Source organism: Conchiformibius kuhniae DSM 17694, assembly GCF_000428785.1.
GTDB lineage: Bacteria > Pseudomonadota > Gammaproteobacteria > Burkholderiales > Neisseriaceae > Conchiformibius > Conchiformibius kuhniae.
Window position 1 is genome coordinate 170,540 of sequence record NZ_AUAP01000001.1, and the last position, 114,369, is coordinate 284,908.

A 114,369-nucleotide genomic window follows, 5' to 3' on the forward strand; every position below is an offset into this window, starting at 1 on the left:
AAAAAAGCCGTTGTGAAGAAAACCGTTACTGCCAAAGAAGGAAATGATTTGTTTGACAAATCCAACGGTAACGAAAGCTATCGGCACGGCTTTATCGTGAACGGTATGGATGCGGAAAACGGCAGGATTTCGTTTTCGGGCGGAACGGTTTTGACGATAGGCGAAAACGATGACGCGGTGCGCGATGCGGTGATGAAAAAACAGATGGAAGCCACCATTCGCGAGCATCTGCACAAGGAAAAACGCCTGAATCCGAAAGGCATCAAAGTGTTGTCGCTGTTTTTTATTGATAAAGTGGCGAATTACCGCAACGGTGGGAAATTTGCCCGTTGGTTTGCGGAAATCTATCAACGCGAAACGGGCGAAAGCGCGGACGGCGTGCATGACGGCTATTTTTCGCAAGACAAAGACACCAACGGCAACAGCAAGGCAGACGAGGACACCTACGATTTGATTATGCGCGACAAGGAAAAATTGTTGTCGTTTGATTCGCCTCTGCGCTTTATTTTTTCGCATTCCGCGCTGAAAGAGGGCTGGGACAATCCCAATGTGTTTCAAATCTGTACGTTTAACGAAACCCGTTCGCCGATTAAAAAACGGCAGGAAATCGGGCGCGGTTTGCGTTTGGCGGTGAACCAGCAGGGCAAACGGGTGCGCGATGAAAGCGTGAATGTGCTGACGGTGATTCCGAATGAAAGCTACGAAATGTTTGCCGCCAATCTGCAAAAAGAATACGAAGACGAGTGCGGTATCCGCTTCGGCAACAATTATTTGAAAAATCACCGGCAGCGTGTGTATCAAACATTCCGCCAAGGCTTTACGCTTGACCCTGTTTTTGTGGCAATTTGGCAGAAATTGCAGCATAAAACGCGCTACCGTGTGGATTTTGCGCGTGAGGATTTGATACGCGAAGCCGCCAAACTGTTGGACAGAATGCCCGCCGTGCAAAAAGTACAAACCGCATCGCGAACAGCAAAATTGTACCAAAGCCAAACGGACGGAATTTGGGGCGAGCAAATCCATTCTCAAAGTGAAGATATGGATATTGAACATGATATTCCCGATGTGTTGCAGCACATTCAGCAAAAAACCAATTTAACGCGGCAGACTTTGTTTGAGATTTTGATGCAGTCGGGACGGATTGGCGAGATTCCGAACAATCCGCAGCTTTTCGTTGATTTGGCGGCGGAAAAAATCCTGTTGGCATTGCACGGTTTGATGGTGGAAGGCATTGAATATGTGAAGCTGCCTGAAAGCGGTTATGAGCAAAGTTTGGCAGATTGGCGCGAACGGGAAGCCAACGGTGCGGAATTTTTTCTGAATCAGCATACTTTTGAAGTAAGCAATGCAGAAAAAACCATTGTGAACAATTACATTGATTTGAATTCGGATACGGAAAAAAACTTTGCCCGCGATTGCGAAAATCATGAAGATGTGGTGTTGTATTTCAAATTGCCCAATTGGTTCAAAATTCCCACGCCTGTCGGAAATTATAATCCCGATTGGGCGTTGGTGATGAAAAATAGCGAAAAAGTGTATTTTGTTGCCGAAACCAAAAACACGGGCAGGGGCATTCAGGACGGTGTGGACACGGACAAATTGCGCGAAGCCGAACGGCAGAAAATTGTTTGTGCCGAAAAGCATTTTGCAAAGTTGGACGGCATTGCCTACTGCGTGGTGGCGAAATTGGAGGATTTGCGCTGAATGGCGGCGGGCGAAATGTTGTCCGGTGTACTTTGTGCGCTTGCCGATTGGGTGCGGATTGCGGATAATACGGAAAATCAACACTCGGTTTGCTAAAGCCATGAAAAAATATCTGTGGGCGGTTTTCGCCCCCCTGCTGGTGTTGGCCGCATGTTCCGACAAGGGCAAAACCGCCGGTGAACCAAGCGCGTCCGCCGCACCTGCCGGCACGGCGCAAAAACGCGTTGTCCGCTTGGCGATGTCGGGCGATTACGCGCCAATCAGCACCTTGAACGAAAAAAGCCAATTGGTCGGCTTTGAGCGGGATTTGCTGACGGCAGTCGGCGCTGCGGAAGGTTTTACCGTTGAAACCAACCGTTATCTGATGCCGATGTGGGAAGCGGAGCTTTTCGGCGCAAAGAGCGATGTGTTGAGCCTGACTTTCGGCGTGCCGCCCGAAGCGCGGGAAAAAATGGCACTCAGCCGCCCGATTCTCAAAAGCCGTTTGGTGGTCGGCATGCTGGACAAAGGGCAGCAGTGGAATGTGGCGGATTTGCGCGGCAAAACCATCAGCGTAAACAAGCTCGATGGCCCGGAAGCGGTCGAATTGGCGGAAAAGCTGACCGGCTCGCCCGATAAAGTCATTGTCAGCAACACCTTTCCCTTGTCTGCCGCGCAGGTTTACGGCGGCAAGGCAGACGGCGTGCTGGCGGAAAACATGGTGTTTTCTTATTACAGCCGCTCGGGCAAACGTGCCGAAATTCCGGTAAAAACCATTGATTTGCCCAACCAGCCCGAACGCGACCTTGTGTTTGCGGTGCGCCGCGAAGATGCCGCGCTGATGGAAAAAATCAATCGCGGCTTGGACACCGTCCGCAGCAACGGCACATATGACCGCATCGCCATCAAATGGATTCGTCTGCCGGGCGGGCGTTAGGGCGCGTCATCAATTAACTCAAAAAACACCGCGCCGTCATTCCCGCGCAGACGGGAATGACGGCGTTTTTTATGTTGATGTTGCACTGATTTTCAGCAGAAAAATGGGAATGATGCGCGTCATGTATGCTGTTAAATAATTGGTTTGATTTTGAAAATTAATTTTTCCATACGAAAGCGAAAAAAATTCCCCTTTTTGCTTAATATGTTTTACAATATGACGTATTGACTTTTGAAATTTTTATAGGAGCATTCATCATCGCACAAGAACGCGAAGCACGAATCAACGGCGAAATCACCGCCAAAGAAGTGCGTTTAATCAGTGGTTCGGGCGAACAGCTCGGCGTTGTTTCCCTGAAAGAAGCCCTTGCCATGGCAGGCGAGCAAGACGTGGATTTGGTGGAGATTTCCCCCACCGCCAAACCGCCCGTCTGCAAATTGATGGACTACGGCAAATTCAAATACGAGCAGTCCAAAAAACGGGACGAAGCCCGCAAAAAGCAAAAGCAGGTGCAAATCAAGGAAATCAAATTCCGTCCCGGTACCGATGACGGCGATTACAACATCAAAATGCGCAACATTGTCCGTTTTTTGAATGACGGCGACAAGGTCAAAGTTACCTTGCGCTTTCGCGGGCGCGAGATGGCGCACCAGCAGCTCGGCGCAAAACTGCTTGAGCGCGTAAAGGAAGATTTGGCGGAAATCGGCACGGTGGAGCAGTTCCCGAAAATGGAAGGGCGCCAGATGGTGATGATGGTTGCGCCGAAGAAAAAATAAGCCTATAATTTCGCGTTTGCCCGCACAACGCCGTCTGCGGGCAGACGTTTGTTGTTGGAAAGACGGCATAAAAGCGTGGTGTTTGGGTCAAGCATTGCTGCGGCAATCCCCTGATGCCTTATCAAATTTTACGGAGTTTTCCCATGCCCAAAATGAAAACCAAGTCGGGCGCGAAAAAGCGCTTTAAAGTACTGGGTAACGGCGGTGTGAAACGCGCCCATGCGTTCAAACGCCATATCCTGACCAAAAAAACCACCAAAACCAAACGCCAATTGCGCGGCACCACGATGGTGAACGAACGTGATTTGGCTTCTGTTGCCAAAATGTTGCCCTACGCTTAAAGGAGTTTGAACCATGCCTCGCGTAAAACGCGGTGTAACCGCCCGCGCCCGTCATAAAAAAGTCATCGCGCTTGCCAAAGGCTATCGCGGCCGCCGCAAAAACGTTTACCGCATCGCCAAACAGGCGGTGATGAAAGCCGGTCAATATGCGTACCGCGACCGCCGCCAACGCAAACGCCAGTTCCGCCAGTTGTGGATTGCCCGTATCAATGCGGGTGCGCGTTTGCACGGCTTGTCGTACAGCAAGTTCATGAACGGTCTGAAACGCGCCGCCATCGAGCTGGACCGCAAAGTGTTGGCGGATTTGGCGGTGTTTGACAAAGCCGCATTCGCGCAGTTGGTGGAAAAAGCCAAAGCGGCTTTGGCTGCTTGAGTTTTTCCAGATGATGTGAAACAGGAAACTTTCAACGGGAGGTTTCCTGTTTTTTGCCGTTATGGTTGGGGGCGGAAGGTTTCAAGTTGTTGATGTGTCAGGCGTTTGCTTGTGCCGTAAGCGCGTCCGTCGCTGTAAAAGTCTTGTACGGTGTATTGTTGGCGGGCGTGGGCTTTGAGTATTTTGCGGTAGTAGCCGCCTTTGACGGGTGCATCGGCGGCTTGTCCGTGTGCGTCAAAATAAATATCGCCGGGCAGGGCGGTTTGGCAGGCGCACAGGGCAAGCAGCAGGGCGGGGGAAAAACGGGCGGGCATGATGGGTTCCTTATGGTTGGGTTGGGGAGAAAAAATCTTTCGGCAGATAGGGGAAACATTATATAATAACGATTTGGGCGGCGGGTGTTTGGGGTGTGCCGTCAATGAACCGAAAAACCTTTGCACCGTCATTTCCGTGCAGGCGGGAATGCAAAACAAATTCCCACAAACCTTGATAAAATATTGCTTGCAGGTTATCGGACGGTGGATTCCCACCTGCGCGGGAATGACGGCGTGTTTTTGTATTTCACTGATTTTCAATGGGAAAATTTAAATGACGGCACGCTCGGTGGGGCGACGGGGCGGTCGATGTTGAAAGAAGCTGATGGCGCAACCGAATATTTTTCTTGCCGATGAAGCGGCGGCAACGGCGTTTGCACGGTCGTGGTCGCCCGTGTTGTCCGCGCCGTGCGTGGTGTATTTGCAGGGCGGTTTGGGTGCGGGCAAAACCACGTTTGCGCGGGCGCTGCTGCACGGCATGGGGCATGCCGGCGCGGTCAAAAGCCCGACTTATGCGCTGGTGGAAAGCTATGTTTTGGCAGGAAAAACCGTGCATCATTTTGATTTGTACCGCTTCGCTTCGCCCGATGAGTGGGACGATGCGGGTTTGGGCGAATTGTTTGCGCCCGATTGCGTGTGTTTGATTGAGTGGCCGCAGCAGGGCGGGGCATTGGTGCCGGCGGCGGATTTGGTTTTTGAATTTTTCGTGTGCGGACAGGGGCGCAACTGCCTTGTGTCGGCACGCAGCGAACAAGGTAAACGGAGCTTGGATTTATGGCAAAATTGAGTCGGCGTGTGTTGTTGGGGGCATCGGCGGGCGGTTTGTTGGTGATGGCGTTGGGCAGCCGTGCGGCGGGCAACCGTTTTGTGGCGGTGCGCATTGCTTCCGATAGAAGCTATACCCGTGTCAGCGTGGAAGCAGACGGCAAACTGCGCTACAAATATTTTATGCTGGAAAATCCCTACCGCTTGGTTGTCGATGTGGAAGATGCGGATTTGAATCCGGTTTTGGGCAATATGGCGGGCAAGCTGCCGGCAAACGACCCCTACATCGCCAACATCCGCACCGCGCAAAAAGACGGCAACACCGTGCGCATCGTGTTTGATTTGAAACGGCGGGTGTTGCCCAAAGTGTTCGGTTTGCAGCCCGAGGGCGATGTCAAACACCGCTTGGTGGTGGATTTGTATCCTGTGGCGGTGGCGGCGAAGCCGGGCGACCCGATTCGGGCGTTTTGGGACAGCCGCAAACCGGCCGCCGATGCGCCGGCCGTCAAGCGCGACCGCCGTCCTTTGGTGATGCTCGACCCCGGACACGGCGGCAAAGACCCCGGCGCCATCGGGCGCAACACCCGGATTCGTGAAAAAGACATTGCCCTGCACATTGCCAGGGAAACCAAAAAACTCTTGGAAGCGTCAGGTTATCAGGTTTTGATGATCCGTAACAGCGACATCTTCATTCCCGTGCCGGAACGCCCCGTATTGGCGCAGAAAGCCAAAGCCGACTTATTTGTGTCGATTCATGCAGACTCGGTGGAAAGCAGTGAACCGCGTGGCGGCGGCGTGTATGTGTTGAGCCAAAAAGGGGCGAGCAGTGCGGCTGCGGCACTGCTGGCAGCAAACGAAAATGCCGCAGGCAGCATCGGCGGCGTCAATATGGGGGGCAACAAAGACGTCAATCAAGTATTGATGAACATGGTGCAAACGCAAACCATCAACGACAGCAAACGTTTGGCGCGTTTCGTACTCAACCAGATGAGCAAACACAACAAAATGAAAAACGAAGTCCAATATGCCGGTTTCGGCGTATTGCGCGCGCCCGATGTGCCGGCCATCTTAATCGAAACCGCCTTTTTGTCCAACCCGCAAGACGAAGCCCTGCTCAACAGCGAGGCGTTCCGCCGCAAAGTTGCCCATGCCATTGCCAACGGCGTAAAACAGTATTTGGGCGTGGCGGTGTTGGCAAGACGTTGATTGAGCACATTGCTTCATGCCCTGTCGGGTGCGGACACCGGCAGGGCGTATTGTTTGCCCGCATCAACAACAAGGGATATGGTTAAAATGCTTTATTTTCCATACGGCGTTGGCTCGCCTTGCCGTATTATTCATACTGTTTGCGGCTCGCCGCCTTGTATGAACAATAAATCATTTCAACCATAACGCGCTCCGCTCCCTGTTTCGTGAATCAAAACAAACAAATAAACCAACCCATCATGACTCCGATAGCCTATTGCCGCCGCAAAGCCCGCGAAAGCGGTTCGAGCTTTTTGGCGGCATTTTGTTTTTTGTCTGCCGAAAAAAAAGACGCATTAACCGTATTGTATGCCTACTGCCGCGAATTGGACGACGCGGTAGACGATTGCAGCGATGCCCAAGTTGCCAAAACCGTCTTGGCGTGGTGGCGCAGCGATGCCGCCAAAATTTTTGCCGCCGGTCAAACCCCCGAACACCCCGTCAATCAGGCCTTGCAAAGCGTATCGGCGCAATTTGCCCTGCCCGAAGACGAATTGACCGAAATCATCAACGGCATGGAAATGGATTTGCACCACGTCCGCTATGCCGAATTTGATGATTTGAAATACTATTGCTACCGCGTGGCGGGCGTGGTCGGGCGTTTGATTGCGCGGATTCTCGGCTTTCGCGACCCGCAAACACTGGCGTATGCGGAAACCTTGGGCTTGGCACTGCAACTGACCAACATCATTCGCGATGTTGGCGAAGATGCGCGTAAAGGACGGATTTATCTGCCCATGTCGGAACTGCAGCGATTCAACGTCCCCGCCCAAACGATTTTGTCGGCAACGCCCACGCCCGCGTTTGCCGAATTGATGGCGTTTCAAATCGACCGTGCCGGACAAACCTATCGCGAAGCCTTGGCTTTGTTGCCGGAATGCGACCGCAAAGCGCAAAAAGCGGGCTTGGTGATGGGCGGGATTTACCACGCGCTGTTGCAGGAAATCCGCTTGGACGGTGGAGAAAACGTGTTGAAATACAAGATTAAAATCCCCAATCCGCGCAAAATGCGTTTGGCATTGAAAATCTGGCTGTGCGGGTTTGCGCCGTGAAGCGGCGGGCAAGGGTGGCGGTGGTCGGTGCGGGTTGGGCGGGCTTGGCGGCGGCGGCAAACTTGGCGGACAACGCCGATGTGGTGCTGTTTGAAGCGGGGCGCACGGCGGGCGGACGGGCGCGGACGGTGGCATCGCGCAACGGTTTTTCCTTTTTGGACAACGGTCAGCATTTATTATTGGGCGCGTATCACGGCGTGTTTGACTTATTGCGGCGCGTGGGTGCGGAAACGGCTCACCGGCGCGAAGCGATGAATTGGCAGATGCACGGGGGCATGAAGCTGCACACCGCGCCCCTGCCCGCGCCCCTGCATTTGCTGTGGGGCGTGTTGTTTGCCCGAAATCTGCCCGCACACCGCAAATACGGGCTGTTGCGCCACATGCGGGCTTTGCGGCATTGGCACAAAAATGGCTTGCCCGACCAAACGGTTGGCGAATGGTTGCGGGCGCGGCAGGTGTGCGCGGCATCGGTGGCGCAGTTTTGGCAACCTTTGGTGTTGGCGGCGTTGAACACGCCCGTGCAAACCGCCAGCCTGCGGGTGCTGGCAAACGTGTTGGCAGATGGGGTGTGGCGCAAGCGCGGCGACAGCGATTTTTGTTTGCCGAATCGGGATTTGGGCGCGTTTTTTGTCGAACCCGTGCTGCGTTATCTGGTCGCGCACGGCGGTGAATTTGTGCCGCAATGCCGCATCGGACGGCTGCGGCGCGATGATGACGGCGCGTACCGCTTGGCAGGACGCACATTTGATGCGGCGGTGCTTGCCGTTGCGCCGCAACACCTTGCCGCGCTGTTGCCCGAAGCCCTGTTTGCGCCGCACGCAGACACCTTCGCCGCCATGCGCCACCATGCCATCACCACCGTGTACCTGCGTTACCGCGAGCGCGTGCGCCTGCCCGCCGTGATGACGGGCGTGTCGGACGGCACGGCACATTGGCTGATTGACCGTAGCCGTTTGAACGGTGCGAACGAAATCGCCGCCGTCATCAGCGTGTCGGAGCAATACGGCATCGATGCGCCCGGGCAGTGGTACGAACGGGTGTGTGCCGATGTGCGCCGTGTGTGTCCGCAGCTTGGAGAAGCCGTTGCCCATCAGGTGATTACCGAAAAACGCGCCACCGTTGCCGCCGAAGCGGGACGGGTGCTGCCCGATGTGTCGGCGTGGCGGGCGCAGGGGCTGTATGCGGCGGGCGACTGGCTGCACCCGCGTTATCCCGCCACTTTGGAAGCGGCGGTGCAAAGCGGCAGCGAAGCGGCACGGCAGTGCTTGCACGATTGGGGCGTGCGTGCGGACGCTGCGTTTTGATGGATTTTGTTGGTTTGCATTGAAAAAATTTTCATGACGGCACGCATTTTTTATTGCCATTGATGGCGGGGCTGCCAACCGAAAGGAGATTTTGATGAACAGTTTGAACGGCCGAAACATTCTGATTACCGGCGCATCGCAAGGCTTGGGCGAACAGGTGGCAAAAGCCTGTGCGGCGGCGGGCGCAACGGTGATTTTGACGGCGCGGCGTCAGAAAAAATTGGAACAGGTGTATGACGATATTGTCGCAAGCGGCGCACCCGAGCCGTTTGCGGTGTGCTTTGATTTGGCATCTGCCGAAGAAGAGGGCTTTGCCCAGTTGGCGCAAACCGTTGCCCTTGCCACCGAAGGGCGTTTGGACGGCGTGGTGCATTGTGCCGCGTATTTTGACGCGTTGTCGCCGTTGGATTGCCAAACCGTTGCCGCATGGGTGAAGCAATACCGTGTCAATGCGGTTGCGCCGATGGGTTTGACGCGGGCGTTGCTGCCGGTGCTGCGGGCATCGTCCGATGCTTCGGTGGTGTTTGTGGGGGAAAGTCATGGCGAACGCCCGCAGGCGTATTGGGGCGGTTTCGGTGCGTCCAAAGCGGCGTTGAATTATTTGTGCAAGGCGGTGGCGGACGAGTGGGAACGTTTTCCGAATTTGCGTGCCAATGTGCTGGTGCCCGGACGCATCAATTCGCCGCAGCGTGTGCGTTCCCACCCCGGCGAAGCGGCGCGGGAGCGCAGGGACATGGGCGAAATCATGCCCGATTTTGTGTATTGGCTGGGGGCGGACAGTCGCGGACGCAGTGGCGAAATCGTTTATTTGTAAATGCAACGGCGCGTGGTGAAACGCGCCGTTTTTGTCAGCAATCCTGTTTGCCGTAGGTGTCGCCGCGCAGCAGTTCGCGCAGGGCGGTTTCCAAATCCGTCAGGGTTTGCGTGGCGGCAAGCGGGGTGTCGCCGTGCGTGTCCAAGTAAAATTTGACTTTGGGTTCGGTGCCGGAAGGGCGGACAATCAGGCGGTGTCCGCCCGCCAGTGTGAAAATCAGAATGTCGCTGCGGCGTTGCGTGTCTTGCAGCAGGTCTTCGCAGCCGGTAACGGCATGGCTGCCGAGCTGCGGCGGCGGGGTTTGGCGCAGCGATTGCATCAGTGCGGCGTTGTCGCGGCTGCGGACGGAAACCTGTGCGCTGGCATACGCGCCGAAACGGGCGGTAAACTCGGCGGCGTAGTCAGACAGGGTTTTGCCCTGTTGTTTCAAATGGTTTACCAAGTCCAAAAAGGCGATGGCGGCGGAAATGCCGTCTTTGTCGCGCACCTTGTCGGGGTCGGCAAGGTAGCCCAGAGCTTCTTCAAAGCCGAACAGCAGATTGTCCACTTTGGCGATGTATTTGAATCCGGTCAGGGTTTCGGCGTAGTCCAAGCCGTATTCGGCGGCAATCCGCGCCAAGGCGGGGGTGGACACCAGCGAACAGGCGAGTGTGCCGGTGCGGTTTTCGGCGCGGGCGCGTTGGGCGGCGTGCCATGCCAGCCAGCAGCCGATGACGTTGCCGTGCAGGGTGTGCCATTGTCCCGCTTCATCGGGCAGGGCAACCGCCAAGCGGTCGGCATCGGGGTCGTTGGCGAGAATCAGCTCCGCACCGCTTTGGCATGCCAATGCTATTGCCAAATCGAGTGCGCCCGCTTCTTCGGGGTTGGGAAAACGCACGGTGGGAAACGCGCCGTCCGGTTCGCATTGTTCGGCAACCAGACGGGGCAGGGGCAGTTTGGCGGCTTGCAGCGTGTGCAGCAATACCTCCTTGCCCACGCCGTGCAGCGCGGTGTAAACGTAGTTCAGGGGCGCGGGCGGCGCGGTGGCGAGTTTGGCGGTGTCGCGCACGTATTCGGCAACGATATCATCGCCCAAAACGGTGTAATCGCGGCTGCGCGGCAGTTCGCGGATGTCGCCCTGTGCGGCGCGTTCAATCTGCGCGGCGATGTCGCGGTCGGCGGGGGCGACGATTTGTCCGCCGCCGTTGCTTTTGCCCAAATACACTTTGTAGCCGTTGTCTTCGGGCGGATTGTGGCTGGCGGTAACCATCACCGCGCCCGATGCGTCCAAACGGCGCAGCGCATACGCCAACACGGGCGTGGGCAGGGCGCGGGGCAGCAGCATGGTGTTGATGCCCGTACCTGCCATGATTTGTGCCGTGTCTTGCGCGAATACGGCGGAATTTTTGCGCCCGTCGTAGCCGATAACGATGCTCGGCACAGCGTCAAAATCACGCAGATACGCCGCTAAACCCGCCGCCGCCTGTGCCACCAGCACGCGGTTCATGCCCTGCGGGCCTGCCTGCAAACGCCCGCGCAAACCCGCCGTGCCAAATTGCAAACGCCCGTCAAACCGCGCTGCCAAGGTGTGTCGTGCTTGGGCGTCGCCGCCTTCGGCGTGTCCGATGAGTGCCGCCAGCTCGGCGCGGGTTTCGGCATCGGGGTCCTGTACCGCCCAACGGCAGGCGCGGTCGAGCAAATCGAGCAAATTTTTGTCCATATCGTATCCTGAATCCGGTTGTGCAAATCAAACGCAAAGAAGCGGCCAACCGTGTGCCGCCGCCGCAGTGTATCAGAAAAACATCATTACCGTCAGCGCGGTTCGAGTCAATATCTTTGTTTGTTTTTACCCGATTTTACTTGATTGGCACAAATCATGTGGTAAAATCCGCACAATTTAAAGAAACCCAACATTCCCGATTCAAACGCGAGGAAGAGGAACAACCATGAAAAAACCCTTGTTTATCTTAACTTTGGCTGCTGCCGTCAGCCCCGTGCTTGATGCGAAAGTGTACAGTTGCGGGCCCGGCTGCTATTCCGACAAGTCCAAAGGTTCCAAGGGCTATGCCAATCTGGGCAAACAAATCGGCACCTATACTGCCGCCAAACCCAAACCCGCACTTGACAACGTTGCCGAAAATCAGACCGCGCCCGTTGTTCCCGTCCAGCACGCGCACGGCAGCCGCAACCGCATCGCCCGCCCCGTGCCGGTAACGGTGAAACGCCAAGCCGCGCCGCGTCCCCTGCCTGCCGTGGCGGTGGCGCGTCCGAAAGCCAATCCCGCCAAATCGGGCGGCCGCCGCACCATTTTGGAGCAGGAGCTTGCCAACGAGCGCAGCGCCTTGGCTGCCGCACAAAAGGCATTGGCAGACGGGCGCGTGGTGCTGTCGGGCAAAACCGATGCCGGACACCAAAGCCGTGTGCGCCAGCTCGAAAGCGCGGTACTCGACCGCCAGCAAAACATTCAAGCCCTGCAGCGCGAATTGAGCCGTATGTAACACAGGGCGTTTCGCCCCGAAACCGCATGATGGATTTGCCGTCATGCGGTTTTGTGTTTGGTGCGCCCGCCAAAACGGGTTAGAATCGCCGTTTTTTTTGGAGCATTTGCCGTGATTACCCCCCAACAGGCTTTGGCACGTTTGATTGACAACAACGAGCTGTTTTATGACGAAATGACCGATTTGATGCGCCAAATCATGCGCGGCGAAGTGCCGCCGGAGCAGTTGGCGGCGTTGCTGACGGGTTTGCGGATTAAGGTGGAAACGGTGTCGGAAATTGCGGCGGCGGCGGCGGTGATGCGCGAGTTTTCCCTGAAAGTGCCGTTGGCGGACACGGCAGGCTGGGTGGACGTGGTCGGTACGGGCGGCGACGGCGCGAAAACCTTCAATATTTCCACCACCGCCATGTTTGTGGCGGCGGCGGCGGGCGCGAAGGTGGCGAAACACGGCGGACGTTCGGTGTCGTCTTCAAGCGGGGCGGCGGAAGTGGTCGAAGCGATGGGCGTGCCTTTAACCCTGTCGCCGCAGCAGATTGCCGAAGGCATGGCGGCGTGCGGCGTGGGCTTTATGTTTGCGCCGAACCACCATGCGGCGATGCGCCATGTCGCGCCGGTACGCAAATCATTGGGCTTCAGAACCCTGTTCAATATTTTGGGGCCGCTCACCAATCCTGCGGGCGCGAAAAACCAGCTTTTGGGCGTGTTCCACATCGATTTGTGCGGCATTTTGTCGCGGGTATTGCAGCAATTGGGAGCGCAACACGTTTTGGTGGTGCACGGCAGCGACGGCTTGGACGAAATCACCGTTACCGGCCCGACCCACATTGCCGAATTGCATCACGGCACGGTGCGCGAATACGAAATTTGCCCCGAAGATTTCGGTGTGCCGCGTTATCAAAATTTGGACGCTCTGCGGGTAGACAATGCGGCGGAATCGCTGGCGCTGATGAACCGCGTGTTGGCGGGCAAGGAAGACGGCGCGGCACGCGACATCGTGCTGCTGAACGCGGCGGCGGCACTGTATGCGGCGGGTGCGGCAAACAGCTTGGCAGACGGCATGACCCGCGCCCGTGCGGCTTTGGAAAGCGGCGCGGCGCAAGCCAAACAACAGGCATTTATCGACTGCTGCCGCCGCTTGGCGGAAACGGACGCACCTGCCTGAAATTTGGCGCGTGTCGTCATTTGACCGAAAAAACGTTGCACCGTCATGCCCGCGAAGGCGGAAGTCCAAGCCGAAGCACGGCAAACCTTGATAAAACATGGCTTGCCAAGCATCGGGCAGTGGATTCCCGCCTGTTCGGGCATGACGGTGTTTTGTGGATTAAATTGATTTCAGTGGAAAATCCGAACGATGGCACGATTTAGGGCGCGTCATCAATTGACTGAAAAATCACTACGCCGTCATTCCCGCGCAGACGGGAATCCAAAACCAATTCAAACAAACCTGAATAAAACATGGCTTGCAGGTTATCGGGCAGCGGATTCCCGCATTCGCGGGAATGACGGCATTTTTTGTATGATGCTGATTTTATTTCGCCTAGAGCGGTGTTTGAATCGCATTACGCAGGGCGCGGGCATCGTTTACGCGGCTGGCGGAGGTTGCCGAACCGAGTACTACAATCACCACAGGGTCTTTGCCCATTTGCGCCTGCAGCACCATCGAACGCCCCGCTTCGCGGATGTAGCCGGTTTTTTGCAGACTGATGTTCCACACGCCTTCGCGTACCAAGGCATTGGTGTTTTTGTAGGTTTGGGTTTTGCCCGCGCTGGTATATACCGAGCCGTAGTTGGACGTGCTCAATTGGCGGATGCGCGGGTAGTTGTTGGCACTGCGTACCATCAGGCTCAAATCGCGGGCGGTGGAGACATTGCGCGGGTCGAGGCCGGTCGGCTCGACAAATCGGGTTCGGCTCATGCCCAAGCTGCGGGCTTTGGCGTTCATCGCTGCCACAAATGCGCCCATGCCGCCCGGATAGGTGCGCCCGAGTGCGTGAATGGCGCGGTTTTCGCTGCTCATCAGCCCCAAGTGCAGCAGCTCGCCGCGTGTCAGCACCGTGCCGACAGACAGGCGGCTGCCCGTGCCTTTCAAACGGTCGATTTCGGCGGCAGTGATGGTAATCTGCTCGTTCATGTTCAAATTGGCGTCCAGCACCACCATCGCCGCCATCAGCTTGGAAATCGAAGCGATGGAGCGCACGGCGTCCATGTTTTTCTGATACAGGATTTTGCCCGTATTGGCGTGCATCACCAAGGCGGAACGGGCGTTCAACATCGGCACATAGGCATACGAAGACGGATTGTTGCTGTTGAACGTTTCTGCAAACGAACGGCGGCTTTCCACCGCAGGTTGGAAATTGTGGTTCAGTGCCGGCTGCACGTGCACCACATTTTGCGCGGCAGACGCCTGTGCTTGGCGGCGTTCGGCAAAGGCGCGAATCGGGTCGTCATCGCTTTCGGCGGCGTAGATGGTGGGGAAATTCTGGTCGAGAAACTGACCGAGCGCGTCTTCGGCGTGCGCGGGCAGGCTCAAGCCCAACATCAAAGTGGCGGTAAGGGTGGCGGAACGGGAACGCTTGTGCTGCATAACATCCTCTCTTTACAAAACTGAATAAAACTGAATCTGAAAAAACAAAAATACAAAAAACCGCTTTGTGCATCAATGCCAAGCTGTAAACATCATACCACGCGGGCAGGGCAGATGCAGCAACGGCGCGGCTTTGGCGGCATTTTCGGGCGATTTTACAATGTAAACTGTTGCAAATTAGCGCAAACTGCCGGCGATGCCCGCCAAAATCACCAAAATCATGCCCGCAACGTCCCACCCGCCCAAAGTTTCGCCGAAAAACGCCGCACCCAACAGCGCGGACAACACCACCGTCAGATACGACAGCGCCGACACGGTGAATTTGCGTCCGACATGATAAGCGCGGGTGAGTGCCAGTTGCCCGAGCGTGGCGCTGATGCCGATGCCCAGCAGCACGGGCAGGCTCTGCCAATCGGGCGCGTGCCAGCCCGCCGCCGTTGCCGCCACGGCGGAAACCACCGCCGCCGTCAGCGAAAAATAAAACACGATGCGCCACGCCGGTTCGCCCAGCAGCGACAGCTCGCGCACCTTCAAATAGGCATAACCCGCCCCCGCCCCGCTTGCCAAACACAACAGCGCGTCCCAAGTCTGCCCCGCGCTGAAAGACGGCTGCAACAGCACCACCACCCCCGCCATGCCCGCCGACAATGCCAGCCATACCCGAAGCGGCGGGCGTTCTTTCAGCAGCAGCACCGACAGCAGCGCCAGAAAAAACGGCGAAGTGTAGTTCAGGGTTACCGCCGTACCCAAAGGCAGGTGCAGCATGCCGTAGAAAAACAGCAGCAGTGCAGCCGTGCCCGCCAAGCTGCGCCACAGGTGCTGTTTGGGGTAGCGCGTGCAAAAATCGCGTTTGTGCCACAGTGCGTGTCCGCCCAAAATCACCACGCCCGCCGCCATCCGCCAAAACACCAGCTCGTACAGGTGCATGCCGAAACGGTTGCCGGCGGTTTTCACCCCCGCGCCCATCAGCGTGAGAAAAAAGGCGGCAACCACCATCCACCCCGAACCGAGTTTGTCCTGCTGCATACCGTGTGCCAATGTTGTCGCGTGTCAAAAACGGTAATTATACGCTTGGTGCGGGCAAAAAAAGTTACAATGGCAGATTAATCATGTTTTTTGCGGGTGATGATGCGCTGTTTCAGTTTGGCTGCCGAAGACGGCACGCATTTGGGTTTGTTTTTGTTGGATAATGAAGAAGTGGGCGTGGGTCAGTGCGCGGTGCGGGCGGCAGACGCGCCGCCGGCTTACGCGGCATGGTCGGCGGCGTTGGCGCAATGGCAGCGTGCCGCGCTGTATTGGCATGCGGACGGCGACACCGCGTATGTGCGGGACGGCGACGGTGCGGCGGTCGGCACATTGTGCCGCGAAAGGCTGTGCGTCGGCGGGCAGACTTTTTTTCTCAACGACATGACGGGCATGGTGTAACACGATGGAAAGCATGTTTATTCTGATTCCCATCAGCATCGTATTGGCATTGCTTATGGGGTATTTTTTTTGGTGGTCGGGCAAGAGCGGGCAGTTTGACGATTTGGAAGGCCCCGCGCACCGCGTGATTATGGACGATGATACGCCGCCGCCCGATGAGGGCGGGAAAGGGCAGTCATGAAGCCGTTTGCCTTTGCCGCCACGCGCCGTTTCGCGCCCCTGTTCGGCACGCAGTTTCTCGGCGCGTTCAACGACAATCTGTTTAAAACCGCGCTGTTTGTGCTGATTGGTTTTCACGGCTTGGGGCAGGGCGGTTGGCTGCCCGCGCAGCAGTTGTTGAACGTGGGGGCGTTGTTGTTCGTGCTGCCGTATTTTTTGTTTTCGGCATTGGCGGGGCAGTTGGCCACCCGTTACGACAAGGCGGCGCTGGCGCGGTGGACGAAGGTGTTGGAAATGGCGGTGATGGCATTGGCGGGCGTGGGCTTGGTGTCCGGCTCGGCGGTGCTGCTGCTGGCGTGTTTGTTTGTGATGGGCACGCAGTCGGCGTTTTTCGGGCCGGTCAAGTATGCGGCGATTCCCGAATATCTGCACGAGCGCGAGCTGGTAACGGGCAACGGGCTGATTGAATCGGGCACGTTTTTGGCGATTTTGTTCGGGCAGATTGCCGGCACGCTGCTGGCGGGCGGCGGGGCGTGGGCAACGGCGGCGGTGGTGTTGCTGCTGGCGGCGGCGGGGTGGGCGTGCAGCCTGATGATGCCCGCGCTGCCGCCGCAACGCCCCGATTTGCCTGTGGACAAAAACCTGTGGCGCGGCAGCCGCGTGTTGTTGCGCGATACGTTTGCCCGCCGCGATTTGACCACGGCGATTGTCGGGATTTCGTGGTTTTGGCTGGTCGGCTCGGTGTACACCACGCAGTTGCCCACGCTGGTGCGCCAGCACCTGCACGGCAACGACCATGTGTTTAATTTGTTGTTGGCGTTGTTTTCTTTGGGGATTGCCGCAGGTTCGCTGTGGTGTGCCAAATTGAGCGGGGGGCGTTTGCAGGTGAAGCTGGCGGTGGCGGGCGCGGGGGTGTTGGCGGTGTGCGGTGCGGCGTTGGCGTGGCTTGCGCCGCCGAATGCGGACGGCGTGTCGGTCGGTTTGGGCGGCTTTTTGACGCAGGCGGCGGCGTATCCGGTGATGTTGCTGGTGGTGGGCATCGGCATCGGCGGCGGTTTGTTTTCCGTGCCGCTTTACACGTGGCTGCAAACGGCGGGCGGCAGCGAGTTTTGCGCCCGTGCCGTTGCCGCAAACAACATCGTCAATGGTTTTTTCATGGTGGCGGGGGCGGTGTTCAGCGCGGCGGTGCTGTGGCTGCTGGACGATGTGCGCTGGCTCTACGGCACGGTGGCGGCGGGCAATGTGGCGGTGATGGCGTATCTGTGCGCCCGCTTGCCCGACAAGGGCGGCAACGCCCCTTGAGAACGGGCGCGTTTTCCCTTAAAATGCCTTGCTTTTCCCGTTCAGGATATTGGGGCGCGTGCGCGCGTCCGCTTCAGAAAAGCACGTTCCGCCAAATTGTTAAGTTGCGGTGCGTGCTTTTTTGGCAGAATCCGTCTGTTTTTCAGGAGTGTTTATGACCGTCCCCGCCTTGCTCGTCCTTGCTGACGGCAGTGTTTTTCACGGCGTTTCCGTAGGTTATCAGGGTACGGCTTCCGGCGAAGTCGTGTTCAATACCGCCATGACCGGCTATCAGGAAATTTTGACCGACCCGTCCTACACCAAACAAATCGTTACCCTGACCTATCCGCACATCGGCAACACCGGCACCAACGGCGAAGACACCGAAAGCGCGTCCGTGTGTGCGGCGGGCTTGGTGATTCGCGACCTGCCCCTGCTGCACAGCAATTTCCGTGCCGAAGAAAGCCTGCAGGACTACTTAATCCGCCACCAAACCGTTGCCATCGCCGACATCGACACCCGCCGCCTCACCCGCATTTTGCGCGACAAAGGCGCACAGGCGGGCGCGATTCTGACCGGCAACGGTGCCACAGTCGAAGCCGCGCACGCCCTGATTGCGGATTTCGGCAGCATGGCGGGCAAGGATTTGGCAAAAGACGCCACCTGTGCCGCGCCGCACGAATGGACGGAAGGCGAATGGGCATTGGGCAAGGGCTTCGCGCAGCCGCACACGCCCTACCACGTCGTTGCCTACGATTTTGGCGTGAAAACCAATATTTTGCGTATGTTGGCGCAACGCGGCTGCCGCTTGAGCGTGGTGCCGGCACAAACACCTGCCGCCGAAGTGCTGATGATGAATCCGGACGGCGTGTTTTTCTCCAACGGGCCGGGCGACCCCGAGCCTTGCGAATACGCCGTAGATGCGCTGCGCCAACTGCTCAACAGCAAAATCCCCATCTTCGGCATTTGCTTGGGGCATCAGCTTTTGGGCTTGGCGGCGGGCGGCACAACCAAAAAAATGCCCTTCGGCCATCACGGCGCCAACCACCCCGTGCAGGACTTGGACACGGGCAAAGTGCTGATTACCAGCCAAAACCACGGCTTCGAGGTCGATGAAAACGGCTTGCCCGACAATGTGCGCGTTACCCACCGCTCGCTGTTTGACGGCACGGTGCAGGGCATTGCCTTTACCGACCGTCCCGCTTTCAGTTTTCAAGGCCACCCCGAAGCGAGTCCGGGCCCGCACGATGTGGCGTATCTGTTTGACAAATTTATCGACCACATCCGCGCCAAACAAGCTGCCTGATTGATGCCCATGCTCACCGAACCGCGCCGCATGCGCCAATTGCTCGACTGCCTGCACCAACGCCGCGCCCCTGCGGGCGGTTTGGCGTTTGCTGCCGTGTGGGGCAAGCTGGATTTGGACTACCGCCCCGAGAGCTTGGCGCGGATTGCCGCCTTGCTGCGCCACGTCCACGCCAAGCAGGGCGCGTCTGCCTTTGCCGTATTGGAAAAACAGCTTGCGGGCGAAAATTTCCTGCTGACGTTGGCGGCGTATTTGGCGGAATATGTGGCGCGGCAAAGCGGCGCGGCGTATGCGTGGCAGGCAGACGGGCGGGCAACGTTCGGCAACTGGTATTTCAAGCCCTTGTTGTCGCTGCGTCTGCTGCTGGAAGGGCAGCAGGAACGCCTGCGCTTGGACAACGCCGTTTGGCAGGCGTTTTGCAGCCGTCCCGATGCCGAACGCGGAAAAATGGCGGCGTTTGCACTGGCGCATTACCGTGCCAACCGCACCCTGCCGCAAGGCTTGGCGTTTGCCGGCGTGCCGCAGGCATTGAAATGGGACTTCAGCCGCGCCGATTTGCGCCGCTTGGACGGACAACTGGCAAAACTGGCACGGCGCGAAGGCTTTGATGCGGGCAAACTACCCGCACGCTTTGCCCGCGATGCCGAACGCAACTTCATCTTATTGCTGGCATTTTACATCGGCGAAACCCTGTCGGACGGCGCGGCGCGGTGGCGCAACACCCCGCAGCGCGGCGATGCCTTTTGGGACGGCTTCGTGCTGGTGTTGCCCGACGGCGCGGAACTGCCGCTTTTGCGGCTGCTTGCCGATGCCCTGTGCGGCGGCACCACCCGCTTTGCCGACCCCGCCCTGCTGCCGCCCCCGCCCGACCCCAACGATGCCGCCCGCCGCGCCGTTGACGCCGTGCGCCGTGCCGATGCCCAATCGCCGCCCGTTGCCCGCCGCAGCGTGCTGAACGCCGTCAAATGGGATTACGGCTGGGAGAGCCTGCGCCGCTTGGACGCACTGCTGGACGGCATCCGCACCGAACGACCCGAATTTGACGCCTTCGTCCGCCACGATGCCAATTTGAACCTGCTGCATTTTTGCGCCTTTTATTTGGCGCGGACGGCAGCCGAATTGTCCAACAACACCCTGTATTTTCTGGACTACGCACAGGCAAAAACCCACATTCCCGACCTGCCGCACGATTGGTTCAGCCAATACGCCGCCCTAATCGGCGACAAAATCTACTTCCCGTTCGGGCGCATCGCCTCGCGGATTTGGGACCACGCTCCCGAAGAAAGCTGCACCGACTTTGTCCGCTTCCTGCAGCAAACGCGGCGCGGCACGCTCTACCGTTGTCCGCGCGGCAAAAGTGCAGCGCAGAACGGCGAAACCTTGCCCGAACTGCTGCAAAAAACCCTGCGCCAAGCCGGATTTGCCGCCGCCTACGCCCTGTCGCTGCGCCGCAAACTGCCCGACCGCGCCGTATTTGCCCCCATGCTGCTCAAACCCCACCCCGAGCGTCATTGGGATTTGCACCAACTGATGTTTGAACGCACCGAAGACGCACTCGCCTGCGGCATGAACATCTTAAACGACAACCCCGACCGCCTGCCCTGCATGGTGTTGGCGTATGAAGGCTATGCCAACCTGCCGCGCGGACATTTCGATGCCGTCATGTTGGAAATCCGCACCTACCGCCCGCACACATCGGCACTGCAAGCCGCCTTGCCCCTGCGCCCCAATGCGGACGGCACATGGTCGGCGGGCGCATTGGTGCTCAACGGCAACGGCTTGGCAGACGAAACCGCCGCACTTGCCGCCGCCGCCCCCATCTATCGCGGCATGGCGGATTTTGAACGGCACACCCCGACCGCACCACCCTTCACAGAAAGCACACAAACATGATTACCCTTTGCTTTGCCCTCATCTTCATCATCAGACTGTACACCCTGTCCGTTTCCAAACGCAACGAACAAGCCCTGCTGGCTGCCGGCGCGGCCGAACACGGCGCAAACACCTCCCAACTGCTGGCAACCGTCCACATTGCCTACTACTTTTCCGCTTTGCTGGAAAGCTACCTGCGCGGCGCATCGTTTGACGGCACATCACTGTTCGGACTGCTGCTGACGGGCAGCGCATTGGCAGTATTGTTTTACGTCATCCGCGCACTGGGCGAAATTTGGACGGTGAAAATCTACATCCACCCCCAACACCAACTGAAACAATCATGGCTGTTCCGCCGCGTGCGCCACCCCAACTACTTTCTCAACATCATTCCCGAACTGATTGGCATCGCATTTCTGTGCCACGCATGGACGACCTTGTCGTTCGGACTGCCCCTGTACGGCTTGGTACTGGCACGGCGCATCAAACAGGAAGAACACGCCATGCGCCATTTGCGCGTACAAGAAACGGCATAAAATTGTATGAACACCCACTTCCGATTTACCCCGCACATTTGAATTAGGTGTAGGTTGGGTTGAAAACCCAACATGATAAACGCCAAGTAATTTTTGAATGGGTGGTGATGATGGCATAGGCGCATCAGCATGGTTTGCGCGGGAGGGAATAAACACCATGCGTTATCGCAGAAGCCTTGCATCAGGAGCATGCTACTTTTTCACATTGGCATTGCACAACCGCCGACAAGATTTGTTGGTTCGCCACATTGCTGATTTGCGGCGTACGTTTTCCGAAGTAAAACAGAAATATGATTTTGAAATCATTGCTGCTTGCATTTTGCCCGAACATCTGCATTTGTTGATGCGTCTGCCTCCCGATGACAACCGTTACCCGATGCGCTTGCGTTTGATAAAATCGGCATTTTCCCGTGCCATACCGAAAACGGAAGCCGTTTCCCTGTCGCGACAAAGAAAAAACGAACGCGGCATTTGGCAACGCCGCTATTGGGAACACGAAATCCGCAATCAGCAAGACTTGAACGCGCATATTGATTATATTCATTTTAATCCGGTCAAACACGGTTATGTGGTACGGGTAAAGGATTGGCAATATTCATCATTTCACCGATATGTACGACAAGGTATTTTGCCGTTGGATTGGGCGGGTAGTGATGTGGACGGCAATTTTGGCGAATAATTCAAGTAGGTTGGGTTGAAAACCCAACGTTAAATTTTGATTGAACAGATATTGTTATGTTTGTTTTTCGTTTCAATACGTTCCAATATATGCCTACGCAAAAAATGGTAGGTTGGGTTGGAAACCCAACATTGGATTTTGATTAAATAAACATTGTTGGGTTTGCGCTTCGCTTCAACCCAACCTGCGCATAATTTACAAAGCAAGTAGGTTGGATTGAAAACCCAACACTTGGATTTTGATTAAACAGATATTGTTGGGTTTACGCTTCGCTTCAACCCAACCTACATCTGCTGAAATTGATTTTCTATAAGAAAGTTTGCACCATGCCCAAACGTACCGACCTGAAATCCATCTTAATCATCGGCGCGGGCCCGATTGTCATCGGGCAAGCCTGCGAATTTGACTATTCCGGCGCACAGGCCTGCAAAGCCCTGCGCGAAGAAGGCTACAAAGTCATCTTGGTCAATTCCAACCCCGCCACGATTATGACCGACCCCGACATGGCCGATGTAACCTACATCGAGCCGATTATGTGGCAAACCGTTGAAAAAATCATCGCCAAAGAACGCCCCGATGCGGTGCTGCCCACCATGGGCGGACAAACCGCCTTGAACTGTGCCCTTGATTTGGCACGAAACGGCGTGCTGGCGAAGTATAACGTTGAGTTAATTGGCGCAACGGAAGACGCGATTGACAAAGCCGAAGACCGTGGACGCTTCAAAGAAGCGATGGAAAAAATCGGTTTGCATTGCCCGAAATCCTTTGTCTGCCACACCATGAACGAAGCGCTTGCGGCGCAGGAACAAGTCGGTTTTCCGACTTTGATTCGTCCGTCTTTCACCATGGGCGGTTCGGGCGGCGGCATTGCCTACAACCGCGATGAATTTCTGGCGATTTGCGAGCGCGGTTTTGATGCTTCGCCCACCCATGAGTTATTGATTGAACAGTCTGTTTTGGGCTGGAAAGAATACGAAATGGAAGTGGTGCGCGACAAAAACGATAATTGCATCATCATCTGTTCCATTGAAAACTTTGACCCGATGGGCGTACACACGGGCGACAGCATCACCGTTGCCCCCGCGCAAACGCTTACCGACAAAGAATACCAAATCATGCGTAACGCATCGTTGGCGGTGCTGCGCGAAATCGGCGTGGACACGGGCGGTTCCAACGTACAATTTGCCGTCAATCCCGCCAACGGCGAAATGATTGTGATTGAAATGAATCCGCGCGTGTCGCGCTCGTCCGCGCTGGCGTCCAAAGCCACAGGCTTCCCGATTGCGAAAGTGGCGGCGAAACTGGCGGTGGGCTTCACGCTGGACGAATTGCGCAACGACATTACGGGCGGACGCACGCCCGCATCGTTTGAGCCGTCCATTGATTATGTCGTTACCAAAATCCCGCGTTTCGCCTTTGAAAAATTCCCGGCGGCAGACGACCGTTTGACCACGCAGATGAAATCGGTGGGCGAAGTGATGGCGATGGGACGCACCATTCAGGAATCCATGCAAAAAGCGCTGCGCGGCTTGGAAACGGGTTTGTGCGGCTTCAATCCGCGCACGGACGACAAGGCGGAAATCCGCCGCGAACTGGCCAATCCGGGCCCGGAACGGATTTTGTACGTTGCCGATGCCTTCCGCGCGGGCTTTACGATTGCGGAAATTCACGACATTTGCGCCATTGACGCGTGGTTTTTGGCACAGATTGAAGACATTGTGCGCGAAGAGCAAAACATCGTTTCAGGCAGCCTGAACGATTTGGATTACGCCGCTTTACGCCGTCTGAAACGCAAAGGTTTTGCCGACAAACGCATCGCCCAACTTTTGCGGCTGCCTGAAAAAGCCGTGCGCGAACACCGTTACGCCTTGAATCTGCACCCCGTTTACAAGCGCGTGGATTCCTGCGCCGCCGAATTTGCCAGCGACACCGCCTATCTGTATTCCACTTATGAAGAAGAATGCGAAGCGCGTCCGTCCGACCGCAAAAAAGTGATGATTCTCGGCGGCGGCCCCAACCGCATCGGACAGGGTATCGAGTTTGACTACTGCTGCGTCCACGCCGCGCTGGCACTGCGCGAATCGGGCTTTGAAACCATTATGGTGAACTGCAATCCCGAAACCGTGTCCACCGACTTTGACACCAGCGACCGCCTGTATTTTGAACCGCTTACGCTGGAAGACGTGTTGGAAATCGTCCGCACCGAACAGCCTTGGGGCGTGATTGTGCATTACGGCGGACAAACGCCGCTCAAACTCGCCAACGCGCTGGTGGAAAACGGCGTGAACATCATCGGCACGTCCGCCGACAGCATTGATGCGGCGGAAGACCGCGAGCGTTTCCAAAAAGTTTTGAACGACTTGGGTTTGCGCCAACCGCCCAACCGCACCGCGCGTAACGAAGACGAAGCCCTGACTTTGGCGGAAGAAATCGGCTATCCCTTGGTGGTGCGCCCGTCCTACGTTTTGGGCGGACGCGCCATGCAGGTGGTGCATTCTTCCGAACAATTAAAGACTTATATGCGCGAAGCCGTGCAGGTGTCCGAAGACAGCCCCGTGCTGCTGGACTTTTTCCTGAACAACGCCATTGAAGTGGACGTGGATTGCGTGGCGGACGGCAAAACCGTTGTTATCGGCGGCATTATGCAACATGTTGAACAAGCGGGCATTCACTCGGGCGATTCGGGCTGCTCGCTGCCGCCGTATTCGCTGTCCGCCGAAATTCAAGACGAAATCCGCCGCCAAACCAAGGCGATGGCGGAAGCGCTGAATGTGGTCGGTTTGATGAACGTACAGTTTGCCGTGCAGGACGGCACGGTTTACGTTTTGGAAGTCAATCCGCGCGCATCGCGCACCGTACCCTTTGTTTCCAAAGCCACTTCCGTGCCCTTGGCGAAAATCGGCGCACGGGCGATGGCGGGCATTTCCTTGGCGGAACAAGGCGTGGAAAAAGAAGTCGTTCCCGATTTTTACGCCGTCAAAGAGGCAGTGTTCCCGTTTATCAAATTCCCCGGCGTGGACACGATTTTGGGGCCGGAAATGCGTTCAACGGGCGAAGTGATGGGCGTGGCGGAAACCTTCGGCGAAGCCTATTTGAAAGCGCAATGGGGCGCGGGCGAGCGCATGCCGTCCACCGGCAAGGTGTTTATCGCCGTGCGCGATGAAGACAAGCCTTTGATTGTACAAACGGTTAAAAACTTCCTGTCGCTGGGCTACGGCGTGTGCGCCACGCGCGGCACGGCGGCGTATCTGGCGGAACAAGGCATCACCGTGCAAACCGTGAACAAGGTGCGCGAAGGCCGTCCGCACATTGTGGACGCGATTAAAAACGGCGAAATCGCCTTGGTGGTGAACACGGTGGACAACGACGTGCAAACCATCAGCGACAGCCACAGCATCCGCCGCAGCGCGCTGACCATGCGCGTGCCGCAATACACCACCGTGGCGGGCGGCGAGGCGATGAGCGAGGGCGTGAAAAGCCTGAACGAAATTCACGTTTACAGCGTTCAGGAACTGCACAAACGCTTGCAAAATCAGGCTTAAACCGGCGTTAGAACGCGTATTATCCCCGTCATTTCCGCCTGTGTGGAGATGACGGGATTTTTATTGAAATACCGTCATTTCCGCGCAGGCGGGAATCCACATCGAAGCACGACCAACCTTGATAAAACGTCGTTTGCCAAACATCGGGCGTGGATTCCCGCCCGCGCGGGAATGACGGCAGTTTTCATAATTATTTTATTTTAAACGAAATAATTTAAATAATAACACGCCCTAACCATTAACTTGTGCTTGACACAAAATATTCCGTAATGTATCGTCTGGCGATGCATTTGGATTTTCCCATGATTAAAAGCTTTAAACATAAAGGTTTACAAAAATTCTTTGAAACAGGCAGTAAAGCAGGTATTCAAGCAGCACACGCCGCGAAATGACAAATTTTATTGTCTGCACTTAATATTGCCACCACTGCCGAACACATGAATATGCCCGGCTGGCACTTACACCCGCTCACAGGCAATTTGGACGGACACTGGAGCGTTCGTGTCAATGCCAATTGGCGGCTGACCTTCCGCTTTGACGGCAGCGATGCCGAAGTTGTCGATTATCAGGATTACCACTAAAGGACAAGCACATGACGATGCACAATCCCGCCCATCCCGGCATGATTCTGCGCGACTGTTTGAACGGTGTTGGCGTGGGCGAAGCGGCGCAACACTTGGGCGTTACCCGCAACACCCTGTCGCGAATACTCAACGGCAAAGCTGCCATATCCGCAGAAATGGCAGTACGCTTGGCAATTTTGCTGCCCAATACCGATGCCGAGTTTTGGCTGCGTTTGCAAACACAATACGACCTTTGGCAAGTACGCCAACGCCCGCACGATTTTGTGCGCCCTTTAAGGCGCGTTATCGTTTGACTTGAAATGCCACTGCACCATCACGCCCTGCGCGGGCATGACGGCGTTTTTAAAAACGCGCTTGTGTGCCGTTTTGTGTATTGTGGCAAACACACGCCGCGCCAATCTGCGTTTTTGGTTGAAAGCATGTGATTGACGGCGGTACAATCGCATTGCTTGGGCGGGAAAATGCCACTGCGCCGTCATGCCCGTGCGGTTTTTCGGTGTGGTTGGGGCAATACTGCGTGAATGATGACGCAAAAAATGGCGATATATGGCATAGAAATTGCTTATTATCTGAACGTATTGGGGCTGTTTCGGGGCGCATGCCCGTCAAAACGGCAGGGCGCGATGCGCTGCCACAGGAAAGGACAAAACATTATGGTTCGCAAAAAGAAATATTTTATGCTGAAGCCTTTGGTGCTGCTGTTGGGCATGATGGGCTGGGCGGCGGCGAATACCGCGCCGGCTGCCACGCCCGCCAACAATCCGTATGCGGGGCCGTTCGCGCAAGTGCCTTTGCACATTATCCAAACCACCCATTCGAGTGGCACGGGCGTGAAACCCAATGTGGTGTTGCAGATTGATAATTCTTATTCAATGTATGCTTACCCACATTCGAAAGACGTCAATAAACCTGTTCCACGTCATGATGTGGATAAGTCGCGTTTAGCCATTACCCAACGGGCTTTGCGGTCGTTATTGGGAAATCCCAAGTATCGTGATACGGTAAATTGGCAGTTAATTACGTTGTGGGAGCAGCCAATTGAAGTATATTCACCGTCTAAGGGGCAGTTTATAACAGATAAAACACGTAAGGTGCGCACAGATTGGTGGACGAGCTACGCTCGGGAATTTTTAGACGGGAAAAAGCCATTTGGTCGTCCTCCCAGTGAAATTGAGAAGGTTGTTGATAGTTTGGAGGCAACAGGCTACACCCCTACCTCCGAGCGCTATTTGGATGCCATTTATTTGTTGCAACGGGCACTGCTGCGTAACGATACCTACCGTTGCCAAAAAAGTTTCGTTATCGTGTTTTCAGATGGTATTGCAGATGGTGCGGGTCTTTTGCGAGATAGCAGTGGTAGGGATACTAATCAGTTTATGGCTCCTACATTTAAACAATATCCGAAAAAGAGCAGGGTATTTAGCGACTCTTTTTATTTGAATTCACAGGAGACTAAAAACATTTATCGTGCATCTAATTCAGCAGGCGGGGGGGCACTTGATGAACGGTTGGTAAAATTTGCTTGGGAAATACCATTTGTCTATCGACATCCGCAGTCGCGTACACAAGAATTTAAAAGTAAATTTGTGCGCCACCATGCTGATGAAAATCCACCTAAGACAAAGCTGATTACCGAAGAGCCGGCATCGGGTAGTCCTGATTACGGCTATCGTTGGAGCACCCATAGTATTGGTGGTGGTGCTACTAACCAGCTTTCTGCCGGTTCGATGAATTTTTGGACACCACGGCGCAATGCGTTGCGTTTTTTTGCAGAAACTGTGGCGGGTGCGGATTTGCGTCCTGAAAATGCCTTATATGAACCGACTCAATCGGCAACTTCGGTGGAGAATTACCGAAATCCTGTGAGTCGTACCGACCCTTCTGGTGTCAGCTACGATGCGCCTCCGTTTGACAAGCAAACCATTGAAACTTATTCAATTACCTTTGGTACTGTTGATGGTATTTCAACGGGCTATCAGGAATATATGAGTGGTGGTACTACAGCCAAGGGATTGGTTGGGCAGGTATTTAATGCAACAGACGAAGACGCTTTGAACGAGGTGTTTAAAAAAATTTTTGATGACCTTGTCGGCAAAAGCCTGTTTGAACCGCCCGCTTCGTTCTCGGGCATTTCGCCGACCGTCTCCAGCGATGAAGCCACGCGCAAGCTGCCGAATATGGCGGCAACCACGCATTTGAGCATGAAAACGGGCAGCAGCGAAATCTATTTCTACGAAGTCGATACCGCCAACCAAAGCAGTACCACGGTGGTGAAAAACCGCTACACCAAGCCCAATTTCAGCAACCGCCGCGTGCTGATTAGCGATGGCAAAAACACGGTAACGTGGCTGGAGCGTTTTGCGGGCAATAATGCTTTCTTCGGCATTCCCGATGCCGCCAACAACCGCGATGAATGGCAGCGTTCGATGATTCCGTGGATTGCGCGCTCGAAAGCCGATGCACTGGTCAATTCCAGCACCAATGCGCTCAAATACCGCAACCGCACCGATTTGCACGATGGCGTGATTCGCAATACCCGCAATATGGGCGATGTGGTGTATTCGCCGATTCTGGCGTATGGCCCGAATGAAAACGGCCGTCAGAAATACCTGCTCACCGCCGCGAATGACGGCATGGTGTACCTGTTCCGCAGCCATAACGACCGCAACCACCCGTATGATTTGAAGCTGAATTATATTCCTGCGGGCATGGAGCGCGAAAGCGAAGACGACACCATGGGCAAGCATTTCAAAGACATTGTCCACCCCGAGTATGTGCAAAACTACAAAGAAGCGCCGCACCAGTTTATGGTAAACGGCGGCTTTGTGATTCGCACGATGGACGACACCGGTCCGCAGCAGATTTTTATGGCGGGCAATATGGGTCAGGGCGGACGCGGCATGTACGCGTTGAACGTGGGCGGCCCGAGCCGCGCCAATCCGGGGCAGCAGGTGGGCATCGATGCGCCGCAAGACCAATGGCCGCAAACCGTTCCCCTGATGGAAACCCCCAAAGGCAGCGCCAACCGCGACATGGGCTACACCATCAACGCCCCGCAAATCGGGCGCGTGGCACTTACCCGCTCGGTCAGCAAAGACCCCGACAAAAAAGCGGAAATGACCACCGATTTGTTTGATTTGCGCTATGCGGTGTTTGTGGGCAGTGGCGTGAGCAATCCGTTTGCCCGTGCGGCGGGCGGCGGCGCGGACAATACCGAAAGCGCACTGTATCTGTACAGCCCGTTCGACAACCTGAACGTGGGTGCAACCCCGCCTGCGGGTCAGACATCGGGCAGCACCGCACACCACCCCTTGAGCAAAGGTCAGTTGATTAAAAAGCTGGCGGTGGAAAAATCAGTGGGCAAGGGCGGTTTGGCACAGCCCACATTGGTGGACATCAATTTCGACGGCGCGATTGACATCGTGTATGCGGGCGACTACGGCGGCGGCGTGTACCGCTTCGATTTGCGCGGAGAACCGAACGATTGGACGGTGCACAAAATCTTCCAAACCGTAAACGGCCAGCCGATTACCAGCGCACCCGCCGTGTTCCGCAACGAAGAAAACAAATACATCGTGGTGTTCGGCACGGGCAGCGATTTGTACCAAAGCGACTTGACCGACACCAACGTGCAGTCGATGTACGGCGTGTATGAAGATTTGACCGATTTCAGCCCGACAGTCAAATACCAGAGCGATTTGGTGCAGCAAACCATGACGCAAAGCCAAGTTTCCGTAAAAGGCAAAAACTACGATGTGCGCAAGCTGAGCGACAATGGCGCGGAAGACCCGAACATCAAAGGCTGGTATTTCGACTTCCCTGCCGGCGAACGGGTGGTGGTGAAACCGAACGTGCTGCTCAAAAGCGTGCTGTTCACCACGCGCAGCTACCGCTTGGAGCGCGAACAATCGGGCAACTTGGGTACGGGCGACAAATGTTCTGCCGAAACCAGTTCCGAGCGTTCATCGGGCGAAAGCTGGGTGATGCAGGTGAAAGTGGACAACGGCGGCAACATTCCGGGCAAAGACGGCGATGAGGCTTACGCTTATGCAGACTTTTTGGGTCAGTACGAGCGCGCCCCCGACAGCGACAAATACACCCGTCCCGATGAGTTGTTTGCGGGCTTCCGCAGCGAGGGCGGAATTGTGAACATGGCGCTGCTGTTTGGCGTGAACAAAGACCCGAACGGCGTGGGCGGCATCAACAGTGCCTATACCCGTGATGGCGATGCGGGCGACAGCGGCATCGACCCGCCGCCCGCCGCAGACGGCAACCATCTCAACAATATCACCAAATTCTGCGTTGATGATGACGACAACAAACTGCTGTACAACAACACGGGCGACAGCAAAGGCTTGAGCGACAACTTTGTTTTGATTCACGCCAACAAATGTCCGTCCCAGCAGAAAGGCATCGTGCGCCGTTTGAGCTGGCGCGAGCTGTTCTGATGATGGGCTGATGGTTTGAACAATAAACGGCTGCGGTTTTTTCGCAGCCGTTTTGGTTTTGGTTTTTAGGCGGATGGGGCGGAATCATCGTCTGGTTTGCGGTACAGCACCAGCAGTTTGCCGATGTGTTGCACCAATTGGGCTTGGGTGGCGGCGCACAATTCGCGGCAAACGGCTTCGCGCTCGCTGCGTTCATCACCAAACACGCGCACTTTAATCAGTCCGTGCGCATTGAGCGCGGTGTCGGTTTCGCGAATCACGGCATCGGTCAGCCCTTTTTGCCCGACCATCACCACAGGGTGCAAGCCGTGCGCTTGCGCCCGCAATTCGATAATTTGTTGTTTGTTTAAGGTTTCGGTGTTCATATTTGTCCTTGTTGCGTGAACGGGATATGCACAATGTGGTGTTTCAATCCACAAAGCTGCACATACGGCGGGGTTTCAAACCGAAAAGGAATTTTGATAAAACACGGCATTATACAGAAATGCGCTGCGGGCGCGACAAAAATCTTGCCACAGGCTGATTTTTCGGGTATGATTATTGGTTCTTGTGCGGAGTACCCGTAGCTCAGTTGGAAGAGCGTCAGTTTCCGAAGCTGAAGGTCGCCGGTTCGAACCCAGTCGGGTGCGCCAAGCAAGACTGAACAAGATGCAATCAATTGTTTTGCCCCGATGGTCTGTGCGAGATTATCGGGGCAAATCTTTGGGCTGAAAAAACGATGCGCCGTCATTCCCGCGCAAGCGGAAATCCAAAACACATTTCAACAAACCTTGATAACACATCGTTTGCCAAACATCGGGCGATGGATTCCCGCCTGCGCGGAAATGACGGCATTTTGTATTATGCTGATTTTTAAAAGATAAATTGATAATACGCGCTAATCCAGCATTTGTGCCAGCAGACGCATGCCCCATGTCCATTGCGGTGAAGCACGGGGCGAATCGGGCGGGGCAGGGGCGAACAGCCGTGCGCCTGCCGTTTGCGCCGTTGGCTGCCATGCTTTGATGTGCCGTGCATCGGCAATCCACGCGGTGCGGCAGGAAAAGCGTGTGCTGCCGAACAGGGTGTGGTCGGGCGGGGATTCGGGCAACACGAAAATCAGTGCCGCGACCCGCCGCCGTGTCGCCCAATCTGCGCGCGCCCACCATGTTGCCAGTGTGGCAACGCCCGCGCCGTGTGCCGCCATCGCCAAACGTCCGCAGGTGTGCGCCGCACAAAATGCCGCCATGTCGGCGCGGGTGTCGTCAGGCGGGGTGCGGGCAAGGTCAAGATGCACCGCGCACGGGTAGCCCCGCGCCCACTGTGCCGCCCATGTTTGTCCGTCATCGGCATCGCCCAGCAGCAGCAGGGCGGTTTCGCGTTCATACATCGGCGTAATCCGCTACCAAAGGCGCGTGGTCGGAAAATTTTTCGTCTTTGTAAACGTGCGCCGCCTGCGCCCGTGCCGCCAAATTGGGCGTAACCATTTGATAATCAATACGCCAGCCCACGTCTTTGGCGTAGGCTTGACCGCGATTGCTCCACCAAGTGTAGCCCGCGATGTCGGGATAGAGCGTGCGCCACACGTCCGTCCAGCCCAGTTGCGTGATGACTTTGCCCATCCATTCGCGTTCTTCGGGCAGAAAGCCGGAGTTTTTCAAATTGCCTTTCCAGTTTTTCAAGTCGATATTTTGGTGGGCGATGTTCCAATCGCCGCAAATGACGATTTCGCGCCCTTCGCCGCGCATTTGCGCCAACATCGGGAAAAATGCGTCCAAAAAGCGGAATTTGGCTTCTTGGCGTGCTTCCGCGCTGCTGCCCGATGGCAGATACAGCGACACCACGCTCAAGCCCGGGAAATCGGCACGGACAAAACGCCCTTCGCGGTCAAATTCTGCCACGCCCATGCCGATTTGCACGGCATCGGGTTTGGTGCGGCTGTACACTGCCACGCCGCTATAACCGCGTTTTTCCGCGCAATGCCACACGCCGTGCATGCCGTGCGGGGCTTTCATTTCGTCCGACAAATCGGCTTCCTGAGCCTTTAATTCCTGCACGCAGACAAAATCGGCATCGGCGCGTGCCAAATAGTCGTAAAAGCCTTTTTTGTAGGCGGAACGGATGCCGTTGAGGTTGGCGGAAATCACGCGCATGATTGGTTTTCCAAACGGTTGAAACGGCGGATTGTAACACGATGGATATGCTTATGATAAAATCATAATAAAAACAATTGATTAAATACAAAAATGAGATTTAAACGCCGTTTGGTGCTAAAATCGCGGCTGTTTTGATTTTCAGAAAAGGAACAAAAATGGCAGGTCATAGCAAATGGGCGAACATCCAACACAAAAAAGCCCGCGCCGATGCCAAGCGCGGTAAAATTTTTACCAAGTTAATCAAGGAAATTACTGTTGCTGCGCGTTTGGGCGGCGGCGACCCCGCGTCCAATCCGCGTTTGCGCTTGGCGATGGACAAGGCTTGGGACGCGAATATGCCCAAAGACAATGTTCAACGCGCGATTGACAAAGGCACGGGCAATTTGGAAGGCGTGGATTATGTGGAGCTGCGCTACGAAGGTTACGGCATCGGCGGTGCGGCGTTGATGGTGGATTGCATGACCGACAACAAAACCCGCACCGTTGCCGATGTGCGCCATGCGTTTAACAAACACGGCGGCAATCTCGGCACGGACGGCTGCGTGGCGTTTAATTTCGTGCATCAGGGTTATTTGGTGTTTGCGGGCGCAGACGAAGATGCGCTGATGGAAGCGGCTTTGGAAGCGGGCGCGGAAGACGTGGTGGCGGACGAGGACGGCATGATTGAAGTCATCACCGCGCCTGCGGATTGGGCGCAGGTGAAAAACGCTTTGGAACAGGCGGGTTTCAAATCGGAAGACGGCGACGTTACCATGCGGGCGCAAAACGAAACCGTTTTGACGGGCGACGATGCGGAAAAAATGCAAAAGCTGATTGACGCGCTGGAAGATTTGGACGATGTGCAGAATGTTTATACTTCTGCCGTTTTGCAGTTTGATTGAATTTGCGCGTCAAAAAAACGCTTTTCAGGCAGTCTGAAAAGCGTTTTTGATTATGGCTACAGTTTTAATGGGCGCAAAACTCTACGGTTTCCCAACCACTGCCGCGCAAGGTAATCCGATGCACGCCGTTTTGTTTGGCAACAAATTCGCATGAACCGCTATCGCAGCCCAAAGAGCGCAGTTGGCTCGGATTGGTGACAATATAACGTGCTGAAATATTGTTTACTTGCAAAGTTTGCCCTGCTTTCAGCTTCAAGGTAAAGGTGGTATTGCCGTAAGCCTTGCCCGAATAGCTGCCGCAATAACTGCCTTTTGCAAATTTAATCGGCACGGCGGCTTGTGCCGGAACTGCCGCCGCAAACAAAACTGCCGCCATGGTTAAAGCCAAAGTTTTCATCATCAAAATCCTTTTTCAGAGTTGGAAGAAATCATAAGCATTGATACATTCTACTACATCATTGCCCGTTATGCTTGCATTTCATGAAAAAAAACGCTTTTCAGGCAGCCTGAAAAGCGTTTTCCCATCATAAGCGATTGATTATTTGCCCCACATTTGCGCGTCCACCGCCGTCAGCGCCACCATATTCACAATGCGGCGCACGGTAGATTGCGGCGTGATGATGTGCACGGGCTTGTTCATGCCCATCAAAATCGGGCCTACGGTAATGCCGTTGGTGGCATGCACGCGCATCAGATTGTAGCTGATGTTCGCCGCTTCCACATTCGGCATCACCAGCAGGTTTGCCGCACCGTGCAGCGTGGTTTCGGGGAAAGTCTGCTTGCGCAGGGTTTCGTCCAACGCCAAATCCGCCTGCATTTCGCCGTCCACTTCCAAATCCGCGTCCAATTCGCGCAGCAGTTCTAAAGCCTGTTGCATTTTGGTGCTGTCTTTGTCCACATGCGAACCGAAATTGGAGTTGGACACCAGCGCGACTTTCGGCTGCAAACCGAAGCGTTTGATTTCTTTGGCACACATCATCGTGCCTTGCGCCAATTGTTCGGCGGTGGGGTCGTGAATGACATAGGTGTCGGCAATAAAGAAATTGCCTTTGTTGGTGATGACGGCGTTCATGGCGAAGGCGTTTTTTTGCGGATTGTCGTAGCCGATGACTTCTTCCATGATTTCAAAATGGTCGTAAAAACGCCCCATCGTGCCGCAGACCATGCCGTCTGCGTGTCCCAAACGCACCATCGCCGCGCCCACCAGCGTGGTGTTGGCAATCACGCGGCGGCGCGCCATTTTGGCAGTTACGCCGCGCCGTTTGAGCAGGTCGTAATAAAGCTGCCAGCTTTCTTCGTAATACGGGTTTTCGGTCATGTCCACCAGTTCAAAGTCTTTGCCTGCCTGAATGGTCAAACCTTGCGCCTGCAAACGCGCTTCCACGATTTCCTTGCGTCCGACCAAAATCGGAAACGCCAGTTTTTGTGCGACAATTTGCTGGGCGGCGTGCAATACGCGCTCGTCTTCGCCCTCGCTCAAGACGATGCGTTTGATGTCTTTTTTCGCCTGTGAGAACACGGGGCGCATAATCAGGCTGGTTTTGTAGATTTGCTGGTTCAGCTTTTCCACATAGGCATCAAGGTCGGCAATCGGGCGGGTCGCCACGCCGGAATCCATCGCGGCTTTGGCAACGGCGGGGGCGATGCGGGCAATCAGGCGCGGGTCAAACGGTTTGGGAATCAGGTAGTCCGCGCCGAATTTCAGTTCTTCGCCGCCGTATGCGCCCGCCACCACGTCGTTGGATTCCGCCAATGCCAAATCCGCAATCGCATGTACGCACGCCAACTTCATTTCTTCGTTGATGGTGGTCGCGCCCACGTCCAAGGCGCCCCGAAAAATAAACGGGAAACACAGTACATTATTGACTTGGTTGGGGAAGTCGGAACGCCCTGTGCCGATAATCACATCGGGACGCACGGCTTTGGCTTCGGGCGGCCAGATTTCCGGTTGCGGGTTGGCGAGGGCGAACACCATCGGATGTTCCGCCATGGTTTGGAGCATTTCCGGTTTCAACACGTTGGCGCCCGACAAGCCCAAGAAAATGTCTTTGCCGTTTACCGCGTCCGCCAATACGCGCTGACCGTTGTCTTCAATTGCGTAACGCACTTTGGATTCGTCCATGCGTTCGCGGTCTTCGCGGGTGGTGTAAATCACGCCTTTGGAGTCGCACACGGTGATGTGTTCGCGCTTCATGCCCAGCGCCACCAGCAAATCCAAGCAGGCAATTGCCGCCGCGCCCGCGCCGGAACACACCAGCGTTACATCGGCAATGTCTTTTTTAATCAGGCGCAAGCCGTTCAACACGGCGGCGGCGGTGATGATGGCGGTGCCGTGCTGGTCGTCGTGGAACACGGGAATGTTGCAGCGTTCGCGCAGTTTTTTCTCGATGTAAAAACATTCGGGGGCTTTGATGTCTTCCAAGTTGATGCCGCCGAAAGTCGGCTCCAGCGAAGCGATGATGTCCACCAGTTTGTCGGGGTCGGTTTCGTTCACTTCAATGTCAAACACGTCGATGTCGGCGAATTTTTTAAACAATACGCCCTTACCTTCCATCACCGGTTTGCCGGCGAGTGCGCCGATGTTGCCCAAACCCAGCACCGCCGTGCCGTTGGAAATCACGGCAACGAGATTGCCGCGCGCGGTGTATTTGTAGGAAGCAAGCGGGTCGGCGTGAATTTCCATGCACGGCGCGGCCACGCCCGGTGAATACGCCAGCGACAAATCGTATTGGGTCGCCAAGGGCTTGGTGGGGGCGACTTGGATTTTGCCGGGTGTGGGAAATTCGTGAAAATGCAGGGCGGCTTCTTTGATATGTTCGTCCATAGGGCTGGTTCTTTCTCTGGTCTGAAAGTGAAAAACGGTTGGAATTGTACTCCCAAACCCGATGGGGCTGAAAGCACCGGCACGATATTTTGCCCATAGCCGCCGCGATATTGCTTAATCAAAGGTGGGGCGATACAATCGGCACATTGTTTTTATAAATCCGAATAAAGGAGTTTGAGATGGCAATCATCGGCATTGTCATGGGCAGCAACAGCGACTGGCCCGTGATGGAACACGCCGCCCGCGTTCTGACGGATTTCGGCGTGGACTACGAAGCGCGGGTGGTGTCGGCGCACCGCACCCCCGATTTGATGTTTGACTACGCCAAATCCGCCCGCCGGCGCGGTTTGCAGGCGATTATCGCCGGTGCGGGCGGCGCGGCGCACCTGCCCGGCATGATTGCCAGTCAAACCACCCTGCCCGTGTTGGGCGTGCCCGTGCCGAGCAAATACCTGCGCGGCGAAGATTCGCTGCTGTCCATCGTGCAAATGCCCAAAGGCGTTCCCGTAGCCACCTTTGCCATCGGCGAAGCGGGCGCGGCAAACGCGGCTTTGTTTGCCGTGTCGCTGCTGGCGAACCGCGATGCGGACTTGGCACAAAAACTCGCCGGCTTCCGTCAAAAACAAAGCGATACCGTCTTGGCAATGCAACTGCCGCCCGTTCAGGCAGCCTGAAAACCCCACTTCCCGCACAAACACCATGAAACTGTTAGACACATTCAACACCGAACCGCACATTACCTTTGAACAGCAAAACAAAGTCGGCATTCTGCTGATGAATCTGGGCACGCCCGAACGCCCCACCCCCGAATCCTTAAGCCCCTACCTGCGCCGTTTCCTGTCTGACCGCCGCGTGGTGGAACTGCCCGGCTTTTTGTGGAAACCCCTGCTGCGTTTCGCCGTCATTCCCCTGCGCGCCAAACACGTTGCCGAAAACTACGGGCGCGTGTGGCTGAACGAAGGCTCGCCGCTCAAAGTGTTTACCGAACGCCAATGCGAAGGCCTGCGCCAACGCCTGCCCGACAATATTTACATTGAATACGCCATGAGTTACAGCGAACCTTTCGCATCGCAAGCCCTTGCCAAACTCAAGGCCAACGGCGTGGGACGCGTGCTGGTGTTGCCGCTTTACCCGCAATACGCCGCCAGCAGCACCGGCGCGGCGGTGGACAAAGTGTTGAACGTACTGCTCAAACAGCGCAACCAAATGTCGCTGCGCACCGTATCGCGCTTTTACGACCACGAGGGTTACATCAAAGCCCTTGCCGCGCAAATCCGCAACTACCGTGCCGAACACGGCGCGGGCGAAATGCTGATGTTCAGTTTTCACGGCATTCCGCAAATGCAGCACGACAAAGGCGACCCCTACCCGCACGAATGCCGTAAAACCGCGCAACTGGTCGCCGCCGAACTGGGCTTGGGCGAACAGGACTACACCGTTTCTTTCCAAAGCCAGTTCGGAAAAGGCAAATGGCTGAAACCGAGTACGCAGGATTTGTTCGTCTCGCTGCCGAAAAAGGACAAAATCAAGAAATTGGACGTGGTTTGCCCCGGCTTTGTTTCCGATTGTTTGGAAACGATGGAGGAAATCGCCATCGCCGGACGCGAGGAATTTTTTGCCAACGGCGGCGAGCAGTTCCACTACATTCCCTGCCTGAACGACCACCCGCTTTGGCTGGACGCTTTGGCGGATTTGGCGAAAGACAATTTGCAAAGTTGGGTAAGTTACAGCCTTTGATTTGAAAAAGGAAAGCGTATGTCTGCATTATACGAGCGCGATTTTGCCGCGTGGGCGGCGGAACAGGCAGGATTGTTGCGGGCGGGCGTGATTGACGGGCTGGATTTTGCCAATTTGGCGGAAGAAGTGGAAAGCATGGGAAAAAGCGAACAACGCAGCTTGGAAAACCGCCTGATTGTCCTGATTTGCCACCTGCTCAAATGGCGTTACCAACCGCAACGGCGCGGCGCATCGTGGCAAGCCACCATTCGCGAACAAAGGCTGCGGCTGCGCCGTTTGCTGCGCGAATCGCCCAGCCTGAACAGATACTTGCAAGACCATGATTTTCTTGAAGACGTATGGACATACGCCGTAGCCGCCGCCATTCGCGAAACCGATTTGGACATTTTTCCCGAACACGCCGTGTGGCCGGTGGAAACCGTTTTGGAAGACGGTTTTCTGCCCGATGCCGTTGGTGGCGAAAGCAATATTGAATAAGGATTGCCAACATGAAAAAAATTGAAGCCGTCATCAAACCGTTCAAGCTGGACGATGTGCGCGAAGCCTTAACCGAAATCGGCATCACCGGCATGACCGTCAGCGAAGTCAAGGGCTTCGGGCGGCAGCGCGGGCACACTGAAATCTATCGCGGCGCGGAATACGCGGTGGATTTTCTGCCGAAAGTGAAACTGGAATTGGTGCTGCCCGATGATTTGGTGGAACGCGCGGTGGAAACGATTATGGACACCGCCCGTTCCGGCAAAATCGGCGACGGCAAAATTTTTATCCTGCCGGTGGAAGAGGTTATCCGTATCCGTACCGGCGAAACGGCGGAAGCGGCGGTTTAACGTTTTAACGTTTGGAACGTTTCAGGCTGCCTGAAATAAGGAAACGCATGACCCTAATCAGCATCACTTTGATTATTTTAGCATTAACCCTGCTGCTGGTGGGCGCGGCGGGGACGGTTTATCCCGCGTTGCCCGGCCTGCCGGTGATGTTCGGCGGTGCGTGGCTGCTCGCCTACGCGCAAAATTACCAAGTCATTGAAGCGGCAACGGTTTGGCTGTTGCTGCTGCCGCTCGCATTCGGCATGGCGATGGATTTTGTCGCCGGTTTGCTCGGCGCGAAATACACGGGCGCAGGCAAACAGGCTTTGTGGGGCGCGTTTGTCGGCGGGATTGCGGGCATCTTTTTCGGCATCGCGGGGCTGCTGCTGGGGCCGCTTATCGGCGCGGCGGTCGGCGAATTTGCCGCCAAACGCGATTTGCTGAAAGCGGGCAAGGTCGGCATCGGCACGTTTGCGGGCTTTATTGTCGGCACGGCGGCGAAAATCGGTGCGGCTTTGGTGATTTTGCTGACGGTGGCGGCGGAATATATTTTGTATTGGTTTTAAAGGAAAAACTATGAAGAGGAAAATCTTGTTATTGGTCTTAAGCTTGGGCGCAACGGCAACGCACGCTGCCGCGCCGCTTTCCTGCAAAACGCTGAAAAGCGGTTTTCACAACCATCAGCGTTGCGTGTTTGCCGGTAACAGCCTCGAACAAGCCTATCGCGCTTTGCGGAGCCGGTTGGTGCGCGAAAATCCCACCCTTGCACCGGTATTTCCCGCCAATCTGCCCGCCCAAAGCCAAACCCGCACCCGTAAAAAAGATAACGGAGACTGCGGCATCAACGAACGCACGGTCGAATTTAAACGCGGCAACGGCACGGCAAGCATGAAAATTAGCGGCGGCAACGACTGTGTGGCGGAAGACGGCTATGAACTGCGCTTGCGCCAAGAGCGCGGTAAAACCATCATTGACCACCATTCTTACGCATCTTAAACAGCAAATATCCACACCATGTTGCAAAGCACAGGGCTGCACATAAAGCACAGCCCGATGTCTTGCCCTGATTCGAACGGGCTTACAAAACCATCATGCGTTTAAGATAACCGGGCATGGCGGGCGGCTCTTTGATGGCGAGCAGCTCGTCTGCCAAAGCCAAATATGCCTGTGTGCCTTTGGCTTTTTCGTCATATGCCAAAGCGGGCATGCCGTGGCTGGGTGCTTCTGCCAAACGCACGTTGCGCGGAATGGTGGTTTCCAGCACCCTTTGCCCGAAATAGTGGCGCAGTTGGCTGCTCACTTCCAGCGACAAGCGGTTTTGGCTGGTAAACATCACAAACACCACGCCCGCGATGTCGAGCTTGGGGTTGATGGTTTGGCGGATGCGCCGAATAGTGGAGAGCAAATCGGAAATCCCTTCCAAAGCGTAGTATTCGCACACCATCGGAATCAAAACGCTGTCGGCGGCCGCCAAGCCGTTGAGCATCAGCAGCGATAAGGTGGGCGGGCAGTCAATCAATATGTGGTCGTAGTCGGCGGCAACGGCAGCAATCGCGTTTTTCAGGCACAGTTCGCCGGCGGGAAAATCCATCAGGCGCACGTCGATGCCGGTCAAATCGCGGTTGGACGCCAATACGTCATAATGCCCTGTTTCGCTGCGCAGCATCGCGCTGCGGATGTCGGTTTCGCCCAGCAGGACGTGGCGCGTGCCCGCCGTAAAGGTGTTTTTGTCCACGCCGCTGCCCATGGTGGCATTGCCCTGCGGGTCGAGGTCGATGAGCAGCACCCGTTTGCCGCGATGGGCGAACGATGCCGCCAAGTTTACGGCGGTGGTGGTTTTGCCCACGCCGCCTTTTTGGTTGCACACGGTCAGGATTTTTTGTGTCATGGTTCAGCCTTTCTGCGGGCGCATCAGCACCATGTGCCGTTCCGCGTTCAAATCCGGTACTTGCAGCCTGTCGATGCGGAACACGTCCACATCGGCGGGAACGTGTTCCAATTCTTCGTAAGGATACACGCCTTTCATCGCCGCCCAATAGCCGTTTTCGTTGAGCAGGTGCTTGGTCAGGGCGATGAAGTCGTCCAACTGGGCAAAGGCGCGGCTGGTAACCACATCGACTTTTTTGTCGTGCATCGCTTCCACGCGCCCCGTTGCCACGGTAACGTTGTTCAGCCCCAATTCAATGACCGCCTGTTGCAAAAACGTGGTTTTTTTGGTGTTTGCGTCCAGCAGGGTGATGTGCAAATCGGGACGGCAGATGGCGGTGGGAATGCCCGGCATGCCGCCGCCCGACCCTACGTCCATCAGCGTGGCGGCGTCTGCCACATAGGGCAGCAGCGTCAGGCTGTCGAGCAGGTGGTGTCCGACCATTTGCGCTTCATCGCGCAGGGCGGTAAGGTTGTAGGTGGCATTCCATTTTTTCAGCAGCGCAATGTATTCCAACAACAAAAGCTGTTGCGCCGCATCCAATTCCAGACCCATTTGTTGCAAACCGTTTTTCAGGCGGTTTTTCAAATCGGAACTCATCGTGTTTTCCTTCAAAACATCTATGGCGCAATGCTAACCCAATTTGTCAAATCAGGTAAAGCATTCGCGTGCAAAACCCGTGCGCCCAAACTTTGATACAATACCGCTTTTCTGCCAGAATTGAGAAGTCTGTTCCCATGTCGCATTTAGAAACTTGGATTGGTTTGCGCTATCTGCGTGCCAAAAAACGCAGTGGTTTCATGTCGTTTATCTCGATGATTTCCATACTCGGCATCGCTTTGGGCGTGATTGCGCTGATTTTGGTGTTGTCGGTGGTCAATGGTTTTCAAAAAGACATTCGCGGTCAGTTGCTGAACATCGCCCCGCATGCCGAAGTGTTTTTCCATCAGGCGCAGGAAGGGCAGACGTGGCACGCGCTGCAAAAGCAGTTGGACGGCAAACAGGGCATTTCCGCCACCGCGCCGTTTACCGCCAATCAGGCACTGATTGCCAATGCGGGCGAAGTGCGCGGCGTGCAGTTGCGCGGGGTGCTGCCCGACACCGAAAAAAAAGTGGTCGAATACGGCAACAACATGCCGCAAGGCTCGTTTGATGCGCTCAAATCCGATGAATTTAACATTCTGCTGGGCGAAAAACTCGCCGAAGCGGTCGGTGCGGAAACGGGCAACAAAGTTACCCTGATTACCCCCGAAGGCAACGTTACCCCCGCCGGCGTGGTGCCGCGCCTGAAGCAGTTCAATGTGGCGGGCATCATCAAAACGGGCTTTGACGAAGCGGACGCGACTTTGGCACTGATTCATCTGGACGATGCGAAAAAGCTCTACCGTTTGGAAGATGCCCATGTGGGCTTGCGTTTGCGCTTGGACGACCCGCAAAACGCCCCCGCCGTGATGGACAAGCTGCTGCCCCCCGCGCAGCGCGACAACCTGACCGTTGTCAATTGGACGGACAACAACCGCAGCTATTTCAATGCGGTGGAAATGGAAAAACGCATGCTCACCCTGCTGCTTACCTGCATCATCGTGGTGGCGGCGTTTAATTTGGTTTCTTCGCTGGTGATGGCGGTTACCGACAAGCAGTCCGACATCGCCATTTTGCGGACGCTGGGGCTGTCGCCCGGCGGGGTGATGAAGATTTTCATCGTGCAGGGCATGGTGGCGGGCTTGCTGGGTACGTTTTTCGGCGTGGTCATCGGCGTGCTGCTGGCATGGAAAATCGGTGCGGTTGTCGCCTTTGTGGAAGGTCTGTTCGGGGTCAAGCTGATTGCCGCGCAAGTGTATTTTCTCAACTATCTGCCCAGCGACATTCAGGTGTCGGACGTGGTCGGCGTGGCACTGATTTCGCTGCTGCTGTCGTTTTTGGCAACGCTCTACCCGAGCCTGAGCGCGGCGCGTACCCAACCTGCGGAGGCTTTGCGTTATGAATAAGCAAACCGTGCTTTCCTGCCGCAATGTCGGCAAAACCTATCGGGACGGCACCTTGAACGTGGACGTGCTGCACGATTTGAATCTGGACATTTATCAGGGGCAGAGCGTGAGCATCATCGGTGCATCGGGAAGCGGCAAATCCACGCTGCTGCACATTTTGGGCGGTTTGGACACGCCCACTGTCGGCACGGTGTCGCTGATGGGGCTGGATTTGTCCAAGCTCGGTCAGGCGCGTTTGGGCAAGCTGCGTAATCAGTATTTGGGCTTTGTGTATCAGTTTCATCATTTGCTGGGCGAGTTCAGTGCTTTGGAAAATGTGATGATGCCCTTGCTGATTGGGCGCATGCCCCGTGCCGAAGCCCAAGAACGGGCGGCGGCGATGTTGGAAAAGGTCGGCTTGGGGCAACGCTTGCTGCACCGTCCCACCGAGCTCTCCGGCGGCGAACGCCAGCGTGCCGCGATTGCCCGCGCCTTGGTCAAACAGCCGCAGTGCCTGTTGGCAGACGAACCCACCGGCAACCTTGACCGCAACAATGCCCGCAACATTCTCGACATGATGCTGGAGTTAAAGCAGGAATTGGGGACGGCGCTGATTGTCGTTACCCACGATGACGAATTGGCGCAGCGTTTCGAGCATACGCTGCACATGCGGGACGGGAAGTTGCAGTCTGTGAAATAATTTAAATTAAAATAAATAGTTATGCGTATGCGTATGCGTATGCGTATGCGTATGCGTATGCGTTGCGGGCGTGGCGGCGGTGCCGGTGTGCGTGCATGGCGACACGCCCCGTGCTTTTGCTTCCGGTGTCGCGGCGGTGATACAATGTAAAGGTTGGCGCACGGGTTGCCCGCGCAGCCTCATGCGCAGCCCTGATTCGGACGGGGCGGCGCCCCGCCCGAACAAAAGCGGTTCTGCCACCGTAAACGGCGGGGTTTCAAACCGAAAAGGAATTGTGATGAAACGTTTTTCCCTAATTTTTTCCGTGCTGTCCGTTGGTCTGCTGGGGGCGTGCAGCCATCGTGCTTCGCTGGTGCCCGGCAGCACCGTCCACACCCACAATAAAGACGTGATTGTGGTGGCAGATGCCGCCGAGCGCGATTTGAACAACCAAACCGCCGTGTATCCGGTTACGTTTGCCTTGCTGGAAAACATGCGCCAAAGCGGTGTGCGTCCGCGTGCCAATCCCGCTTTGGAAAACTTGAAAAAACAATACAGCTACAAAATCGGCAGTGGTGATGTGTTGTCGGTGAAGGTGTGGAACCAGCCCGATTTGAACGCGTTTTCCGGCAGCGCGGGCGGCGGCAGGCAAACCGCTCAAGGCACTTGGGTGGACGAGAGCGGTCATATTTTTTATCCTTTGGCGGGCAAAATCCATGTGCGCGGCAAAACCCTGACGCAGGTGCGCCAGTTGCTGACCGAGCGTTTGCAGCGCTATTTCAAAGAACCGCAGGTAGATGTGAACATCACCGAATTTCGTTCGCAAAGCGTGTCGGTGGGCGGGGCGGTGAAGCAAAGCGGCAAATTCCAACTGACCAACGTGCCGCTTACGCTGGTTGAAGCGGTGGCGCAGGCGGGCGGTTTGACCGAACAGGCAGATGCCGAACGCATCAAATGGACGCACAAAGGGCGCGAACGCACCGTTTCCCTGCACGATATTGTCGCGCACGGCGATTTGTCGCAAAACGGTCTGCTGGCAGACGGCGACACCGTTCACGTGCCGACCCGCGCCGATGTGCCGGTGTACGTGATGGGCGAGGTGGGCAAGCAGTCGGTGCTGACCATCGGCAGCAACGGCCTGAGCCTGACCGAAGCGTTGGCGCAATCGTCCGGCATCAACCAAAACATCGCCAATGCCACCGGCGTGTTCGTCATCCGCAACCGCCCCGACCGCCCCGATGGCAAAAGCATCCACGTTTACCAACTGAATCTGCAAGATGCCACCGCTTACGCGATGGGTACGCAGTTCAAGCTCAAACCGCAAGACGTGGTGTACGTAACCGCCGCACCGGTGGCGCGTTGGAACCGCGTGTTGTCGCAAATCATGCCTTCGGTAAACAGCTTCCTGCTGCTGAAGAACATTTTTTAAGGTTGTTGCGCCATGTTTGACAAAATTCTGGTGGTGTGTGTCGGCAACATCTGCCGTTCGCCCGTTGGCGAATATCTGCTCAAAGCCCGCTTGCCGGCGCGGGACATCGCTTCGGCGGGCGTGGGCGCATTGGTCGGACACCCCGCCGATGCCCAAGCCCTTGCCGCCGCCGCGCCCTACGGCATCGATTTGACCCCGCACCAAGCCCGCCAACTGACGGACGAAATGTGCCGCCGCTACGACCTGATTTTGGTGATGGAGCGCAAACTGATTGAAGCCGTGTGCGCCGTTTCGCCCGCCGCCCGCAGCAAAACCATGCTGTTCGGGCAATGGCTCGCGCAAGGCGACAAAGACATCGCCGACCCCTACCGCCAAAGCGACGACGTGTTCCGCATCACCTGCCAACGGCTGGCACAAGCCGCCGACCTGTGGGCGAACAAGCTGAAAAAATCCTGAATAACAACAACCTTACCAAAGCCATGTCCTCCTCCAACCACTCCGAACCCCGCCGCACCGAAGACGACGAAATCGACTTGGGTGAATTGTTCCAAACCCTGCTGTTCAACAAGCTGCCCATTATCCTGACCACCGCCATTTTCTGCATGGGCGGGGTGATTTACGCCCTGACCGCCACCCCCGTGTATCAGGCAGATGCCATGCTGGAAGTGGTCGGCAGCAAAAATCAGGTATTGGGCGAACTGTCCGACCTGCTCGCCGACAACCGCACGCCTGCCGACACCGAAATCGAACTCATCAAGTCGCGCTTGGTGCTGGGCAAAACCATCAACCAGCTCGGGCTGAACATCAACGTCCGCGCCGAGCCTTCCTTTATCGACCGTTTGCTGCCGGGCCCCAAACCGTCCAACACGGTGGAAATCGGCAGCTTTACCGTTCAGGAAGCATGGCAGAACCGCAGCTTTACCCTGATTGCACAGGGCCCGCAGGAATACACCGTCATCACCCCCGAAGGCGTGCGCCATAGCGGGCGCATCGGGCAAACCCTGTCGATGGGCAACGCCTTTTCCCTGCTGGTGAAAAAAATCGATGCCGGCTTGGGGCAGGAATTTGACCTGACCCGTTATTCCGACCTGTACGCCATCGAACAGATAAGACGCAGCCTGAACGTGGCTGCCAAAGGCAAAAACCTGCCCATCATCGGTTTGAGCATGACCGGCACCGAGCCTGCACAAATCGTCCGCACCATCAACGGCATCATCGACAACTATGTGGCGCAAAACCGCGACAAAGACATTCAAACCGCACAAAACGGCTTGAAATTCATCAACGAAGAGCTGCCGCGCCTGCACGAAGAGCTGCAAGAAGCCGAAAACCAACTGAACGAATACCGTACCCGCAACAAATCGCTGGACGTGCCAAGCGAAGCACGCGGCACGCTGGAAGGCTTGAACAAGCTGGAAATGCAAATGGTTGATTTGAGAACGGAAGAATCGGTGTTGTCGGAAGTGTATACCAAAGACCACCCCGCCTATAAAGCCTTGCGCGACAAAATACAGGTGTTGGAAGACGCCAAAAAACGCCTAAACAAGCAAATTACCGAAATGCCCGCCACCCAGCAGGAAATCGTGCGTTTGACCCGCAACGTTACCATCAAGCAGAATATTTACATTCAATTGCTGAACAAACGGCAGGAATTGGGCATTTTGCAGGCAAGTTCGCAGGGCAATGTCCGTGTGATTGACCGTGCGGCGGTGGGCGAACACCCCATCAAGCCGAAAAAGGCGATTATTGTGGCATTGGCAACGATGGTCGGTTTGTTGTTGGCGGTGATGGCGGTGCTTGCCAAAGCCATGTTCCGGCGCGGCATCGATTCGGTGGAAGCCATTGAGGTGTTGGGTGTGGACGTGGTCGCCAGCATTCCCCATTCGGAGCAGCAAGACAAATCCGATGCCGCCTTCCGCAAACTCAGACGCAGCAAAAACGACAATGCCCGTTCCAATACGCTGATTAGCCTGAAAAACCCCGTTGATGCCAGCGTTGAGGCCTTGCGGGCGCTGCGTACCAACCTGCATTTCAGCACCATCGACAATCCGAACAAAACCATTATGGTGTCGGGGGCGACGCCGCAGGTGGGCAAAACGTTTGTGGCGGCGAATTTGGCGGTGTTGCTGGCGCAAACCAATCAAAAGGTTTTGTTTGTGGATGCCGATATGCGTCAGGGCTACGCGCACAATTTGTTCGGCGTGGAAAGCGGCGGCGGTTTGTCGGACATGCTGCACGCTTCGCATACCAATTATAAGAAGTTTATCCAAAGCACGCAGACGGAAAATCTGCATTTGATGACGCGGGGCGCCGGCTCGGACGATGCGGCGGAGCTGTTGCAGAAGAAGCGTTTGCGCGAGTTTTTGCTGTGGGCGCAGAAGCAGTATGATTATGTGGTGCTGGACACGCCGCCGATTTTGGCGGTAACCGATGCGGCGATTATCGGTCAATACATGGGGACGTCCTTGCTGGTGTGCCAATTCGGCAAAACGGAAGTGAGCGATATGGAAGAGACCTTGGCGCGTTTCCGCCACAATCGGGTGGAGATTCACGGCATTGTGCTGAACGGTATCGAGCGGACGGCGAAAAATGCCTACAAGTATGATTATACGCGGGCTTATTATACCCGCCGCGACGGTGCCGACCGTCCGTCCGAATAGGAGCATGATGATGGTGAATCTGGAAACGCTGGTGTACGGCAAGCTCGGTGGTGCGGACGGCGCGGCGGCGGACGTGCTGCGTTGCAGTCGGGATTTTTCCGATGCGGAACGGGCTTTGTTGGGCGAAATTTTACAAGATTTTGATTTTGATGGCGACCAAGCTCGGGCTTTGGTACACGCGGTGCGGCAGCAGCACGGGTTTGACCCCGATGCGGCGCACATCGGTGATGACGATGAAGACGGCGCGGGGGTGTGCGCGCATTGTCTGAATCCGCCCGCGCCGCCCTTGCGCGACTATTATTTGTGGCGGCAGCAGCGCGGCGCATCGGGGCAGGGGGAGAATGCGTGATGATGAATGTGTGGAATCCTGTGATTGATTTGAAAATCGTCCGCCCCGAGTTGGCAGGACGTTTGCCCGCGTATGCCACTGCGGGTGCGGCGGGTTTGGATTTGCACGCCTGCATCGGCGCGGCACTGACGCTCGCGCCGCAGCAAACGGAGTTGGTGCCGACCGGCATCGCCGTGCATTTGGCAGACCCGCATTTGGCGGCGGTGCTGCTGCCGCGTTCGGGCTTGGGGCATAAGCACGGCATTGTGTTGGGCAATCTGGTGGGGCTGATTGATGCCGATTATCAGGGCGAAATCATGGTGTCGGTGTGGAACCGCAGCCAAACGGATTTTGTCATACAGCCGTTTGAGCGCATTGCGCAAATGATGATTGTGCCGGTGGTGCGCGCGCAGTTCCGGCAAGTGGCGGATTTTGATGCCAGCGCGCGCGGCACGGGCGGTTTTGGCAGCACCGGCAGGCTGTAGGGCGTGTTGTTATTAAAATTTTTATATTGAAAATCAGTGTTATATAAAAAATTCCGTCATTCCCGCGAATATGGGAATCCATTGCCCGATGACTTGCAGACCGTGGTTTATCGGGGTTTGTGTGAATGTGTCGTTGGATTCCCGTTGGCGCGGGAATGATGGTGCTGTGTTTTTTCAGTCAGTTGATGACACGCTGTGGCGGGCGGTTGGTGCCGTTTTGCCCGTTTGCACACTTATTTGCAACACTTGTTGCCGCCGCAGCCGCCAATCGCCGCCGTGCCGTTTCCACCCGACCGCCAAACCAGTACAATAACCGCATACCGTTTGCGCCCGCACCCGCAGGGCAGCAACCGACATGCGGCTGTTGCGGCTGAAACCGAATAAAGAATTGATGATGGACTATCCCGACAACCGTTTTGATGCCGACGTGCAGGCACTGCACGCACCGCCGCACTCCGGCGAAGCCGAACAATCGGTTTTGGGCGGGCTGATGCTCGACAACTCGGCGTGGGACAGAATTGCCGACATGGTCAGCGCCGATGATTTTTACCGCCACGAACACAGGCTGATTTTCCGCGCCATTGCCACGCTCATGAACGAGAGCCGTCCTGCCGACGTGGTAACCGTGCAGGAATATTTGCAAAACCGTCATGAATTGGACGCGGCGGGCGGATTCAACTATCTGGTTACACTGGTGCAGACCACCCCGTCTGCCGCCAACATCCGCCGCTATGCCGAAATCGTGCGCGAACGCTCGGTTGTCCGCCAGCTTGCCGAAGTTGGAACGGAAATTGCTAGAAATGCCTATCAGCCGCAGGGCAAAACCGCCGAACAACTGCTTGACGAAGCAGAAAACAAAGTATTCCAAATTGCCGAAAGCACCGCCAAGGCCAAACGCGGCTTTTTGGACATGGCAGAGCTGGTGAGCCAAAACGTCGCCAAAATCGACAGGCTGTACCAGCGCGACAATCCCGAAGAAGTAACGGGCATTGCCACCGGCTTTGTGGACTTGGACCGCATGACTTCCGGCTTGCAGCCGGGCGATTTGATTATTGTGGCGGGGCGTCCCTCGATGGGCAAAACCGCCTTTGCCATCAACATCGCCGAAAACGTGGCGCTGGACAGCCAACTGCCCGTAGCGGTGTTTTCCATGGAAATGGGCGGGGCACAACTGGTGATGCGTATGCTCAGCTCGGTGGCGCGTATCGACCAAAACAGCTTGAAAAACGGCATTTTGGCAGACGGAGACTGGGATTTGCTCAATGCGGCGGTGTTCCGCCTGTCGGACGCGCCCATATTTATCGATGAAACGCCCGGCTTGACCGCCTTGGAAGTGCGCGCCCGTTCGCGCCGGCTCGCCCGCCGTTTCAACGGCAAACTCGGTTTGATTGTGATTGACTACCTGCAATTGATGTCCGGCTCGGGACGCAACGACAACCGCGCCGCCGAGCTTGGGGAAATTTCCCGCTCCATCAAAGCATTGGCAAAAGAATTGCAAGTGCCGGTCATTGCCCTGTCGCAATTGTCGCGCACGGTGGAACAAAGAACCGACAAACGTCCGATGATGTCGGATTTGCGCGAATCGGGCGCAATCGAGCAAGATGCCGATTTGATTATGTTCATGTACCGCGACGAATATTACACAAAAGAAAACAGCCAACACAAGGGCTTGGCGGAATGCATCATCGGCAAGCACCGCAACGGCCCGACAGGGCGGGTGTTTTTAACGTTTTTGGGGCAATTTACCCGCTTTGAAAGCACGCTGTACAACCCCGAATACGCTGCGGACGGTGCGTCCGCGCCGGCAGATGTGCCCGCGTATTGAGTGGCGGCCGCCCCTTTGCCGACAAATAAAACAACACAGTGTACCGCCACAGCCGGCGGGGTTCAGACCAAATTTAAGGAACTTTGATGAAACACCCAAAATTCTCCGGTTTTACGCTCATCGAGCTGCTGGTTACGGTGGCGATTATCGGCATTATGGCGGCGATTGCCTTTCCCAGCATGGCGGCGCTGGTAAACAGCACCCGCATCAACAACCGCGCCGAACAGGTGGCAAACCTGATGCGCTTTGCCAAAACCGAAGCGGTGCGGCGCAACATGCCTGTGGTGGTGTGCGGGGTGAAAATCCGCAGCGACGGCCGTCCGCTCAATCTGTGCAGCCCCAACGAACTGGGCAGCGGCATGCTGGCGTTTGCCGATGCCAATCGGGACGGACAATACGGCGTGAATGACGGCGATATTGATTTGCGCACCATCAACATCAACGGCAACAACAAATTCAATATCGACATGAATGTGGCGGTGTTTGACTTAACGGGCAAATCCGTAAGCGGCAAAGACAGCCAAAAAGCCTTCGTGTTCATGCCGGACGGCTCGTTCGGCATCAAAACGGGCAACGGCTTGCACGACACCGAGTTTGCACAATACTATATCCAATTATCGGTTTCGGAAAACGAAAAATACAGCCGCAAAGTGGTGCTCAACCCCGGCGGCAAAGTCTCCATCTGCAATCCGCAAACCAAAGACGAATACGAAAAACCCGCCATCTGCGCCTGAACCCCCATGCCCAACTGAAAAGGAATTTCGATGAAGCCCGTATCCGCCCGCATCCGCGCCCTGCCGCGCCAACAAGGTGCCACGCTGATTGAAGTGATGGTGTCGGTGTTTTTGCTCACTTTCGGGGTGTTGGGGCTGATGGCGGCGCAAATACGCTCCGTGTCCAGCATCAGCGAAGCCGAAAGCCGCAGCACCATTGCCCAAGCTGCCGAAAATTTGGCAGAAGCCATGCAGGCCAATCCGCAAATTGTCAAATCGGGTACGCGTGCGGTACGCAACTACACCCATTATCTGAATGCGGGCAACACTGCCAAAGAGCTGGACTTGAATGCCGACCCCGGACAAATTCCCAATCCTTTGTGGGGAACGTGGGACGCGCCCGCCAAAGAAACCCAAAGCGGCATCACCAAAGAAAACCTTGCCGCTTCGCACATTGCCCTGTTTGAATACATGCTGCGGCAAACCCCCAATGCGCAAACCCTGTCGTATGTGGTTTGTACCGACAACCCCGTACCAAGCGAGCCGACCGTAAACGGTACGACCGTCAATTTCAATTGCAGCAATCGCGGTTCGACCGTGATTAAAGTGGCGTGGACGAACCGTCCTGCCGATGCCAAAAGCCAAACCGAACCCGTGTATTACAGCTATCAGTTGCAATTGGCGGAATAAGCCGCGCACCGTTCAAACCGAAAAGGAATTTTGATGAAAAACCGTATCCGCATTCCCTTCGCGGGAAAAAACAAAGGTTTTACGCTCATTGAGTTTGTCGTTGCCAGCGCGTTGGCACTGATTGTGATTTTGGCGGCGGGCAGTACTTATTTCATTACCCGCAAGCTCAATCAGGGCAGTTTGGAGCGTTTGGACATTCAGCAGAATCTGCGCAATGCGGCGGTACACATCACCCGTGATGCGCGGCTGGCGGGGACGTTCGGCTGCTACAGCTTGGGCAACAGCGCCGTGAATGTGAGCGGCTGGAACGCGCCCGATTTTGCGGCGGCAAACGGCAACCCCAAACACATCGGCATCGATACGGGGCAGGCGGACGGCTTCGGCATTCGTGCGGACGTGTACGAATATGACGGCAGAAACCTGCCCGCTTTGTTTTTCATATACGGGCAGGGCGAAACGGGTTTGCAGCGCATCAATGCACTCAACCCGAAAGCACCCAGTGCCATCAGTCAAATCACCCTTGCCGATAATTCGGCTGCGGGTGCGGAATTGGACGTGCTGCGCCAAACTTTGGGTAAGGGCGGGCCGTTTGTGTTGAGCAGTTGCCGTGATGCCGTTGCTTACAAAGGCATTACCGGCAACGGCAACAATCTGCCTTTGAACGCGGCAGCCGCACCGTTTGCCCAGTCCGACAGTGGCGAGCTGACTTTGAGCAAGCTGTATGCGGCGGCTTATATTTTTGATAAAGACAACAAGCAGTTGCTCCGCAGCGAGCTGGGGCATGACGGCACTTGGCAAAATCCGCAGTTGGTCAGTCGGGGCATCAACGAAATGCACTTCGGCTTCGGCTACACCGATAATTGTCCGGTCGGCTACACCATGCCCGCAGGAACGGCGGGCGGTGCGCCGGCAGGGGGTAGCGGAACGCCCGCCGCCACCGCCGGCGGCGTGGTCAGCCCGCCCGAAACCTTTACCTTCAGCAACCGTTTGAGCGAAACCCGTCTGCCCTCATTGGTGCAAATCCGCCTGAATTACGACGTGGATGCGCCCGCCATCGACAACTCGGGCAAACCTGTGGTGTCTGCCGCCCCCATGACTGCGGACTACATCATCAACGCCACCGTCCGTAGCGGCAACACCTGCGGCAACCGCATGCCGCTTTAATCCCACTTGGAGACACGCACATGAAAACCGCCCGACATCAACAAGGTTTTTCCCTGTTCATCGTCATGATTGTGATGCTGGTGATTGCCCTGCTGGTGGTGGTAACCAGCCAATCCAGCACCACCGAAATGCGCATCAGCGCCAACGAAGCCGACCGCAAATTCGCCCTGTCGATGGCAGAAAGCGGCTTGCGCGATGCCGAATTGAGGATTCAGGACTTTTCCACCGCTGCAGTCGGCACCGTTTCTTTCGACTACAACTGCACGGGCGGCTTGTGCCTGCCTGCCGAACCCATCAACATCGTCGATACCAAGCCCCGATTCACGGTGAACGGCACCGTGCCGAACAACCCGATTGAAGCGTGGAAACGTCCTTCCAGTGCCAACAGCCGCAAAAACCTGCTTGAAGACCCCGCCGCCCGCAACAGCGTGGCAGGACAAGCCCGCAACAGCAACGTGCGCTACATCATCGAATATCTGGGCGAGCGCAAAGACGACAAACTGATTCGCTACCACTTCCGCGTAACCGCCCGTGCCAACGGACAAAACCCCAATACCGCCGTAACCCTTCAAAGCTATGTGGAGATGACCCCGCCATGAACCCGACTGTTTTGCGCCGCCAGAGCGGTTTTTCCCTGATTGAAATGCTGGTTGTGCTGATTATCTTGGGCGTGATTGCCGCGTTTGCCCTGCCCATGTATCAGGACTACCTCGAAAAAGGTCAATTGGCAGATGCCAAAACCGCCGCAGTCAAACTGCGCCAAGAACTCGAAGCGGCGCGTTTGGCACGCCCCCGTGCCTTCCAAACCCGCGCCCAATTCCAAGCCGAATACGACAACGCCAAAAACGCCGCCATTCAGGGCAAAATCAAAAGCCAATACCGCTTCACCGAAACCATCTTGCCCGTAGGCAACAATGCCCGTCCCAACGGCTTCAGCATGGAAATCAAGCCCGTGAAAACAAGCAACAAATACGGCTTGCGCGTTACGCAGGGCGGAGACGTGCTGCGTTGTCCGCACAAAAACGGCAATTTGGCAGACGAAGCCGCTTGCGAACGGTTCTGATAAAGGCAAAATGCCGGCAAAGCCGTTCCGAATACATTCGGAGCGGTTTTTTTGCGCCTGTTGCAATGTTATAGTATAACATATTGAATGAATTAAAGAATTTTACAAGAAAAAGAAAAATTGATAAGATGGTGGTTCACAGCGTTTGTCTTCCATACACATGGCGGACAAAAAACGCAAACACACGTTTTCACACCACCTTCATTTAGGAGAACCTCATGAAAGCAATGGTTTACCACGGCGCAGGCGATATTCGTTTTGAAGAAAAACCCAAGCCGCAAATCATCGACCCCACCGATGCCGTTATCCGCATCACCAAAACCACCATTTGCGGCACCGACTTGGGCATTTGGAAAGGCAAAAACCCCGAAATTGAAACCGTTGCCCGCGAAAAAACCGGCGAATGGAACGGTCGTATTCTCGGACACGAAGGCGTGGGCGTGGTGGAAGCCGTTGGCGATGCGGTGAAAAACGTCAAAGTGGGCGACAAAGTGATTATTTCCTGCGTGAGCAAATGCTGCTCCTGCGACAACTGCAAACAGCAGCTTTACTCCCACTGCCGCAACGGCGGTTGGATTTTGGGCTACATGATTGACGGCACGCAAGCCGAGTTCGTGCGCACGCCTTATGCCGACAACAGCCTGATTAAATTGCCGGAAAACGTGGACGAAGAAGTGGCTTTGCTGCTGTCGGACGCGCTGCCGACCTCCCACGAAATCGGCGTGCAATACGGCGATGTGTCTCCGGGCGACACCGTGTTTATCGCCGGTGCTGGCCCTGTGGGCATGGGCGCGTTGCTGACTTCGCAACTGTACAGCCCCGCTACCATCATCGTGTGCGATATGGACGACAACCGCCTGAAAATGGCAAAAGCAATGGGCGCGACCCACACCATCAACCCCGCTTCGGGCGATGTGGCGAAACAGGTGTTTGACATTGTCGGTGCGGACGGCGTAGACGTGGCAATCGAAGCGGTGGGCGTGCCTGCCACTTGGGACATGTGCCAAAACATTGTGAAAGCGGGCGGTAATTTGGCGGTGGTCGGCGTGCACGGCACTTCGGTGGACTTCAAGCTGGAAAAACTGTGGATTAAAAACCTGAAAATTTCCACAGGCTTGGTGAACACCAACACCACCGAAATGCTGCTCAAAGCGATTTCGTCCAGCCCTGTGGATTACACGCAAATGCTGACACACCACTTTAAATTCAGCGAGCTGGAAAAAGCCTACGATGTGTTCAAACACGCTGCCGAAACTGGCGCAATGAAAGTGGTTTTGACTGCCGAATAATCGCTATGGTTGTTGTGATGGCATAAACAATCGCGGCACTGGTAAAGGTGCCGCGATTTTGTATTGGCTTAGATTGAAAACCACAGCACCGTTGTTCCACTTGTGTGGGAATAACGATGCTGTGGTTTTTGGTTAGGGCGTGTCATCATTTGAATTTTTATACTTAAAAGTCAGTGCAATATAAAAGCTGTCGTCATTCCCGCGCAGGCGGGAATCCACTGTGCAATGCTTGGCAAGCGATGTTTTATCAAGGCTTGTCGTGCTTTGATTTGGATTCCCGCCTACGCGGGAATGACGGTACGGCGTTTTATCGGTCAAATGATGACACGACTTAAGGATTTTGCTCGGGGGTGCCGGACAATTTGGACATCACAAAGAAGAAGCCCAAGGGCGCAATAATCGCCACCGCCCACCAAACCACGCTGCCCGTAATCAAGGCCTGACCGATAAAGCCCGCCTGAATCACATAATACAGCATCGGAATCAAGGTTTTGCGGATAATATCGCCCTCGCGGTTAATCAAGCCCACCGCCGCCGCCGCCGCCACGATATTGTGAACGGAAATCATATTGCCGGCCGCGCCGCCCACCGCTTGCAGGGCAATCACCAGCGAAGCCTGTTCAAAGCCCAAACCGATTTGCTGGGCGGTGGAGAATTGGAAGAAGGAAAACATCATATTGGAAATGGTGTTGGAACCGGCGATAAACGCGCCCAGTGAACCAATCCACGGCGCCACATTCGGCCACATGCCGCTAAACATCTCGGCCGCGCCCGCCGCCAATACTTTCGGCATGGACTGCAATGCGCCCACCGCGCTCATGTCGGCGGACTGCGAGTTGATGAACACCTGCACCATCGGAATGGACAGCATCAGCGCGGGTGCGGCGGCAATCAGGGTTTTGCCCGCGTCCATCCAGCCGCGCCGGAAGTTTTTCATGTCCATTTTGAAAATCGGAATACAGGCAATCGCCGCAATAATCAGCACCGTGCCGGGCGAATACATGCCTTCAAATTTCAAATTGATGCCCGAACCGAGCAGGTTTTGCCAAATAAAGGTGTTCCAGCCGAAAATAATCTGCGAACCTTCCTCGCCCCAGCGCAAAGCAAAATCGGGTTTGGCAACAAAGGCTTTGATGGCGGGAATGGTGCGCGTGATAATCAGCAGCGCAATCACAATCACATACGGCGAAAAGGCGCGGAACACGGAAAAAGTCGGCGCATCGGCATGGTTGTCCTGCTGGGTGATGGAACCCATCCAGTTTTTCTCCCACTGGCTGCGTTCGGGGAAATCAAAGATTTCTTTCGGCATCAGAAAGCCGCGTTTCGCCAACGGCACAACGACCAGCAGCCCGACAAACGCGCCCACGATGGACGGAAATTCCGGCCCGAAAAAGTGCGCGGTCAGAGCGTAAGGCACGGTAAACGCCACCCCTGCAAACAAGGCAAACGGCCAAACTTTCAAACCTTCGGCAAACGAGCGTTTCGCGCCGAAAAAGCGCGTCAGCAGGCCGCACAAAATCAAGGGAATCAGCGTGCCGACAATGCCGTGTACCAAGCCCACGCTCGCGCCCACTTGGTGCAGGTAGGCTTCGGTGGTTTGGAAAGACGAACCGGTCACCAAATCGTTAAACGCGGGATTGTCCAAACCGGTTTTCACGCCCACCAAAATCGGCGTGCCGACCGCGCCGTAGGACACGGGCGTGGACTGAATCACCAGCATGGACATCACCGCGCCCATCGCGGGGAAGCCCAATGCCAGCAGCAGGGGCGCACCCACCGCCGAAGGCGTGCCCCAGCCGGACGAGCCTTCAATCAGGCAGCCGAACAGCCACGCCACAATCACCACCTGCACGCGGCGGTCGGGGGAAATGTCCATAAAGCCTTGACGGATGGAGCGGATGGCGCCGCTTTCTTTCAAGGTGTTGAGCAGCAGAATCGCGCCGAATACGATGTACAGCACGGTAAGCGCGGTAAACACGCCGTTGGCGGCGGCGGCTGCCACCACGTTGGGCGCGGTTTTCCAGACGGTGAGCGCGAGCGCGGCGGTAACGGTGAGCGCAACGGCCATCGCCGCTTTCGCCGACCAGCGCAGCACCACCAGCAATAAAAACACCACCAAAATCGGTGATAGGGCGAGCAGGGTATGCATTTTGGAAAAGCTCCGTTTTGAGGTTTGGATACGGATTTTGCTGACTTTCAGCAACAGCAAAAACCGTTTACTTTACAAAACTTGATATATTCGGTCAATAGTGCGGCAGACACGCGCAACAGGCTATCGCCCAGATTGCCATTTCATAAGCTTTTATTTTGAATTTTAAAAGATTTTCTGCCGTGCGGCACGACCGTCCGCAGAGATAAAATTACTTGATGACAATCATCGGAAAAAATGAAGCCGATTGATGTTAAAATCGCCCGTTTCTCCCTTTCTTTCCAACACAAACCATGAGCCAAAACAACATCATCGGCGATGCCGCTTTCCGCCGCCAATCGCTGCTGGGCAGCAATATTGAAAACACTTATGCAGGCGCGTTATCGTTTATGCGCCGCAATTACAGCCGCGATTTGAACGGCGTGGACGTGGCGGTGTCGGGCGTACCGTTTGATTTGTCTACCACTTTCCGTTCCGGTTCGCGCTTGGGGCCGGCGGCGGTGCGTGCCGCCAGCGTGCAGCTTGCCGAGTTGAAACTGTTTCCTTGGGGCTTTGACCCGTTTGACGATTTGGCGGTGGTGGATTACGGCGACTGCTGGTTTGACGCGCACCGCCCTTGGACGGTACGCGAAAGCATCGTGCAGCACGCCCGCGACATCATTTTGAACAGCCAAGCGAAAATGCTCACGTTCGGCGGCGACCACTACATCACTTACCCGCTTTTGCAGGCACACGCGGAAAAATACGGCAAGCCGTTGAGTTTAATCCATTTTGACGCGCATTGCGACACTTGGCCGGACGATGAAGAAGACAGCCTCAATCACGGCACGATGTTTTACAAAGCGGTAAAAAACGGCTTGATTGACCCGAAAACATCGGTGCAAATCGGTATCCGCACCTGGAACGATGATTTTATGGGCATCAATATGCTGTTTGCGCCGTGGGTGCATGAAAACCGCGCCGAAACGGTGGTGCAGCGCATTTACGAGATTGTCGGCGACCGCCCCGCTTATCTGACCTTTGACATTGACGTGCTTGACCCCGCGTTTGCGCCCGGCACGGGAACGCCCGTTCCCGGCGGTTTGTCATCGCATCAGGCTTTGAGCATTTTGCGGCAGCTCGGCGACATCAATCTGGTGGGCATGGACGTGGTGGAAGTCGCACCCGCCTACGACCACGCCGAAACCACCGCGCTGGCCGCCGCGCACGTTGCCGCCGATATGTTGTGCCTGCTGCGTAACCGCAAGGTGGCGGGCAAGTTGTAAACCGTTAAAACTTCTGTACCGTCATTCCCGCGCAGGCGGGAATCCACTGCACGATGCTTGGCAAACGATGTTTTATCAAGGTTTGTTGCGCTTCGATGTGGATTCCTGCCTGCGTGGGAATGACGGTATTTTTTATTATACTGATTTTTCGGTGGAAAATTTAAATAATGGCATACGCTAGGCGGCAGATTCGATGATGCCGCCGCCCAAGCAGATGTCGCCGTCATACAGGACGGCGGATTGTCCGGGCGTTACCGCCCATTGCGCTTGCTCGAAGTGCAATTCGGCTTGGTCGTTGCCGGTGTGGTGCAGGGTGCAGGGCGCGTCTGCCATGCGGTAACGGGTTTTGCAGGTGTAGCGTCCTTCAGGCGGGGGGCTGCCGAGCGTCCACGTGAGCTTGTGCATGCGCAGGCTGCGGCTGTAGAGCAGGGGGTGGTCGTGTCCTTGTACGACAATCAGTTGGTTTTTGGCAAGGTTTTTGCCGGCGACAAACCATGCTTCGCCCGCGCCGCCGATGCCCAAGCCTTTGCGTTGTCCGAGCGTGTAAAACATCAGCCCGATGTGTTCGCCGACCGTTTTGCCTTCGGGGGTAACCATCGCGCCGTGGCGGGTGGGCAGGTATTGCTGTAGAAATTGGCGGAAGGGGCGTTCGCCGATGAAGCAGATGCCCGTGCTGTCTTTTTTGGCGGCGGTGGGCAGTTTGATGTCGGCGGCGGTGCGGCGCACGTCTGTTTTGAGCATGTCGCCGAGCGGAAACAGGGCGTATCGGAGCTGGTGCGGCTGCAGGCGGTAGAGAAAATAGCTTTGGTCTTTGCTTGTATCGATGCCTTTGAGCAGCAGGTGTTGTCCGTTGCGGACGGTTTTGCGGGCGTAGTGTCCGGTGGCGATGGCGTCTGCGCCGTGTGCGAGGGCGTAGTTGAGAAAGCTTTTGAATTTGATTTCGGCATTGCACAATACGTCGGGATTGGGGGTGCGCCCCGCTTGGTATTCTTCGAGAAAGTACCGGAAGACGCGTTCTTTGTATTCGTCTGCAAAATTGACGATGTCGATGTCGATGCCCAGCAGGTCGGCAACGGCAACGGCATCGAGTGCGTCTTGTTTGATGCTGCAATATTGGTCGTTGTCGTCGTCCTGCCAGTTTTGCATGAACACGCCGTGTACGCGCGCGCCTTGCCGGTGCAGCAGGTGGGCGGCAACGGAGGAATCGACGCCGCCGGAAAGTCCGACAATGATGTGTGGGGAAGACATGGTTATCCTATCGGGTATCGGTTAAAACAAAGGCTTCGGTTTTGTTGCGCGGACGGCGGCCCTGCCACAGGATTTTGCCGGTGGCGGCGGGTGGCGCCGGAGGGCGGTATTGGCTGAGGCGGTAGCGGCAGTCGGGGTCGGGCGAGGCGGGAAAGGGGGCGTATTGCGCCCATGCCAAGGCGGCTTCGGCGGCTTCGGCGGGAATGTGCAGACATTCGCCGGCGGCAAGCGGGGGCAGGGCGGCGTGGATTTTGGCAACGAGCGGGCGGTAGCTTTTTGCCGCGTCCAGCCAAGGCAGAAACAGGGTCATCAGCAATGCCCACACCAGTGTGATGCCCGCCGCCCAGTTGCACACGGCTTGGCGGCCGCGAATGTGGCGGCGGGTAACCGCCCACAGCCACAGGGCGGTGGCGAGCAGGGCGGCGCTAAGGGCTTCGGGGCGCAGTTGGCGCACGTAGTCGGGGCTGAAATAGGCGGCGCGTTCGGCGAGCTTGGCGGGAAAGCCGAAATTCATCGCCAAAAAGCCCAGCCACAAAAACAGTGCCGCCGCGCCGAATGCGGCGATGCCGAACCAGTTCAAATACGCCGCCACGCCGCGTTTGAGCCTGTCCAAGCCCGCCGAGCCGAACACCGCCAAAGGCACAAGCAGCACAATCAAATGCTCTTGGAAACGCTGCGGGTGCAGTAAGATGTACACGCCGAACACGGCAATCCAGCACGCGCACAGGTGTGCGCCCGCATGGGCGCGTCCGCGCAAACGGCTTGCCGCGTGCAGTGCCAACGCCCATGCGGGAAAGGCAAACCACAGCAGGTTTTGCAGATAGTAGCCACCGTGAAAACCGATGTTTGCCCGCGTCAAGCCGCCGAATGCGCCAAACAGGTGCATTTGCCAATATTGTGTGAATGCGGCGGGGTCGGTTTTTGCCAACACCGCCGGTTGCACCGCCAAGCAGGGCAGGGCGCACACCGCCGTGCCCAGTGCCGCCGCCAACAGCCTGCCCGTGCGCCAACACGGCGAACGGCACAACAACAGCATCACCAAAGGCACACACCCCGCCGCCAACCAGCCCGCCGACTGCCCCAACAACACCGTTGCCGCCGCCAGCAGCACGATTGCCGCCGCCGTGTTGCGCCGCAGCACCGCCAAGCCCCACCACGCCGTTGCCGCGCCGGCAAACACCACCGTCATGCCGCTCAAAAAATGCCCCATGCCCAGCAAACCCGCCGAAGCCGTCAGCATCAACACCGTCATGCGTCCGCAATACGCCCCCATCAGCGCCGAAGCCGCCAAACCCGCCGCCGTCAGCCCCCACACCGCAAACGACACGCTTGCCAAACGCGCCGCCGCATACGCATCGAGCCAATGCGGCGACAACAATGCCGTCCACATTTTTGCCGTCCACACATACACGGGCGCAAGCGCAAAATACGGCTCGCCGCGCACGGTCGGCAACCATGCCGTTTGCCCCATATTTTCCTGCACCGCCGCAAAAATGTGCGGCTCGGCGGGATTCCACAAATCGTGTCCAAACACGCCCGGCCACAGCCACGCGCACACCAGCAGCCACAACAGCCACACCGATTCGTGTACGGGCGCGGCGGGGCGGGACGGGGCGGGGTTGGGCAAACGGGTCAGCATGATTCGGGCAAACGGCAGAACAAAACGGCGGTCGGCATTATAGCCGAAAAAATGCCCCGTTCGTGCCGCCATCAAATATAATGGACGCGTGCCAATCTGGGCGCGATTTCCAACCGGAAAGGAATACTGATGAACAAAACCGCCGTTTTGGCAACCGTTACCGCATTGACCGTTTTGTTGTTCGCGCAGCCCGTGCGGGCGTGCAGCGCAATAGACGCTTGGGAAGCATGGTGGGCGGCGGCAGACACCAATCGGGACGGCACGCTCGACCGCCGCGAATGGCAGCGTGCCGCCAAAAATCCCGACACGGCAAACTTCGTCATCACCTTCCGTTTCGGGCGTGCCGCCTTCCGCCGCTTGGACGACAACGGCGACAAGCGTTTGCAACAAAACGAACTGCGTGCCTTGCAAGCGCAGATTGACTATGTGCGCCACCCCTGCACCGACTGGGCGGAAGAACAGCGCAACAGAATCCTGCGCGAACACGACTGATTCGTGGAAATGGCTTTCACACCGTCTTAGGGCGTGTCGTCATTTAAACTTTGATGATGAAAATCAGTGTTATACAAAAATACCGTCATTCCCGAAAATGCGGCAATCCGCATCGAAGCACAACCAACCCCGATACATCGGGCAGTGGCTTCCCGCCTACGCGGGCATGACGGCACAGGGTTTTTTATCATGCTGATTTTTCAAAAATATTGAAATGATGACACGCCGTTGCCCCGAAAATTTCTTATGCCAAACAAACACATTTTACTCGCCATCACCGGCGGCATCGCCGCCTACAAATCCTGCGAACTCGTCCGCCTGTTGAAAAAACAAGGACATACGGTAACGGTCGCCATGTCCCGCGCCGCAATGGAATTCGTGTCCGCGCAAACTTTCCAAGCCCTGAGCGGCAATCCCGTTTTGACCGAAAACGGCGGCGCGGGCAACGGCATGGCGCACATCAACGCCACCCGCAACGCCGATGCGATGCTGATTGCCCCCGCCACCGCCAACACCTTGGCAAAAATCGCGCACGGCATCGCCGACAACCTGATTACCGAACTGGCGGCGGCGCGAACCTGCCCGCTTGCCCTTGCGCCCGCCATGAACGTGCAAATGTGGCGCAACCCCGCCAACCAACGCAATATCCAACAATTACAGGCAGACGGCATCACCGTGTTCCCGCCCGCGCACGGCGAACAGGCTTGCGGCGAAACCGGCGAAGGACGGATGTTGGAAGCGGCGGCGCTGGCGGATTGGCTGCCCGATGTGTGGTCGCCCAAATTATTGGCGGGAAAGACGGTTTTGCTGACGGCGGGCGCGGGTTACGAAGCGATTGACCCCGTGCGCGGCATCACCAATATTTCTTCGGGACAAATGGGCGCAGCGTTGGCGCGGGCGTGCCGGCGGGCGGGTGCGGCGGTGCGGCTGGTGTACGGCAAAATGTCGGTGCCGCTTCCCGCCGGTTTGGCGCGGGCGCAACAGGCATTGAGTGCGCGGGAAATGCTTGATGCGGTAATGGAAAATTTGGACGGCGCGGACGTGTTTGTCGCCGTTGCCGCCGTTGCCGACTACCGCATTGCCAACGCTTCGGCGCAGAAAATCAAAAAATCCGATGCCGCGCCCGTGTTGGCATTGGCGGAAAATCCCGATATTTTGCAAACGGTTGCCGCGCTGCCGAATGCGCCGTTTTGCGTAGGCTTTGCCGCCGAAAGCGAAAACCTGCTCGTCCACGCCCGCGCCAAACGCGTTAAGAAAAACGTGCCGCTTTTGGTGGCGAACCAAGTGTCCGATGCGATGGGAAAAGCCACCAACCGCATTGTTTTGCTGGACGCTTTTACCGAAACCGCGCTGCCCGAAATGGGCAAGGACGATGCGGCGGACACCATTGTGCGGCGCATCGCCGACCTGTTGCCGCAAACCGCGTTATAATCACCTTTTTATCAAAGCAACCGCATGATTGGAGTTTGCCATGCCCCAAGCCCGCCGCCGCGCCTTTTTCGTTTCCGACCGCACCGGCATCACTTCGGAAACACTGGGCGAATCCCTGATTGAACAATTTGACGGACTCAAGCTCAAACGTTCCACCTACCCCTATGTGGACAGCACCGACAAAGCGCACGGCTTGGTGCAAATCATCAACCGTTCCGCCGAAGAAGACGAGCTGCGCCCCATCGTGTTTGCCAGCATCGCCAATCAGGAAGTTGCCGAAATCATTCAAACCGCCAATGCGCTGCACATCGGCTTTTTCGATGTGTTTTTAAACCGTTTGGAAAAAGAATTGGGCATGGAGGCGCGTCATTCGGTACGCAGCCGCGTGCACAATCTGGAGCGTTACGATGCCCGCATGGAAGCGGTGAATTTTTCGCTCAACCACGACGACGGCATGTCGGAAAAAAATCTGGAAGATGCGGACGTGATTTTGATGGGCGTGTCGCGGAGCGGCAAAACGCCGACCTGCCTGTATTTGGCTTTGCAATACGGCATCCGCGCCGCCAATTATCCGCTCACCCCCGATGATTTGGACACCACCGACCTGCCGCGCATGGTGAAAAACCACAAACACAAATTGTTCGGCTTGACCATTCAGCCCGAGCGTTTGCACGACATCCGTCAGGAGCGCCGTCCCGATTCGCGCTATGCCAATCTGAACACCTGCCGCAACGAAGTGGCGGACGCACAGGCGATGTTCCGCCGCCACAACATTCCGTTTACCAACACCACGCACAAATCGGTGGAGGAATTGGCGGTGGCGATTATGCAGGAATGCAAATTGAAACGGCGGTTTTGATGGGCGGGGCAGGGGCGTGTCATCAATTCTTTAAATAAAATAATTATAATAGTGCCGTCATGCCCGCGAATGCGGGAATCCACCGTCCGATGCTTGGCAAGCTGTGTTTTATCAAGGTTTGTCGTGCTTCGAATCGGATTCCCGTCTGCGTGGGCATGACGGTATTTTTTAATATTCTGATTTTATTTGAAAATCTGTCGGGCTATTTTTTCAATTTCGCAAACGCATCTGCCATCGCCGAATTCACCGGCTTTTTGTCGCGGGCTTCGCGGGCGGGACGGCTGCGGTTTTCAGGCTGCCTGAAAGCGCGTTTTTCCGCACCCGCCGCATCGTTCAGGCGCATGGACAGGGCAATGCGTTTGCGCGGCACGTCCACTTCCAGCACCTTCACTTTCACCACATCGCCCGCTTTTACCACTTCGCGCGGGTCGTTGATGCGGCGGTCGGCGAGCGCGGAAATATGCACCAAACCGTCCTGATGCACGCCGATGTCCACAAACGCGCCGAAATTCGCCACATTGGACACCACGCCTTCCAAAATCATGCCTGCCTGCAAATCGCCGATTTCGTTGATGCCTTCGGCAAAAGTGGCGGTTTGAAACGCGCCGCGCGGGTCGCGCCCCGGTTTTTCCAGTTCGGCGAGAATGTCGGTAACGGTGGGCAGACCGAAACGCGCATCAATAAAATCGGCGGCGCGGATTTGGCGCACGCGCTCGCGGTTGCCAATCAGTTCGGCGGCGGTGAGTCCTTGTTTTGCCAGCATTTTGGCAACAACGGGATAGGCTTCGGGGTGGACGGCGGAGGCATCGAGCGGTTCGCTGCCGCCGTTAATCCGCAAAAAGCCCGCCGCCTGTTCAAAGGTTTTCTCGCCCAAACGCGGCACGTTCAGCAGGGTTTTGCGGTCGGGAAACGCGCCGTTGGCATCGCGGTAGGCAACGATGTTTTTGGCAAGGGTTTGGTTTAATCCGGAAATCCGCGCCAAAAGCGGGGCGGAAGCGGTGTTCACGTCTACGCCCACCGCATTCACGCAGTCTTCCACCACCGCGTCCAGCGATTTCGCCAAGCGGCTTTGATTGACATCGTGCTGGTATTGCCCCACGCCGATGGATTTGGGGTCAATTTTCACCAGTTCGGCAAGCGGGTCTTGCAGGCGGCGGGCGATGGACACGGCACCGCGCAGGCTGACGTCCACGTCGGGGAACTCGGCGGCGGCGGTTTCGGAGGCGGAATACACGGACGCGCCCGCTTCGGATACGGTGATTTTGTGCAAACCGTGTTCGGGCAGCCCGCGCAGCAGTTCGGCGGCGAGTTTGTCGGTTTCGCGGCTGGCGGTGCCGTTGCCGATGGCGATGAGTTTGATTCGGTGTTGTTTTACCAAACGGGCAAGGGTGGCGAGCGCGGCGGCTTCGTGGTGCAGATAGACGACTGCGGTGTCCAGCAGTTTGCCGGTGTCGTCCACCGCCGCCACTTTGATGCCGGTGCGGTAGCCGGGGTCGAGTCCGAGTACGGGCAAACGTCCGGCGGGGGCGGCGAGCAGCAAATCTTTCAAATTATTGGCGAATACGGTGATGGCATCGTTGTCCGCCCGTTCTTTCAATGCGGACAGGGCTTCGGTTTCCAGCGACACGAACAGTTTGCCGCGCCACGCCAGCCGCACGGTGTCGCGCAGCCACGCATCGGCGGGACGGTTGCGCTCGGCGATACCAAAATGCGCGGCCACGGCATCGGCGTAGGCATCGGGGGCGTTGGCGGGCGCGTCTTCGTCCTGATAACGCAAAAACACGCGCAACACGCCTTCGTTGCGTCCGCGCAAAACGGCAAGGGCGCGGTGGCCGGGCATGCGGCACAGGGCTTCGCGGTGGTGGAAATAATCGCGGAATTTTTCGCCTTCGCTTTCTTTGCCTTCAATGACTTCGGCGCAGAGTGCGGCTTCGCGCCACAGTTTTTCGCGCAGCGTGCCAACGAGTTCGGCATCTTCGGCAAAGCGTTCGGTGAGAATGGCGCGTGCGCCGTCCAAAGCGGCTTTGCTGTCGGTAATGTGTTCGTTGAGAAAGGCTTCGGCTTCGGTTTCAGGCTGCCTGAACGGTTCGGCAAGCAGCAATTCGGCAAGCGGCTGCAAACCGTGTTCGCGGGCGATTTGCGCTTTGGTGCGGCGTTTGGGTTTGTAGGGCAGATACAGGTCTTCGAGCGCGGTTTTGTTGTCGCAAGCGTCAATGGCAGCTTGCAGCCCGGCGGTGAGTTTGCCTTGTTCGGCAATGCTGTTGAGGACGGTGGTTTTGCGTTCCTGCAATTCGCGTAGGTAGGCGAGGCGGTCGGCGAGCTGGCGCAGTTGGGTGTCGTCCAGCCCGCCGGTGATTTCCTTGCGGTAGCGGGCGATAAAGGGGACGGTGGCGCCTTCGTCCAGCAGCGACACGGCGGCGGCGGTTTGGGCGGGGGTGGCGGAGAGTTCGGCGGCAAGCAGGGCGTTGATGTCCATCGGGGTCTTTCGTAGAGCGCAAAAGGCGCAATCATACCAAAAAACCGCGCCGCGTTGCCCGCCCCGAGCCGGTGCGTTTACCGTGCCGGCGCGGCGTGCGACACGCAGCCGAGCGTTACCGCATTGAGCCTGTCGTTGAATGCCGCTTCGGGGCGCATGATTTGACGGATGATTTTGTCCGGACGTCCGCCCGTTTGCTTGCTGACTGCCCGCGCCTGCTCTTCGGTGGCAAACGGGCCCGACAACACGTCTTTTTCGGGCGGAATGTCGGCATAATAAACCGTCTGCTCGGCAGGGCTGTAGCGGCGCAACGCCTGCTTGATTTTGCTGAAATCGTCCTGAATCACCAAATACGGCGTCTGCCAGCCCAAAAGCTCGTTGCGGCTTTCGGTTTCCACCCGCACCGCCAACATCGACACGGGCATGCCGTGATAAGCCGCCTTGTGCAAAGGCATCAGATAATGCATGTCCGACCAGCCCTCGCCCGTGTCCAACTGCACCTGCACCCCGCCCAAAGCGTGGTCAAACGGCTCGGGCAGCGTGGGGCGGAAACGTGCCGCATCTTTTTCCACACAGGCTTTGTCGATGTCGCCCCTGTCGTCAATGCACGACTCGAACGGAAAATCGAATTTCATCGCCAAATGGTTGATGGCGGAATCCGGACGGCACATCTCGTCTGCCAAAGGCGACCAATCAACGGCGTCTTCGGCGGCTTGGGCAACGGGCGTGCCGGTGTCGGCGGCGGGCGCGGGCGCGCCGTTCCAAACAAAAAACAACGCCGTTACCGCCACCCCGCCCGCAAACGATGCCAAATGCGGATAATACGGACGCACCTTGCGGTGGACGCGCAGCACGGCGGGCTTGGCTTGAACGGCAAGAGCTTGGCATTTTTTTGCCAACGGAGTCAGTTTTTCTTTCAGCTTCATTGTGATGCACCGGAAAGGTTGTCTTGTCCGAGCGCGTTCAAACACCGCGTGTCGCGTTCGGTGAACGCCCGTTCGCCGCCGAGCAAATCCAATTGCTGCGGCGCGTCCAGCTTGGCAAACGAGCGGATTTGTTCCGCACTGAGTTTTTGCAGGGGTTCGTCCCACATGCAGACGCAGTATTGGCGCACCAGCGTGCCGTTCGGGTCTTGCAGCTTGCGCGATTGGAGCTGCTGCTGCCAATGCGGGGCGAAGGGGACGTTTTTGATGCAGCTTTCGATGATGGCGGTTTTGGCGCGGGGTTTGCTCATGCCGCACTGTCCGAGCAAAAACAATCCGGCAAACAGCAGGGCAATCACGCGCAGCCAATTGACCAAGGCGCGGTGTTTGCGCGGCTTGGCGGGCGGCGGGGGCGGCTCGTGCGGGGCGGGGTGTTCGGTCATGCGCTCATTCCGTCAGAACAAAATCGCAGGCATCTTACACATTGCGCGGGCAATTGTACAGATTCGCGCTTTGCCGCGCCCCGCGCCGTTCAGTTTTTGACAAACAGATAGCCCAAGCCGCGCACGGTTTGAATCAGCGAGGGGTCGCCGAGCTTGTGGCGGATGCTGGAAATATGCACGTCGATGCTGCGGTCGAATTTTGCCAATTTGCGGTCGAGTGCTTCCAGCGAAAGGGTTTCTTTGCTGACGACTTGTCCGGCATGGCGCATCAGGGCTTCGAGCAGGTTGAATTCGGTGCTGGTCAGCTCGAGCGGGGTGTCGCCGATGGCGGCTTGGCGTTTGGCGGGATACAGGGTAACGTTGCTCACCGACAGGCTGTTGCCGCCGTTGCCGCTTTCGCCGCTTTGTTGGGCGCGGCGCAAAATGGCATTGATGCGGGCGAGCAGCTCGCGGGGGGTGCAGGGCTTGGGAACGTAGTCGTCCGCACCCATTTCCAAGCCGATGATGCGGTCGATGTCGTCGCCTTTGGCGGTGAGCATGATGATGGGGATTTTGCTTTGGGCGCGGACGGTTTTGAGTACGTCCAAGCCGCTCATTTTGGGCATCATGGAATCGAGAATGACCACATCGTAGCCGTTGCCGCCGAGAATTTCTTTTACCCCGCTTTCGCCATCGGGCATGCGGTTTACTTCGAGTCCTTCGGCGCTTAAGTATTCGGCAAGCAGTTCGGTCAGGGTGTCGTCGTCATCGACCAGTAATACGCGGCTCATAGTTCATTCCTTCGTCAGACGGGTTCATCGGGGTTCAAAATCCGCTTATCTTAACAGTTATGCGGTGCGATTCCTAGCGCGGGGTGGGGCGGCTTTGCGTGTTTTTGCAATAGGCAGTTTGTTTTAACAATCTTTCCTGCGCGGGCGGGAATCCGGCAACACATGCCAACCAATCGGCGTGCGGCAGACTCCCGCCTGTGCGGGCATGGCGGAGGTTTTTTTATTCAACTGATTTTATGCATAAAAATTTGCATGATGACACGCGCTAAAGTTCGATGCCTTTTAACTTGGCAACGGTATTGATGTCCTTGTCGCCGCGCCCCGACAGATTCACCAACACTGCTTGGTTTTTGTCCATTTTCGGCGCGTGTGCCACCGCCCACGCCAGTGCGTGCGAACTTTCCAGCGCGGGAATAATTCCCTCATATTGGCACAATAAATCAAATGCTTCCAGCGCGGCATCGTCGTTGGCGGCGGTGTATTCCACGCGCCCGATGTCGTGCAGATGACCGTGTTCCGGCCCGATGCCCGGATAGTCCAAACCGGCGGAAACCGAATGCGTGCCAAGCACTTGCCCGTGCGCGTCCTGCATCAGATAGCTGCGGAAGCCGTGCAACACGCCAAGCGGCGCACCGGAGCTGATGGGCGCGGCGTGGTCGGCGGTGTGCGTGCCGCGCCCGCCCGCTTCCACGCCGACCAAACGCACGTTTTGTTCTTGAATATACGGGTAAAACAATCCGATGGCATTGGAACCGCCGCCCACACACGCCACGGCAACGTCAGGCTGCCTGCCGATGGCGGCGAGCATTTGCTCTTTGGCTTCGTTGCCGATAACACATTGAAAATCCCGCACCATTTCCGGATAAGGCGCGGGGCCGGCCGCCGTGCCGATGATGTAAAAGGTGTCGTCCACGCGGGCGACCCATTCGCGCATGGCTTCGTTCATCGCGTCTTTGAGGGTGCGGCTGCCGCTTGCCACGCTGACCACATTCGCGCCGAGCAGCTTCATGCGGAACACGTTGGGGGCTTGGCGTTGAATGTCGTCCGCGCCCATATACACATGGCATTCCATGCCGAAACGGGCGGCAACGGTGGCGGTGGCGACGCCGTGCTGTCCCGCGCCGGTTTCGGCGATGACGCGTTTTTTGCCCATGCGTTGCGCGAGCAGGGCTTGACCGATGGTGTTATTGACTTTGTGTGCGCCGGTGTGGTTCAAGTCTTCGCGTTTGAGCCAGATTTGTGCGCCGCCCAAGTGCGCCGACAAACGCGCGGCGTGGTAAACGGGGCTGGGACGACCGACATAGTGCGCCAAATCGCGGCGGAACGCCGCCCAAAATTCGGGGTCGTTTTTGGCGGCGCGGTAGGCGACGGACACGGCTTCCAGCGCGGGAATCAGGGTTTCGGCGGCGAACGTGCCGCCGTGTTGCCCGAAAAAGCCGAGCGGGTCGGGGGCGGAGTAGTGCATTGCATTTCCTTTGGAAAAAATAAGAAACAGGCTGTCGCGTGCGGACAACCTGTTGTTTTTCATATAAACGGCGGCATCAAGGCGTGCGCCGTCCGCAATCAGTTTTTATCGGTGTCCACCAGCTTGTTTTTGGCAATCCACGGCATCATCGCGCGAAGCTGTGCGCCCACTTTTTCGATTTGGTGGTCGGCGTTCAAACGGCGGCGGGCGGTCATGCTCGCGTAGTTGGTCGCGCCTTCGGTGATGAACATTTTGGCGTATTCGCCGCTTTGAATGCGGTACAAGGCCTTTTTCATTGCCTCTTTGGTTTGCGGCGTGATGACTTCGGGGCCGGTAACGTATTCGCCGAACTCGGCATTGTTGGAAATGGAGTAGTTCATATTGGCGATGCCGCCTTCGTACATCAAATCCACAATCAGTTTCAGCTCGTGCAGACACTCAAAATACGCCATTTCGGGCGCATAACCGGCTTCCACCAGCGTTTCAAAACCGGCTTTCACCAATTCCACCGCGCCGCCGCACAACACCGCTTGTTCGCCGAACAAATCGGTTTCGGTTTCTTCACGGAAATTGGTTTCAATCACGCCGCCTTTGGTGCCGCCGTTGGCCGCCGCGTAGGAAAGCGCGATGTCGCGGGCTTTGCCGCTTTGGTCTTGGTAAACCGCAATCAGCGAAGGCACGCCGCCGCCTTTCAAAAACTCGCTGCGTACGGTGTGACCGGGCCCTTTCGGGGCAACCATAATCACATCAACATCTTGTTTCGGCACGATTTGGTTGTAATGCACATTGAAGCCGTGCGCGAATGCCAACACCGCGCCCGCTTTCAAATTGTCGTGGATTTCCGCTTTGTACACGGCGGGGGCGGTTTCATCGGGCAGCAAAATCATCACCACATCGGCGGCTTTGGCGGCATCGGCGACGCTGCGCACGTCAAAACCGGCGGCTTGGGCTTTGTTCCAAGACGCGCCCTGACGCAAACCGACAATCACGTTTACGCCCGAATCTTTCAAATTGGCGGCGTGGGCATGACCTTGCGAACCGTAGCCGATGATGGCAACGGTTTTGCCTTGAATCAGCGACAAATCGGCGTCTTTATCGTAGTAAACTTGCATGTTTTTTCCTTGAAAACAAAAGGGTGGGGCGGATAACGAAACCGAAGAAACCGGCGCGGCGGATGGCGGCGCGGACATTCGGGCGCGGGCGGAAGTCGTGCCGCCGCCCGCAAAAAAGCTGCGGCGAATGGTACACCATTTTTGCGCTTCAGGCAGCCCGAAATGTCAAAAAAGGTTAAAAAAACCGCCCCAAAAGGGGCGGTACGGCAGGGCAGACAATCAAGGCGTGTAATAAATCGGCGAACCCGGCCCTACCGGCAAACCGAACACAAACACCCACAAATAAAACAACACGCTCCAACCCGCCAAAAACGCCACAGAGTAGGGCAGCATCATCGCCACCATCGTGCCGACCCCCGTATCGCGCTTATACCGAATCGCCACCGCCAAAATCAGCCCGAAAAAGCTCATCAACGGCGAAATAATATTGGTAACCGAATCGCCGATACGGTAGGCTGCCTGAATCGTTTCCGGCGCATACCCCACCAGCATCAGCATCGGCACGAAAATCGGCGCGGTTACCGCCCATTGCGCCGAAGCCGAACCAATCATCAGATTGATAAACGCGCAAATCAGAATAAAACCAATCATCAGCAAACCGCCCGTCAAACCGATGTTTTTCAAAAATTCCGAGCCTTTCACCGCCATCACCGGCCCCAAATTGCTCCAACTGAAATAGGCGATAAACTGCGACACAAAGAAAATCAACACCAAATACAAAGCCATAGAACGCATGGAATTGGTCATGCCATCAATGATTTCGTCCGTAGTCCGCATCGTGCCCGCCACGCGCCCGTAGGCGATGCCCGCCGCCGAGAAAAACACGAAAATAAACGCCACAATCCCGTGCATAAACGGCGAATTGGCGATTTTGCCCGTTTCGGGATTGCGCAGCACGCCGTTTTCAGGCAGCACCGTCAGCGACAGCAGCACGCCCAAGGCCAACACCGTAAACAAGGCCGCTTTCAAACCGCGTTTTTCTGCCTGCGTAAGCTGTTCAATATTGATGCCTTCTTCCGCCGCGCTGCCTTCTTGCGGGTCATACTTGCCCAAACGCGGCTCCACGATTTTGTCGGTAACGATAAAGCCCAGAAACACAATCAAAAAGGTGCTCACCGCCATAAAATACCAGTTCGCTTCCACGCCCACCGTGTAATCGGGCGCAATCAGCCGCGCCGCCTGTTGGGTGATGCCCGACAAAATCGGGTCGAGCGTGCCAATCAGCAAATTCGCGCTGTAACCGCCCGACACGCCCGCAAACGCGGCGGCAATGCCCGCGAGCGGGTGCCGTCCGAGCGAGTAAAAAATCATGCCCGCCAAGGGGATAATCACCACATAACCCAATTCCGCCGCCAAATTGGACATCACCCCCGCAAACACCACCGCAAACGTAATCAGGCGCGGCGGCGCGTTCAGCACCACCCCGCGCATGGCGGCGGCAATCAGCCCCGAACGTTCGGCGATGCCCACGCCGAGCAAGGCCACCAAAGACGAACCCAAAGGTGCAAATCCGGTAAAGTTTTTCACCAGATTTTCCACCATTTTCGCCAAACCGTCGCCGTTGAGCAGGCTCACCACGCGGATAATGCCGTCTTCGGCGCGGCCTTTCGCGCCTTCGGGACGCGGGTCAATCGCGCTGACGTCAAAATACGCGCCCAATGCCGATGCCAACAGCAGTAATCCGATAAAAATCAAAAACAAAACCACAGGGTGCGGCAATAAATTGCCGAGCCATTCCACGCCGTTGAGCAGCTTGTCGAGGCGTTTGTCGGTTTTTTGCGGGGGGTTTGCGCTTGCCATGATGTTCTCGCAAAAGTTTACACAAGTTGATTATTTTCGCGCTTGACAATGCGTCTGGCAAATAAGAAAAAGTTATTTGGCAAATTATTGCGGCAAATTGCAGACGCTGCGCGGCGGGCGGCTTGGTTTTCGGGCGGCGGTTTGCTATGATGGCTGTTTTGACCATAATTTTTCTAAAGAGGTGAAATCATGTTCAGTACCGAATGTTTGAAACCGAAACTGCGCGAGCTGTTGCGCCCCTTGGCACAGCAATTGGTCAATCGCGGCATCAGTGCCAACCGTTTGACGTGGGCGGCGGCGGGCGGCTCGCTGGCGGTGGGGGTGTTGTTGGCGGTGTTTGCCAAAGCGGCGTTTTTGTTTTGGCTGCTGCCGCTTTGGTTGCTGGCGCGGCTGGTGTTGGACGTATTGGACGGGCTGATGGCGCAGGAGTTTATGCAGGAATCGGCAGAAGGCGCGTATTGGGCGGAATTGGGCGCGGCGGCGGCAGATGCGGCGTTGTGGCTGCCCTTGGCGGTGTTGGCGGGCGCGTTGCCTGTGGGCTTGCTGGTGTGGTTGGGCGCGGTGTGCGAATTGTGCGGACTGCTGGGCAAGGTACACGGCTATCACGGACGCCGTCATGACGGCCCGATGGGGCGCAGCGACCGCATGGCGGTGCTGGCGGTGCTGGCGGTGTGGTACGCCGTGGCGGGCAGCCTGAACGCCTTTGCGCTGCTGTTGCTGTGGCTGACCGTGGCCGCCACCGCCTACACCTGCTGGCTGCGCATGCAAAACGGCTTGCGCGGCTATGGCGAAGCACAAACCGTTGCCGCCGTAGCCGACGATGGCGACAACGAATAATCAGACCCAAACCACAACACCGTCCTTTCTGCCTGCGCGGAAAGGACGGTGTTGCGTTTTTTCGGTCAAATAATGATGATGCGCGTTTTAGGGTGTGTCATCAATTAAACTCTTTTGTTATAAATCAGCATAATACAAAAACACCGTCATTCCCGCACAGGAAGCAATATTTTATCGATGCTTTTTGAAGTTTGTTTTGGATTCCCGCCTGCGCGGGAATGACGGTTTGCGCTTTTGATGATGCGCGTCTTAAGCGGACTTCTGCCAAGTATCTTTCAAACCCACCGTGCGGTTGAACACGGGGCTGCCCGCAGCGTGGTCGTAACGGTCGGTAACGAAATAGCCCAAACGCTCAAACTGCCAACGGCTTTCTGCCGCCAAACCGTTGGCAACGGGTTCCGCCCACGCCGTGATTTCCCGCGCCGAATCGGGGTTGAGAAAATCGGTAAACGGACGGTATTGCCCGTCTTCGCCGCGCACCGCATCGGGGCGTTCCACCGCAAACAGACGGTCATACAAACGCACTTGCACCGGCACGGCGTGCGCCGCGCTTAACCAGTGAATCACGCCTTTCACCTTGCGCCCCTCCGGTTTTTTGCCCAGCGTGTCGTGGTCAATAGAACATTTCAATTCAACCACTTCGCCGTTTCCGTCTTTCACGGCTTCATCGCATTTGATGACGTAGCCGTAACGCAGGCGCACTTCGCCGCCCACGCTCAAACGCTGCCAGCCTTGCGGCGGCTGTTCGCTGAAATCATCGCGTTCAATGTAAATGGTTTCGGAAACGGGGATTTCGCGTTCGCCCATGTCGGGGTGGTTCGGGTGATAAGGCGCGGAACGGCTTTGGGTTTTTTCGCGGTCAAAATTGGTCAGGGTAACTTTTAAAGGATTTAACACCGCCATCATGCGCGGTGCGGTGTTTTCCAAATCCTCGCGCACCGCACCCTCCAAAACGCTCATGTCCACAATGTTTTCCGATTTGGAAATGCCCGCGCGTTTGGCAAACAGGCGCACGCCCGCCGGCGTGTAGCCGCGCCGCCGCATTCCGGAAATGGTCGGCATGCGCGGGTCGTCCCAACCGCGCACATGACCTTCGCTAACCAGTTGGTTTAATTTGCGTTTGGAGGTAATCGTGTACAGCAGTTCCAAACGGGAAAACTCGTATTGGCGCGGGCGCGTGGGGTGCGGTGCGGGAATATTGTCCAGCACCCAATCGTAAAGCGGGCGGTGCGCTTCAAATTCCAGCGTACACAAAGAATGTGTAATCCCTTCAATGGCATCGGAAATGGCGTGGGTGTAGTCGTACATCGGATAAATGCACCATTGGTCGCCCGTATTGTGGTGGTGGGCGCGGCGGATGCGGTAAATCACGGGGTCGCGCAAATTCACATTACCCGATGCCATATCAATTTTCAGGCGCAGGGTTTTGCTGCCGTCCGCAAACTCGCCGTTTTTCATGCGTTGGAACAAATCCAGATTTTCCGCCACGCTGCGTTCGCGGTAGGGGCTGTTTTTGCCCGCTTCGGTAAGCGTGCCGCGATATTCGCGGATTTGTTCGGCGGTCAAATCGTCCACATAGGCCTTGCCGTCTTGAATCAAACCTACCGCATAATCATACAGTTGCTGAAAATAATCGGAGGCGTAACGCGGCTCGCCGTTCCAGTCAAAGCCCAGCCAGCACACGTCTTCTTTAATGGAATCAACGTATTCCTGATTTTCTTTTTCGGGATTGGTGTCGTCAAAACGCAGATTGCACAAGCCTTTGTAAATATACGCCAAACCGAAATTCAGGCAGATGGATTTGGCGTGTCCGACATGCAGATAGCCGTTCGGTTCGGGCGGGAAACGGGTGTGGACGGCGGCGTGTTTGCCGTTTGCCAAATCTTTTTCAATGATGGTGCGGATAAAATGGTTGTCGGCAAATTCTTGCGGGTGCATGGTGTTCCTTTTTCGGGGTGTTCGGCAGTGAAACGATTATACCAAGAAGGGTGCGCTCTGTGCGTGCGCGGCGCGTTTTGCAAAAAGCGGGCAAACGGTGGTATAGTCGCCACGATTTTTCAACTTTTTGGGAACGCCGAAAATGTCCGATTTCCGTCAAGATTTTCTCCGGTTTGCGCTGGATTGCGAAGTATTGAAGTTTGGCGAATTTACCACCAAAGCGGGGCGGCAGTCGCCGTATTTTTTCAATGCGGGTTTGTTTAACGATGGTGCGTCTGCGCTGCAATTGGCGCGTTTTTACGCGGAAGCGGTTGTGCAGAGCAAAATTGAATTTGATATGTTGTTCGGCCCTGCTTATAAAGGGATTGTGTTGGCTGCCGCCACCGCGATGATGCTGGCGGAGCGCGGCATCAACGTGCCGTTTGCCTACAACCGCAAAGAAGCCAAAGACCACGGCGAAGGCGGCGTGTTGGTGGGTGCGCCCTTGGCGGGGCGGGTACTGATTATCGATGACGTGATTTCGGCGGGTACTTCGGTGCGCGAATCGGTGCGCCTGATTGAAAACGCGGGCGCAACCCCCGCCGCCGTCGCCATCGCGCTCGACCGCATGGAAAAAGGCACGGGCGAGCTGTCTGCCGTGCAGGAAGTGGCGCAGCAATACGGCTTGCCCGTTGTGGCGATTGCCACGCTGGACGACTTGTTTGCCCTGTTGCGGGCGCAGCAGCATGCGGATTTGGCAAACCACCTGCCCGCGCTGACCGCGTATCGCGAACGGTATGGCGTATCGGATTAGGGCGTATCGTTAATTGACCGAAAAACCTCTGCGCCGTCATTCCCGCGCAGGCGGGAATCCAAGTTGAAGCACAATGAAACGGTGATAAAACATCGTTTGCCAAGCATCGTGCAGTGGATTCCCGCCTGAGCGGGCATGACGGCATTTCTTATACTGCACTGATTTCCAATAGAAAATTTAAATAATGACACACCCTGACCAACAAAAAAACACCCTATCGAAAAACCAAGAACGCTTACTGCTGCGCCAACTTTTTAACCAAAAAATCATGGAAAACCTAAAAAATAACCAAACCTTTGACCTATCGGCAATTTGGGCGGAAACCCAAGACTTTTCAGAACTGAAAAACCAACTTACTGACCTAAAAAAATGCTTGGACAGTTTCAGACCGCTATCGGAAAACGAAGTTTTTAAACTCAAACAAGCCTTTGACGTTGAATACACCTACCAAAGCAACAAAATTGAAGGCAACACATTAAGCAAAAACGAAACCCATCTGATTGTTAATAAAGGATTTACCATCAAAGGGAAAACCCTTACAGAACACTTGGAAGCCATCAACCATCAAGAAGCGATTGACTATATTAGGGAAATTGCCGTTTCCGATGTCCCGTTTGACAAACGCTGCCTGTTAAACATTCATTCCCTGATACTGCACGGCATCAACAGAGAAAATGCGGGCAGATACCGTCAAGAAAACGTAATGATTTCAGGCAGCAGCTTTATTCCGCCGTCATTTCTCCAAATTATGGATTTAATGAATGAATATTTTGAATTTTACGAACAAAACAAAGACACCATGCACCCTGTAGAACTTGCTGCGGAAATGCATGAAAGACTGGTAACCATACACCCGTTTATCGATAGCAACGGATGTACCGCAAGATTGGTTATGAACCTAATTTTACTTCAAAACGGTTATCCGATTACCATTTTAGACGGTGAAAACGAAAAAAGATTTGCTTATTATGACAGTTTGGAGCTGGCTCGAACGGGAAACGACCCTGAAAAACGGCAATTCAAGATTTTTATCGGCAACAACGTGAAAAAATGGCTGTTTACTTATCTGAACCTGCTTGCCCCAAATGGAAACCAACACGCACAAAACAAAGGCTATTACTTCTTCAAAAAAATTGAACCGCTTATCCAAAAACAATAAATCTTGGTTTGTCTAAAAAAATCATTTTTATTCAAAAAACTTGTTAAATATATTAAGGAGATGGACGCATGAATGCCCAACCCCAAACCATTCCGCAACGGGTAACGGAAGCGGAATACCTGCAATATTGCGAAGACCATTTGGAAGAACGGTTTGAGCTGATTGACGGGGAAATCGTGGCGATGGAAGGCGCTTCCCGAAATCACGGTATCATCAAATCCAATTTGATTGTTTTGATGCACGCTCATTTGAAAAACAGCAACTGCTTTGTTTTTGCCAGTGCTTGGAATGTCAGGGTGGGGCAAAATTCCTACTATCCCGATGTGGTGGTGGAGTGCGGCACGGAAAGTGAATATGTTGCTGAAAAACCGTTGGTGATTGTTGAAGTGCTTGCCGATGACACCCGTGCAATTGATTTGACGGTTAAGGTAAGGGATTATCAAACCATTCCGACCCTGCAAGAATATGTGCTGATTGAGCAGGACTTTACTCATGTTGCGGTTTACCGGAAGCAGGAAAACTGGCAACGTACGGAATACATTTGCGGTGATGATGTGGTCGGCTTGGAGAGCTTGGATTTGTCGCTGGCAATGGCAGATATTTACCAACGAGTTGTTTTTCAAGCGCAAAGGCGGAGATTTTTGCAAAGGTAATGCCAAGCGTCTGTCAAACCGGTGCTGTTCCGTTCCATTGTGTGTGGGGAGGCATCACAGTTTTTTAAATTCAAAAATGCTGAAATCAGGGTTGATGCTGAGGTAGTATTGTGCGCCGTGCGCTTCCAGTTCGGCGGTGTGCCAAAAGCGTTTTTGTGTTTTCGGCAGCAGCACATGGGCGATGTGGTAGGGTTCTTGCACCACAGCGCGGGTTTGCGCGGCGTGCTGCCGCCACATTTTGGCAACGAGCGGCACGTCGGTAAAGGGAATGTGTTCCAGCAAAGTCAGGTGGCGGGACGGTTTTTTGCTGTTGAGTTCGTCTTCGTCATCGACAAATTGCCATTGTCCGTTTTCGTAGCGGAACAGCAGCAGTTTGTTGGGGCGGAGCGGGTCTTGTGCCTGTAATTCGATGCGCGGGCGCGTGCCGTCAAAAAAGTCGATTTTTTCAAAAACGTAAACGGGTTTGCCTTGAAATTGTGCTTGTTGGGGCAGGGTGGTTTGGGCGCGGCGCAGGGTGTCGGTGTCTTCGAGCAGGTTGCGGCGCACGACGGGTTTGGCGGCGGTTTTTTTGGCGCGTTTGGGGGCTTCGGCTTCGGCGGTATCGCCGCACGCGCCGAGCCATAATGTTGCCGTTGCTGCAATCAGCATCAGTAGGTTTTTGTGGTTCATCAAAATTCCTTTTCGCTTTGAAACCCTGCCGTTCACGGCGGTAAAATCGCTTTATAGTGGATTAAAATCGCAACGATACGGCGTTGCCGACGCCCTTACTACCCGTATACGGCGGGCGTTGTCGCCTTGTCTCGTTTTTATTTTTATCAACTATATTATTCGGGCGGGGCGTAAACCCGTCCGAATCAGGGCAAGGCATGGGGCTGTGCTTTATGTGCAGCCCTGTGGGTTGAAACATCAGCATGATTCCTTCGGGTTCACGTTTATGGTGTGTGGTTCAACTGTTTGCGTTCGTACACGGCTTGCGCCAGTGTGCCGGCATCAACGTATTCGATTTCGCTGCCCAAGGGCATGCCCCGTGCCAAGCGGCTGATGCGGTAGGGCTGGGCTTTGAGCAGTTCAATCAAAACATAGGCGGTGGCATCGCCTTCGGCGGTGGCGGCGGTGGCGATGATGATTTCGCTGATTGTGCTGCGGGCGAGCCTTTGCACCAGTTTCTCCAAGGCGATGCTGTTCAAGTCCATGTTTTGTATGGGGTTGATTTGACCCATCAGCACGAAGTAATGCCCGTCGTGGCAATGCGCCCGTTCCATTGCGGCGACATCGGCAGGCATGTGGACAATCATCAGTCGCTGCGGGTCGCGCTGCGGGTCGGCGCACAGGTTGCAGCGTTCGCCTTCGCAAAAGGTATTGCAATCAAGGCAGTGATTGACTTGTTTGAGTGCGTGTTGCAGGGCGTGGGCAAGCTCTGCCGCGCCCTGACGGTTTTGTTGCAACAGGGCGTGCGCCATGCGTTGTGCGGTTTTGGGCCCGACATTGGGCAGCACGCACAGGGCTTGTATCAGGCGGGTAAAGGCATCGGGGTGGGACATGGCGGTAAAAACGGCGTTTCAGGCGCGTCCGCGCAGCAGCAGACGCGCCTGAAATGGGGGGGCAAAACGTGGCGTTTACAGCAATACGCGGCGGAAATCTTTCAACAAATTCGCCAGATACACCACAAAGCGCATGCCCGCCGCGCCGTCAATCACGCGGTGGTCAAACGACAGGCTCAAGGGGCACATCAGGCGCGGTTCAAATTCCTTGCCGTTCCACACGGGTTTCATCTGCGATTTGCACACGCCCAAAATCGCCACTTCCGGCGCGTTCACAATCGGCGTGAAGCTCGTGCCGCCGATGCCGCCCAAGCTGGAAATGGTGAAGCACGCACCCTGCATTTCCTGCGGTTTGAGCTTGCCTTCGCGGGCTTTTTTGCTCAATTCGGTCAGTTCTTGGCTGATTTCTTTCAAGCCTTTTTTGTCCACGTCTTTGATGACGGGCACCACCAAGCCGTTGGGCGTGTCGGCGGCAAAACCGATGTGGAAGTATTTTTTCAGCACCAGATTGTCGCCGTCCAAAGACGAATTGAATTCGGGAAACGCCTTGAGCGCGGACACGGAAGCCTTGATGATAAACGCCAAGGGCGACACTTTCACGCCCGCTTTTTCCCATTCTTTGTTCAGGGTTTGGCGGAAACTTTCCAAATCGGTCATGTCGGCTTCGTCATTAACGGTAACGTGCGGAATCACCACCCAGTTGCGCGACAGGTTTTGACCGGAAATTTTCTTGATGCGGCTCAATTCTTTGATTTCAATTTCGCCGAATTTGGCAAAATCCACTTTCGGCCACGGCAGCAAGTCCAAACCGCCGCCCGAAGATGCGGGCGCGGCTGCCTGAACCGCGCCGCCGTTTTGCATCACGCCTTTGACAAAACCTTTCACGTCTTCCGCCAACACGCGCCCTTTCGCGCCCGTGCCGTTCACCAAGCCCAAATCCACGCCCAATTCGCGCGCCAGTTTGCGCACGGACGGGCCGGCATGCGCTTTGGCAAACGCGGCTTCATTGACGGGGGTGTCGCCGAATGCGGCTTTCGGTGCGGCGGGCGCGGGGCTGGGCTGTTGCGGCACTTGCGGCGCGGGCGCGGCTGCCTGAACGGGCGCGGCTTCCGCTTTCGGTGCGGGCGGCGGCGTGGTTTCGGCTGTCGGCGCGGCATCGGCGCTTTGCACATCGGCAATCGGGCTGCCTTCGGACACTTTGTCGCCCACTTTCAGATGCACGGCGGTTACCACACCGGCGGCAGTGGACGGCACGTCCATCGTGGCTTTGTCGGATTCCAAAGTCAGCAGCACATCGTCCAAAGCGATGGTGTCGCCCACTTTGATTTCCACCGCAATCACGTCCACTTCGCCGCCGCCGATGTCGGGAACGGCGATTTGCTGCACGGCGGACGCGCCCTGCGGCGCGGCTGCCTGAACGGGTGCTTCGGATTTCGCCGTCTGCACAACGGGTTCGGGCACGGCAACGGCGGCTGCGGCGTTCAGGCGCACAATCGGGCTGCCTTCGGAAACCTTGTCGCCCACTTTTACCAACACTTCCGCCACCACGCCCGCCGCGTCTGCGGGAACGTCCATGGTGGCCTTATCGGTTTCCAGCGTCATCAGGGTATCGTTTTCGGCAACGCTGTCGCCGACTTTCACTTCTACGGCAATCACATCCACATTTTCGTGTCCGCCGATGTCGGGGACTTTGATTTCTACGGTACTCATTCTCTTTCCTTAATTTTTAATCGGCATGGTTTCAGGCAGCCCGCGTTTTTCAGGCTGCCTGAAAACCCGTCAGCGTTTCCAGCTCGGCGCAACGTCCGTGTCAATGCCGTATTTTTCAATGGCTTGCTGCACCACCACTTTTTCCAGCTTGCCCTCGTCCGCCAAAGCGTTCAGCGCGGCAAGGGCAACGTGGTAGCGGTCCACTTCAAAGAAACGGCGCAAATTGGCGCGGCTGTCGCTGCGGCCGAAACCGTCCGTACCCAACACGGTGTAGCTGCCGTTTTCTTTGGGAATGTAGGCGCGGATGCGGTCGGGGAAGCTGCGGATGTAGTCGGTGGCGGCAATCACGGGGCCGGCGTGTCCCGCCAACTGCTGCGCCACAAACGGCACTTTCGGCGCACTCATCGGGTGCAGGCGGTTGTGGCGTTCCGTTTCCATCGCATCGCGGTGCAGCAGGTTGAAAGACGGGCAAGACCACACGTCCGCGTCCACGCCGAAATCGTCTTTCAGCAGCTTGGCGGCGGCGATGACTTCGTTCAAAATCGTACCCGAACCCATCAGTTGCACTTTGTTGCCGCCGTTGCCGCCCTGTTGCAGCAAATACATGCCTTTCAAAATTTCCTGCTCGATGCCCTCGCGTTGCGGCATGGCGGGGTGGGCGTAGTTTTCGTTCATCACGGTCAGATAGTAGAACACGTCTTCCTGTTCCACATACATACGGCGCAAACCGTCATGAATAATCACCGCCAATTCGTATTGGAAAGTCGGGTCGTAAGACACGCAGTTGGGAATCAAGTCTGCCTGAACGTGGCTGTGGCCGTCTTCGTGCTGCAAACCTTCGCCGTTCAGCGTGGTGCGTCCCGCCGTGCCGCCGACCAAAAAGCCGCGCGCGTGCATGTCGCCCGCCGCCCAAGCCAAATCGCCCACGCGCTGAAAACCGAACATCGAGTAATAAATATAGAACGGAATCATCGCGTAACGGCTGTTGGCGTAAGACGTGCCCGCCGCAATCCAGTCTGCCATCGCGCCCGGTTCGTTGATGCCCTCCTGCAAAATCTGACCGTCCACCGATTCTTTGTAGAACATCAGTTGGTCTTTGTCCTGCGGCGTGTATTGCTGGCCTTTCGGATTCCAAATCCCGTATTGGCGGAACATGCCTTCCATGCCGAAGGTACGGCTTTCATCGGGAACGATGGGCACAATGCGCTTGCCGATTTGCTTGTCTTTCAGCAGCGCGGACAAAATCCGCACAAACGCCATCGTGGTGGAAAATTCGCGCTCGCCGCTTGATTGCAGTTGCGCGTCAAAAGTGTCCAGCGCGGGAATCGGTAGGGCTTCGGTGTTGGGATTGCGCTGCGGCAGGTAGCCGCCCAAAGCGTTGCGGCGTTCGCGCAGATAGCGCATTTCCTCGCTGTCTTCGGGGAAGCGGTAGTAGGGCAAATCGCCGCTTTCAATTTGCTCGTCCGACACGGGAATGCCGAAACGGGTGCGGAATTTTTTCAGCGATTCCACGTCCATTTTTTTGGCTTGGTGCGCCACGTTCTGACCTTCGCCCGATGCGCCCATGCCGTAGCCTTTGATGGTTTTCGCCAAAATCACGGTGGGACGGCCGCCTGCGTTGTTCACGGCTTCGTGGTAGGCGGCGTAAACCTTGTGCGGGTCGTGGCCGCCACGGTTCAAGGCCCACACCTCTTCATCGGACATATTCGCCACCATCGCTTTGAGTTCGGGCGTGTTGAAGAAGTGTTCGCGCACATAGGCGCCGTCTTTGGCTTTATAGGTTTGGTAGTCTCCGTCCACCACTTCTTCCATGCGTTGTTTCAAGTGGTTGTCGGTATCGCGGGCGAGCAGCGCGTCCCAACGGCTGCCCCAAATCACTTTCAGCACGTTCCAGCCCGCGCCACGGAAATTGCCTTCCAATTCCTGAATGATTTTGCCGTTGCCGCGCACGGGGCCGTCCAAGCGTTGCAGATTGCAGTTGATGACGAAAATCAGGTTGTCCAAGCCTTCGCGGGCGGCGAGCGAAATCGCGCCTTGGCTTTCCGGCTCGTCCATTTCGCCGTCGCCGCAGAACACCCATACTTTGCGGCCTTTGGTTTTGCTCAAGCCGCGCGAATCCAAATATTTCAGGAAACGCGCTTGGTAAATCGCCATCAAGGGGCCCAAGCCCATGGATACGGTGGGGAATTGCCAGAAATCGGGCATCAGGTGCGGGTGCGGATAGGACGACAGGCCGTCTCCGTCCGCTTCTTGGCGGAATTTGTCCAGTTGTTCTTCGTTCAAGCGGCCTTCCACGAAAGCGCGGGCGTAGATGCCCGGTGCGGAGTGTCCCTGTACGAACACCAAATCGCCTTCTTCATCGCCGTTTTTGGCGTGCCAGAAATGGTTGAAGCCGACATCGTAGAGCGTGGCGGCGGATTGGAACGATGCGATGTGTCCGCCCAATTCCAAGTCTTTTTTACCGGCGCGTAACACCATTGCCGCCGCGTTCCAACGGATAATCGAGCGGATACGGTGTTCCAATTCGTGATTGCCGGGCGATTTTTGTTCTTTGCCCACCGGAATGGTGTTCAGATAAGCGGTGGTGGCGTCAAACGGCAGATGCACGCCGCGTCTGCGCGTGTATTTGACCAGATTTTCCAGCAGGAAATGGGCGCGTTCTTCGCCTTCGTGCTGCAACACGGAACTGAGCGCGTCCAACCATTCTTGGGTTTCGACAGGGTCGGTATCGCGGACGTCGTTGTAGGTTTGGGACATCGTTTTTCCTTTCTTGACTGCTTGACAATGTTTCAACTCGGTTTCAACGCACAGGGGCGCATGCCCCGATTCAAACCGAACCAAAGAATTTTGACGAATCTGCACAGGGCAGAAATACCGCATTGTACACGCAATGCGCCCCGTAAAACAAAAAGTCGCGCCAAGCCTGTGCCGCGCACGCATCATGCGCGGGCAGACGGGCAGGACGGCGCGGGTGGTTTGCGGCGAAATGACGGCGCGACTCGGGGTGTGTCATCAATAAATCGAAAAATCGAAAAACCTCTGCACCGTCATGCCTGCCCGCGCGGGCATGACGGCATTTTTGTATGATGCTGATTGTCATTAGGGCGTGTCATCATTTAAATTCTTTCATTGAAAATCAACGAAATATAAACACTGCCGTCATTCCCGCGAATGCGGGAATCCACTGCCCGATGCTTGGTAAGTGATGTTTTATCAAGGCTTGTCGTGCTTTGACTTGGATTCCCACCCGCGCGGGCATGACGGCGCGGCGTTTTTTCAGTCAATTGATGACACGCCCTACACCAGCTTGGGAAACAGGTCGCGCAGCCCCGCCACGATGATTTCCACCGACACCGCCGCCAGCAGCATGCCCATCACGCGGTTGAGTACCGTCAGCCCCGTTTCGCCGAGCAGATTGCTCACCTTCGCCGCCGCAAACAGCACCACATAGCACAGCAGCGCAATCACCCCGCCGGCAATCACAATGGCGGCAACGTCCCAATAGCTTTTCGCCGAAGCGGTGTAGATGACGACTGTGGAAATCCCGCCGGGCCCAATCATCATCGGAATCGCCAAAGGCACGACCGAAATCGCGCCGATATTGGGCGAAGCGTGCGGCTTGATGGTGATTTCGCTGGCGTCGTCCGTGCCGATTTCGGGCTTGGCGGGGTTGTTGCCGCTGCTCATCATCGAAATGGCGATTAAAAACACCAAAATCCCGCCGCCCACGCGGAACGCGCCCGTGCTGATGCCCAAAGCGCCCAGCAGCCAATTGCCCGTCAGCGCGAACACGGCGATGGTAACAAACACGCTGAACGAAGCGGCTTGGGCGACTTTGTTGCGTTCGCGTTTGCTGTAGTGGTGGGTCAAGTCCAAAAAAATCGGCAGCGCGCTGAACGGATTGACCAGCACCACCAACGCCAAAATGATTTTGGCGATTTCCAACTGCAAGCCCATGACGAAAATCCTTTTATGCGAATGTGTCGGGAAAAAACGGTGTGCATCTTACCGAATTTCGCGGCGGCTGAAAACGCGTTTGCGCGGGAAAACGGACAACTGCGGTATAATCGTTTTTTTCGCAGCTTCGACCACGGAGACACACATCATGCACACACAGGTTTTCCAATATCAAACGGGGCGTTTGGACGCTGCCGATGCGGCTGAATTGGGCGCATCGTTCCACACTTTGCAGCCGAGCGCGTACAAAGACGGCGCGTTCCGTTTGCGCCGTTATTCCACGTTCCGTTACTGCCGCCGCTCGGGCGACATCCGTTTGCAGGCGAACAGCCAGTTTGTTCAGGGCGAGGATTTGAACGCGTTTCAGGGCAATGTGGCGCGTACTTATGACGATTTGACGGCGCAAACGGTGGCGTCAAACGGTTTTGCGGCGATGATGCGCCGTTTTGCCGAAAAGGCGGATTTGCCCGAGCAGGCGCACATCGAGGTGCATCAGATGCGGATTGTCGCCAAAAACGGCGCACAGGCTGCCGAATCCACGCCCGAAGGCATTCATCAGGACGGTTTTGACCGCATCGGGGTGTTTACGGTGGCGCGGCACAATGCCGAAGGCGGCGAGCTGTATTTGTGGCAAAACAAGGATGATGCCGAACCGGTGGCGGCGTGTACGCAGCAGGCGGGCGATTTTTGCGTGTTGAACGACAAGGCGTTGTGGCACAGCGCATCGCCCGTGTGCGCGGCAGATGCGGCATCGCAGGGCTATTGGGATTTGTTTGTGCTGACGGCCAACCGCGCATAAGGGGCAGGGCGATGGATTATCCGATTGATGCGGTGCGCCGCCGTTTTCCCGCGCTGCACCATGCGGACGGCAAGGGGCAGTTGCCCGTGCTGTTTGACGGGCCCGGCGGCAGCCAAGTGCCGCAAAGCGTGTTGGACGCGATGGTGGGCTATTTGGGGCGCTACAACAGCAATTTCGGCGGTTTTGCCGATGCGGGCGTGCGCACGGGGCGTTTGGTGTCCGATGCGCGGCAGGCGGCGGCAGACTGGCTCGGCTGTGCCGCAGACGAGGTGTTTTTCGGGCTGAATGCCACCAGCTTGATGTTCAACGTCAGCCGTGCCGTTGCCCAAACGTGGCGGGCGGGCGACAACATCGTTTTGAGCAGCCTCGACCATTTCTCCCACGTTTCATCGTGGCAACGCGCCGCCGAAGAACGCGGCGTGGCGGTGCGGATGCTGCCCCTGAACGCGGACGGCAGCGATTTGGATTATTCCGCCTTGCCCGACCTGCTGGACGGCAACACCCGCCTGCTTGCCTTTGCCGCCGCGTCCAACGTATCGGGTACGGTGGCGGACACGGCGCGGCTGGTGGCGGCGGCGCGGTCGGTCGGGGCGTGGGTGAGCGTGGACGCGGTGCATGCCGCCGTCCACGGGCTGCCCGATGCAGCGGCATGGGATTGCGACTTTCTGTTTGCCTCTGCCTACAAGCTCGGCGGGCCGCATCTGGGCATCTGCTTCGGCAAACGCGCCCATCTGCACGCCCTGCGCCCCTACAAAGTCGCGCCCGCTTCCGAAGCCGTGCCGAACCGTTGGGAACAAGGCACGCAGTCTTTTGAAGCGCAAGCGGGCTTCATCGCCATGATCGACTACTGGGCGGCACTGGCGGAAGACGGCGCGGGCGACCGCCGCAGCCGTCTGCGCCGCAGCTACGCGCAAGTGCGCCGCTACGAACAAGGCATCAGCCGCGCCGTTTTGGACGGCTTCCGCCAACGCCCCTTCGTGCGCCTGTACGGCTTGGACAGTGAACACGGACGCACCCCCACCTTCGCCTTCAACATCGTCCGCCCGAACGGCGGCATCGTCTGCCCGCAGCAGATTGCCGCGTGGTTCGGCGAGCGCAATGTGGCGGTCGGAAGCGGCAACTTCTACGCATGGGACGTGGTGTCGCATTTGGGCGTGGCGGAAACGGGGCTGTTGCGCATCGGCTGCATGCACTACACCACCCACGACGAAATCGCCTGCTTTTTTGCGCTGCTGGACGAATGGGTGCAAACGCACCTTTGAGCCGCAACTAGCGCACTGCGCCGTCCTGCCCGCCCGTGCGGAACGGACGGCGTTTGTTCAGCCGTCCGCCATTGCCCATTGCGCGGCGGGGTCGGCACAAAAACGCCTGATGTGCGCCGCCAGTTCGGCGCGGCTGCGCGGGTACAAACGGCTTTCGTGCGCCACAAAGCCCCATTCGTCATCAATCTGCATCAAAGTCAGCACGAAATGCCCGCGCTCGGGCGCGTACACCGCATCAAACACAAACCGCGCATCGGCAGACGCGCCGCCGATAAGCTGCGGATTTAAATAATCATGCAGATTGCTCGGGTTCGGCTCGCTGTCGGGCAGGGCGGAGCGAATGTGCCAACCGTTCATCAACATTCCTTTTCGGTTTAAAACCCCGCCGTTTACGGCGGTAAAATCGCTTGATTATTCGGGCGGGGCGCAAGCCCGTCCGAATCGGGGCAAGGCATGGGGCTGCGCTTTATGTTCAGCCCTGTGCGGCTGCCAAACGGTACAAAAACGTGCGCTCGCGCTGCCGTGCAAACGCCAAAGGGTCGGACGGGTCGGCGGCTTTGCCGTGTATGGGGCGGACGTGGTCGGCAGCGAGCAGGCGCAAGCCCGCTTGTGCAAACCATTGCGGCAGGGCATCGGCAGGACGCAAACTCAAATGTTCCGCCAAATCCGACAGCACCAGCCAAATCTGCCCCTGCGGATTCAGGCAGGCGGGCGCATCGCGCAAAAACGCCCGCAACATGGCGTGGTCGGGGTCGTAGAGCGCGGATTCGATGGCGGAAGTGGGTTTGGCGGGCAGCCACGGCGGATTGCACACAATCAAATCTGCCGTGCCTGCGGGAAACAGGTTTTGCTGCAACACGTCAATTTTCGCGTGCAAACCGAAACGGCGCACATTGGCGCGGGCGCACGCGGCGGCGCGGGCATCGCAATCGGTCGCCACCACGCGCCGGAAGCCCCGTTGTGCCAGCAACACCGCCAACACGCCGCTTCCCGTGCCGATGTCGAACGCCGTTTCGCACACGGGCGGCAGGGGCGCATCGCGCAGCAGCCCGACATATTCGCCGCGCACCGGCGAAAACACGCCGAACGGCACATGAATCCGTCCGTCCAAAGCGGGCACGTCCACCCCTTTCAGATGCCATTGGTGCGCCCCGATAAAGCCGAGCAATTGCTTGAGCGGCAACAAAAACGGTTCGCGGTTGGGCGTGCCGTACACGTCTGCCAGCGCGGCGGACACATCGGGGGCGCGGGGCAAATCCAGCGTGAAGCCGGCACCGATTATCACCAGCAGCATATTGGCGGTGCGGCTGTGTTGCGATTGTGCCAAACGGTGTTTGTGGAAAGCGGTTTGCGGGTCGGGCGCGGGTGCGGCGGGTTTGCGGGCGTGTTTTTTCAGTGCGGCAAGCAGTTGTTTGCCCTGATGGAAATCGCCCGTCCACAGCGTTGCCGTGCCGTTGCAGGCGTGGCGGAACACCTGTGCGGCGGAAATTTGCCGTGCCGGTACGGCGCGTTGGGGCGGACGGTGGCGGTTTTCGCTGCGGTAGGCAAGGCTGCGCCCGTCTGCGAGGGTGATGGTGTGGAGCGGCACGGCATCAGTCCTTGTCTTCGGCGTAGGGGTCGCGGCGGAACGGGCGTTTGAGCAAAATCCGCACCGCGCCGTCGTTGTTCGGGCGCGGTTCGGCGTAGGCAAGCACGTCGGGGTGCTGCATCAGCCAACGGCGCACCAGCGATTTGAGTACGGGCGTGTAGCCCCGCGAACCCAGCCCGCTTCCGTGCACGATTTCGCCGCACACGCCGCGTTTTTGCACGAAAACAATAAATTCGTTCAGTACCTTTTGCGCTTCTTCCTGCGTGTAACCGTGCAAATCCACGTCCGCCACCACCGGCCAATGCCCCGCCTGCAAACGTTTGATGTCGTTTGCGCCCTGACCGTTTTTGCTGAAGGTGGCGGGAATGTCGATGTGGGCGCCGCCTTCGCCGATGAAAAACAGGTTTTCACCGTCATCGTCTGCCGTGTGGTTATGACGGCGCGGCTTGATGGGGCTGCGGTCGGGCGGGGGGTAGTAGGTGTTGCGCGGCTTGAGCGGCACCACGTCTGCCATCAGCGCGGCAAAATCGGTTTCGCCCGCTTCGCGTGCCAAGCGTTGTGCTTCGCGTTCGGCGGCGCGGCGTTGTTCGGCATCGTGTTGCGCCTGACGGTGCAGGGCTTGAAGTTGGTCTTGCAAAGTCATGGTGGTGATGGTTGTTTCAAATTCTGACGGACGGGGTTGGGGCGTATCATCAATTGACCGAAAAATCCCTGCACCGTCATTCCCGCGCAGGCGGGAATCCAAAACAAATTTCAAAAAGCATGGATAAAGCATCGCTTCACAAACATCGGGTAGTGGATTCCCGCCTGCGCGGGAATGACGGCATTGTTGTATTATGCTGATTTATAATAAAAGTTTAATTTATGACACGCTCTGGGCATCTTTGCCCGCTTGTTTGTTTTCCAAATATTCCCAACGTTCCAAACACGCCAGCAATTCGTTTTCAATTTCCGCCGCACGGTTTTGCAGCTTGGCGGCGCGTTCGTAATCCTTGAAAATATCGGGGTCGGACAATTGGGCATTCAGCGCGTTTTGTTCGGCTTCCAAAGCGGCGATGCCTTCAGGCAGCGCGTCCAATTCGCGTTGTTCTTTAAACGATAATTTCACGCTGCGGTTTTTCGGTTTGGCGGCTTTTTCCGGCGCGGCGGCGGCAGCGGGTTTGGGCGCGGCTGCGGCCGCCAGCTCGCGTTCGCGGCGGTGCGCGTCCGCATAATCCTGATAACCGCCGATGTATTCGCGCACGCTGCCCTTGCCGTCAAACACGATGCTTTGCGTAACCACATTGTCCAAAAACATACGGTCGTGCGACACCAAAAACACCGTGCCCGCATAATCGCGCAACAATTCTTCCAACAATTCCTGCGTATCGATGTCCAAATCGTTGGTGGGTTCGTCCAAAATCAAGATGTTGGCGGGACGGGTAAACAATTTTGCCAACAACAGGCGGTTGCGCTCGCCGCCCGACAGCGAGGAAACGGGGCTGTGCGCCCGCGCCGGCGGAAACAGAAAATCCGCCAGATAACCCATAATATGACGGCGTTTGCCGCCCACTTCCACATAGTCGTTGCCCTGACCGAGCGTGTCAAACACGGTATCGTTGTCGTTCAGTGCGCTGCGGAACTGGTCAAAATACGCCACTTCCTGCTTGCTGCCGATGCGTATTCGTCCGAAAGTGGGCTGCAATTCGCCCAAAATCAATTTTAAAAACGTGGTCTTGCCCACACCGTTGGCGCCGATTAAGCCGATTTTGTCGCCGCGCTGAATCACGGCGGAAAATTTGTCCATAATCACGCGGTCGCCGTAGGCAAAGGAGGCGTGTTCCAATTCGGCGATGATTTTGCCGCTTTTTTCGCCCGCGTCCAGCTTGAACGACACTTGCCCCTGCCGTTCGCGGCGGGCGGCGCGTTGGCGGCGCAATTCTTCCAAACGGCGCACGCGCCCTTCGTTGCGGGTGCGCCGCGCTTCAATGCCTTTGCGAATCCACGCTTCTTCTTGGGCGTGGAATTTGTCAAACAGGCGGTTGTGTTCGGCTTCCACCGCCAATTCCTGCGCTTTTTTCTCGCTGTATTTGGCGAAATTGCCCGCGTAGGAACGCAACACGCCTCTGTCCAATTCCACGATGCGGGAAACGGTGTTGTCGAGAAAACGGCGGTCGTGCGTAATCAGAACGAGGCTGCCTGAAAACTGGGCGAGCAGGCTTTCCAGCCAAATAATCGCGTCAATGTCCAGATGGTTGGTGGGTTCGTCCAGCAGCAGAATGTCGGGCTTTTGCACCCACGCTTGCGCCAATGCCACGCGTTTTTTCTGTCCGCCGGAAAGTTCGGACAGGGCGGCGTGTTCGGGCAAACCGAGTTCGGCGATGGTTTGGCGCACGGCGGCATCGGCCTGCCAGCCGTTTTGCGCTTCAATTTGGTTTTGCAGGTCGTTGAGCTGTTGGTTTAATTCGGGATTTTCGTGGTCTTGCGCCAGCGCGTGCGAAATCTGATGATAACGGCGCAGGGTGTCGCGCAATGCGCCCAAACCGGCGGACACGGCGTCAAACACGCTTTGTTGCGGGTCAAATTCGCTTTCCTGCGGCACGTAAACGGTGGTCAGCCCGTTTTGCACAATCAGGCGTCCGTCATCGGGCTTTTGCACGTTTGCCAAGATTTTCAACAGGGTGGATTTGCCTGCGCCGTTGCGCCCAATCAGCCCGACTTTTTCGCCGGCTTCCAGTTGGAAAGCGGCGTGGTCGAGCAGGGGGACGTGTCCGGCGGCGAAGCAGGCGTTTTCTAGGGAAAGTATGGTACTCATGGGGCTTCGTGTGGCGGCGGCGGTGCGCCGGCGGGGTGTTTGTAGCGGTTGTAGGCAAACAGGTATTGTTGGGGGAAGCGGCGTATCAGGCGTTCCAAATTGCGGTTGAGCCACAGGGCATCATCGGCGGGCTTGCCCGCAGGTGCGCCCTGCGCCGGCTCGATGTGCAGCGCGAAGCCTTGTCCGCAGGGCAGGCGTTCGCCGCAAAAAAACAGGGTTTGTACGTTTTTGACTTGCGCCAGCTTGGCGGCAAGGGTGGCGGTGTAGGCGGGCGTGCCGAAAAAGTCTGCCCACACGCCGCCGCCTTCGTGCGGGTCGGGAACGTGGTCGGGCAGCACGATGGTGCTTTCGCCGCCGCGCAGGGCTTTGACGATTTGTTTCACGCCCTGTGCCGATGCGGGGGCGGTGCGCCCGTTGCCGCGTTGCCGTCCTTGCTGCATGATGTCGTCCAGCCATTTGATTTTCGGCGGTTTGTACAGTGCGGTGAGCGGGTGCGGCAAACGCTCGCTGATGTAGCGCCCCGCCAAATCGTAGCTGCCCAGATGCGGGGTGAGCAGCAACAGCCCTTTGCCCGTGTGCAATGCCGTTTCGATGTGTTCCCAGCCGTGCGTTTGCACAAACAGGCTGCGGATTGCGCCGGTGGGGCGGTAAAACGCCAAGGGCAGCTCCAGCCCGCTTTTTGCCGTTTCGCGCAACACTTGGCGCACGTCTGCCGCACGGGCGGGCAAATCCGCAATCTGCAAATGCCTGCGGACACGGCGGCGCGTGGCGGGCAGCAGGTAAAACGCCGCCGTCCCCAAGCCGTCGCCCAAGCGGTGCAACACCGGCAAGGGCAGTCGCGCCAACAATTTGAACACACAGGCAAGCATAAAACGGTATGGCACCCACAAAAGAAAACGATTTTAACACAGCACGGCAACGCAACGATTGAAACCGCCGCACAAAAAGCGCACAATCCCGTTTTTCGCGTCCACAGCAAAGGAAACGCCATGACCCGACCCCTGCACCCGCAAACCCTCGCCATTCGCGGCGGCAAATCGCAAACCGAGTATAACGAACACCACCAAGCCCTGTTTCTCACCAGCAGCTTTATGTTTGACAGCGCGGCGGACGGCGCGGCACTGTTTGCCAAAACCAAAGCAGGCTACACCTACTCGCGCACCGCCAATCCCACCGTTGCCGCATTTCAGCAGCGCGTGGCGGCTTTGGAACACGCCGAAGCCGCCATTGCCACCGCCACCGGCATGGCGGCGATTCAGGCAGCCCTGCTCACCTTTTTGAGCGCGGGCGACCACCTCATCAGCAGCCAAAGCCTGTTCGGCACCACTGCGGGCTTGTTAAGCGGACACATTGCCCGTTTCGGCATTGAAATTACCTTTGTTGCGCAAACCGACCTGCAAGCATGGCGCGAAGCCGTGCGCCCCAACACCAAAATGCTGTTTCTCGAAACCCCGTCCAACCCCTTGGGCGAAGTGGCGGATTTGGCGGCGTTGGCGCAAATCGCCCGTGATGCCGGCGCATTGCTGGCGGTGGACAACTGCTTTTGTTCGCCCGCGATTCAGCATCCGCTTGATTTCGGCGCGGATTTGTCGGTGCAGTCCGCCACCAAAGCGATGGACGGACAAGGGCGTGTACTCGGTGGCGTGGTGTGCGGCAAAACCGATTTAATCCAACAAATTGCCCTGTATGTCAATTCGGCGGGCTTGAGCCTGTCGCCGTTCAACGCTTGGCAACTGCTCGGCGGCTTGGAAACCCTGTCGCTGCGCGTGGCGCAACAGTCCGCCCACGCCCTGAAGTTGGCGCAATGGCTGCAAACGCAGCCGCAAGTGCAAAAAGTGTATTACGCCGGTTTGCCCGAACACCCGCAGGCAGATTTGATTGCCAAACAGCAAAGCGCGGGCGGCATGGTGCTGGCGTTTGAAGTGGCGGGCGGTCAGGCAGCCGCGTGGCGCGTGATTGACGCGGTGAAACTGTTTTCCAAAACCGCCAATTTCGGCGACGTGCGCTCCACCATCACCCACCCTTGGACGACCACACACGGGCGCATGAGCGCGGACGACAAACTGGCGGCAGGCATCACGGACGGCTTGTTGCGGATTTCGGCGGGATTGGAACACCTTGATGACTTGATTGACGACTTGGCACAAGCCCTCGACACATTGGGAGCATCAAATGTCTGAAGCCGAATTTGCCGCCATCGCCCTGAAAGTCTGCCTGACCGTTTTGATTGGCTTTTTGTTCTTCATCATCTGGGATTTGGGCAGAAAAGCCAAAGTGGGCAAACTGGGCATGTTCATCTTATTTTTGGTATTGGGCTTGGGCATTGCCGGATTTTTGTTCAAAAACGTCTTGGTCGGCTGGTTTGCCTGATTGTGCATCGGCTGCGAAGTGTGGGACAATCGCCGCCGACACCGATTTGCACAGGAAACCACCATGCTCGACCGCCACGGCTACCGCCCGAATGTCGGAATCATACTGCTCAACCAACACAATCAGGTATTTTGGGCAAAACGCATCCGCGAACCCGCATGGCAGTTTCCGCAGGGCGGCATCAAACCGGGCGAAAGCCCCGAAACGGCGATGTACCGCGAACTCACCGAAGAAACCGGACTGCTGCCCCGACACGTCAAAGTACTGGGGCGCACCCGCGACTGGCTGCGCTACGACGTACCGAACCACTGGGTGCGGCGCGAATGGCGCGGCAGCTATCGCGGACAAAAACAAATCTGGTTTCTGCTGCGCTTTACCGGCAGCGACAGCGACATCTGCCTGCACGCGGGCAGCCCGCCCGAATTTGACGGCTGGTGTTGGCACGCCTACTGGGCGCCGATTGACGAAGTGGTCGATTTCAAACGCAACGTATACCAAAAAGCCCTGACCGAATTGTCATCACTGATACGCAACTTGGAAAGCATGGGCGAATACCACGGGCGCATATTGGAAGAACGCAAACGGGCGCGGGCGCAGGGAGGCGGCACGCCCTAATAACGCGCCATTTCGGGGTCGATGTCCCTTGCCCACGCATCGATGCCCCCGCTCAAATTGTACAAATCGTCAAAGCCCGCCTCTGCCAGATAACGCGCACTGTTCAGGCTGCGGATGCCGTGGTGGCAATACAGCACAATCGGCACATCATCGGGCAATTCGTTGTGGCGCAGGGGAATCAGGTTCATGGGAATGTGGCGGTGTCCGGGCAGGGCGCACAGGGCGACTTCATCGTCTTCGCGCACGTCCAGCAGGACGGTGTCGGGGCGTTCGCGCAACAGGGCTTGCAGTTGCGCGGGGCTGATGGCTTGAATCATGAGGGGCGTTGTCCGAAACAGTGCTGCGGCAGAAACAGGTCCGGTTCTGCCGCAGTGTGTGGTTAAAACTTGAATTTGGCACTTTGTGCGGGAACGGATTTGGCGTCCAAGCCCGTAACCAGCGTGTCGAACAACACGGTTTGGGCAAATTCATCGCCTTGGCGGGTAATCAGCAGGCAATGCTGTACGGGGGCTTTGCCGGCAATCACCACCATGCGCCCGCCGTCGTTGAGTCGGGCTTTCAGGTTTTCCGGCACGGCGGGCAGTCCGCCACCGATGTACACGGCATCGTAGCGGTCGTGGCTGTGGCATTCGGCAAAGCCGTCGCCGTGTTCGTAGCGGATGTTGTGGAAATCCAAGCGGTCGAGTACCGCTTTGGCGGTGTGCAACTGGGTGCTGTCGGTGTCGAAGGTTTGCACCTGTCCTGCCAGCGATGCCAAAATGGCGGTGGCGTAGCCCGAACCCGTGCCGACTTCCAACACATTGTCGGTTTTTTTCAATGCCAAGCCCTGAATCATGCGGGCAACGATTTTCGGCTCGAGCATATAGCCGCCGTTGGGCAGTACCAAAGGCAGGTCGCTGTAGGCGTAGCCGCGTTGCGCGTCCATGACAAAGGCTTCGCGCGGAATGTCGGCAACGGCGTCCAGCACGTCAAAATCGAGAACGTTCCATGGGCGGATTTGTTGTTCGACCATATTGAAACGGGCTTGTTCAAAGTCCATATTCGGCTCCAAAATCGGGTTTGTGTGGTATGGGGATTATATAGTCAATGACCTGTGTTTGCCATACGGCGCGTGCCGGTGCGGGAAACAAAAAATCAGCCCGCAGGCTGATTTTGTGTGTTTGGTGGAGGCGGGGGGAATCGAACCCCCGTCCGAAAGTCCTCTACAAAGCGTTCTACATACTTAGCCGTGTCGATTTGGGTGTCTTATTTCCGTTGCGCCGACCGGCAGGCTCGCGGGAAACCAGTTACCTAAAATCTTATCCCCTGCCAAGTAACCCGACAGGAAACCAGTCAATGAAAAATGACGTTGCCGCGGCTTGCGCCGCACAGCCCATTGACCGACTGTTGCAACGGCTTGGCTTAAGCTGCCAGAGCGTAAGTTTCGTCGTTTGCGACTATTTTCGTTCAGTGTTTAACGGGCTTCTGAGACCCCGGTATGCCCGCATCTGCTTCGCAACCCCCGTCGAAACCAAGGACGCCCCCAGATAAGGAATTGGTCATTCTACGCCTTGTTTGGGCAGTTGGCAAGGTATTTGCGCTATAATCGGCGTTTTTTATCCACAACGCCCGCCTTATGTACAACGTCAATACGCAGGACGTGCGCCGTTTTTTTGCCGCCGTGTGGCAGCAACGCGCCGCGCCGCACGCGCTGGACGCTTTGCAGCAAAAAGCCCTCCGCATTCTCACCGCCCACCCCGAATACGCCCATTATCTTGAAAATATAGAACATTATCTGGATTACACGTGGACGCCCGAACAAGGCGAAACCAATCCGTTTTTGCATTTGTCGCTGCACCTTTCCCTACAGGAGCAGGCTGCGATTGACCAGCCGCCCGGTATTCGCGCCATTCACGAAACTTTGTGCGCCAAACACGGCGATTGGGTGAAAGCGGAACACGAAATGATGGACGCGCTCGCCGAAACCGTGTGGGAAGCGCAACGCTTCGGGCGCGGTTTAGATGTAAACGCCTATATGACGCGCCTGCGCCGTTTGGTCGGCTTGGGTCAGGAAGACGAGGCGCGACTCAATCCGCACGAAGTGCCGCTTTCCGACCGCATCAGCGCACGGGAAGACGCGTGAAACCCGCCGTGTTGCTGGTGCGCCCCGAAGCGCGTTTGGCGGACGATTTAGCGGTGTGCGCGGCGGCGGGCTGGCGCGGCGTGCCGTTTGCGCCGATGGCTTTGCGCCCCGATGCGGCGGCGTTGGCACGCCTGCCGGAACAGGCGGCGCGGGCGCACGCGCTGTTTTGGGTCAGCCCTTCGGCGGTGGAAACGGCGCGGCACACTTTGGCGTTTTCAGGCAGCCTGAAACACGTTGCGGTGGGCGCGGCAACGGCACGGGCATTGCAAACGGCGGGCGCGGAAAACATTTTTTATCCCGAAAACGGCAAAGACAGCGAAGCGGCGATGGCATTGCCGGTGTGGGACAGGCTGCCCGACAACGGCCGCGTGTTGATTGTGCGCGGCGCAGGCGGGCGCAACCTGTTGGCGCAATATTTGCGCGGACGCGGTTTGCGCGTGGATTTTGCCGAAATCTACCGCCGTGTGCCGCACCCGCCCGATTGGAGCGCGTTGGCACGCTTCGCGCCGTGCCGTGCGTGGCTGACGTCTGCCCAAGCCGCGCAGATGTTGTTTGCCCAAGTGCCTGCCTGCCATGAACAAAAATTAAAGTCTTTGTTTTATTTGACCCATCACCCGCGCATTGCGCGGGCGGCGGCAGATTTGGGGGTGGCGCGGACGGCGGTGGCGGCGGACTTGGCGCATGCGCTGATGCTGCCCAACACCGGAACGAATCATGTATAATTTGCCGTTTGGTCGGGGCGGGGCGGTTGAGTCCCGACAATTCGGGGCGGTATAATGGGCGCGTGCGTCCGTCAGGTGCCGCCTTGTGTCAAAAACCAATGACCTCAATTGCCTGCGCTTTGCGTGCAAAGCGGCGGCATTCACTGAAAATTTTAAGGTAAAAAACACTATGTCGGAAAAACAAATACCCGAAAACGCTGCCGATGTGCCGGTGCAAGGCGGACAAAATCCCGCCCCCCAGCCCAACTTCAGCCAGCCGATTATCATCGAACGCAAACACAACAACGGTCGCGGCTTGGCAACGGGCGCGTTGGCACTTTCCGTAATGGCTTTGGGCGCGAGCGGCTTTTTGTTTGTGCAGGGGCAAAACATTTTCCGGATGCAGGAAATCAAAGTCCATCAGGAGCTGGACAAAGCCGCATTGGGCGAAAGCGAAAACGCCCGCAAGCTGGCATCGTCGTTGGACGAGCAGCAGAAAATCAACACGCTGGTGGGGCAGTTGGACGTGGGTCAGCGCGAAAACCGCAAGCATTTGGCAGACATCCAACGCGCCTATCAGGAGCTGCTCAAAGGGCGTGTGAACTGGCTGGTGGACGAAATCGAAGTAACCTTGAATCTGGCGGCGCAGCAGTTGGTGCTGTCGGGCAACGTGCCGGTGGCGGTGGGCGTGCTGGAAACCATCGAGCAGCGTTTGAGCCGTTTCGAGCAGGCGGAGCTGCTGCCCATCAAACGCGCCGTGAGTCAGGATTTGGCGGTGCTGAAGCAAAATGCGGGCGCGTATGCCGACATTTCGGGCATGGTGCTGAAGCTGGACGCTTTGGAAAAAGCGGTGGCGGGACTGCCTTTGCTGGTGGACAACACTTTGCAGGCGCAAAACGCGCCCGCCGCGCCCGTTGCCGAATCGGCGGATTTTTGGACGCGGGCGTGGAACAAAACGGTGAACCTGCTGCACGGCATGGTGGAAATCCGCAAGCTCGACAGCAACGATGCGATGCTGTTGTCGCCCGAGCAGGTGTATTTCGTCCGCGCCAACCTGCGTTTGCGCCTGCTTGATGCGCGTTTGGCACTGATGCAGCACAACGGGGAATCTTATAAAAACCAGTTGGCGGAAGTGGAAGGGGCGGTGAAAACGTATTTCGACACCGCCGCGCCGACCACGAAAAAGTGGCTGGACGATTTGGCGCAGTTGAACGCGCAAAATTTGAGCATTGTTTCCGATGATGTGTTGAAAGACAGCTTGGCGGCGGTGCGTGATTATCAGAATAAGACCCGCACGGCGGTTCCGGTGAATTTGAAACCTGTGGAGGAGTTGCCGGCGGTGGTGTTGGGTGCGGCGATGGCGGTGGCGGAGCAGGCTGCGGAAGCGCGTCCGCAAGCAGCTTCGCAGGTGCGGGAGGTATCTGCGGCTTCGTCTGCCGCGACAGCCGCGCCGCCACAGGAAACGGACGGGGCGGCGAAGGTGGTGCCGGCAGCGTCTGAAGCATCATCAGGCGGGGAAGCGTCCGTGCCTGCCGAGAAAAAGGCAGACAGCTTGGGAAAGCCGCAAACCGGTAAGCAGCGTGCGTTGGGTTTGACCGCGCCCGCAGCCGTCTTGACGGCGTCTGCTGAATCGGCAAGCGCCGAGCCGGTGAAATCGGAATCCGCAGAAGTATTGAAAGCCGCCGCGCCCGCAGCCGCCGCCGTTGCTGCCGCCGCCGCCGTCAAAGCGGCGGCGGGGCGGGATGAAGCCAAGGAAGCGGCAGACAATAAAGCACAACGCGAGGCAGAAGCCCGCAAACGCCGCGAACGCGCCCGTGCCGAACACAAAGAACGCCGCCGCCGCGAGCGTGAAGCTGCTGCCAAGCGTGAGGAGCGCGAACAACGCCGCGAAGCCCGCGCCCAAGCCCAAGCGCGTCCGAAAAAACGCGATGAAGCGGGCAGCCCGAGCCGCCGCGCCGCCAAAACAGAAGCCCCTGCGGGCGACGCTGCGCAACCCTAATTGAAGGAGACATTAAGCATGCAAGGCTTAATTTGGATTATTGTTTTGTTTGGCACGGCGATGGTGGTCGCCGTTGCCGCGCATTCCTATTCGGGCAATGTGTACATTCAGGTGGAGCAAATGCTCATCCGCATGAATCTGCACCTGTTCGCCGTAGGCTTGGTATTGGGCGTTTGTGCGCTGTATTTCTTGGTCAAACTGCTGTTCGGCATGCTCGCCACGCCGGGCAAAATCGGACGTTTCGGCAGCACCCGCAAATACCGCAAAGCCGTGGAAGCACTCAACCACGCGGGCGTGGCGTATTTTGAAGGGCGTTACGACAAAGCCGCCCACGAAGCCGCCAAAGTGCTTGCCAACAAACACGCGGGCGACAACCGCATTTTGGCACTGATGATTGGCGCACAAGCCGCCCACCACAACGGCAACACCGCCCAAATGAACCGCTACTTGGCACAAATGGCGGAAAACCTGCCGCCCAAAGCCCAATTGCCGCGCTACCTGCTCGGCGCGGAAAACGCATTGGCATCGGGCAAACACCAAGACGCCGCCGCCAACCTCAAAGCCGCCGAAAACATCGAACGCAACCTCAACGCCCTGCTGCAACTGCAACTGCGTTTGGCGGAAGAACAAGGCGATGCCGCCGACATTCTGGACAAAACCGACCGTCTGCAAAAAGCCGGCGGCATCAGCGAAGCCGAAGCCCTGCGCCGCCGCAACACCGCATTTGCCCGACTGATTGCCCAAGCCGGCAACGCCGCCGAACTCAAAGCCGCGCTCAAACGCATTCCCAACGCCCAAAAAGCCGGCGCGTTGTGCGTGCCGGCTGCCGAGCAGCATGAAAAACTCGGACTGTATGCCGATGCCGTTGCGTGGATTAACAGCTACTACCCGCACACCCACCATCAAGGGTTGCTGCCCGTACTGTCGCGCTGCGTGCGCTACTTGGGCGATGCCGAACAGCGCAAAGCCATCGAAACCGCCGAAGGCTGGCTCAAAAACCGCCCCGAAGACGCCCACCTGCTCATGTACTTGGGTGAACTGGCGTACAACAAACAACTTTGGGGCAAAGCACAAAGCTACTTTGAAGCCAGCATCGCACTCGAACCGAGCGTGCAGGCACGTTTGGCACTGGCAAAAGTGTTTGACGAAATCAACACCCCCGCCTTGGCAGACGAACAACGCCGCTTGGTATTGGGCAACATTGCCGCCGAATGACACACCAACGGCGCACACGGATTGGCGGATGCCAATCCGTTTTTTATTTGCAAGGACAAAACACATCATGCAGCAAGAAAAATTCACCGAACAAACCGTCTTGTGGGTCAAACGCCACAGCCCCAAACACCTCACCTTCGCCATCAGCCGCCCCGAAAGCTACCGCTTTGCTGCCGGACAATTTTCCCGCTTGGGCGTGCGCGAAGGCGCGGGGTTTTTGTGGCGGGCGTATTCCGTCATCTCCGCCGAATACGCCGACACCCTCGAATACTTTGTCGTCCTGATTGACGGCGGGCCCATGTCCGCACACTTGGCACGGCTGCAAGCGGGCGACACCCTGCTGCTGGACAAAACCGCACAAGGCTTCTTCCTGCCCGAACGCTTTAGCGACGGCGCGGAACTCGTCATGCTGTCCACAGGCTCGGGCATTGCCCCGTTTTTGAGCATTTTGCAACAGCCCGAAATCTGGCAACGCTTCGACACATTGGCATTGGCACATTCGGTTTCCTATCACAACGAATTGATTTTCAACGATTGGATTGCCGCGCTTGCCGAACACCCCTTGGTGGGAGACGAATATGCCAAACTGCGTTTCCTGCCCGTTGCCACCCGCGAACGGGACGGCACCGCCCTGCACACGCGCTTGCCCGAAGCGGTGGCAAACGGACAACTGGCACAGGCATTCGGTTTGGATTTCGACCGCGAACGCAGCCGCTTCATGATTTGCGGCAACCCCGCCATGGTGCGCGACACCTTTCAAGCCCTGTTGGACGCGGGATTTGCCATGCACCGCAACCGCCAGCCCGGACACATCATGATGGAAAACGGGTTTTGACCATGCTCAATCCGCAACAGCTTGAAGCCGTACACTATTTGGGCGGGCCCCTGTTTGTGCTGGCGGGGGCGGGCAGTGGCAAAACCCGCGTCATCAGCGAAAAAATCGCCTACATGATTACCCGTGCGGGCTATGCGCCGCACAGCATCGCCGCGATTACCTTTACCAATAAAGCGGCAACGGAAATGCGCGAGCGCGTTTCCGCCTTGTTAAAAGGCAAGCAAAGCAAAGGCTTGAGCGTGTCCACTTTTCACGCTTTCGGCATGCGCCTGTTGCGCGAGGAGGCGCGTCATGCGGGCTACAAGCGCGATTTTTCCATTTTGGACGCGTCCGACAGTGGCAGCATCATTGCCGAATTGTCGGACGGCGGCGGACGGGAAAGCCTGTTTCGCACCCAACAGCAGATTTCGCGCTGGAAAAACGCGCTGATTGACCCCGAGCAGGCATCGGCATCGGCGCAAGACGGCTGGCAGGTGCAAACGGCGCAAATTTACGCGGATTATCAAGCGGTTTTGCAGCAGTATCAGGCAGTGGATTTTGACGATTTAATCCGTTTGCCCGTGTGTTTGCTGCAACAATCGTCCGAATTGCGGGTGAAGTGGCAGCAGCGTTTGCGCTATTTGCTGGTGGACGAATGCCAAGACACCAATACGTGCCAATATTTGCTGATGCGCCTGTTGAGCGGGGCGGAAGGCATGTTTACGGTGGTGGGCGACGATGACCAGAGCATTTATGCGTGGCGCGGGGCAGACATGGAAAATTTGTGCCGTTTGCAGCAGGATTATCCGCAGTTGAAAATCATCAAGCTGGAGCAGAATTACCGTTCTACGGCGCGGATTTTGCGTTTGGCAAACGGGCTGATTGCCAATAATCCGAAGCTGTTTGCCAAAACGCTGTGGTCGCAATTGGGCGAGGGCGATGCGGTGCGGGTGGTGGCGTGTCAAAACGCGCAGCACGAAGCGGATTATGCGGCGCAGCAGATTTCGCTCTACAAGCTCACGCGCGGGGAAAAAGGGCGTTATGCCGATTGTGCGGTGCTGTATCGCGGCAACCATCAGGCGCGTTTGTTTGAAGAGGCGTTGCGGGCGGCACGGATTCCGTATCGGGTGTCGGGCGGGCAGAGCTTTTTTGACAAGGCGGAAATCAAAGATGTGTTGGCGTATGTGCGGGTGTTGGCAAACCCTGATGACAATCCCGCGTTTTTACGCGCCGCCACCGCGCCGAAGTGCGGCATCGGCGCGGCGGCGCTGGGCAAGTTGAATGCTTATGCGGACGAGCACGCGTGCAGCTTGTCGGCGGCGGCGGAGATGGCGCACCACATTTGGGCAGATGCGGCGGGCAAAAGTATGCGGGCGGTGGCGGGTTTTGCCGAATTGTTGCGCCGCTACCGCCACCGCGCCGCCCGTGAAGACGCCGGCACGGTCATCAGCGATTTGCTGCGTGACATCGCCTATCAGGATTATCTCTACCGTCAGGCAGACAGCCCGCGCGCCGCCGAAAACCGTTGGCGCAACGTTTGCGACTTGGCAGACTGGCTGGCGCGAAAAGGCGCGGAAGACGGCAAAAACCTGCTCGAGCTGGCGCAAACCATCGCCTTGATGACCCTGCTGGACGGCAAAAACGAAGAAGAACACGATGCCGTGCGCCTTTCCACCCTGCACGCTGCCAAAGGCTTGGAATACGAAAACGTGTTTTTGGCAGGCTGCGAAGAAGGCATCTTTCCCCATGCCGACAGCATCGATGAAGGGCGCATCGATGAAGAACGCCGGCTGATGTATGTGGGCATTACCCGCGCCAAACGCCATTTGACGATTTTGTATTGCGTGAAGCGCAAGCATCGCGGCGAATGGCTGTTTCCCGAACCGAGCCGCTTTATCGGCGAACTGCCGCAAAGCGAATTGCAATGGTTCGGGCGAAAAGGCGGCGAACCGGCGATTAGCAAAGCAGAAGGCAAAGCGCGTTTGAGCGGCATGCTGGCAGCGTTGGAACAAAAAATCGCCGCCAACAAACACCGGACATAAATGCAAAATCCCGCAAAACCGGCAAGGCTTTGCGGGAGCATCATACGGATGGGCGTTTGGCGTGTCAGGCTTATTCGGCAGCAGCCACCACCGCAACGGTAATCACCGCAACGGCTTCACTGTGCAATGCCACTTCCACCTCGTATTCGCCAACGGCTTTGAACGGGCCTTCGGGCAAGCGCACATTGGCTTTGGCGGCTTCCACACCGAAAGCGCGTACGGCTTCGGCGATGTCGGCGTTGGTTACCGAACCGAACAAACGGCCGTCCACCCCCGCTTTTTGCGCGATGGTGATGGTTTGACCGTCCAATTTTTCCTTACGCGCTTGCGCGTCTGCCAAAACGGCGGCTTGTTTGGCTTCCCACTCGGCGCGGCGCGCTTCAAACTCTTTCAGGTTTTCGGCGGTGGCGCGTTTGGCTTTGCCTTGCGGAATCAGAAAGTTGCGGGCATAACCGTTTTTCACGGTTACCACATCGCCCAAGTTGCCCAAAGCGGCAATGCGTTCCAACAGGATGATTTGCATAATGAAGTCTCCCGATTATTTGTGTTGGTCGGTGTAGGGCAGCAATGCCAGAAAGCGGGCGCGTTTGACAGCAACCGCCAACTGGCGTTGGTAGTGCGCTTTGGTGCCGGTGATGCGGGCGGGAATGATTTTGCCGTTTTCGGTGATGAAGTCTTTCAGCAAATCAACGTTTTTGTAATCCACTTCTTGGATTTTTTCGGCGGTAAAACGGCAGAATTTTCTGCGTTTGAAGGTTTGTCGTGCCATGATTATTCAACCTTGTCTTCTTGAATGTCCTGTATATGCAGCATCGGGCGCGGATTGTTGCGTCCGCTTTGTACCAAAAAGCCGCCAACGCGTACGCGCGTGCCTTGCCTGTGCTGCCATGCCGTTGCGTCCGTGCCGATGATTTTTGCGGGCAGGGTGAATTTTGCCAAGTATCTTGCGCCGTTTTCATGCTGCCACGATTCGTGTGTCAGCACCACCTCCAAAACGGGAATCCCCGCAGGGCTGTGGCGCAAAGGGGCGACCTGCGCGAGCATCGCGCCGAGACGGAAACGGTTTTCCAATGTTATGCGGCTTCGGCGGGGGTTTCTGCGGGTGCTTCGCTGCTGCCGTTGTCCAACAGGTTTTTGGATTTTTCCTCTTTCATCATCGGCGACGGCTCGGTAACGGCGTGCTTGGTTTGAATGGTGAGGTGGCGCAGCACGGCATCGTTGAAGCGGAAGCCGGTTTCCAGCTCTTCGATGACGGCGGGGGTGGTTTCCACGTTCATCAGCACATAGTGCGCTTTGTGGATTTTGTTGATGGGATAAGCCAATTGGCGGCGACCCCAGTCTTCAAGGCGGTGGATTTTGCCCTGATTGTCGTTAATCAGTGTTTTGTAGCGTTCCACCATCGCGGGCACTTGCTCGCTTTGGTCGGGGTGAACGATAAACACGATTTCATAATGGCGCATGTTCGCTCCTTGCGGTTTGAAAACAGCCTTCGGCCATGCGTGCGCGAAGGCAAGGGTTGCAAAAGCGGGCGATTATAGCGCAAACGGGCGGCGGCGGGCAAGCTTTGTGGGGAGAATGCGGCAGGTGCGCCCGTTGCGGCGGCGGGCAATCGGCATTGGCATGTTTTTTGCGTATAATAAGCGGATAGGGCGGCCGGAACGGGGCAGGGCGGCGGCGCAGCGCAGAAAGGAATCGTAATATGGAAAAATTAATGCATAAAAAACGCCGGCAGGGCGGTTTTACTTTGATTGAATTGATGGTAACCATTGCCATTTTGGCGATATTGGCGATGCTTGCCTATCCGGCATACCGCAAATTCGTGCTGATGGGGCGGATGGAAAGCGCGCGCGAGACGATGTTGCGCAACGTGCAAAACCTCGAACGCTTTTATGCGCGGCACAGCACGCTGATTTGCGGCACGCGCAACGTGCCGGAGTGTGCCGACAAATCGGGCAACCAAGACACGATTGCGGCTGTGGGGCCGGTGCTGCCGCCGCGTTTCACCCCCGACATCAAAGGCAACGCGCACACGGGCTACTATGAAATCGACATCAGCCCCGTGGCGGGCGCGGGGGGCAACTCGGATACCGACAACTATCTGATATCCGCCGTGCCGAACAACAAAGTCCATCGCGGGGCGTTCAGCAGCAGCGAGCTGGAAAATCAGGAAATTTATTTGGTGTATTTCTCCCGCAGCGCATCGTTTGTCAAATGCACGCGCGAAGGCATGCGCATTGCCACGCAAAGCGCCGCTTCGCAGCAGCGTGCGGATTGCACGCCTTTGTGATTTGCCCGTAGCGGCGAGCGCATAACGGCTGTTGCCGTTATGCGTTTTTTTGCTTTCCGCTATAATGGGGCGCAGTTTGACCGTGGAATGAGAAGTGGCAGGAAAGATGCGCGGGTTTGTGTTGTCGGAATTGTTGGTGGTGTTGCTGATATTGTCGGTGCTGGCGGTGGCGGCGTATCCGGGGGTGGAAGCCTATGTGCGGCGGGCGCGGCTGTATGAGGCGCAACAGGCGATGATGCTGAACATGCGCCATTTGGAACAGCATTATATGCAGCGTTTTTCGTTTAAGAAAAACCGCCGCGAATGGGCGGATTTGCCTGTGGCGCAGACCAAGCATTTTTGCATCCGCATGCAGGGCAACCCCGCTTCCACCAATAAATATGACGACAGCTACACCATGAAAGCGGTGGCGTTTGACCGCGACCGCGAACCGCGTGTGCTGGTGGTGAGTCAGGACGGGCGTTGGCGCGTGTGCGAACGCAGCCGCAGCCGTTGCGATGATGCGGGCTATTTTTCCAATCCGAACAATCAAAGCGGCGACAGTGGCTGTGTGGCGCAGTAGGGCGTGTCATTATTTAAATTTTTCTACTGAAAATCAGTGTAATATAAAAAAATCCCGTCATTCCCGCGCAGGCGGGAATCCACTGCACGATGCTTTTTGGATTCCCGCCTGCGCGGGAATGACGGTGCTGTGTTTTCTCGGTTAATTGATGACGCGACTTGGGCGTGTTGTCGCGAAAAGGAATTTTGATGAGTGGTGTGGTTTATCCTTTGCCCAAGCCCGCGCAAAAAAGTGTGTGGCGGGAGGTGTCTGCGGGCAGTTTGCCCTATGTTTTGGCGCAGAATCTGCCCGAAGGCAGGGTCAAAATCGTTCTGACCGCCGACAACGCCCAAGCCCGCCGTTTGCACGAGGCGTGGCGGTTTTTCCGTCCGCAGGACAACGCCTTGTTTTTTCCCGACTGGGAAACGCTGCCGTATGAACGCTTTTCGCCGCATCAGGATTTGGTGTCGGAGCGTTTGTCGGTGTTGTGGCAGTTGAAAAACGGCTTGGCGGACGCGGTGTTCGTGCCGGTGGCGACGGCGATGCAGAAGCTGCCGCCGATGAAATTTTTGCTGGCGCGGACGTTTCATTTGCGGCGCGGCATGACGCTGCCGCCGCACGTTTTGCGGGCGAATTTGGTGGAAGCGGGCTATCACGCGGCGGACAGCGTGTTGGGCGCGGGCGAGTTTGCCGTGCGCGGCGGGATAACGGACGTGTTTCCGATGGGCGGCGATGCGCCCTACCGTTTGGAATGGTTTGGCGACGAGTTGGACACGATTCGCCGTTTTGACCCCGACAGCCAGCGCAGTTTGGCGGCGGCGGACGAAGTGCGTTTGCTGCCCGCGCACGAGTTTCCAACGGACGCGCCCGACATTTTCCGCCGCCGTTTTCGTGAGGAAATTGAGGGCGACCCGTCTGCTGCGGTGGTGTATAACGCGGTTTCCAAAGGACAATTCGGCGCGGGCGCGGAATATTATCTGCCTTTGTTTTTTGAGGAAGACTGCGCGACTTTGTTTGACTATGCGGGCGCGGACGCGCTGGCGGTGTGCGCCGCCGATGTCCACGCCTGCGCGGAACGCTTTTGGGCGGAGGTGAACGCGCGTTTCCGTTTGGCGGGCGGCGATGCGTCTTATCCGCCCTTGCCGCCGCAGCATTTGTGGCTCAACGCCGACCGTTTCGCAGGCTGCCTGAAAACCTTGGCGCAAGTGCGTACCGCGCCCGATGCCCGCCACAATCTGCCCGAAATTGCCGTAAACCGTCAGTCCAAAACGCCTTTGTCGGCATTGGCGGATTTTTGCCGCGACTTTGACGGACGCGTGCTGGTGTGCGCCGACAGCTTGGGACGGCGCGAAACCATGAGCGCGTTTTTCGCCCAACACGGTTTGCACGCCCGCGCCGCCGCCGGTTGGGATGGCTTTTTGCGCAGCGATGCGCCCCTGATGCTGGCGGCCGCGCCGCTTGGCGAAGGTTTCAGGCTGCCTGAACACGGCATCGCCGTGATTACCGAAACCGAACTCTATCCCCACGTCGCCCGCGCCCCGCACCACGCCCAACGCCGCCGCAAACACGCCGCCGTGTCCGATGCCGCCCTGCGCGATTTGGCGGAAATCAATGTCGGCGACCCCGTTGTCCATCAGGAACACGGCATCGGACGTTACGCGGGCTTGGCGAATATGGACTTCGGCGAGGGCGGCAGCGAAATGATGCTGCTGGAATACGCGGGCGGCGCACAACTTTACGTTCCCGTGTCGCAACTGCACCTGATTAGCCGCTACGCCGGCGGCAACCGCGACAACGTTTCCCTGCACAAACTCGGACACGCCGCTTGGAGCAAAGCCAAACGCAAAGCCGCTGAACAAGCCCGCGACACCGCCGCCGAATTGCTGGATTTGTACGCCCGCCGCGCCGCCCGCGAAGGCCTGTCCTGCGAATGGGACGAACAAAGCTACCAAGCCTTTGCGGACGGCTTCGGCTACGAAGAAACCGAAGACCAAGCCGCCGCCATCGCCGCCGTGTTGCGCGACTTGGCGCACAGCAAACCGATGGACAGGCTGGTGTGCGGCGATGTCGGCTTCGGCAAAACCGAAGTGGCGTTACGCGCCGCCTTTGCCGCCGTGATGGGCGGACGGCAAGTCGCCGTGCTTGCCCCCACGACTTTGCTGGTGGAACAGCACGCCAAAAACTTCGCCGGACGTTTTGCCGACTTTCCCGTCAAAATCGGCGCGCTGTCCCGCTTCAACAACAGCCGCGACACCCAAACCACGCTGGCGGGCATGGCAGACGGCACGGTGGACATCGTTATCGGCACGCACAAACTCTTGCAAGACGGCATCGCCTTTAAAAACTTGGGCTTGGTGATTATTGACGAAGAACACCGCTTCGGCGTGCGCCAAAAAGAACAGCTCAAACAACTGCGCAGCAACGTGGATTTGCTCACCCTCACCGCCACCCCCATTCCGCGCACCTTGAGCATGGCATTGGACGGCTTGCGCGATTTTTCCCTGATTGCCACCGCCCCCAGCCGCCGCCTTGCCGTCAAAACCTTTGTCAAACCGTTCAGCGAAGCCGGTATCCGCGAAGCCGTGTTGCGCGAACTCAAGCGCGGCGGACAAGTGTTTTTTCTGCACAACGAAGTGGAAACCATTGAAAATATGCGAGAAACATTGGAAACGCTGCTGCCTGAAGCCCGCATCGGCGTGGCGCACGGGCAACTGCGCGAACGCGAACTGGAACAGCGTATGCGCGGATTTTTGCAACAGCAATTCAACGTCTTACTCTGTTCCACCATCATTGAAACCGGCATTGACATTCCCAACGCCAACACCATCATCATCAACCGCGCCGACAAATTCGGCATCGCCCAACTGCACCAACTGCGCGGGCGCGTGGGACGCAGCCACCATCAGGCGTATGCCTACCTGCTCACCCCCGAAGCGGTCGGCAGGGACGCGGAAAAACGTTTGGACGCGCTGGCGGCGGCGGACGAATTGGGCGCGGGTTTCGGCTTGGCGATGCAGGACTTGGAAATTCGCGGCGCGGGCGAAATTTTGGGCGAAGGGCAGAGCGGCGAAATGGTGCAGGTGGGCTTGACGCTCTACACCGAAATGCTCAAACAAGCCGTGCGCGACCTGAAAAAAGGGCGCGTGCCCGATTTGGACGCGCCTTTGCGCGGCAGCACCGAAGTGAAATTGCACGCGCCCGCGCTGCTGCCTGAAGATTATTGCCCCGACGTGCATGAACGGCTGGTGTTGTACAAACGCCTTGCCGCCGCCGAAACCGAGAAACAAATCAACGACATTCACGAAGAACTCATCGACCGTTTCGGCTTGGCGGACGCGCACCCGCCCGTGCGCACCCTGCTGGACAGCCACCGCATCCGTTTGGCGGCGCACAATTTGGGCATCGCCACGGTGGACGCGACCGCGCACGCCGTTACGCTGGTGTTCGGCAGCGAACCGAAAGTGTCGCCCGCCGCGCTGATTGCGCTGGTGCAGTCGGGCAAGCATTACCGCCTGCTGGACGGCGGCACGCGCCTGCGTATGGACACGCCGACAGACGATGCCGCCAAACGGATTGAAGCCGTGAAAACGCTGCTGCGGCGTTTGCAGGCATGATGTCCGAAGTTTGTGCCAAACTTTCAAGGGGCTGGGGCTTGATTGTGGCGATAACACAACTTTACGCGCAAAGCAAGCCTTTTTTTGCAAAAAATGGTATAATTACCCGCTTAACCCAAAAACAAGAACAATACACCAAGAAGGAAGAAACATGTCAGCCATCACATTGCCCGTGCCGAGCGGACACGGCAGTCTCGACCAATACATCCACACCGTAAACAATATTCCGATGCTCACCGCCGAAGAAGAAAGCGCTTTGGCGGAGCGTCAGCTCAAGGGCGACTTGGAAGCCGCCAAGCAATTGATTTTGTCGCATTTGCGTGTGGTGGTGTCGATTGCACGGGGCTATGACGGCTACGGATTGAACCAAGCCGATTTGATTCAGGAAGGCAATATCGGACTGATGAAAGCGGTCAAACGCTTCCAGCCCGCACGCGGGGCGCGGCTGTTTTCGTTTGCTGTGCATTGGATTAAGGCGGAAATCCACGAATTTATTTTGCGTAATTGGCGTTTGGTGCGCGTGGCCACCACCAAGCCCCAGCGCAAGCTGTTTTTCAATCTGCGCAGCATGCGCAAAAGCCTGAACGCGCTTTCGCCCAAAGAAGCGCAGGACATCGCCGATGATTTGGGCGTGAAACTTTCCGAAGTGCTGGAGATGGAGCAGCGCATGACCGGCCGCGATATCGGTTTGCTTGCCGACAACGGCGATGACGATGACAACGGTTTTGCGCCGATTGATTGGCTTGCCGACCACGGCAGCGAACCGGAGCAGCAGCTTGCCCGTCAGGCGCATTACGCTTTGCAAACCGAAGGCTTGCAACAGGCGTTGGCGCAGTTGGACGCGCGCAGCCGCCGCATTGTGGAAACACGCTGGTTGCAGGACGACGGCGGGCTGACGCTGCACGAGTTGGCGGCGGAATACGGGGTGTCGGCAGAGCGCATCCGCCAGATTGAGGCGAAGGCGATGCAGAAATTGCGCGGCTTTTTGGCGCATGAAGCGGAAAACGTTTGAAAAACCGAATATCAGCTCAAGCCAAACATACCGTCATTGCCGCAGAAGCGGGCATGACGGTATGTTTATTTTAAAAATGCCTGTTTCAGCGCGGAAGCGGCGGGCTGGCTATTGAACCGCCGTTTGCGGCAACGGTATAATGGCTGCGCCTGTTCGGGTGTGTTATCCGTTTGTCCGGTCTTGATGCGCAGACGGCGGCGGTGGCACACGCAAGGGCTGTTTTTCCACCGCAACATACACAAGGAATCCCCCATGTCGCATATTCTGATTGTCCCTGTCGGCCGCCACGCCAACACCGCCGCCGTGTCCGCCGCTTTCGCCAAAGCCCTGCCCGATGCCGCCCTGTTCAACCCTGCCGCCGATGCCGAACGCGCCCTGTCGCTGCTGGCGGCGGGCAAGCGTGATGACTGGTTTGACCTGCTGGTGGGCGAAGCGTCCGCGCTGGACGGCAAACACATTGTGATTCAAGGCATTGACCCCGATGCCGACAATCTGCTGCTGTCGGCGCAAAACGTGGAGCTTGCCACTTCGTTTAACGCGCAAGTGGTGCTGTTGGCGTGCCAAAGCGCATCTTCCGCCGATGCCGCCGCCCGCGTTCAGGCAGCCCGCCAACTGTTTGCCGGTGCGCCCGTGCAATTTGCGGGCGTGGTCGCCGACAATCCGAAAGTGGCGGAATTGTGCAAACTGCCGTATTTGGGCTCGGCGGCGCAGTTGCAAAACTTGGACGCGCTCACGCAACACGAAACCGACCGCGTTTCGCCCGCGCAATTCCGTTTCAACATGATGGAAGCCGCCCGCAAAGCCAACAAACGCATCGTGCTGCCTGAAGGCGCGGAACCGCGCACCGTCCGCGCCGCCGCCATCTGCCACGAAAAAGGCATCGCCCGTTGCGTGTTGCTGTCCAGCCGCGCCGCCGTGCACGCCGTTGCCGAAGAACTGGGCATCAGCCTGCCCGAATCTTTGGAAATCATCGACCCCGAAAGCATTGTGGAGCAATACGTTGCGCCGATGTGCGAACTGCGCAAATCCAAAGGCTTAACCCCCGAACAAGCCCGCGAACAGCTTAAAGACACAGTGGTACTCGGCACGATGATGATGGCGCAAAACGATGTGGACGGCTTGGTTTCCGGCGCGGTACACACCACCGCCAACACCATCCGTCCCGCTTTCCAACTGATTAAAACCGCGCCGGGCGCGAGCATTGTTTCCAGCGTGTTTTTTATGCTGCTGCCCGGACAAACGGTGGTGTACGGCGACTGCGCCGTCAATCCCAATCCCACCGCCGAACAGCTTGCCGAAATCGCGCTGCAATCCGCCGATTCCGCCAAAGCCTTCGGCATCGAGCCGCGCGTGGCGATGATTTCCTACTCTACGGGCGATTCGGGAAGCGGCCCCGATGTGGATACGGTGATTGAAGCCACGCGCATCGTGCGCGAACAACGCCCCGATTTGGCGGTGGACGGCCCGCTCCAATACGATGCGGCGGTGGTGGAAAGCGTTGCCAAGTCCAAAGCGCCGGGCAGTCCGGTAGCGGGCAAGGCGAATGTGTTTATTTTCCCCGACCTGAACACCGGCAACTGCACCTACAAAGCGGTGCAGCGCAACGCCAATGTGTTGAGCGTGGGGCCGATGCTGCAAGGTTTGCGCAAGCCCGTGAATGATTTATCGCGCGGGGCGTTGGTGGAAGATATTGTGTACACCATTGCGCTGACGGCGATTCAGGCGACACAGATGGCGGAATAAAACCGTTTCGCCAAAACGGCGCGGCTGCCTGAAAACGGATAATCTGTTTTCAGGCAGCCTTGTTTCTTGCCCGCCCGCCGCAAATCTGCTAACTTCCCGCCACCGCATTCCACAAGGATTTCCCATGTGCCAACTGCTCGGCATGAACTGCAACACCCCCACGGATATTGTCTTTTCCTTTGAAGGCTTCAGCAAACGCGGCGGGCTGACCGACCACCACACCGATGGTTTCGGCATCGGTTTTTTTGAAGGGCGCGGGCTGCGCCTGTTTCTCGACAACCGCCCCAGCGCCGATTCGCCCGTTGCCGAGCTGGTGCGCCGCTACCGCATCAAATCCGAAAACGTCATCGCCCATATCCGCAAAGCCACGCAAGGACAAGTGCTGCTGGAAAACACCCACCCGTTCCGCCGCGAATTGTGGGGACGTTACTGGCTGTTCGCCCACAACGGCCATTTGCGCGACTTTGTGCCGCCGCGCGGCGAGTATTACCGCACGGTGGGCGGCACCGATTCTGAGCGGGCGTTTTGTTATTTGTTGGAGCAACTGCGCCGCCGTTTTGCCGAACAGCCGCCGCGCGATGTGCTGTTTGCCGCCGTGCGCGAATTGGTGGGCGAAATCCGCGCACACGGTTTGTTCAATATGATGTTGTCCAACGGCGAAATGCTGTTCGCCCACACCAGCACGCTGCTGTTTTACATCGTCCGCCAAGCGCCGTTTGGCGAAGCGCATTTGCTGGACGATGACGTAACCATTGATTTTGCCGAAGTAACCACGCCCAACGACCGCGTGGCGGTGATTGCCACGCTGCCGCTTACCGAAAACGAAACGTGGACGCAACTGGCGCAAAACGAGCTGGTGTTGTTTGAGCAGGGGCAAATCGTCTGCCGCGACCGTCCCGCCGCGCCCGTATATTTGAGCAAGGAGGAAGGTTTGCGGATTGCCCGCAGCGTGGGCGCGGCGGTTTGAGCAAAAAATGCGCCGTTCCGTCCGCAGTCGGGACGAAACGGCGCAGGGCGTGATTCAAAATCCAGGGCGTGCCATCATTTACTTATGCGGGCGGTATTTTCAGCCAAAATCCGCATCTGCTGTGTT

At 56.9% G+C, this 114,369-nt stretch carries 110 protein-coding genes, 1 tRNA gene and 1 other RNA gene (1 of these 112 running past the window's edge); 72 read left to right on the forward strand and 40 right to left on the reverse strand.

Annotated elements, in window-relative coordinates; all coding sequences use genetic code 11:
- The 5 genes from G392_RS0100875 to rplT all read left to right on the forward strand — a co-directional run.
- On the forward strand, positions 1–1,704 hold the 3' portion of the coding sequence (locus G392_RS0100875) for a restriction endonuclease (protein WP_027008696.1). It extends 891 nt beyond the left edge of the window; 1,704 of the gene's 2,595 nt are visible here — the last part of the coding sequence; its start codon lies off the left edge, out of view; it ends in the stop codon at positions 1,702–1,704.
- Between the two features lie 100 nt (positions 1,705–1,804).
- Positions 1,805–2,620: a transporter substrate-binding domain-containing protein gene (locus G392_RS0100885; protein WP_027008697.1), complete on the forward strand. Its 816-nt coding sequence runs from the start codon at positions 1,805–1,807 to the stop codon at positions 2,618–2,620.
- Positions 2,621–2,874: 254 nt separating this feature from the next.
- Positions 2,875–3,396: a translation initiation factor IF-3 gene (gene infC, locus G392_RS0100895; protein WP_084165892.1), complete on the forward strand. Its 522-nt coding sequence runs from the start codon at positions 2,875–2,877 to the stop codon at positions 3,394–3,396.
- A gap of 143 nt (positions 3,397–3,539) precedes the next feature.
- A complete protein-coding gene (gene rpmI, locus G392_RS0100900; RefSeq protein ID WP_027008699.1) occupies positions 3,540–3,737 on the forward strand; it encodes a 50S ribosomal protein L35 in 198 nt (65 codons plus the stop codon).
- 13 nt (positions 3,738–3,750) lie between these two features.
- The gene (gene rplT / locus G392_RS0100905) at positions 3,751–4,110 is read left to right on the forward strand and encodes a 50S ribosomal protein L20 (protein ID WP_027008700.1); all 360 of its coding nucleotides are present in this window, start codon (positions 3,751–3,753) and stop codon (positions 4,108–4,110) included.
- A gap of 59 nt (positions 4,111–4,169) precedes the next feature.
- On the opposite strand, the gene G392_RS11710 is transcribed toward rplT, so the two are convergent.
- On the reverse strand, positions 4,170–4,424 hold the full coding sequence (locus G392_RS11710) for a hypothetical protein (protein WP_034334110.1): 255 nt from the start codon (positions 4,422–4,424) through the stop codon (positions 4,170–4,172).
- Positions 4,425–4,544: 120 nt separating this feature from the next.
- On the opposite strand from G392_RS11710, the gene G392_RS13460 reads away from it, so the two are divergent.
- The 6 genes from G392_RS13460 (at position 4,545) to G392_RS0100935 (ending at position 9,604) form a co-directional block, all read left to right on the forward strand.
- Positions 4,545–4,781, forward strand: coding sequence for a hypothetical protein (locus tag G392_RS13460; RefSeq protein WP_156900749.1), 237 nt, complete (start codon positions 4,545–4,547; stop codon positions 4,779–4,781).
- Positions 4,750–5,211 (forward strand): tRNA (adenosine(37)-N6)-threonylcarbamoyltransferase complex ATPase subunit type 1 TsaE, encoded by a 462-nt coding sequence (gene tsaE, locus G392_RS0100915; RefSeq protein ID WP_027008701.1) that lies wholly within the window; start codon positions 4,750–4,752, stop codon positions 5,209–5,211. The genes G392_RS13460 and tsaE overlap by 32 nt, the downstream gene beginning before the upstream one ends.
- The gene (locus tag G392_RS0100920; RefSeq protein ID WP_027008702.1) at positions 5,199–6,395 is read left to right on the forward strand and encodes an N-acetylmuramoyl-L-alanine amidase; all 1,197 of its coding nucleotides are present in this window, start codon (positions 5,199–5,201) and stop codon (positions 6,393–6,395) included. Before tsaE ends, G392_RS0100920 begins: the two co-directional genes overlap by 13 nt.
- Positions 6,396–6,634: 239 nt before the next feature.
- The gene (hpnD, locus tag G392_RS0100925) at positions 6,635–7,486 is read left to right on the forward strand and encodes a presqualene diphosphate synthase HpnD (protein WP_027008703.1); all 852 of its coding nucleotides are present in this window, start codon (positions 6,635–6,637) and stop codon (positions 7,484–7,486) included.
- Complete coding sequence (gene hpnE, locus G392_RS0100930) at positions 7,483–8,790, forward strand: hydroxysqualene dehydroxylase HpnE (RefSeq protein ID WP_034334194.1); 1,308 nt, start codon at positions 7,483–7,485, stop codon at positions 8,788–8,790. The genes hpnD and hpnE overlap by 4 nt, the downstream gene beginning before the upstream one ends.
- A gap of 94 nt (positions 8,791–8,884) precedes the next feature.
- Entirely contained in the window at positions 8,885–9,604 is a 720-nt protein-coding gene (locus tag G392_RS0100935) for an SDR family oxidoreductase (protein WP_027008705.1), read from the forward strand.
- A gap of 34 nt (positions 9,605–9,638) precedes the next feature.
- Here the strand turns inward: G392_RS0100935 and G392_RS0100940 are convergent, their stop codons facing one another.
- Positions 9,639–11,303, reverse strand: a complete 1,665-nt coding sequence (locus G392_RS0100940) for a phospho-sugar mutase (RefSeq protein WP_034334112.1) — start codon at positions 11,301–11,303, stop codon at positions 9,639–9,641.
- A 226-nt stretch (positions 11,304–11,529) separates the two neighbouring features.
- On the opposite strand from G392_RS0100940, the gene G392_RS0100945 reads away from it, so the two are divergent.
- Both G392_RS0100945 and trpD read left to right on the forward strand, forming a co-directional pair.
- Entirely contained in the window at positions 11,530–12,081 is a 552-nt protein-coding gene (locus G392_RS0100945) for a hypothetical protein (protein ID WP_027008707.1), read from the forward strand.
- A gap of 111 nt (positions 12,082–12,192) precedes the next feature.
- Positions 12,193–13,242: an anthranilate phosphoribosyltransferase gene (gene trpD / locus G392_RS0100950; RefSeq protein WP_027008708.1), complete on the forward strand. Its 1,050-nt coding sequence runs from the start codon at positions 12,193–12,195 to the stop codon at positions 13,240–13,242.
- Between the two features lie 375 nt (positions 13,243–13,617).
- Here trpD and G392_RS11715 read toward each other — a convergent pair whose 3' ends face one another.
- Positions 13,618–14,664 carry a serine hydrolase gene (locus G392_RS11715; protein WP_034334114.1) on the reverse strand — a complete coding sequence of 349 codons (1,047 nt, stop codon included), beginning with the start codon at positions 14,662–14,664 and terminating at the stop codon, positions 13,618–13,620.
- 177 nt (positions 14,665–14,841) lie between these two features.
- On the reverse strand, positions 14,842–15,690 hold the full coding sequence (locus G392_RS0100965) for a DMT family transporter (protein WP_034334116.1): 849 nt from the start codon (positions 15,688–15,690) through the stop codon (positions 14,842–14,844).
- A 99-nt stretch (positions 15,691–15,789) separates the two neighbouring features.
- Between G392_RS0100965 and G392_RS11720 the strand changes: the two genes are divergently transcribed.
- The 12 genes from G392_RS11720 (at position 15,790) to G392_RS13880 (ending at position 30,496) form a co-directional block, all read left to right on the forward strand.
- Positions 15,790–16,089 (forward strand): HLGFF motif protein, encoded by a 300-nt coding sequence (locus tag G392_RS11720; protein WP_156900750.1) that lies wholly within the window; start codon positions 15,790–15,792, stop codon positions 16,087–16,089.
- A gap of 4 nt (positions 16,090–16,093) precedes the next feature.
- A complete protein-coding gene (ccoS, locus tag G392_RS13190) occupies positions 16,094–16,270 on the forward strand; it encodes a cbb3-type cytochrome oxidase assembly protein CcoS (RefSeq protein ID WP_084165883.1) in 177 nt (58 codons plus the stop codon).
- Positions 16,267–17,550: an MFS transporter gene (locus tag G392_RS0100980; protein ID WP_027008710.1), complete on the forward strand. Its 1,284-nt coding sequence runs from the start codon at positions 16,267–16,269 to the stop codon at positions 17,548–17,550. Before ccoS ends, G392_RS0100980 begins: the two co-directional genes overlap by 4 nt.
- Positions 17,551–17,704: 154 nt before the next feature.
- Positions 17,705–18,835, forward strand: a complete 1,131-nt coding sequence (gene carA, locus G392_RS0100985; protein ID WP_027008711.1) for a glutamine-hydrolyzing carbamoyl-phosphate synthase small subunit — start codon at positions 17,705–17,707, stop codon at positions 18,833–18,835.
- Positions 18,836–18,838: 3 nt separating this feature from the next.
- On the forward strand, positions 18,839–20,728 hold the full coding sequence (locus G392_RS0100990) for a hypothetical protein (protein WP_169718720.1): 1,890 nt from the start codon (positions 18,839–18,841) through the stop codon (positions 20,726–20,728).
- Positions 20,725–21,243, forward strand: coding sequence for an isoprenylcysteine carboxyl methyltransferase family protein (locus G392_RS0100995; protein ID WP_027008713.1), 519 nt, complete (start codon positions 20,725–20,727; stop codon positions 21,241–21,243). The genes G392_RS0100990 and G392_RS0100995 overlap by 4 nt, the downstream gene beginning before the upstream one ends.
- A 157-nt stretch (positions 21,244–21,400) precedes the next feature.
- Positions 21,401–21,922 carry an REP-associated tyrosine transposase gene (locus tag G392_RS0101000; RefSeq protein WP_027008714.1) on the forward strand — a complete coding sequence of 174 codons (522 nt, stop codon included), beginning with the start codon at positions 21,401–21,403 and terminating at the stop codon, positions 21,920–21,922.
- Positions 21,923–22,248: 326 nt separating this feature from the next.
- Entirely contained in the window at positions 22,249–25,464 is a 3,216-nt protein-coding gene (carB, locus tag G392_RS0101005; protein WP_027008715.1) for a carbamoyl-phosphate synthase large subunit, read from the forward strand.
- Positions 25,465–25,865: 401 nt separating this feature from the next.
- On the forward strand, positions 25,866–26,045 hold the full coding sequence (locus G392_RS14335) for a type II toxin-antitoxin system RelE/ParE family toxin (protein ID WP_245571897.1): 180 nt from the start codon (positions 25,866–25,868) through the stop codon (positions 26,043–26,045).
- 11 nt (positions 26,046–26,056) lie between these two features.
- The gene (locus tag G392_RS0101015) at positions 26,057–26,341 is read left to right on the forward strand and encodes a HigA family addiction module antitoxin (RefSeq protein WP_027008716.1); all 285 of its coding nucleotides are present in this window, start codon (positions 26,057–26,059) and stop codon (positions 26,339–26,341) included.
- A 224-nt stretch (positions 26,342–26,565) separates the two neighbouring features.
- Positions 26,566–26,907, forward strand: coding sequence for a hypothetical protein (locus G392_RS13875; protein WP_169718721.1), 342 nt, complete (start codon positions 26,566–26,568; stop codon positions 26,905–26,907).
- 1,003 nt (positions 26,908–27,910) lie between these two features.
- A complete protein-coding gene (locus tag G392_RS13880; protein ID WP_211224329.1) occupies positions 27,911–30,496 on the forward strand; it encodes a PilC/PilY family type IV pilus protein in 2,586 nt (861 codons plus the stop codon).
- 65 nt (positions 30,497–30,561) lie between these two features.
- Here G392_RS13880 and yhbY read toward each other — a convergent pair whose 3' ends face one another.
- A complete protein-coding gene (gene yhbY / locus G392_RS0101035; protein ID WP_027008719.1) occupies positions 30,562–30,861 on the reverse strand; it encodes a ribosome assembly RNA-binding protein YhbY in 300 nt (99 codons plus the stop codon).
- Between the two features lie 191 nt (positions 30,862–31,052).
- On the opposite strand from yhbY, the gene G392_RS0101045 reads away from it, so the two are divergent.
- A tRNA-Arg gene (locus tag G392_RS0101045) sits at positions 31,053–31,128 on the forward strand.
- Between the two features lie 245 nt (positions 31,129–31,373).
- On the opposite strand, the gene G392_RS0101055 is transcribed toward G392_RS0101045, so the two are convergent.
- Positions 31,374–31,865, reverse strand: a complete 492-nt coding sequence (locus G392_RS0101055) for a hypothetical protein (protein WP_027008720.1) — start codon at positions 31,863–31,865, stop codon at positions 31,374–31,376.
- Entirely contained in the window at positions 31,858–32,631 is a 774-nt protein-coding gene (locus G392_RS0101060) for an exodeoxyribonuclease III (protein ID WP_027008721.1), read from the reverse strand. The genes G392_RS0101055 and G392_RS0101060 overlap by 8 nt, the downstream gene beginning before the upstream one ends.
- A 155-nt stretch (positions 32,632–32,786) precedes the next feature.
- Between G392_RS0101060 and G392_RS0101070 the strand changes: the two genes are divergently transcribed.
- Positions 32,787–33,512 (forward strand): YebC/PmpR family DNA-binding transcriptional regulator, encoded by a 726-nt coding sequence (locus tag G392_RS0101070; RefSeq protein ID WP_027008722.1) that lies wholly within the window; start codon positions 32,787–32,789, stop codon positions 33,510–33,512.
- Positions 33,513–33,576: 64 nt separating this feature from the next.
- Here G392_RS0101070 and G392_RS0101075 read toward each other — a convergent pair whose 3' ends face one another.
- Both G392_RS0101075 and G392_RS0101080 read right to left on the reverse strand, forming a co-directional pair.
- Positions 33,577–33,912, reverse strand: a complete 336-nt coding sequence (locus G392_RS0101075) for a hypothetical protein (RefSeq protein ID WP_027008723.1) — start codon at positions 33,910–33,912, stop codon at positions 33,577–33,579.
- Positions 33,913–34,050: 138 nt separating this feature from the next.
- A complete protein-coding gene (locus tag G392_RS0101080) occupies positions 34,051–36,336 on the reverse strand; it encodes an NADP-dependent malic enzyme (protein WP_027008724.1) in 2,286 nt (761 codons plus the stop codon).
- A gap of 179 nt (positions 36,337–36,515) precedes the next feature.
- Here G392_RS0101080 and purE point away from each other — a divergent pair, with 179 nt between their 5' ends.
- From purE to G392_RS0101110, 6 genes are read left to right on the forward strand one after another with little or no spacing between them, the layout of a single operon-like run.
- Positions 36,516–37,010: a 5-(carboxyamino)imidazole ribonucleotide mutase gene (gene purE, locus G392_RS0101085; protein ID WP_027008725.1), complete on the forward strand. Its 495-nt coding sequence runs from the start codon at positions 36,516–36,518 to the stop codon at positions 37,008–37,010.
- A gap of 25 nt (positions 37,011–37,035) precedes the next feature.
- Positions 37,036–38,073: a ferrochelatase gene (hemH, locus tag G392_RS0101090; protein ID WP_027008726.1), complete on the forward strand. Its 1,038-nt coding sequence runs from the start codon at positions 37,036–37,038 to the stop codon at positions 38,071–38,073.
- Positions 38,074–38,091: 18 nt separating this feature from the next.
- On the forward strand, positions 38,092–38,550 hold the full coding sequence (locus G392_RS0101095) for a DUF29 domain-containing protein (protein ID WP_027008727.1): 459 nt from the start codon (positions 38,092–38,094) through the stop codon (positions 38,548–38,550).
- An 11-nt stretch (positions 38,551–38,561) separates the two neighbouring features.
- On the forward strand, positions 38,562–38,900 hold the full coding sequence (locus G392_RS0101100) for a P-II family nitrogen regulator (RefSeq protein WP_027008728.1): 339 nt from the start codon (positions 38,562–38,564) through the stop codon (positions 38,898–38,900).
- A 47-nt stretch (positions 38,901–38,947) separates the two neighbouring features.
- On the forward strand, positions 38,948–39,445 hold the full coding sequence (locus G392_RS0101105; RefSeq protein ID WP_211224330.1) for a DUF456 domain-containing protein: 498 nt from the start codon (positions 38,948–38,950) through the stop codon (positions 39,443–39,445).
- A gap of 10 nt (positions 39,446–39,455) precedes the next feature.
- Positions 39,456–39,875: a hypothetical protein gene (locus G392_RS0101110; protein ID WP_156900752.1), complete on the forward strand. Its 420-nt coding sequence runs from the start codon at positions 39,456–39,458 to the stop codon at positions 39,873–39,875.
- An 82-nt stretch (positions 39,876–39,957) separates the two neighbouring features.
- Here the strand turns inward: G392_RS0101110 and G392_RS0101115 are convergent, their stop codons facing one another.
- Both G392_RS0101115 and rsmG read right to left on the reverse strand, forming a co-directional pair.
- On the reverse strand, positions 39,958–40,767 hold the full coding sequence (locus G392_RS0101115) for a ParA family protein (RefSeq protein ID WP_027008731.1): 810 nt from the start codon (positions 40,765–40,767) through the stop codon (positions 39,958–39,960).
- Between the two features lie 3 nt (positions 40,768–40,770).
- Positions 40,771–41,406: a 16S rRNA (guanine(527)-N(7))-methyltransferase RsmG gene (gene rsmG, locus G392_RS0101120; RefSeq protein WP_027008732.1), complete on the reverse strand. Its 636-nt coding sequence runs from the start codon at positions 41,404–41,406 to the stop codon at positions 40,771–40,773.
- A 137-nt stretch (positions 41,407–41,543) separates the two neighbouring features.
- Here rsmG and G392_RS0101125 point away from each other — a divergent pair, with 137 nt between their 5' ends.
- The 14 genes from G392_RS0101125 (at position 41,544) to G392_RS0101195 (ending at position 55,098) form a co-directional block, all read left to right on the forward strand.
- Positions 41,544–42,794, forward strand: coding sequence for a lipoprotein-releasing ABC transporter permease subunit (locus G392_RS0101125; RefSeq protein ID WP_027008733.1), 1,251 nt, complete (start codon positions 41,544–41,546; stop codon positions 42,792–42,794).
- Complete coding sequence (lolD, locus tag G392_RS0101130; RefSeq protein WP_027008734.1) at positions 42,787–43,473, forward strand: lipoprotein-releasing ABC transporter ATP-binding protein LolD; 687 nt, start codon at positions 42,787–42,789, stop codon at positions 43,471–43,473. Before G392_RS0101125 ends, lolD begins: the two co-directional genes overlap by 8 nt.
- 277 nt (positions 43,474–43,750) lie before the next feature.
- A complete protein-coding gene (locus G392_RS0101135) occupies positions 43,751–44,881 on the forward strand; it encodes a polysaccharide export protein (protein WP_034334198.1) in 1,131 nt (376 codons plus the stop codon).
- A gap of 12 nt (positions 44,882–44,893) precedes the next feature.
- Positions 44,894–45,337, forward strand: a complete 444-nt coding sequence (locus G392_RS0101140; RefSeq protein WP_027008736.1) for an arsenate reductase/protein-tyrosine-phosphatase family protein — start codon at positions 44,894–44,896, stop codon at positions 45,335–45,337.
- Entirely contained in the window at positions 45,310–47,541 is a 2,232-nt protein-coding gene (locus G392_RS0101145; RefSeq protein WP_245571898.1) for a polysaccharide biosynthesis tyrosine autokinase, read from the forward strand. The genes G392_RS0101140 and G392_RS0101145 overlap by 28 nt, the downstream gene beginning before the upstream one ends.
- Positions 47,542–47,545: 4 nt before the next feature.
- Positions 47,546–47,890: a hypothetical protein gene (locus tag G392_RS0101150; protein ID WP_245571899.1), complete on the forward strand. Its 345-nt coding sequence runs from the start codon at positions 47,546–47,548 to the stop codon at positions 47,888–47,890.
- Positions 47,890–48,354 carry a dUTP diphosphatase gene (gene dut, locus G392_RS0101155; protein WP_027008739.1) on the forward strand — a complete coding sequence of 155 codons (465 nt, stop codon included), beginning with the start codon at positions 47,890–47,892 and terminating at the stop codon, positions 48,352–48,354. Before G392_RS0101150 ends, dut begins: the two co-directional genes overlap by 1 nt.
- Positions 48,355–48,745: 391 nt before the next feature.
- Complete coding sequence (gene dnaB / locus G392_RS11730) at positions 48,746–50,179, forward strand: replicative DNA helicase (protein WP_051255498.1); 1,434 nt, start codon at positions 48,746–48,748, stop codon at positions 50,177–50,179.
- 86 nt (positions 50,180–50,265) lie between these two features.
- Entirely contained in the window at positions 50,266–50,913 is a 648-nt protein-coding gene (locus G392_RS11735; RefSeq protein ID WP_051255499.1) for a GspH/FimT family pseudopilin, read from the forward strand.
- Between the two features lie 30 nt (positions 50,914–50,943).
- The gene (gene pilV / locus G392_RS11740; protein ID WP_051255500.1) at positions 50,944–51,582 is read left to right on the forward strand and encodes a type IV pilus modification protein PilV; all 639 of its coding nucleotides are present in this window, start codon (positions 50,944–50,946) and stop codon (positions 51,580–51,582) included.
- A 33-nt stretch (positions 51,583–51,615) separates the two neighbouring features.
- The gene (locus G392_RS0101180; protein ID WP_027008741.1) at positions 51,616–52,746 is read left to right on the forward strand and encodes a PilW family protein; all 1,131 of its coding nucleotides are present in this window, start codon (positions 51,616–51,618) and stop codon (positions 52,744–52,746) included.
- Positions 52,747–52,766: 20 nt separating this feature from the next.
- The gene (locus G392_RS0101185; protein WP_027008742.1) at positions 52,767–53,345 is read left to right on the forward strand and encodes a pilus assembly PilX family protein; all 579 of its coding nucleotides are present in this window, start codon (positions 52,767–52,769) and stop codon (positions 53,343–53,345) included.
- On the forward strand, positions 53,342–53,809 hold the full coding sequence (locus G392_RS11745) for a type IV pilin protein (RefSeq protein ID WP_034334123.1): 468 nt from the start codon (positions 53,342–53,344) through the stop codon (positions 53,807–53,809). The genes G392_RS0101185 and G392_RS11745 overlap by 4 nt, the downstream gene beginning before the upstream one ends.
- 218 nt (positions 53,810–54,027) lie before the next feature.
- Positions 54,028–55,098, forward strand: a complete 1,071-nt coding sequence (locus G392_RS0101195) for a zinc-dependent alcohol dehydrogenase family protein (RefSeq protein WP_027008743.1) — start codon at positions 54,028–54,030, stop codon at positions 55,096–55,098.
- 331 nt (positions 55,099–55,429) lie between these two features.
- Here G392_RS0101195 and G392_RS0101200 read toward each other — a convergent pair whose 3' ends face one another.
- On the reverse strand, positions 55,430–57,247 hold the full coding sequence (locus G392_RS0101200; protein WP_027008744.1) for an L-lactate permease: 1,818 nt from the start codon (positions 57,245–57,247) through the stop codon (positions 55,430–55,432).
- 293 nt (positions 57,248–57,540) lie between these two features.
- Between G392_RS0101200 and speB the strand changes: the two genes are divergently transcribed.
- The gene (gene speB / locus G392_RS0101205) at positions 57,541–58,512 is read left to right on the forward strand and encodes an agmatinase (protein WP_027008745.1); all 972 of its coding nucleotides are present in this window, start codon (positions 57,541–57,543) and stop codon (positions 58,510–58,512) included.
- Between the two features lie 177 nt (positions 58,513–58,689).
- On the opposite strand, the gene mnmA is transcribed toward speB, so the two are convergent.
- Together mnmA and G392_RS0101215 are read right to left on the reverse strand one after the other, a co-directional pair.
- A complete protein-coding gene (gene mnmA, locus G392_RS0101210) occupies positions 58,690–59,760 on the reverse strand; it encodes a tRNA 2-thiouridine(34) synthase MnmA (RefSeq protein WP_027008746.1) in 1,071 nt (356 codons plus the stop codon).
- Positions 59,761–59,767: 7 nt separating this feature from the next.
- On the reverse strand, positions 59,768–61,471 hold the full coding sequence (locus G392_RS0101215) for an ArnT family glycosyltransferase (RefSeq protein WP_245571900.1): 1,704 nt from the start codon (positions 61,469–61,471) through the stop codon (positions 59,768–59,770).
- Between the two features lie 57 nt (positions 61,472–61,528).
- Between G392_RS0101215 and G392_RS11750 the strand changes: the two genes are divergently transcribed.
- From G392_RS11750 to ppsR, 3 genes are all read left to right on the forward strand, one after another.
- Positions 61,529–61,891, forward strand: a complete 363-nt coding sequence (locus G392_RS11750; RefSeq protein WP_034334125.1) for an EF-hand domain-containing protein — start codon at positions 61,529–61,531, stop codon at positions 61,889–61,891.
- A 246-nt stretch (positions 61,892–62,137) separates the two neighbouring features.
- Positions 62,138–63,322 carry a bifunctional phosphopantothenoylcysteine decarboxylase/phosphopantothenate--cysteine ligase CoaBC gene (gene coaBC / locus G392_RS0101225; protein ID WP_027008748.1) on the forward strand — a complete coding sequence of 395 codons (1,185 nt, stop codon included), beginning with the start codon at positions 62,138–62,140 and terminating at the stop codon, positions 63,320–63,322.
- 40 nt (positions 63,323–63,362) lie between these two features.
- Complete coding sequence (gene ppsR / locus G392_RS0101230; protein ID WP_027008749.1) at positions 63,363–64,181, forward strand: posphoenolpyruvate synthetase regulatory kinase/phosphorylase PpsR; 819 nt, start codon at positions 63,363–63,365, stop codon at positions 64,179–64,181.
- Between the two features lie 202 nt (positions 64,182–64,383).
- Here ppsR and G392_RS0101235 read toward each other — a convergent pair whose 3' ends face one another.
- The 7 genes from G392_RS0101235 to G392_RS0101265 form a co-directional block, all read right to left on the reverse strand.
- A complete protein-coding gene (locus tag G392_RS0101235; protein ID WP_027008750.1) occupies positions 64,384–66,657 on the reverse strand; it encodes a Tex family protein in 2,274 nt (757 codons plus the stop codon).
- Positions 66,658–66,734: 77 nt separating this feature from the next.
- Positions 66,735–67,583 carry a hypothetical protein gene (locus tag G392_RS0101240; RefSeq protein ID WP_027008751.1) on the reverse strand — a complete coding sequence of 283 codons (849 nt, stop codon included), beginning with the start codon at positions 67,581–67,583 and terminating at the stop codon, positions 66,735–66,737.
- Positions 67,580–68,023, reverse strand: a complete 444-nt coding sequence (locus tag G392_RS0101245) for a hypothetical protein (RefSeq protein ID WP_027008752.1) — start codon at positions 68,021–68,023, stop codon at positions 67,580–67,582. The genes G392_RS0101240 and G392_RS0101245 overlap by 4 nt, the downstream gene beginning before the upstream one ends.
- 89 nt (positions 68,024–68,112) lie before the next feature.
- Positions 68,113–68,793, reverse strand: coding sequence for a response regulator transcription factor (locus G392_RS0101250; RefSeq protein WP_027008753.1), 681 nt, complete (start codon positions 68,791–68,793; stop codon positions 68,113–68,115).
- A 265-nt stretch (positions 68,794–69,058) separates the two neighbouring features.
- Positions 69,059–70,258 carry a tryptophan synthase subunit beta gene (gene trpB / locus G392_RS0101255; RefSeq protein WP_027008754.1) on the reverse strand — a complete coding sequence of 400 codons (1,200 nt, stop codon included), beginning with the start codon at positions 70,256–70,258 and terminating at the stop codon, positions 69,059–69,061.
- Between the two features lie 98 nt (positions 70,259–70,356).
- Positions 70,357–71,370, reverse strand: coding sequence for a ketol-acid reductoisomerase (ilvC, locus tag G392_RS0101260; RefSeq protein WP_027008755.1), 1,014 nt, complete (start codon positions 71,368–71,370; stop codon positions 70,357–70,359).
- Positions 71,371–71,589: 219 nt separating this feature from the next.
- Positions 71,590–73,170: an AbgT family transporter gene (locus G392_RS0101265; RefSeq protein ID WP_034334126.1), complete on the reverse strand. Its 1,581-nt coding sequence runs from the start codon at positions 73,168–73,170 to the stop codon at positions 71,590–71,592.
- A 189-nt stretch (positions 73,171–73,359) separates the two neighbouring features.
- On the opposite strand from G392_RS0101265, the gene G392_RS11755 reads away from it, so the two are divergent.
- Entirely contained in the window at positions 73,360–74,007 is a 648-nt protein-coding gene (locus G392_RS11755) for a CDP-alcohol phosphatidyltransferase (RefSeq protein ID WP_051255501.1), read from the forward strand.
- 249 nt (positions 74,008–74,256) lie between these two features.
- Here the strand turns inward: G392_RS11755 and G392_RS0101275 are convergent, their stop codons facing one another.
- Complete coding sequence (locus tag G392_RS0101275) at positions 74,257–75,945, reverse strand: glutamine--tRNA ligase/YqeY domain fusion protein (protein WP_027008757.1); 1,689 nt, start codon at positions 75,943–75,945, stop codon at positions 74,257–74,259.
- A 142-nt stretch (positions 75,946–76,087) separates the two neighbouring features.
- Here G392_RS0101275 and pyrE point away from each other — a divergent pair, with 142 nt between their 5' ends.
- The 3 genes from pyrE (at position 76,088) to G392_RS0101290 (ending at position 78,550) form a co-directional block, all read left to right on the forward strand.
- Entirely contained in the window at positions 76,088–76,738 is a 651-nt protein-coding gene (pyrE, locus tag G392_RS0101280; RefSeq protein ID WP_027008758.1) for an orotate phosphoribosyltransferase, read from the forward strand.
- A 184-nt stretch (positions 76,739–76,922) separates the two neighbouring features.
- Complete coding sequence (locus G392_RS11760) at positions 76,923–77,897, forward strand: Fic family protein (RefSeq protein ID WP_211224331.1); 975 nt, start codon at positions 76,923–76,925, stop codon at positions 77,895–77,897.
- A 68-nt stretch (positions 77,898–77,965) separates the two neighbouring features.
- Complete coding sequence (locus tag G392_RS0101290) at positions 77,966–78,550, forward strand: Uma2 family endonuclease (protein ID WP_027008760.1); 585 nt, start codon at positions 77,966–77,968, stop codon at positions 78,548–78,550.
- Between the two features lie 54 nt (positions 78,551–78,604).
- On the opposite strand, the gene G392_RS0101295 is transcribed toward G392_RS0101290, so the two are convergent.
- The 6 genes from G392_RS0101295 to G392_RS0101320 all read right to left on the reverse strand — a co-directional run bounded on the left by G392_RS0101295 (position 78,605) and on the right by G392_RS0101320 (position 85,758).
- Complete coding sequence (locus G392_RS0101295; protein ID WP_027008761.1) at positions 78,605–79,219, reverse strand: hypothetical protein; 615 nt, start codon at positions 79,217–79,219, stop codon at positions 78,605–78,607.
- Positions 79,220–79,482: 263 nt separating this feature from the next.
- Positions 79,483–80,091, reverse strand: a complete 609-nt coding sequence (recR, locus tag G392_RS0101300; RefSeq protein ID WP_027008762.1) for a recombination mediator RecR — start codon at positions 80,089–80,091, stop codon at positions 79,483–79,485.
- 75 nt (positions 80,092–80,166) lie between these two features.
- The gene (gene aceF / locus G392_RS0101305) at positions 80,167–81,801 is read right to left on the reverse strand and encodes a dihydrolipoyllysine-residue acetyltransferase (protein WP_027008763.1); all 1,635 of its coding nucleotides are present in this window, start codon (positions 81,799–81,801) and stop codon (positions 80,167–80,169) included.
- Between the two features lie 69 nt (positions 81,802–81,870).
- Entirely contained in the window at positions 81,871–84,558 is a 2,688-nt protein-coding gene (aceE, locus tag G392_RS0101310) for a pyruvate dehydrogenase (acetyl-transferring), homodimeric type (protein WP_027008764.1), read from the reverse strand.
- 70 nt (positions 84,559–84,628) lie between these two features.
- Positions 84,629–84,814 (reverse strand): hypothetical protein, encoded by a 186-nt coding sequence (locus tag G392_RS0101315; protein ID WP_027008765.1) that lies wholly within the window; start codon positions 84,812–84,814, stop codon positions 84,629–84,631.
- 284 nt (positions 84,815–85,098) lie between these two features.
- Positions 85,099–85,758, reverse strand: a complete 660-nt coding sequence (locus G392_RS0101320; protein WP_027008766.1) for a MarC family protein — start codon at positions 85,756–85,758, stop codon at positions 85,099–85,101.
- A gap of 148 nt (positions 85,759–85,906) precedes the next feature.
- On the opposite strand from G392_RS0101320, the gene G392_RS0101330 reads away from it, so the two are divergent.
- Together G392_RS0101330 and G392_RS0101335 are read left to right on the forward strand one after the other, a co-directional pair.
- Entirely contained in the window at positions 85,907–86,557 is a 651-nt protein-coding gene (locus G392_RS0101330) for a 2OG-Fe dioxygenase family protein (RefSeq protein WP_027008767.1), read from the forward strand.
- 11 nt (positions 86,558–86,568) lie between these two features.
- The gene (locus G392_RS0101335; protein ID WP_027008768.1) at positions 86,569–87,819 is read left to right on the forward strand and encodes a cysteine desulfurase-like protein; all 1,251 of its coding nucleotides are present in this window, start codon (positions 86,569–86,571) and stop codon (positions 87,817–87,819) included.
- A gap of 57 nt (positions 87,820–87,876) precedes the next feature.
- On the opposite strand, the gene G392_RS0101340 is transcribed toward G392_RS0101335, so the two are convergent.
- The 5 genes from G392_RS0101340 to G392_RS0101360 all read right to left on the reverse strand — a co-directional run bounded on the left by G392_RS0101340 (position 87,877) and on the right by G392_RS0101360 (position 93,070).
- A complete protein-coding gene (locus tag G392_RS0101340; protein WP_027008769.1) occupies positions 87,877–88,176 on the reverse strand; it encodes a hypothetical protein in 300 nt (99 codons plus the stop codon).
- A 115-nt stretch (positions 88,177–88,291) separates the two neighbouring features.
- On the reverse strand, positions 88,292–89,407 hold the full coding sequence (locus tag G392_RS0101345) for a methyltransferase (RefSeq protein WP_051255503.1): 1,116 nt from the start codon (positions 89,405–89,407) through the stop codon (positions 88,292–88,294).
- 4 nt (positions 89,408–89,411) lie between these two features.
- Complete coding sequence (locus tag G392_RS0101350) at positions 89,412–90,050, reverse strand: Smr/MutS family protein (protein WP_027008771.1); 639 nt, start codon at positions 90,048–90,050, stop codon at positions 89,412–89,414.
- A 219-nt stretch (positions 90,051–90,269) separates the two neighbouring features.
- On the reverse strand, positions 90,270–92,201 hold the full coding sequence (locus tag G392_RS0101355) for an ATP-binding cassette domain-containing protein (protein WP_027008772.1): 1,932 nt from the start codon (positions 92,199–92,201) through the stop codon (positions 90,270–90,272).
- On the reverse strand, positions 92,198–93,070 hold the full coding sequence (locus tag G392_RS0101360; protein WP_027008773.1) for a lysophospholipid acyltransferase family protein: 873 nt from the start codon (positions 93,068–93,070) through the stop codon (positions 92,198–92,200). The genes G392_RS0101355 and G392_RS0101360 overlap by 4 nt, the downstream gene beginning before the upstream one ends.
- Before the next feature lie 120 nt (positions 93,071–93,190).
- Between G392_RS0101360 and G392_RS0101365 the strand changes: the two genes are divergently transcribed.
- From G392_RS0101365 to G392_RS0101375, 3 genes are all read left to right on the forward strand, one after another.
- Positions 93,191–94,381: an O-succinylhomoserine sulfhydrylase gene (locus G392_RS0101365; RefSeq protein ID WP_027008774.1), complete on the forward strand. Its 1,191-nt coding sequence runs from the start codon at positions 93,191–93,193 to the stop codon at positions 94,379–94,381.
- Complete coding sequence (locus G392_RS0101370) at positions 94,374–94,571, forward strand: DUF2788 domain-containing protein (RefSeq protein WP_027008775.1); 198 nt, start codon at positions 94,374–94,376, stop codon at positions 94,569–94,571. The genes G392_RS0101365 and G392_RS0101370 overlap by 8 nt, the downstream gene beginning before the upstream one ends.
- A 63-nt stretch (positions 94,572–94,634) precedes the next feature.
- The gene (locus tag G392_RS0101375; protein WP_027008776.1) at positions 94,635–95,186 is read left to right on the forward strand and encodes an RNA pyrophosphohydrolase; all 552 of its coding nucleotides are present in this window, start codon (positions 94,635–94,637) and stop codon (positions 95,184–95,186) included.
- On the opposite strand, the gene G392_RS0101380 is transcribed toward G392_RS0101375, so the two are convergent.
- From G392_RS0101380 to ssrA, 3 genes are all read right to left on the reverse strand, one after another.
- Positions 95,183–95,503, reverse strand: a complete 321-nt coding sequence (locus G392_RS0101380; RefSeq protein WP_027008777.1) for a rhodanese-like domain-containing protein — start codon at positions 95,501–95,503, stop codon at positions 95,183–95,185. The genes G392_RS0101375 and G392_RS0101380 overlap by 4 nt on opposite strands.
- Positions 95,504–95,565: 62 nt before the next feature.
- Complete coding sequence (locus G392_RS0101385) at positions 95,566–96,225, reverse strand: protein-L-isoaspartate O-methyltransferase family protein (protein ID WP_027008778.1); 660 nt, start codon at positions 96,223–96,225, stop codon at positions 95,566–95,568.
- A 122-nt stretch (positions 96,226–96,347) separates the two neighbouring features.
- Positions 96,348–96,710, reverse strand: a transfer-messenger RNA (tmRNA) gene (ssrA, locus tag G392_RS13200).
- Positions 96,711–96,801: 91 nt separating this feature from the next.
- On the opposite strand from ssrA, the gene G392_RS0101390 reads away from it, so the two are divergent.
- The 6 genes from G392_RS0101390 to G392_RS0101415 all read left to right on the forward strand — a co-directional run bounded on the left by G392_RS0101390 (position 96,802) and on the right by G392_RS0101415 (position 104,079).
- Positions 96,802–97,308, forward strand: coding sequence for a DUF1841 family protein (locus tag G392_RS0101390; protein WP_027008779.1), 507 nt, complete (start codon positions 96,802–96,804; stop codon positions 97,306–97,308).
- A complete protein-coding gene (locus tag G392_RS0101395) occupies positions 97,305–98,030 on the forward strand; it encodes a uroporphyrinogen-III synthase (protein WP_034334129.1) in 726 nt (241 codons plus the stop codon). The genes G392_RS0101390 and G392_RS0101395 overlap by 4 nt, the downstream gene beginning before the upstream one ends.
- A 169-nt stretch (positions 98,031–98,199) precedes the next feature.
- Entirely contained in the window at positions 98,200–100,008 is a 1,809-nt protein-coding gene (locus G392_RS11765; RefSeq protein WP_084165886.1) for a uroporphyrinogen-III C-methyltransferase, read from the forward strand.
- 18 nt (positions 100,009–100,026) lie between these two features.
- On the forward strand, positions 100,027–101,223 hold the full coding sequence (locus G392_RS0101405) for a heme biosynthesis HemY N-terminal domain-containing protein (RefSeq protein ID WP_027008781.1): 1,197 nt from the start codon (positions 100,027–100,029) through the stop codon (positions 101,221–101,223).
- Positions 101,224–101,290: 67 nt separating this feature from the next.
- Positions 101,291–102,058 (forward strand): ferredoxin--NADP reductase, encoded by a 768-nt coding sequence (locus G392_RS0101410; protein WP_027008782.1) that lies wholly within the window; start codon positions 101,291–101,293, stop codon positions 102,056–102,058.
- A 2-nt stretch (positions 102,059–102,060) separates the two neighbouring features.
- On the forward strand, positions 102,061–104,079 hold the full coding sequence (locus G392_RS0101415; protein ID WP_034334131.1) for a UvrD-helicase domain-containing protein: 2,019 nt from the start codon (positions 102,061–102,063) through the stop codon (positions 104,077–104,079).
- Positions 104,080–104,149: 70 nt separating this feature from the next.
- Here the strand turns inward: G392_RS0101415 and rplI are convergent, their stop codons facing one another.
- Genes rplI through rpsF form a run of 4 tightly spaced genes read right to left on the reverse strand, consistent with a single transcriptional unit; the run spans position 104,150 to position 105,539 of the window.
- Positions 104,150–104,602 carry a 50S ribosomal protein L9 gene (gene rplI, locus G392_RS0101420; protein WP_027008784.1) on the reverse strand — a complete coding sequence of 151 codons (453 nt, stop codon included), beginning with the start codon at positions 104,600–104,602 and terminating at the stop codon, positions 104,150–104,152.
- Positions 104,603–104,617: 15 nt separating this feature from the next.
- Positions 104,618–104,848: a 30S ribosomal protein S18 gene (rpsR, locus tag G392_RS0101425; protein ID WP_027008785.1), complete on the reverse strand. Its 231-nt coding sequence runs from the start codon at positions 104,846–104,848 to the stop codon at positions 104,618–104,620.
- Between the two features lie 2 nt (positions 104,849–104,850).
- Positions 104,851–105,150 carry a primosomal replication protein N gene (gene priB, locus G392_RS0101430; protein ID WP_027008786.1) on the reverse strand — a complete coding sequence of 100 codons (300 nt, stop codon included), beginning with the start codon at positions 105,148–105,150 and terminating at the stop codon, positions 104,851–104,853.
- Between the two features lie 2 nt (positions 105,151–105,152).
- Positions 105,153–105,539, reverse strand: coding sequence for a 30S ribosomal protein S6 (gene rpsF / locus G392_RS0101435; RefSeq protein WP_027008787.1), 387 nt, complete (start codon positions 105,537–105,539; stop codon positions 105,153–105,155).
- 239 nt (positions 105,540–105,778) lie between these two features.
- Here rpsF and G392_RS12945 point away from each other — a divergent pair, with 239 nt between their 5' ends.
- From G392_RS12945 to G392_RS0101475, 6 genes are all read left to right on the forward strand, one after another.
- Complete coding sequence (locus G392_RS12945; RefSeq protein ID WP_051255504.1) at positions 105,779–106,366, forward strand: prepilin-type N-terminal cleavage/methylation domain-containing protein; 588 nt, start codon at positions 105,779–105,781, stop codon at positions 106,364–106,366.
- Positions 106,367–106,460: 94 nt separating this feature from the next.
- On the forward strand, positions 106,461–106,928 hold the full coding sequence (locus G392_RS11780; protein WP_245571901.1) for a type IV pilin protein: 468 nt from the start codon (positions 106,461–106,463) through the stop codon (positions 106,926–106,928).
- A gap of 197 nt (positions 106,929–107,125) precedes the next feature.
- The gene (gene mfd / locus G392_RS0101455) at positions 107,126–110,521 is read left to right on the forward strand and encodes a transcription-repair coupling factor (protein WP_027008789.1); all 3,396 of its coding nucleotides are present in this window, start codon (positions 107,126–107,128) and stop codon (positions 110,519–110,521) included.
- 151 nt (positions 110,522–110,672) lie between these two features.
- Complete coding sequence (rpoH, locus tag G392_RS0101460) at positions 110,673–111,533, forward strand: RNA polymerase sigma factor RpoH (protein WP_027008790.1); 861 nt, start codon at positions 110,673–110,675, stop codon at positions 111,531–111,533.
- A gap of 252 nt (positions 111,534–111,785) precedes the next feature.
- Complete coding sequence (pta, locus tag G392_RS0101470) at positions 111,786–113,276, forward strand: phosphate acetyltransferase (protein ID WP_027008791.1); 1,491 nt, start codon at positions 111,786–111,788, stop codon at positions 113,274–113,276.
- A gap of 124 nt (positions 113,277–113,400) precedes the next feature.
- A complete protein-coding gene (locus G392_RS0101475) occupies positions 113,401–114,243 on the forward strand; it encodes a class II glutamine amidotransferase (RefSeq protein WP_027008792.1) in 843 nt (280 codons plus the stop codon).
- Positions 114,244–114,369: the final 126 nt, after the last annotated feature.

Excerpts from the sequence above, each read along its gene's own strand:
- G392_RS0100885 (WP_027008697.1), top strand. The coding sequence starts at position 1,805 with ATGAAAAAATATCTGTGGGCGGTTTTCGCCCCCCTGCTGGTGTTGGCC.
- rpmI (WP_027008699.1), top strand. The coding sequence starts at position 3,540 with ATGCCCAAAATGAAAACCAAGTCGGGCGCGAAAAAGCGCTTTAAAGTA.
- rplT (WP_027008700.1), top strand. The coding sequence starts at position 3,751 with ATGCCTCGCGTAAAACGCGGTGTAACCGCCCGCGCCCGTCATAAAAAA.
- G392_RS11710 (WP_034334110.1), bottom strand. The coding sequence starts at position 4,424 with ATGCCCGCCCGTTTTTCCCCCGCCCTGCTGCTTGCCCTGTGCGCCTGC.
- tsaE (WP_027008701.1), top strand. The coding sequence starts at position 4,750 with ATGGCGCAACCGAATATTTTTCTTGCCGATGAAGCGGCGGCAACGGCG.
- G392_RS0100920 (WP_027008702.1), top strand. The coding sequence starts at position 5,199 with ATGGCAAAATTGAGTCGGCGTGTGTTGTTGGGGGCATCGGCGGGCGGT.
- hpnD (WP_027008703.1), top strand. The coding sequence starts at position 6,635 with ATGACTCCGATAGCCTATTGCCGCCGCAAAGCCCGCGAAAGCGGTTCG.
- G392_RS0100935 (WP_027008705.1), top strand. The coding sequence starts at position 8,885 with ATGAACAGTTTGAACGGCCGAAACATTCTGATTACCGGCGCATCGCAA.
- G392_RS0100940 (WP_034334112.1), bottom strand. The coding sequence starts at position 11,303 with ATGGACAAAAATTTGCTCGATTTGCTCGACCGCGCCTGCCGTTGGGCG.
- G392_RS0100945 (WP_027008707.1), top strand. The coding sequence starts at position 11,530 with ATGAAAAAACCCTTGTTTATCTTAACTTTGGCTGCTGCCGTCAGCCCC.
- G392_RS11715 (WP_034334114.1), bottom strand. The coding sequence starts at position 14,664 with ATGCAGCACAAGCGTTCCCGTTCCGCCACCCTTACCGCCACTTTGATG.
- G392_RS0100965 (WP_034334116.1), bottom strand. The coding sequence starts at position 15,690 with ATGCAGCAGGACAAACTCGGTTCGGGGTGGATGGTGGTTGCCGCCTTT.
- G392_RS11720 (WP_156900750.1), top strand. The coding sequence starts at position 15,790 with ATGATGCGCTGTTTCAGTTTGGCTGCCGAAGACGGCACGCATTTGGGT.
- ccoS (WP_084165883.1), top strand. The coding sequence starts at position 16,094 with ATGGAAAGCATGTTTATTCTGATTCCCATCAGCATCGTATTGGCATTG.
- G392_RS0100980 (WP_027008710.1), top strand. The coding sequence starts at position 16,267 with ATGAAGCCGTTTGCCTTTGCCGCCACGCGCCGTTTCGCGCCCCTGTTC.
- carA (WP_027008711.1), top strand. The coding sequence starts at position 17,705 with ATGACCGTCCCCGCCTTGCTCGTCCTTGCTGACGGCAGTGTTTTTCAC.
- G392_RS0100990 (WP_169718720.1), top strand. The coding sequence starts at position 18,839 with ATGCCCATGCTCACCGAACCGCGCCGCATGCGCCAATTGCTCGACTGC.
- G392_RS0100995 (WP_027008713.1), top strand. The coding sequence starts at position 20,725 with ATGATTACCCTTTGCTTTGCCCTCATCTTCATCATCAGACTGTACACC.
- G392_RS0101000 (WP_027008714.1), top strand. The coding sequence starts at position 21,401 with ATGCGTTATCGCAGAAGCCTTGCATCAGGAGCATGCTACTTTTTCACA.
- carB (WP_027008715.1), top strand. The coding sequence starts at position 22,249 with ATGCCCAAACGTACCGACCTGAAATCCATCTTAATCATCGGCGCGGGC.
- G392_RS0101015 (WP_027008716.1), top strand. The coding sequence starts at position 26,057 with ATGACGATGCACAATCCCGCCCATCCCGGCATGATTCTGCGCGACTGT.
- yhbY (WP_027008719.1), bottom strand. The coding sequence starts at position 30,861 with ATGAACACCGAAACCTTAAACAAACAACAAATTATCGAATTGCGGGCG.
- G392_RS0101055 (WP_027008720.1), bottom strand. The coding sequence starts at position 31,865 with ATGTATGAACGCGAAACCGCCCTGCTGCTGCTGGGCGATGCCGATGAC.
- G392_RS0101070 (WP_027008722.1), top strand. The coding sequence starts at position 32,787 with ATGGCAGGTCATAGCAAATGGGCGAACATCCAACACAAAAAAGCCCGC.
- G392_RS0101075 (WP_027008723.1), bottom strand. The coding sequence starts at position 33,912 with ATGATGAAAACTTTGGCTTTAACCATGGCGGCAGTTTTGTTTGCGGCG.
- G392_RS0101080 (WP_027008724.1), bottom strand. The coding sequence starts at position 36,336 with ATGGACGAACATATCAAAGAAGCCGCCCTGCATTTTCACGAATTTCCC.
- purE (WP_027008725.1), top strand. The coding sequence starts at position 36,516 with ATGGCAATCATCGGCATTGTCATGGGCAGCAACAGCGACTGGCCCGTG.
- hemH (WP_027008726.1), top strand. The coding sequence starts at position 37,036 with ATGAAACTGTTAGACACATTCAACACCGAACCGCACATTACCTTTGAA.
- G392_RS0101095 (WP_027008727.1), top strand. The coding sequence starts at position 38,092 with ATGTCTGCATTATACGAGCGCGATTTTGCCGCGTGGGCGGCGGAACAG.
- G392_RS0101100 (WP_027008728.1), top strand. The coding sequence starts at position 38,562 with ATGAAAAAAATTGAAGCCGTCATCAAACCGTTCAAGCTGGACGATGTG.
- G392_RS0101105 (WP_211224330.1), top strand. The coding sequence starts at position 38,948 with ATGACCCTAATCAGCATCACTTTGATTATTTTAGCATTAACCCTGCTG.
- G392_RS0101110 (WP_156900752.1), top strand. The coding sequence starts at position 39,456 with ATGAAGAGGAAAATCTTGTTATTGGTCTTAAGCTTGGGCGCAACGGCA.
- G392_RS0101115 (WP_027008731.1), bottom strand. The coding sequence starts at position 40,767 with ATGACACAAAAAATCCTGACCGTGTGCAACCAAAAAGGCGGCGTGGGC.
- rsmG (WP_027008732.1), bottom strand. The coding sequence starts at position 41,406 with ATGAGTTCCGATTTGAAAAACCGCCTGAAAAACGGTTTGCAACAAATG.
- G392_RS0101125 (WP_027008733.1), top strand. The coding sequence starts at position 41,544 with ATGTCGCATTTAGAAACTTGGATTGGTTTGCGCTATCTGCGTGCCAAA.
- lolD (WP_027008734.1), top strand. The coding sequence starts at position 42,787 with ATGAATAAGCAAACCGTGCTTTCCTGCCGCAATGTCGGCAAAACCTAT.
- G392_RS0101135 (WP_034334198.1), top strand. The coding sequence starts at position 43,751 with ATGAAACGTTTTTCCCTAATTTTTTCCGTGCTGTCCGTTGGTCTGCTG.
- G392_RS0101140 (WP_027008736.1), top strand. The coding sequence starts at position 44,894 with ATGTTTGACAAAATTCTGGTGGTGTGTGTCGGCAACATCTGCCGTTCG.
- G392_RS0101150 (WP_245571899.1), top strand. The coding sequence starts at position 47,546 with ATGATGATGGTGAATCTGGAAACGCTGGTGTACGGCAAGCTCGGTGGT.
- dut (WP_027008739.1), top strand. The coding sequence starts at position 47,890 with ATGATGAATGTGTGGAATCCTGTGATTGATTTGAAAATCGTCCGCCCC.
- dnaB (WP_051255498.1), top strand. The coding sequence starts at position 48,746 with ATGATGGACTATCCCGACAACCGTTTTGATGCCGACGTGCAGGCACTG.
- G392_RS11735 (WP_051255499.1), top strand. The coding sequence starts at position 50,266 with ATGAAACACCCAAAATTCTCCGGTTTTACGCTCATCGAGCTGCTGGTT.
- pilV (WP_051255500.1), top strand. The coding sequence starts at position 50,944 with ATGAAGCCCGTATCCGCCCGCATCCGCGCCCTGCCGCGCCAACAAGGT.
- G392_RS0101180 (WP_027008741.1), top strand. The coding sequence starts at position 51,616 with ATGAAAAACCGTATCCGCATTCCCTTCGCGGGAAAAAACAAAGGTTTT.
- G392_RS0101185 (WP_027008742.1), top strand. The coding sequence starts at position 52,767 with ATGAAAACCGCCCGACATCAACAAGGTTTTTCCCTGTTCATCGTCATG.
- G392_RS11745 (WP_034334123.1), top strand. The coding sequence starts at position 53,342 with ATGAACCCGACTGTTTTGCGCCGCCAGAGCGGTTTTTCCCTGATTGAA.
- G392_RS0101195 (WP_027008743.1), top strand. The coding sequence starts at position 54,028 with ATGAAAGCAATGGTTTACCACGGCGCAGGCGATATTCGTTTTGAAGAA.
- G392_RS0101200 (WP_027008744.1), bottom strand. The coding sequence starts at position 57,247 with ATGCATACCCTGCTCGCCCTATCACCGATTTTGGTGGTGTTTTTATTG.
- speB (WP_027008745.1), top strand. The coding sequence starts at position 57,541 with ATGAGCCAAAACAACATCATCGGCGATGCCGCTTTCCGCCGCCAATCG.
- mnmA (WP_027008746.1), bottom strand. The coding sequence starts at position 59,760 with ATGTCTTCCCCACACATCATTGTCGGACTTTCCGGCGGCGTCGATTCC.
- G392_RS0101215 (WP_245571900.1), bottom strand. The coding sequence starts at position 61,471 with ATGGCGGCACGAACGGGGCATTTTTTCGGCTATAATGCCGACCGCCGT.
- G392_RS11750 (WP_034334125.1), top strand. The coding sequence starts at position 61,529 with ATGAACAAAACCGCCGTTTTGGCAACCGTTACCGCATTGACCGTTTTG.
- coaBC (WP_027008748.1), top strand. The coding sequence starts at position 62,138 with ATGCCAAACAAACACATTTTACTCGCCATCACCGGCGGCATCGCCGCC.
- ppsR (WP_027008749.1), top strand. The coding sequence starts at position 63,363 with ATGCCCCAAGCCCGCCGCCGCGCCTTTTTCGTTTCCGACCGCACCGGC.
- G392_RS0101235 (WP_027008750.1), bottom strand. The coding sequence starts at position 66,657 with ATGGACATCAACGCCCTGCTTGCCGCCGAACTCTCCGCCACCCCCGCC.
- G392_RS0101240 (WP_027008751.1), bottom strand. The coding sequence starts at position 67,583 with ATGAAGCTGAAAGAAAAACTGACTCCGTTGGCAAAAAAATGCCAAGCT.
- G392_RS0101245 (WP_027008752.1), bottom strand. The coding sequence starts at position 68,023 with ATGACCGAACACCCCGCCCCGCACGAGCCGCCCCCGCCGCCCGCCAAG.
- G392_RS0101250 (WP_027008753.1), bottom strand. The coding sequence starts at position 68,793 with ATGAGCCGCGTATTACTGGTCGATGACGACGACACCCTGACCGAACTG.
- trpB (WP_027008754.1), bottom strand. The coding sequence starts at position 70,258 with ATGCACTACTCCGCCCCCGACCCGCTCGGCTTTTTCGGGCAACACGGC.
- ilvC (WP_027008755.1), bottom strand. The coding sequence starts at position 71,370 with ATGCAAGTTTACTACGATAAAGACGCCGATTTGTCGCTGATTCAAGGC.
- G392_RS0101265 (WP_034334126.1), bottom strand. The coding sequence starts at position 73,170 with ATGGCAAGCGCAAACCCCCCGCAAAAAACCGACAAACGCCTCGACAAG.
- G392_RS11755 (WP_051255501.1), top strand. The coding sequence starts at position 73,360 with ATGTTCAGTACCGAATGTTTGAAACCGAAACTGCGCGAGCTGTTGCGC.
- G392_RS0101275 (WP_027008757.1), bottom strand. The coding sequence starts at position 75,945 with ATGCACCCGCAAGAATTTGCCGACAACCATTTTATCCGCACCATCATT.
- pyrE (WP_027008758.1), top strand. The coding sequence starts at position 76,088 with ATGTCCGATTTCCGTCAAGATTTTCTCCGGTTTGCGCTGGATTGCGAA.
- G392_RS11760 (WP_211224331.1), top strand. The coding sequence starts at position 76,923 with ATGACACACCCTGACCAACAAAAAAACACCCTATCGAAAAACCAAGAA.
- G392_RS0101290 (WP_027008760.1), top strand. The coding sequence starts at position 77,966 with ATGAATGCCCAACCCCAAACCATTCCGCAACGGGTAACGGAAGCGGAA.
- G392_RS0101295 (WP_027008761.1), bottom strand. The coding sequence starts at position 79,219 with ATGAACCACAAAAACCTACTGATGCTGATTGCAGCAACGGCAACATTA.
- recR (WP_027008762.1), bottom strand. The coding sequence starts at position 80,091 with ATGTCCCACCCCGATGCCTTTACCCGCCTGATACAAGCCCTGTGCGTG.
- aceF (WP_027008763.1), bottom strand. The coding sequence starts at position 81,801 with ATGAGTACCGTAGAAATCAAAGTCCCCGACATCGGCGGACACGAAAAT.
- aceE (WP_027008764.1), bottom strand. The coding sequence starts at position 84,558 with ATGTCCCAAACCTACAACGACGTCCGCGATACCGACCCTGTCGAAACC.
- G392_RS0101315 (WP_027008765.1), bottom strand. The coding sequence starts at position 84,814 with ATGACACACCCCGAGTCGCGCCGTCATTTCGCCGCAAACCACCCGCGC.
- G392_RS0101320 (WP_027008766.1), bottom strand. The coding sequence starts at position 85,758 with ATGGGCTTGCAGTTGGAAATCGCCAAAATCATTTTGGCGTTGGTGGTG.
- G392_RS0101330 (WP_027008767.1), top strand. The coding sequence starts at position 85,907 with ATGCACACACAGGTTTTCCAATATCAAACGGGGCGTTTGGACGCTGCC.
- G392_RS0101335 (WP_027008768.1), top strand. The coding sequence starts at position 86,569 with ATGGATTATCCGATTGATGCGGTGCGCCGCCGTTTTCCCGCGCTGCAC.
- G392_RS0101340 (WP_027008769.1), bottom strand. The coding sequence starts at position 88,176 with ATGAACGGTTGGCACATTCGCTCCGCCCTGCCCGACAGCGAGCCGAAC.
- G392_RS0101350 (WP_027008771.1), bottom strand. The coding sequence starts at position 90,050 with ATGACTTTGCAAGACCAACTTCAAGCCCTGCACCGTCAGGCGCAACAC.
- G392_RS0101355 (WP_027008772.1), bottom strand. The coding sequence starts at position 92,201 with ATGAGTACCATACTTTCCCTAGAAAACGCCTGCTTCGCCGCCGGACAC.
- G392_RS0101360 (WP_027008773.1), bottom strand. The coding sequence starts at position 93,070 with ATGCTTGCCTGTGTGTTCAAATTGTTGGCGCGACTGCCCTTGCCGGTG.
- G392_RS0101365 (WP_027008774.1), top strand. The coding sequence starts at position 93,191 with ATGACCCGACCCCTGCACCCGCAAACCCTCGCCATTCGCGGCGGCAAA.
- G392_RS0101370 (WP_027008775.1), top strand. The coding sequence starts at position 94,374 with ATGTCTGAAGCCGAATTTGCCGCCATCGCCCTGAAAGTCTGCCTGACC.
- G392_RS0101375 (WP_027008776.1), top strand. The coding sequence starts at position 94,635 with ATGCTCGACCGCCACGGCTACCGCCCGAATGTCGGAATCATACTGCTC.
- G392_RS0101380 (WP_027008777.1), bottom strand. The coding sequence starts at position 95,503 with ATGATTCAAGCCATCAGCCCCGCGCAACTGCAAGCCCTGTTGCGCGAA.
- G392_RS0101385 (WP_027008778.1), bottom strand. The coding sequence starts at position 96,225 with ATGGACTTTGAACAAGCCCGTTTCAATATGGTCGAACAACAAATCCGC.
- G392_RS0101390 (WP_027008779.1), top strand. The coding sequence starts at position 96,802 with ATGTACAACGTCAATACGCAGGACGTGCGCCGTTTTTTTGCCGCCGTG.
- G392_RS11765 (WP_084165886.1), top strand. The coding sequence starts at position 98,200 with ATGTCGGAAAAACAAATACCCGAAAACGCTGCCGATGTGCCGGTGCAA.
- G392_RS0101405 (WP_027008781.1), top strand. The coding sequence starts at position 100,027 with ATGCAAGGCTTAATTTGGATTATTGTTTTGTTTGGCACGGCGATGGTG.
- G392_RS0101410 (WP_027008782.1), top strand. The coding sequence starts at position 101,291 with ATGCAGCAAGAAAAATTCACCGAACAAACCGTCTTGTGGGTCAAACGC.
- G392_RS0101415 (WP_034334131.1), top strand. The coding sequence starts at position 102,061 with ATGCTCAATCCGCAACAGCTTGAAGCCGTACACTATTTGGGCGGGCCC.
- rplI (WP_027008784.1), bottom strand. The coding sequence starts at position 104,602 with ATGCAAATCATCCTGTTGGAACGCATTGCCGCTTTGGGCAACTTGGGC.
- rpsR (WP_027008785.1), bottom strand. The coding sequence starts at position 104,848 with ATGGCACGACAAACCTTCAAACGCAGAAAATTCTGCCGTTTTACCGCC.
- rpsF (WP_027008787.1), bottom strand. The coding sequence starts at position 105,539 with ATGCGCCATTATGAAATCGTGTTTATCGTTCACCCCGACCAAAGCGAG.
- G392_RS12945 (WP_051255504.1), top strand. The coding sequence starts at position 105,779 with ATGGAAAAATTAATGCATAAAAAACGCCGGCAGGGCGGTTTTACTTTG.
- rpoH (WP_027008790.1), top strand. The coding sequence starts at position 110,673 with ATGTCAGCCATCACATTGCCCGTGCCGAGCGGACACGGCAGTCTCGAC.
- pta (WP_027008791.1), top strand. The coding sequence starts at position 111,786 with ATGTCGCATATTCTGATTGTCCCTGTCGGCCGCCACGCCAACACCGCC.
- G392_RS0101475 (WP_027008792.1), top strand. The coding sequence starts at position 113,401 with ATGTGCCAACTGCTCGGCATGAACTGCAACACCCCCACGGATATTGTC.